120 protein-coding genes, 1 tRNA gene, 1 other RNA gene and 1 pseudogene (2 of these 123 running past the window's edge) are annotated in these 112484 nt (G+C 55.8%); 47 read left to right on the plus strand and 76 right to left on the minus strand.

All coding sequences use genetic code 11. The features are described 5' to 3' along the window. The 7 genes from ACR0MP_RS05145 to phoB form a co-directional block, all read left to right on the plus strand. Window positions 1–132, plus strand: partial view of an ATP-binding protein gene (locus ACR0MP_RS05145; protein WP_170393060.1) — the end only. The gene continues 900 nt to the left of window position 1, outside the view; only the last 132 of its 1032 coding nucleotides appear in the window; the start codon falls outside the window, past its left edge; its stop codon occupies window positions 130–132. A gap of 181 nt (window positions 133–313) precedes the next feature. Further along, window positions 314–1354 carry a substrate-binding domain-containing protein gene (locus ACR0MP_RS05150; protein ID WP_170393061.1) on the plus strand — a complete coding sequence of 347 codons (1041 nt, stop codon included), beginning with the start codon at window positions 314–316 and terminating at the stop codon, window positions 1352–1354. 88 nt (window positions 1355–1442) lie between these two features. Beyond that, window positions 1443–2915, plus strand: a complete 1473-nt coding sequence (gene pstC, locus ACR0MP_RS05155) for a phosphate ABC transporter permease subunit PstC (protein ID WP_170405796.1) — start codon at window positions 1443–1445, stop codon at window positions 2913–2915. Beyond that, on the plus strand, window positions 2912–4228 hold the full coding sequence (pstA, locus tag ACR0MP_RS05160) for a phosphate ABC transporter permease PstA (protein WP_170405792.1): 1317 nt from the start codon (window positions 2912–2914) through the stop codon (window positions 4226–4228). Before pstC ends, pstA begins: the two co-directional genes overlap by 4 nt. Before the next feature lie 12 nt (window positions 4229–4240). Further along, complete coding sequence (pstB, locus tag ACR0MP_RS05165) at window positions 4241–5038, plus strand: phosphate ABC transporter ATP-binding protein PstB (protein ID WP_170393064.1); 798 nt, start codon at window positions 4241–4243, stop codon at window positions 5036–5038. Window positions 5039–5054: 16 nt separating this feature from the next. Then, entirely contained in the window at window positions 5055–5756 is a 702-nt protein-coding gene (gene phoU, locus ACR0MP_RS05170; RefSeq protein ID WP_170393065.1) for a phosphate signaling complex protein PhoU, read from the plus strand. A 12-nt stretch (window positions 5757–5768) separates the two neighbouring features. Then, window positions 5769–6458 carry a phosphate regulon transcriptional regulator PhoB gene (gene phoB / locus ACR0MP_RS05175; protein ID WP_170393066.1) on the plus strand — a complete coding sequence of 230 codons (690 nt, stop codon included), beginning with the start codon at window positions 5769–5771 and terminating at the stop codon, window positions 6456–6458. Here the strand turns inward: phoB and ACR0MP_RS05180 are convergent. After that, entirely contained in the window at window positions 6455–7366 is a 912-nt protein-coding gene (locus tag ACR0MP_RS05180) for a LysR substrate-binding domain-containing protein (RefSeq protein ID WP_170405789.1), read from the minus strand. The genes phoB and ACR0MP_RS05180 overlap by 4 nt on opposite strands. A 98-nt stretch (window positions 7367–7464) precedes the next feature. Between ACR0MP_RS05180 and ACR0MP_RS05185 the strand changes: the two genes are divergently transcribed. After that, on the plus strand, window positions 7465–8694 hold the full coding sequence (locus tag ACR0MP_RS05185) for an acyl-CoA dehydrogenase (protein WP_170405786.1): 1230 nt from the start codon (window positions 7465–7467) through the stop codon (window positions 8692–8694). Between the two features lie 142 nt (window positions 8695–8836). On the opposite strand, the gene ACR0MP_RS05190 is transcribed toward ACR0MP_RS05185, so the two are convergent. Further along, the gene (locus ACR0MP_RS05190; protein ID WP_480496676.1) at window positions 8837–9109 is read right to left on the minus strand and encodes a hypothetical protein; all 273 of its coding nucleotides are present in this window, start codon (window positions 9107–9109) and stop codon (window positions 8837–8839) included. Window positions 9110–9125: 16 nt separating this feature from the next. After that, complete coding sequence (locus ACR0MP_RS05195; RefSeq protein ID WP_480496678.1) at window positions 9126–10472, minus strand: ISNCY family transposase; 1347 nt, start codon at window positions 10470–10472, stop codon at window positions 9126–9128. Window positions 10473–10680: 208 nt separating this feature from the next. Here ACR0MP_RS05195 and ACR0MP_RS05200 point away from each other — a divergent pair, with 208 nt between their 5' ends. Beyond that, window positions 10681–11448, plus strand: coding sequence for an SDR family oxidoreductase (locus ACR0MP_RS05200; RefSeq protein ID WP_170405785.1), 768 nt, complete (start codon window positions 10681–10683; stop codon window positions 11446–11448). Here the strand turns inward: ACR0MP_RS05200 and ACR0MP_RS05205 are convergent. The 4 genes from ACR0MP_RS05205 to ACR0MP_RS05220 all read right to left on the minus strand — a co-directional run bounded on the left by ACR0MP_RS05205 (window position 11445) and on the right by ACR0MP_RS05220 (window position 15563). Beyond that, window positions 11445–12311, minus strand: a complete 867-nt coding sequence (locus ACR0MP_RS05205) for an acyl-CoA thioesterase (RefSeq protein WP_170735036.1) — start codon at window positions 12309–12311, stop codon at window positions 11445–11447. The genes ACR0MP_RS05200 and ACR0MP_RS05205 overlap by 4 nt on opposite strands. A gap of 49 nt (window positions 12312–12360) precedes the next feature. Then, window positions 12361–13578 carry a serine hydrolase domain-containing protein gene (locus ACR0MP_RS05210; RefSeq protein ID WP_170735038.1) on the minus strand — a complete coding sequence of 406 codons (1218 nt, stop codon included), beginning with the start codon at window positions 13576–13578 and terminating at the stop codon, window positions 12361–12363. A gap of 107 nt (window positions 13579–13685) precedes the next feature. Then, window positions 13686–14717: a phosphotransferase family protein gene (locus ACR0MP_RS05215; protein ID WP_170595621.1), complete on the minus strand. Its 1032-nt coding sequence runs from the start codon at window positions 14715–14717 to the stop codon at window positions 13686–13688. Between the two features lie 27 nt (window positions 14718–14744). Continuing rightward, the gene (locus ACR0MP_RS05220) at window positions 14745–15563 is read right to left on the minus strand and encodes an SDR family NAD(P)-dependent oxidoreductase (RefSeq protein ID WP_170405770.1); all 819 of its coding nucleotides are present in this window, start codon (window positions 15561–15563) and stop codon (window positions 14745–14747) included. Between the two features lie 108 nt (window positions 15564–15671). Here ACR0MP_RS05220 and ACR0MP_RS05225 point away from each other — a divergent pair, with 108 nt between their 5' ends. The 3 genes from ACR0MP_RS05225 to ACR0MP_RS05235 all read left to right on the plus strand — a co-directional run bounded on the left by ACR0MP_RS05225 (window position 15672) and on the right by ACR0MP_RS05235 (window position 18001). Then, window positions 15672–16673 carry an NADPH:quinone oxidoreductase family protein gene (locus ACR0MP_RS05225; RefSeq protein ID WP_480885898.1) on the plus strand — a complete coding sequence of 334 codons (1002 nt, stop codon included), beginning with the start codon at window positions 15672–15674 and terminating at the stop codon, window positions 16671–16673. 129 nt (window positions 16674–16802) lie between these two features. Continuing rightward, window positions 16803–17252, plus strand: a complete 450-nt coding sequence (aroQ, locus tag ACR0MP_RS05230) for a type II 3-dehydroquinate dehydratase (RefSeq protein ID WP_170405767.1) — start codon at window positions 16803–16805, stop codon at window positions 17250–17252. Next, window positions 17249–18001: an autoinducer binding domain-containing protein gene (locus ACR0MP_RS05235; RefSeq protein ID WP_480885900.1), complete on the plus strand. Its 753-nt coding sequence runs from the start codon at window positions 17249–17251 to the stop codon at window positions 17999–18001. Before aroQ ends, ACR0MP_RS05235 begins: the two co-directional genes overlap by 4 nt. 362 nt (window positions 18002–18363) lie before the next feature. Here the strand turns inward: ACR0MP_RS05235 and tsf are convergent, their stop codons facing one another. The 5 genes from tsf to ACR0MP_RS05260 all read right to left on the minus strand — a co-directional run bounded on the left by tsf (window position 18364) and on the right by ACR0MP_RS05260 (window position 22169). After that, the gene (gene tsf / locus ACR0MP_RS05240; RefSeq protein WP_170393077.1) at window positions 18364–19239 is read right to left on the minus strand and encodes a translation elongation factor Ts; all 876 of its coding nucleotides are present in this window, start codon (window positions 19237–19239) and stop codon (window positions 18364–18366) included. Between the two features lie 76 nt (window positions 19240–19315). After that, entirely contained in the window at window positions 19316–20116 is an 801-nt protein-coding gene (gene rpsB, locus ACR0MP_RS05245; RefSeq protein WP_480885902.1) for a 30S ribosomal protein S2, read from the minus strand. Window positions 20117–20284: 168 nt separating this feature from the next. Further along, entirely contained in the window at window positions 20285–21139 is an 855-nt protein-coding gene (gene olsA / locus ACR0MP_RS05250; protein WP_480886153.1) for a lyso-ornithine lipid O-acyltransferase, read from the minus strand. Continuing rightward, window positions 21126–21881, minus strand: a complete 756-nt coding sequence (olsB, locus tag ACR0MP_RS05255; protein ID WP_480885904.1) for an L-ornithine N(alpha)-acyltransferase — start codon at window positions 21879–21881, stop codon at window positions 21126–21128. The genes olsA and olsB overlap by 14 nt, the downstream gene beginning before the upstream one ends. 105 nt (window positions 21882–21986) lie before the next feature. After that, a complete protein-coding gene (locus ACR0MP_RS05260; RefSeq protein WP_010440107.1) occupies window positions 21987–22169 on the minus strand; it encodes a DUF3553 domain-containing protein in 183 nt (60 codons plus the stop codon). A 42-nt stretch (window positions 22170–22211) separates the two neighbouring features. Between ACR0MP_RS05260 and ACR0MP_RS05265 the strand changes: the two genes are divergently transcribed. Then, window positions 22212–22808 carry a histidine phosphotransferase family protein gene (locus ACR0MP_RS05265; protein ID WP_170405755.1) on the plus strand — a complete coding sequence of 199 codons (597 nt, stop codon included), beginning with the start codon at window positions 22212–22214 and terminating at the stop codon, window positions 22806–22808. Here ACR0MP_RS05265 and ACR0MP_RS05270 read toward each other — a convergent pair. From ACR0MP_RS05270 to ACR0MP_RS05310, 9 genes are all read right to left on the minus strand, one after another. After that, entirely contained in the window at window positions 22805–24067 is a 1263-nt protein-coding gene (locus tag ACR0MP_RS05270) for a glutamate-5-semialdehyde dehydrogenase (protein ID WP_480885906.1), read from the minus strand. The two genes, ACR0MP_RS05265 and ACR0MP_RS05270, sit on opposite strands and share 4 nt — an antisense overlap. Window positions 24068–24106: 39 nt before the next feature. Further along, a complete protein-coding gene (proB, locus tag ACR0MP_RS05275; RefSeq protein WP_170393083.1) occupies window positions 24107–25213 on the minus strand; it encodes a glutamate 5-kinase in 1107 nt (368 codons plus the stop codon). Next, a complete protein-coding gene (gene obgE, locus ACR0MP_RS05280; protein WP_170405748.1) occupies window positions 25201–26235 on the minus strand; it encodes a GTPase ObgE in 1035 nt (344 codons plus the stop codon). Before obgE ends, proB begins: the two co-directional genes overlap by 13 nt. Before the next feature lie 37 nt (window positions 26236–26272). After that, a complete protein-coding gene (locus ACR0MP_RS05285; RefSeq protein WP_170393085.1) occupies window positions 26273–26809 on the minus strand; it encodes a GNAT family N-acetyltransferase in 537 nt (178 codons plus the stop codon). Further along, window positions 26806–27414: a LysE family translocator gene (locus ACR0MP_RS05290; protein WP_170595640.1), complete on the minus strand. Its 609-nt coding sequence runs from the start codon at window positions 27412–27414 to the stop codon at window positions 26806–26808. The genes ACR0MP_RS05285 and ACR0MP_RS05290 overlap by 4 nt, the downstream gene beginning before the upstream one ends. A 95-nt stretch (window positions 27415–27509) precedes the next feature. Further along, window positions 27510–27779: a 50S ribosomal protein L27 gene (gene rpmA, locus ACR0MP_RS05295; protein ID WP_010440093.1), complete on the minus strand. Its 270-nt coding sequence runs from the start codon at window positions 27777–27779 to the stop codon at window positions 27510–27512. An 11-nt stretch (window positions 27780–27790) separates the two neighbouring features. Next, on the minus strand, window positions 27791–28408 hold the full coding sequence (locus tag ACR0MP_RS05300) for a 50S ribosomal protein L21 (protein ID WP_170405742.1): 618 nt from the start codon (window positions 28406–28408) through the stop codon (window positions 27791–27793). Between the two features lie 233 nt (window positions 28409–28641). After that, window positions 28642–29370 (minus strand): DUF2059 domain-containing protein, encoded by a 729-nt coding sequence (locus ACR0MP_RS05305; protein WP_480885909.1) that lies wholly within the window; start codon window positions 29368–29370, stop codon window positions 28642–28644. A 77-nt stretch (window positions 29371–29447) separates the two neighbouring features. Further along, entirely contained in the window at window positions 29448–30290 is an 843-nt protein-coding gene (locus ACR0MP_RS05310) for a DUF2059 domain-containing protein (protein WP_480885911.1), read from the minus strand. Window positions 30291–30413: 123 nt separating this feature from the next. Between ACR0MP_RS05310 and ACR0MP_RS05315 the strand changes: the two genes are divergently transcribed. Continuing rightward, window positions 30414–30503: transfer RNA gene (locus ACR0MP_RS05315), tRNA-Ser, on the plus strand. Window positions 30504–30866: 363 nt separating this feature from the next. Here the strand turns inward: ACR0MP_RS05315 and ACR0MP_RS05320 are convergent. From ACR0MP_RS05320 to ACR0MP_RS05375, 12 genes are all read right to left on the minus strand, one after another. After that, window positions 30867–31487: a class I SAM-dependent methyltransferase gene (locus ACR0MP_RS05320; RefSeq protein WP_480885913.1), complete on the minus strand. Its 621-nt coding sequence runs from the start codon at window positions 31485–31487 to the stop codon at window positions 30867–30869. Window positions 31488–31783: 296 nt separating this feature from the next. Continuing rightward, entirely contained in the window at window positions 31784–32260 is a 477-nt protein-coding gene (locus ACR0MP_RS05325; RefSeq protein ID WP_170405730.1) for a DUF411 domain-containing protein, read from the minus strand. Between the two features lie 825 nt (window positions 32261–33085). Beyond that, complete coding sequence (gene cueR, locus ACR0MP_RS05330) at window positions 33086–33472, minus strand: Cu(I)-responsive transcriptional regulator (protein WP_170405727.1); 387 nt, start codon at window positions 33470–33472, stop codon at window positions 33086–33088. Between the two features lie 15 nt (window positions 33473–33487). Next, a complete protein-coding gene (locus ACR0MP_RS05335; RefSeq protein WP_480885917.1) occupies window positions 33488–35998 on the minus strand; it encodes a heavy metal translocating P-type ATPase in 2511 nt (836 codons plus the stop codon). Window positions 35999–36323: 325 nt separating this feature from the next. Next, window positions 36324–37052, minus strand: coding sequence for a DsbA family protein (locus ACR0MP_RS05340; protein ID WP_480436160.1), 729 nt, complete (start codon window positions 37050–37052; stop codon window positions 36324–36326). 1 nt (window position 37053) lies between these two features. Continuing rightward, complete coding sequence (locus ACR0MP_RS05345) at window positions 37054–37527, minus strand: c-type cytochrome (protein WP_170406434.1); 474 nt, start codon at window positions 37525–37527, stop codon at window positions 37054–37056. After that, window positions 37527–38789, minus strand: a complete 1263-nt coding sequence (locus ACR0MP_RS05350; protein ID WP_480885919.1) for a multicopper oxidase family protein — start codon at window positions 38787–38789, stop codon at window positions 37527–37529. The genes ACR0MP_RS05345 and ACR0MP_RS05350 overlap by 1 nt, the downstream gene beginning before the upstream one ends. Window positions 38790–38936: 147 nt before the next feature. Next, entirely contained in the window at window positions 38937–39836 is a 900-nt protein-coding gene (locus ACR0MP_RS05355; RefSeq protein ID WP_480885921.1) for a c-type cytochrome, read from the minus strand. A 9-nt stretch (window positions 39837–39845) separates the two neighbouring features. Continuing rightward, window positions 39846–40433: a c-type cytochrome gene (locus ACR0MP_RS05360; protein WP_480885923.1), complete on the minus strand. Its 588-nt coding sequence runs from the start codon at window positions 40431–40433 to the stop codon at window positions 39846–39848. A gap of 396 nt (window positions 40434–40829) precedes the next feature. Further along, on the minus strand, window positions 40830–41279 hold the full coding sequence (locus ACR0MP_RS05365) for a c-type cytochrome (RefSeq protein ID WP_170405712.1): 450 nt from the start codon (window positions 41277–41279) through the stop codon (window positions 40830–40832). A gap of 69 nt (window positions 41280–41348) precedes the next feature. Beyond that, on the minus strand, window positions 41349–41930 hold the full coding sequence (locus ACR0MP_RS05370) for a L,D-transpeptidase (protein ID WP_170819291.1): 582 nt from the start codon (window positions 41928–41930) through the stop codon (window positions 41349–41351). Window positions 41931–42147: 217 nt separating this feature from the next. Continuing rightward, window positions 42148–42381: a hypothetical protein gene (locus tag ACR0MP_RS05375; protein ID WP_480885925.1), complete on the minus strand. Its 234-nt coding sequence runs from the start codon at window positions 42379–42381 to the stop codon at window positions 42148–42150. A 182-nt stretch (window positions 42382–42563) separates the two neighbouring features. On the opposite strand from ACR0MP_RS05375, the gene ACR0MP_RS05380 reads away from it, so the two are divergent. From ACR0MP_RS05380 to ACR0MP_RS05415, 8 genes are all read left to right on the plus strand, one after another. Further along, the gene (locus ACR0MP_RS05380) at window positions 42564–43118 is read left to right on the plus strand and encodes a hypothetical protein (protein WP_170393102.1); all 555 of its coding nucleotides are present in this window, start codon (window positions 42564–42566) and stop codon (window positions 43116–43118) included. A gap of 210 nt (window positions 43119–43328) precedes the next feature. Then, complete coding sequence (locus ACR0MP_RS05385; RefSeq protein ID WP_480885927.1) at window positions 43329–44357, plus strand: alcohol dehydrogenase catalytic domain-containing protein; 1029 nt, start codon at window positions 43329–43331, stop codon at window positions 44355–44357. Between the two features lie 42 nt (window positions 44358–44399). Beyond that, window positions 44400–45275 carry a branched-chain amino acid ABC transporter permease gene (locus ACR0MP_RS05390; RefSeq protein WP_170393104.1) on the plus strand — a complete coding sequence of 292 codons (876 nt, stop codon included), beginning with the start codon at window positions 44400–44402 and terminating at the stop codon, window positions 45273–45275. Window positions 45276–45279: 4 nt separating this feature from the next. Next, window positions 45280–46377: a branched-chain amino acid ABC transporter permease gene (locus tag ACR0MP_RS05395; RefSeq protein WP_170405701.1), complete on the plus strand. Its 1098-nt coding sequence runs from the start codon at window positions 45280–45282 to the stop codon at window positions 46375–46377. Continuing rightward, window positions 46374–47138 carry an ABC transporter ATP-binding protein gene (locus tag ACR0MP_RS05400; protein WP_480613556.1) on the plus strand — a complete coding sequence of 255 codons (765 nt, stop codon included), beginning with the start codon at window positions 46374–46376 and terminating at the stop codon, window positions 47136–47138. The genes ACR0MP_RS05395 and ACR0MP_RS05400 overlap by 4 nt, the downstream gene beginning before the upstream one ends. Continuing rightward, window positions 47135–47908, plus strand: coding sequence for an ABC transporter ATP-binding protein (locus tag ACR0MP_RS05405; RefSeq protein ID WP_170405694.1), 774 nt, complete (start codon window positions 47135–47137; stop codon window positions 47906–47908). Before ACR0MP_RS05400 ends, ACR0MP_RS05405 begins: the two co-directional genes overlap by 4 nt. Before the next feature lie 5 nt (window positions 47909–47913). Beyond that, the gene (locus tag ACR0MP_RS05410; RefSeq protein WP_170735060.1) at window positions 47914–49800 is read left to right on the plus strand and encodes an AMP-dependent synthetase/ligase; all 1887 of its coding nucleotides are present in this window, start codon (window positions 47914–47916) and stop codon (window positions 49798–49800) included. A 30-nt stretch (window positions 49801–49830) separates the two neighbouring features. Continuing rightward, window positions 49831–50991: an ABC transporter substrate-binding protein gene (locus tag ACR0MP_RS05415; RefSeq protein ID WP_170393109.1), complete on the plus strand. Its 1161-nt coding sequence runs from the start codon at window positions 49831–49833 to the stop codon at window positions 50989–50991. A 60-nt stretch (window positions 50992–51051) separates the two neighbouring features. Here the strand turns inward: ACR0MP_RS05415 and rpsI are convergent, their stop codons facing one another. Both rpsI and rplM read right to left on the minus strand, forming a co-directional pair. Beyond that, entirely contained in the window at window positions 51052–51537 is a 486-nt protein-coding gene (rpsI, locus tag ACR0MP_RS05420) for a 30S ribosomal protein S9 (RefSeq protein ID WP_039535473.1), read from the minus strand. A gap of 6 nt (window positions 51538–51543) precedes the next feature. Beyond that, on the minus strand, window positions 51544–52002 hold the full coding sequence (gene rplM, locus ACR0MP_RS05425) for a 50S ribosomal protein L13 (protein ID WP_039536983.1): 459 nt from the start codon (window positions 52000–52002) through the stop codon (window positions 51544–51546). 239 nt (window positions 52003–52241) lie between these two features. Here rplM and ACR0MP_RS05430 point away from each other — a divergent pair, with 239 nt between their 5' ends. Further along, on the plus strand, window positions 52242–52607 hold the full coding sequence (locus ACR0MP_RS05430; protein WP_170405688.1) for a nuclear transport factor 2 family protein: 366 nt from the start codon (window positions 52242–52244) through the stop codon (window positions 52605–52607). Between the two features lie 3 nt (window positions 52608–52610). On the opposite strand, the gene ACR0MP_RS05435 is transcribed toward ACR0MP_RS05430, so the two are convergent. Further along, window positions 52611–54014: an aminotransferase-like domain-containing protein gene (locus tag ACR0MP_RS05435; RefSeq protein ID WP_480885930.1), complete on the minus strand. Its 1404-nt coding sequence runs from the start codon at window positions 54012–54014 to the stop codon at window positions 52611–52613. A gap of 99 nt (window positions 54015–54113) precedes the next feature. On the opposite strand from ACR0MP_RS05435, the gene ACR0MP_RS05440 reads away from it, so the two are divergent. Beyond that, window positions 54114–54341 carry a YjiS-like domain-containing protein gene (locus ACR0MP_RS05440; protein ID WP_170393113.1) on the plus strand — a complete coding sequence of 76 codons (228 nt, stop codon included), beginning with the start codon at window positions 54114–54116 and terminating at the stop codon, window positions 54339–54341. Between the two features lie 59 nt (window positions 54342–54400). On the opposite strand, the gene ACR0MP_RS05445 is transcribed toward ACR0MP_RS05440, so the two are convergent. Continuing rightward, window positions 54401–54844: a PaaI family thioesterase gene (locus ACR0MP_RS05445; protein ID WP_170405681.1), complete on the minus strand. Its 444-nt coding sequence runs from the start codon at window positions 54842–54844 to the stop codon at window positions 54401–54403. A 49-nt stretch (window positions 54845–54893) separates the two neighbouring features. On the opposite strand from ACR0MP_RS05445, the pseudogene ACR0MP_RS05450 reads away from it, so the two are divergent. From ACR0MP_RS05450 to gluQRS, 4 genes and pseudogenes are all read left to right on the plus strand, one after another. Beyond that, a pseudogene (locus ACR0MP_RS05450) lies at window positions 54894–55688 on the plus strand (enoyl-CoA hydratase); the annotation flags it as partial. A 251-nt stretch (window positions 55689–55939) separates the two neighbouring features. After that, a complete protein-coding gene (gene trmFO, locus ACR0MP_RS05455; protein WP_170405674.1) occupies window positions 55940–57280 on the plus strand; it encodes a methylenetetrahydrofolate--tRNA-(uracil(54)-C(5))-methyltransferase (FADH(2)-oxidizing) TrmFO in 1341 nt (446 codons plus the stop codon). Window positions 57281–57318: 38 nt separating this feature from the next. Further along, window positions 57319–57933, plus strand: a complete 615-nt coding sequence (locus ACR0MP_RS05460; protein WP_480885932.1) for a class I SAM-dependent DNA methyltransferase — start codon at window positions 57319–57321, stop codon at window positions 57931–57933. Further along, entirely contained in the window at window positions 57930–58775 is an 846-nt protein-coding gene (gene gluQRS, locus ACR0MP_RS05465) for a tRNA glutamyl-Q(34) synthetase GluQRS (RefSeq protein WP_170405668.1), read from the plus strand. The genes ACR0MP_RS05460 and gluQRS overlap by 4 nt, the downstream gene beginning before the upstream one ends. A 23-nt stretch (window positions 58776–58798) precedes the next feature. Here gluQRS and hisI read toward each other — a convergent pair whose 3' ends face one another. After that, complete coding sequence (gene hisI / locus ACR0MP_RS05470) at window positions 58799–59188, minus strand: phosphoribosyl-AMP cyclohydrolase (protein ID WP_170405665.1); 390 nt, start codon at window positions 59186–59188, stop codon at window positions 58799–58801. 48 nt (window positions 59189–59236) lie between these two features. Here hisI and ACR0MP_RS05475 point away from each other — a divergent pair, with 48 nt between their 5' ends. Both ACR0MP_RS05475 and ACR0MP_RS05480 read left to right on the plus strand, forming a co-directional pair. Continuing rightward, on the plus strand, window positions 59237–59689 hold the full coding sequence (locus tag ACR0MP_RS05475; protein ID WP_170405662.1) for an iron-sulfur cluster assembly scaffold protein: 453 nt from the start codon (window positions 59237–59239) through the stop codon (window positions 59687–59689). A 55-nt stretch (window positions 59690–59744) separates the two neighbouring features. Beyond that, window positions 59745–60383, plus strand: a complete 639-nt coding sequence (locus ACR0MP_RS05480) for a MarC family protein (protein WP_170393121.1) — start codon at window positions 59745–59747, stop codon at window positions 60381–60383. A 185-nt stretch (window positions 60384–60568) separates the two neighbouring features. Here ACR0MP_RS05480 and ACR0MP_RS05485 read toward each other — a convergent pair whose 3' ends face one another. The 5 genes from ACR0MP_RS05485 to sciP form a co-directional block, all read right to left on the minus strand. After that, window positions 60569–60691, minus strand: a complete 123-nt coding sequence (locus tag ACR0MP_RS05485) for a hypothetical protein (protein WP_255612104.1) — start codon at window positions 60689–60691, stop codon at window positions 60569–60571. Between the two features lie 110 nt (window positions 60692–60801). Then, the gene (recG, locus tag ACR0MP_RS05490) at window positions 60802–62892 is read right to left on the minus strand and encodes an ATP-dependent DNA helicase RecG (protein ID WP_170405659.1); all 2091 of its coding nucleotides are present in this window, start codon (window positions 62890–62892) and stop codon (window positions 60802–60804) included. Continuing rightward, complete coding sequence (gene ligA / locus ACR0MP_RS05495; protein ID WP_170646020.1) at window positions 62889–65141, minus strand: NAD-dependent DNA ligase LigA; 2253 nt, start codon at window positions 65139–65141, stop codon at window positions 62889–62891. The genes recG and ligA overlap by 4 nt, the downstream gene beginning before the upstream one ends. Before the next feature lie 125 nt (window positions 65142–65266). Then, window positions 65267–65983, minus strand: a complete 717-nt coding sequence (gene ctrA, locus ACR0MP_RS05500; protein ID WP_170393124.1) for a response regulator transcription factor CtrA — start codon at window positions 65981–65983, stop codon at window positions 65267–65269. An 84-nt stretch (window positions 65984–66067) separates the two neighbouring features. Continuing rightward, window positions 66068–66361: a CtrA inhibitor SciP gene (gene sciP / locus ACR0MP_RS05505; RefSeq protein ID WP_170393125.1), complete on the minus strand. Its 294-nt coding sequence runs from the start codon at window positions 66359–66361 to the stop codon at window positions 66068–66070. A 130-nt stretch (window positions 66362–66491) separates the two neighbouring features. Between sciP and mnmA the strand changes: the two genes are divergently transcribed. After that, entirely contained in the window at window positions 66492–67637 is a 1146-nt protein-coding gene (mnmA, locus tag ACR0MP_RS05510; protein WP_170405650.1) for a tRNA 2-thiouridine(34) synthase MnmA, read from the plus strand. Here the strand turns inward: mnmA and ACR0MP_RS05515 are convergent. The 18 genes from ACR0MP_RS05515 to ACR0MP_RS05600 form a co-directional block, all read right to left on the minus strand. Beyond that, the gene (locus tag ACR0MP_RS05515) at window positions 67634–68215 is read right to left on the minus strand and encodes a cadmium resistance transporter (protein ID WP_170393127.1); all 582 of its coding nucleotides are present in this window, start codon (window positions 68213–68215) and stop codon (window positions 67634–67636) included. The genes mnmA and ACR0MP_RS05515 overlap by 4 nt on opposite strands. Beyond that, window positions 68215–69372, minus strand: coding sequence for a lipid-A-disaccharide synthase (lpxB, locus tag ACR0MP_RS05520; protein WP_170735080.1), 1158 nt, complete (start codon window positions 69370–69372; stop codon window positions 68215–68217). Before lpxB ends, ACR0MP_RS05515 begins: the two co-directional genes overlap by 1 nt. Beyond that, window positions 69372–70166 (minus strand): UDP-2,3-diacylglucosamine diphosphatase LpxI domain-containing protein, encoded by a 795-nt coding sequence (locus ACR0MP_RS05525; protein WP_170405641.1) that lies wholly within the window; start codon window positions 70164–70166, stop codon window positions 69372–69374. The genes lpxB and ACR0MP_RS05525 overlap by 1 nt, the downstream gene beginning before the upstream one ends. Window positions 70167–70170: 4 nt before the next feature. Then, complete coding sequence (gene lpxA / locus ACR0MP_RS05530) at window positions 70171–70956, minus strand: acyl-ACP--UDP-N-acetylglucosamine O-acyltransferase (protein ID WP_170405636.1); 786 nt, start codon at window positions 70954–70956, stop codon at window positions 70171–70173. Next, the gene (gene fabZ / locus ACR0MP_RS05535) at window positions 70953–71426 is read right to left on the minus strand and encodes a 3-hydroxyacyl-ACP dehydratase FabZ (RefSeq protein ID WP_170393131.1); all 474 of its coding nucleotides are present in this window, start codon (window positions 71424–71426) and stop codon (window positions 70953–70955) included. The genes lpxA and fabZ overlap by 4 nt, the downstream gene beginning before the upstream one ends. A gap of 72 nt (window positions 71427–71498) precedes the next feature. Then, window positions 71499–72083 (minus strand): OmpH family outer membrane protein, encoded by a 585-nt coding sequence (locus tag ACR0MP_RS05540; protein WP_170405633.1) that lies wholly within the window; start codon window positions 72081–72083, stop codon window positions 71499–71501. Window positions 72084–72089: 6 nt separating this feature from the next. Further along, window positions 72090–74450: an outer membrane protein assembly factor BamA gene (bamA, locus tag ACR0MP_RS05545; protein ID WP_170393133.1), complete on the minus strand. Its 2361-nt coding sequence runs from the start codon at window positions 74448–74450 to the stop codon at window positions 72090–72092. 128 nt (window positions 74451–74578) lie between these two features. Beyond that, window positions 74579–74707, minus strand: coding sequence for a hypothetical protein (locus tag ACR0MP_RS05550; RefSeq protein ID WP_255612105.1), 129 nt, complete (start codon window positions 74705–74707; stop codon window positions 74579–74581). Between the two features lie 91 nt (window positions 74708–74798). Next, window positions 74799–76151: an RIP metalloprotease RseP gene (gene rseP / locus ACR0MP_RS05555; RefSeq protein WP_170735082.1), complete on the minus strand. Its 1353-nt coding sequence runs from the start codon at window positions 76149–76151 to the stop codon at window positions 74799–74801. 5 nt (window positions 76152–76156) lie between these two features. After that, the gene (gene dxr / locus ACR0MP_RS05560; RefSeq protein WP_170405627.1) at window positions 76157–77329 is read right to left on the minus strand and encodes a 1-deoxy-D-xylulose-5-phosphate reductoisomerase; all 1173 of its coding nucleotides are present in this window, start codon (window positions 77327–77329) and stop codon (window positions 76157–76159) included. Further along, the gene (locus ACR0MP_RS05565; RefSeq protein ID WP_480885937.1) at window positions 77329–78111 is read right to left on the minus strand and encodes a phosphatidate cytidylyltransferase; all 783 of its coding nucleotides are present in this window, start codon (window positions 78109–78111) and stop codon (window positions 77329–77331) included. Before ACR0MP_RS05565 ends, dxr begins: the two co-directional genes overlap by 1 nt. Then, the gene (locus ACR0MP_RS05570) at window positions 78108–78839 is read right to left on the minus strand and encodes an isoprenyl transferase (RefSeq protein ID WP_170405621.1); all 732 of its coding nucleotides are present in this window, start codon (window positions 78837–78839) and stop codon (window positions 78108–78110) included. Before ACR0MP_RS05570 ends, ACR0MP_RS05565 begins: the two co-directional genes overlap by 4 nt. A 9-nt stretch (window positions 78840–78848) precedes the next feature. Beyond that, window positions 78849–79412: a ribosome recycling factor gene (gene frr / locus ACR0MP_RS05575; RefSeq protein WP_170393138.1), complete on the minus strand. Its 564-nt coding sequence runs from the start codon at window positions 79410–79412 to the stop codon at window positions 78849–78851. Between the two features lie 184 nt (window positions 79413–79596). Next, complete coding sequence (gene acuI, locus ACR0MP_RS05580) at window positions 79597–80592, minus strand: acryloyl-CoA reductase (RefSeq protein ID WP_170405618.1); 996 nt, start codon at window positions 80590–80592, stop codon at window positions 79597–79599. Window positions 80593–80642: 50 nt separating this feature from the next. Continuing rightward, window positions 80643–81737 (minus strand): dimethylsulfoniopropionate demethylase, encoded by a 1095-nt coding sequence (locus tag ACR0MP_RS05585; protein ID WP_170405614.1) that lies wholly within the window; start codon window positions 81735–81737, stop codon window positions 80643–80645. 1 nt (window position 81738) lies between these two features. Continuing rightward, on the minus strand, window positions 81739–82245 hold the full coding sequence (locus ACR0MP_RS05590) for a DinB family protein (protein ID WP_480885939.1): 507 nt from the start codon (window positions 82243–82245) through the stop codon (window positions 81739–81741). Beyond that, window positions 82245–82949, minus strand: a complete 705-nt coding sequence (locus ACR0MP_RS05595) for a DUF1326 domain-containing protein (protein WP_170393142.1) — start codon at window positions 82947–82949, stop codon at window positions 82245–82247. The genes ACR0MP_RS05590 and ACR0MP_RS05595 overlap by 1 nt, the downstream gene beginning before the upstream one ends. A 4-nt stretch (window positions 82950–82953) precedes the next feature. After that, on the minus strand, window positions 82954–83745 hold the full coding sequence (locus tag ACR0MP_RS05600) for a DUF2182 domain-containing protein (protein WP_170405611.1): 792 nt from the start codon (window positions 83743–83745) through the stop codon (window positions 82954–82956). 89 nt (window positions 83746–83834) lie between these two features. On the opposite strand from ACR0MP_RS05600, the gene ACR0MP_RS05605 reads away from it, so the two are divergent. The 9 genes from ACR0MP_RS05605 (at window position 83835) to ACR0MP_RS05645 (ending at window position 90822) form a co-directional block, all read left to right on the plus strand. Next, complete coding sequence (locus ACR0MP_RS05605) at window positions 83835–84566, plus strand: FadR/GntR family transcriptional regulator (protein WP_170405607.1); 732 nt, start codon at window positions 83835–83837, stop codon at window positions 84564–84566. 116 nt (window positions 84567–84682) lie between these two features. Next, the gene (locus tag ACR0MP_RS05610; protein ID WP_170393145.1) at window positions 84683–86083 is read left to right on the plus strand and encodes a selenium-binding protein SBP56-related protein; all 1401 of its coding nucleotides are present in this window, start codon (window positions 84683–84685) and stop codon (window positions 86081–86083) included. A gap of 13 nt (window positions 86084–86096) precedes the next feature. Next, window positions 86097–86747: a hypothetical protein gene (locus ACR0MP_RS05615; protein ID WP_170405605.1), complete on the plus strand. Its 651-nt coding sequence runs from the start codon at window positions 86097–86099 to the stop codon at window positions 86745–86747. Window positions 86748–86809: 62 nt separating this feature from the next. Then, window positions 86810–87172: a DUF4345 family protein gene (locus tag ACR0MP_RS05620; protein ID WP_170405603.1), complete on the plus strand. Its 363-nt coding sequence runs from the start codon at window positions 86810–86812 to the stop codon at window positions 87170–87172. 36 nt (window positions 87173–87208) lie between these two features. Continuing rightward, window positions 87209–87555, plus strand: a transfer-messenger RNA (tmRNA) gene (ssrA, locus tag ACR0MP_RS05625). Between the two features lie 99 nt (window positions 87556–87654). Next, window positions 87655–88086 (plus strand): ester cyclase, encoded by a 432-nt coding sequence (locus ACR0MP_RS05630; protein ID WP_170393148.1) that lies wholly within the window; start codon window positions 87655–87657, stop codon window positions 88084–88086. A gap of 129 nt (window positions 88087–88215) precedes the next feature. After that, window positions 88216–89031, plus strand: coding sequence for a sulfurtransferase/chromate resistance protein (locus tag ACR0MP_RS05635; RefSeq protein ID WP_170465383.1), 816 nt, complete (start codon window positions 88216–88218; stop codon window positions 89029–89031). Beyond that, entirely contained in the window at window positions 89028–90278 is a 1251-nt protein-coding gene (gene chrA, locus ACR0MP_RS05640; RefSeq protein WP_170405600.1) for a chromate efflux transporter, read from the plus strand. The genes ACR0MP_RS05635 and chrA overlap by 4 nt, the downstream gene beginning before the upstream one ends. A gap of 76 nt (window positions 90279–90354) precedes the next feature. Further along, window positions 90355–90822 carry a ClpXP protease specificity-enhancing factor SspB gene (locus ACR0MP_RS05645; RefSeq protein WP_170405597.1) on the plus strand — a complete coding sequence of 156 codons (468 nt, stop codon included), beginning with the start codon at window positions 90355–90357 and terminating at the stop codon, window positions 90820–90822. Window positions 90823–90849: 27 nt separating this feature from the next. Here ACR0MP_RS05645 and ACR0MP_RS05650 read toward each other — a convergent pair whose 3' ends face one another. After that, the gene (locus ACR0MP_RS05650; RefSeq protein ID WP_170405595.1) at window positions 90850–91413 is read right to left on the minus strand and encodes a hypothetical protein; all 564 of its coding nucleotides are present in this window, start codon (window positions 91411–91413) and stop codon (window positions 90850–90852) included. Between the two features lie 207 nt (window positions 91414–91620). Here ACR0MP_RS05650 and fumC point away from each other — a divergent pair, with 207 nt between their 5' ends. The 4 genes from fumC to ACR0MP_RS05670 are packed head-to-tail and all read left to right on the plus strand — an operon-like array spanning window position 91621 to window position 94071. After that, a complete protein-coding gene (gene fumC, locus ACR0MP_RS05655; RefSeq protein ID WP_170405593.1) occupies window positions 91621–93015 on the plus strand; it encodes a class II fumarate hydratase in 1395 nt (464 codons plus the stop codon). Next, window positions 93015–93191, plus strand: coding sequence for a DUF4169 family protein (locus ACR0MP_RS05660; RefSeq protein WP_170393154.1), 177 nt, complete (start codon window positions 93015–93017; stop codon window positions 93189–93191). Before fumC ends, ACR0MP_RS05660 begins: the two co-directional genes overlap by 1 nt. Then, entirely contained in the window at window positions 93188–93409 is a 222-nt protein-coding gene (locus ACR0MP_RS05665) for a ribbon-helix-helix domain-containing protein (protein ID WP_170405591.1), read from the plus strand. The genes ACR0MP_RS05660 and ACR0MP_RS05665 overlap by 4 nt, the downstream gene beginning before the upstream one ends. A 59-nt stretch (window positions 93410–93468) precedes the next feature. After that, on the plus strand, window positions 93469–94071 hold the full coding sequence (locus ACR0MP_RS05670; protein ID WP_170405589.1) for a DNA-3-methyladenine glycosylase I: 603 nt from the start codon (window positions 93469–93471) through the stop codon (window positions 94069–94071). A gap of 12 nt (window positions 94072–94083) precedes the next feature. Here ACR0MP_RS05670 and ACR0MP_RS05675 read toward each other — a convergent pair whose 3' ends face one another. The 4 genes from ACR0MP_RS05675 to ACR0MP_RS05690 form a co-directional block, all read right to left on the minus strand. Further along, window positions 94084–94965: a fructose bisphosphate aldolase gene (locus ACR0MP_RS05675; protein WP_170405587.1), complete on the minus strand. Its 882-nt coding sequence runs from the start codon at window positions 94963–94965 to the stop codon at window positions 94084–94086. Between the two features lie 72 nt (window positions 94966–95037). Further along, window positions 95038–96387 (minus strand): cytochrome P450, encoded by a 1350-nt coding sequence (locus tag ACR0MP_RS05680; RefSeq protein ID WP_480885944.1) that lies wholly within the window; start codon window positions 96385–96387, stop codon window positions 95038–95040. Beyond that, window positions 96384–97598 carry a hypothetical protein gene (locus ACR0MP_RS05685; protein ID WP_170735098.1) on the minus strand — a complete coding sequence of 405 codons (1215 nt, stop codon included), beginning with the start codon at window positions 97596–97598 and terminating at the stop codon, window positions 96384–96386. Before ACR0MP_RS05685 ends, ACR0MP_RS05680 begins: the two co-directional genes overlap by 4 nt. 87 nt (window positions 97599–97685) lie before the next feature. Further along, window positions 97686–98438, minus strand: coding sequence for a cytochrome c biogenesis CcdA family protein (locus ACR0MP_RS05690; RefSeq protein ID WP_170393160.1), 753 nt, complete (start codon window positions 98436–98438; stop codon window positions 97686–97688). A gap of 105 nt (window positions 98439–98543) precedes the next feature. On the opposite strand from ACR0MP_RS05690, the gene ACR0MP_RS05695 reads away from it, so the two are divergent. Further along, entirely contained in the window at window positions 98544–98777 is a 234-nt protein-coding gene (locus ACR0MP_RS05695; RefSeq protein ID WP_170393161.1) for a sulfurtransferase TusA family protein, read from the plus strand. Between the two features lie 56 nt (window positions 98778–98833). On the opposite strand, the gene ACR0MP_RS05700 is transcribed toward ACR0MP_RS05695, so the two are convergent. The 6 genes from ACR0MP_RS05700 to purC all read right to left on the minus strand — a co-directional run bounded on the left by ACR0MP_RS05700 (window position 98834) and on the right by purC (window position 107103). Next, a complete protein-coding gene (locus tag ACR0MP_RS05700) occupies window positions 98834–101653 on the minus strand; it encodes an Rne/Rng family ribonuclease (RefSeq protein WP_480885947.1) in 2820 nt (939 codons plus the stop codon). Window positions 101654–102160: 507 nt separating this feature from the next. Continuing rightward, complete coding sequence (locus tag ACR0MP_RS05705) at window positions 102161–103495, minus strand: sigma-54-dependent transcriptional regulator (protein WP_170393162.1); 1335 nt, start codon at window positions 103493–103495, stop codon at window positions 102161–102163. Between the two features lie 11 nt (window positions 103496–103506). Next, window positions 103507–105285, minus strand: a complete 1779-nt coding sequence (locus ACR0MP_RS05710) for a sensor histidine kinase (RefSeq protein ID WP_480438519.1) — start codon at window positions 105283–105285, stop codon at window positions 103507–103509. A 36-nt stretch (window positions 105286–105321) separates the two neighbouring features. After that, window positions 105322–105990 carry a phosphoribosylformylglycinamidine synthase subunit PurQ gene (gene purQ, locus ACR0MP_RS05715; protein ID WP_170393163.1) on the minus strand — a complete coding sequence of 223 codons (669 nt, stop codon included), beginning with the start codon at window positions 105988–105990 and terminating at the stop codon, window positions 105322–105324. 26 nt (window positions 105991–106016) lie between these two features. After that, complete coding sequence (gene purS, locus ACR0MP_RS05720) at window positions 106017–106247, minus strand: phosphoribosylformylglycinamidine synthase subunit PurS (RefSeq protein WP_170405579.1); 231 nt, start codon at window positions 106245–106247, stop codon at window positions 106017–106019. A 100-nt stretch (window positions 106248–106347) separates the two neighbouring features. After that, window positions 106348–107103 carry a phosphoribosylaminoimidazolesuccinocarboxamide synthase gene (purC, locus tag ACR0MP_RS05725; RefSeq protein ID WP_170393164.1) on the minus strand — a complete coding sequence of 252 codons (756 nt, stop codon included), beginning with the start codon at window positions 107101–107103 and terminating at the stop codon, window positions 106348–106350. 187 nt (window positions 107104–107290) lie between these two features. Here purC and ACR0MP_RS05730 point away from each other — a divergent pair, with 187 nt between their 5' ends. Further along, window positions 107291–107611 (plus strand): DUF1476 domain-containing protein, encoded by a 321-nt coding sequence (locus ACR0MP_RS05730; RefSeq protein WP_170393165.1) that lies wholly within the window; start codon window positions 107291–107293, stop codon window positions 107609–107611. Between the two features lie 121 nt (window positions 107612–107732). Then, window positions 107733–108746, plus strand: a complete 1014-nt coding sequence (bmt, locus tag ACR0MP_RS05735; RefSeq protein WP_170405574.1) for a betaine--homocysteine S-methyltransferase — start codon at window positions 107733–107735, stop codon at window positions 108744–108746. Between the two features lie 8 nt (window positions 108747–108754). Here bmt and ACR0MP_RS05740 read toward each other — a convergent pair whose 3' ends face one another. From ACR0MP_RS05740 to ACR0MP_RS05755, 4 genes are all read right to left on the minus strand, one after another. Beyond that, on the minus strand, window positions 108755–109531 hold the full coding sequence (locus ACR0MP_RS05740) for an enoyl-CoA hydratase-related protein (protein ID WP_170393167.1): 777 nt from the start codon (window positions 109529–109531) through the stop codon (window positions 108755–108757). Between the two features lie 73 nt (window positions 109532–109604). Next, window positions 109605–110060: a cytochrome c-type biogenesis protein gene (locus tag ACR0MP_RS05745; RefSeq protein WP_170405571.1), complete on the minus strand. Its 456-nt coding sequence runs from the start codon at window positions 110058–110060 to the stop codon at window positions 109605–109607. Beyond that, a complete protein-coding gene (locus ACR0MP_RS05750; RefSeq protein ID WP_170511197.1) occupies window positions 110057–112021 on the minus strand; it encodes a heme lyase CcmF/NrfE family subunit in 1965 nt (654 codons plus the stop codon). The genes ACR0MP_RS05745 and ACR0MP_RS05750 overlap by 4 nt, the downstream gene beginning before the upstream one ends. A gap of 74 nt (window positions 112022–112095) precedes the next feature. Further along, window positions 112096–112484: the 3' portion of a holin family protein gene (locus ACR0MP_RS05755; RefSeq protein WP_170405568.1), read on the minus strand. Its footprint extends 190 nt past the window's final position; only the last 389 of its 579 coding nucleotides appear in the window; its start codon lies off the right edge, out of view — the gene reads right to left on this strand; its stop codon occupies window positions 112096–112098.

The following is a 112484-nucleotide window of genomic DNA, read 5'->3' on the forward strand; positions in this document are numbered from 1 at the left end:
TCGCGCGAGTTGGGCGGAACCGGACTGGGGCTTGCAATCGTGAAGCATATCGTCAATCGCCATCGGGGCAGGTTGCGGGTGGAAAGTGAGCCGGGGCAGGGCGCGACGTTTACGGTCATTCTACCACGCTGAGGTCGTGCCAAACGCAGGCTTTACTGGGGTGACGCTTCGTCAAGTTAAGAATTTCTGAGAAATTCATGAGTTGTCATGAAACCGTTACATACCTGTCACAAAAGGCTTACGCAGGCGTCATAGTGCTGCGCTCAGATCATCATGGGGATGATCAGTACCCATCCTTTTCAAGGAGACTGAAATGTCCTTTGTAAAACTGTCGGCTTCTGCGCTGGCTATCGCTGCCGTCTCGGCAACCACTGCTGCTGCGCGTGACAACGTTCAAGTTGCTGGCTCTTCCACCGTTCTGCCTTATGCGTCAATCGTTGCAGAACTGTTCGGTGAAAATACCGACTTCCCCACACCGGTTGTTGAATCAGGCGGCTCGTCCGCCGGTCTGAAACGCTTCTGCGAAGGCGTCGGTGAAAACACGATCGACGTTGCAAACGCATCGCGTGCCATCCGTGAAAAAGAGATTAAAGCATGCGCCGAAAACGGTGTGACCGACATCATGGAAGTCCGCATCGGTTATGACGGCATCGTATTTGCAAGCCAGCAGTCGGGTCCTGCGTTCACTGCGTTTGAGCCTGCGGATATTTACAACGCCATCGGATCGAAAGTGATGAAAGATGGCGCGCTGGTCGACAACAGCTTCAACAGCTGGGCCGAGTTCAACGCTGACCTGCCGGATGTGGAAATCGCAATGTTCATCCCGGGCACCAAGCACGGCACCCGCGAAGTGTTCGAAGACAAAGTTCTGCTGGCAGGTTGTGAAGCGACGGGCGCGATGGAAGCCATGGTCGCGGGCGGCCTAAGCGAAGATGACGCCGAAGATGCATGCCTGGACGTGCGCACCGACGGCAAATCGGTCGATATCGACGGTGACTACACCGAAACTCTGGCCCGCATCGACACCAACACCAATGGTATCGGCGTGTTTGGTCTGGCGTTCTACGAGAACAACACCGACAAGCTGAAAGTGGCTACGATGGGTGGTATCGCACCGTCGACCGAGAGCATCGCGTCGGGTGAATACCCCGTCTCGCGTCCGCTGTTTTTCTACGTCAAGAAAGCGCATATCGGCGTGATCCCCGGTCTGAAAGAATACGCCCAGTTCTTCACTCATGAAGAAATTGCTGGTCCCTCGGGCCCGCTGGCCAACTACGGTCTGGTTGCCGATCCTGAACTGGCAAAAACGCAGGACGCGATTGCCAACGAAGTAACCTTGGGTTCGGGCAGCTAATCCCTCACCCCGATCGAATTGACTGGGGGCGGCGTTTTCTGTCGCCCCCAATTTTTCCCTAATCCCGATCAAGACCTATGGGGGCGTCATGCCAATTCTTTGGCTCATTCTGATCGTGCTTGCGATCGCGGCAGTCGGATATGTTTTGGGGCGAATGCGCGCCTTGCAAAGTGCCGGAGGGGACAGCCGCAATCTGCATTCTCTTCCCTCGTTTTATGGCGCTAACGTCGCACTGAAAGTCATAGTTCCCGCCTTAGGTTTGTTGATCGTCTGGCTGCTGGTTCAGCCGCTCTACGTTAACTCTCAGGTCTCGGAGATGGTTCCCGAAACGGCGATCAAGGAAGGATCGTCGCGCAGTCTTGTTATGGCCGAGGTGCGTCGGACCGCAAATGGTCTGGACAGTGCCGTTGCGCAGGGACATCTCACCGAAACGCTCGCACAGGATGCGCGGGCGGATATTTCCGAGATGACCCAAAAGTTGAAGGACGCGGGTCAAGTCGTAACCTCGGACATCACGCAGACGGTTTTGCATGCAGCTCAAGCCTATCGGGCGATAAATTCAACCGGTTACGCGATAATGTCCGCCGCTGTGATACTGGTCGCCTTGGCCGGGGCTGTGTTCAGTTGGTTACAGACGCATTCTGAATATCGTGCCCGCAATGTGGTTGAGCAGGGAATTCGTGTGATGCTGCTGGCGGCTGCGTCGATTGCGATCCTGACAACGGTCGGCATCGTCCTTTCGCTGGTTTTCAATACGTGGGAGTTCTTCAAGCTTTACCCGGCATCAGAATTCTTTTTCGGTACCACCTGGGCGCCCAGTTTCTCGGGCCGTGGTGGGGCATCAGATCTGGGTATCATCCCTTTGCTGTGGGGCACGTTCTATATCTCGTTGGTGGCGTTGTTGGTGGCCGTGCCAATCGGTCTTTTCGCTGCGATTTATCTCAGTGAGTACGCTTCTTCACGCGTGCGCTCGATCGCCAAACCGATGCTTGAGGTGCTGGCCGGTATCCCGACCATCGTTTACGGCCTTTTCGCTCTGCTGACCGTTGGCCCGCTGTTGCTGAGCGTGTTCGGGGATGACGGATTGGGCTGGATGAAAGCCGGTACGGCAGTGATGACCGCCGGTCTTGTCATGGGCATCATGCTAATCCCGTTCGTTTCGTCGCTTTCCGACGACATCATCAACGCGGTGCCTCAGGCCATGCGTGATGGCTCTTACGGGCTGGGGGCCACACAATCCGAGACCATCCGGCAGGTCGTTTTGCCCGCAGCCTTGCCCGGGATCGTGGGAGCGATCCTGCTGGCAGCATCGCGCGCCATCGGTGAGACCATGATCGTGGTTCTGGGGGCAGGGGCCGCCGCGCGTCTGGACCTGAACCCGTTCGAGGCCATGACCACCGTCACCGCCAAGATCGTCAGCCAGCTGACGGGCGACGCCGATTTCGCCTCGCCCGAGGCCCTCGTCGCCTTCGCGCTTGGCATGACGCTGTTCATCCTCACTCTGGGGCTGAACGTTTTCGCCCTTTATATCGTGCGCAAGTATCGGGAGCAGTACGAATGACCGACGCCAGCATGCAAAATACCTCGACCTCGCTGACTGCATCCGATGCCCGGACCAAAAAACGCGCGGCTGCCGAAAAGCGTTTTCGCGCCTACGGGATCGTCGCTATCGCGACCGGACTGTTCTTTCTGATTGTGCTGTTTGCCTCAATCCTGTCGCAGGGCATCCCGGCCTTCCAGCGCACAGTGATCAGTTTAGAATTCACGCTGAGCGAAGCGCAGCGCGATGAAGCCGAAGGCACGATGTTCAAGACAAAGGCCTACTCCAATATGTTCATTGCGGAACTGAATGAACAACTAGCCGAAAGTGGCATCACCGTGGATTTCGATCAGGATGCCATCGAGCGTCTGTTGGGCAAAATCGGCGGTACGATCCGAACCTTCTATGCCGATAATCCTAGCAAGCTGGGTGAGCCGATCATGTTCGATCTGGCGGCTTCAAGCCGTGTGGATGGCTACTTCAAGGGTCGGGTGTCTCGTGACACCCTGCAGGACAGCCGCTTCCTGCAACTCAGCGATCTGGATCTGGTGGACGCGTTGAAAGAGGCAGGGATCATCAAGCAGGCATTCAACTGGCCGTTCATCACTGGTGCGGACTCGGGCGTGGATAACCCCGGTGGCGCGGGTATTGGTGCCTCAGTTGTTGGCTCGTTCTTCATGATGCTGGTGGTGCTGTGCCTATCGCTGCCCATTGGGGTCGCCGCCTCGATCTATCTGGAAGAATTCGCGCCGCAGAACAAATTTACCGACCTGATTGAGGTGAATATTTCGAACCTGGCCGCCGTTCCGTCTATCGTGTTCGGTATCCTGGGTCTGGCCGTGTTCATCCAATTTATGCACCTGCCGCAATCGGCGCCGCTGGTGGGTGGTCTGGTCCTGACCCTGATGACGTTGCCAACGATCATCATCTCGACCCGAGCCTCGCTAAAGGCGGTTCCCCCGTCTATCCGCGACGCGGCGTTGGGGGTAGGGGCCTCGAAGATGCAGGCCGTCTTCCACCACGTGCTGCCGTTGGCCGCGCCCGGTATCCTGACTGGTACCATCATTGGTCTGGCGCAGGCGCTGGGTGAAACTGCTCCGTTGCTGTTGATCGGCATGGTGGGCTTTGTCGCCCGAGGCTATCCCGATGGCTTTTTAGCGGGCTTCACCGAGCCGAACTCGGCCATGCCGGCACAGATCTACACATGGGCCGCGCGTGCCGATGTGGGTTTCTACGAGAAAGCCTGGGGCGGCATCATCATCCTTTTGATGTTCCTGCTGACCATGAATATCATCGCTATCATCCTGCGCCGCCGCTTTGAACGCCGCTGGTAGGAGGGGTTTAAAATGAACGATATGACACGAGTGGAGAGAACCGTGGACTCCAAAGACATCAAGATCAACGCCAAGCAGGTTCAGGTCTACTACGGTGAGACCCACGCCATTAAGGACGTGAGCGTCGATATCGAAGACAAGACTGTGACGGCTTTCATCGGTCCCTCTGGCTGCGGTAAATCCACCTTCTTACGCTGTCTGAACCGGATGAACGACACAATCGACATTTGCCGGGTGCAGGGTGATATCCTGCTGGACGGTGAAGACATTTACGACAAGCGCGTCGATCCGGTACAGTTGCGTGCCAAGGTCGGCATGGTTTTTCAAAAACCGAACCCGTTCCCCAAATCGATCTATGACAACGTGGCTTACGGTCCGCGTATCCACGGCCTTGCCAAGAATAAGGCAGAACTGGATGAAATCGTAGAGAAATCTCTGCGTCGTGGTGCGATCTGGGATGAGGTCAAGGACCGTCTGGATGCCCCCGGTACCGGCCTTTCTGGTGGTCAGCAACAGCGTCTTTGCATCGCGCGCGCCGTAGCCACCGAGCCTGAGGTGCTATTGATGGACGAACCCTGTTCGGCGCTCGACCCAATCGCAACCGCGCAGGTCGAGGAACTGATTGACGAACTGCGTTCACGCTATTCAGTGGTGATCGTAACCCATTCGATGCAACAGGCCGCGCGGGTCAGTCAGAAGACAGCGTTTTTCCATCTGGGGAACTTGGTTGAGTTCGGCGAAACCGGGCAGATCTTCACCAACCCCGAAGATCCCCGAACCGAAAGTTACATCACCGGCCGGATTGGCTGAGCACAGGATAACTGCAATGAGCGAACAACATATTGCATCCGCGTTCGACCGCGACCTTGAGGCCATCCAAGCACACATCATGAAGATGGGTGGACTGGTCGAAGCCGCCATTATGGGCGCGGCCCGGTCGCTGGAGACCCGCGACGAAGAACTGGCAAATGAAGTGCGTCAAGGCGACAAGGCCATCGACGCACTGGAAGAACTGATTGACGAAGAGACCGCGCGCCTGATTGCCTTGCGTGCACCGACGGCCAGCGATTTGCGGCTGGTGCTGTCCGTGCTGAAGGTTGCGACCAACCTTGAACGGATTGGAGATTACTCCAAGAACATCGCCAAGCGAACGACCGTTCTGGTGAATGCCGGCGAAATCAACGGCAGTGCCGCCGCTCTGCGCCGAATGGCGCGCGAGGTCGAGCGGATGCTGCGCGACGCGCTGGATGCCTATATCCAGCGTGATGCTGAGCTGGCGCAGGACGTGATCGAACGGGATCTAGAAGTGGACCAGATGTATAACGGCCTGTTTCGCGAGTTCCTGACCTTCATGGCGGAGGATCCGCGCAATATCTCATCGTGCATGCACCTGCATTTCATCGCAAAAAATATCGAACGCATGGGCGATCACGTCACCGCCATTGCCGAGCAGGTCGTCTATCTCGTCACCGGCGAGAGACCCAGCGAAGCGCGCCCCAAAGCCGACAACACGTCGCAAACGATCTAGGAGATCTAAGTCATGTCCGCTGATCAACCGACGGTACTGGTTGTTGAGGATGAGTTGGCCCAAAGAGAGGTACTGGCCTATAATCTGGACGCCGAAGGGTTCCGGGTAATCCGTGCCGCTAATGGCGACGAAGCTTTGTTGCTGGTCGAAGAAGACCGCCCGGATATCATCGTTCTGGATTGGATGATGCCCAATCTCAGCGGTATCGAGGTCTGCCGCCGCCTGAAAACGCGGCCGGACACCCGATCAATTCCGATCATCATGCTGTCGGCGCGCTCAGAAGAGGTTGATAAAGTGCGCGGCCTTGAAACCGGTGCCGATGATTATGTGGTTAAGCCTTACTCGGTTGTCGAATTGATGGCACGTGTACGGACACAATTGCGCAGAGTCCGTCCAGCGACCGTGGGCATCCGGTTGGAGTTTGACGATATCATACTGGACTCTGAGACCCACAAGGTCAGCCGCGACAACAAGCTGTTAAAACTGGGCCCGACCGAGTTCCGGTTGCTGAGCACATTCATGGAAAAGCCCGGCCGGGTCTGGAGCCGAGAGCAGTTGCTTGACCGCGTCTGGGGCCGCGATATCTACGTCGACACGCGTACTGTTGATGTTCATATCGGTCGTCTGCGCAAAGCGTTGACCCAACATGGCGGCGAAGATCCGGTGCGAACAGTGCGCGGGGCAGGGTATGCGCTCGGCTAACGCGGCAATGACTCTTCGGTTTGGGCCTGAGAAGCAAGCCAGTGTCGAAACTCTCGCAATGATCCGTCATCCGATTTTTCGCGCGGCCAAACCAGATAATATGCCCCCATCGTCTCTATCGCGTCAGGGAAGGCTGCAACCAGCCTACCTGTCGCTAGGTCTTGTTCCACAAGATAGTTTGGCAACAGGGCAACACCCAGGCCGTGCAGCGCGGCTTGGTTGATCGTGTTGAACTGGTCGTGGACGGTGCCGGGCAGGGGATGCGGGTGCGTGACACCCATCTGTTGAAACCAGTCCTGCCAGGCGCGCGGTCGTGTCTGGATATGCAGCAGCGGCAGTTTTAGCAGATCGCGGGGTGAGGTCGGAGTGCCTTTGGGTAAAAGCTCGGGTGCGCAGACGGGCAAAACCCGCTCGACACTTAATGGCAAGCGATCAGTTCCGGGCCAATCAGGTTCCCCAAAATGTAAAGCCGCATCAAAGGGTTCCGAAGCAAAACTAAACGGTCGCAACCGCGTGGTCATGTTGATTGTGATATCCGGATGGCGGCGGGCGAAATCCGGCAGACGCGGTACCAGCCAGCGCATTCCGAATGTCGGCAGAATCGCCAGATTCAATGTCCCACCGACAGGGGAAATGTGCAGTTTCAACGCCGCCTGCGCGATCTGAGACAAGGCTGGCCGAATTTCTTGTACATAGTCTTGTCCAGCCTTTGTCAGTGACAATCGCTTGCGATCACGGCTGACCAATTCTGCGTCCAAATGCGCTTCAAGCGTCTGCAGTTGCCGACTGACCGCGCTCTGCGTCAGTGCCATTTCTTCCGCGACTGCCGAGGCTGATCCAAGGCGATCCAAAGCTTCAAGCGCGCGCAGCGCGGATATAGGCGGCAGGATAGGGCGCTTGGTGTCCATCTATGCGTTTTGATCATGAAACAATGCAAATGTCTCGCTGTTTTTTGAATATTTCTCAGATTATACTTGCCCAAACCTATTCAATTCGGAGAAGCAAAATGAACGCTCCAGATACAAAGCCTGTCCTGCGCGCAAAAGATGCGCCTGACCTTGGACGTTTCAACTGGGACGACCCATTTCGCTTGTCGGACCAGTTGGAAGAGGATGAACGCCTGATTGCCGACAGCGCGCGCGCTTACGCCCAGGAGAAATTGCAGCCGCGTGTCACCAAGGCTTTTGCAAACGAAGAAACCGATCCCGAGATCTTTCGTGAAATGGGTGAAATGGGCCTGTTGGGCACGACAGTCCCCGAAGAATATGGTGGGATCGGTGCAAGCTACGTATCTTATGGACTTGTGGCGCGGGAAGTTGAACGTGTGGATTCCGGCTATCGCTCGATGATGTCGGTGCAAAGCTCGTTGGTGATGTACCCGATTTTCGCCTATGGCAGCGAAGAACAGCGTCGCAAATATCTGCCGAAACTGGCAAGCGGCGAATGGATTGGGTGTTTTGGCCTGACAGAGCCGGATGCGGGTTCGGATCCGGCGGCGATGAAGACCCGCGCCGAGAAAATTGATGGCGGGTATCGTCTGACCGGCAGCAAGATGTGGATTTCAAACGCACCGATCGCAGATGTCTATGTGGTCTGGGCCAAGTCTGATGCACATGACGGCAAGATTCGTGGGTTCGTGCTGGATAAAGGCACCAAGTGCCTGAGCGCACCGAAGATCGAGAACAAGCTGAGCCTGCGTACTTCGATCACAGGTGAAATTGTCATGGATGGCGTTGAGGTGGACGAGGGCGCTTTGCTTCCACATGTTCAGGGTCTCAAGGGGCCGTTCGGCTGCCTGAACCGCGCACGCTATGGTATCAGCTGGGGTGCGATGGGGGCCGCGGAATGCTGCTGGCACGCAGCGCGTCAATACGGCTTGGATCGTAAACAGTTCAATCGACCACTTGCGCAGACCCAGTTGTTTCAACGCAAACTGGCTGAGATGCAAACCGAAATCTCTTTGGGACTGCAAGCAAGCTTGCGCGTCGGTCGTCTGATGGATCAGGCTGAAGCTGCGCCTGAGATGATCTCGATCATCAAACGTAACAATTGCGGCAAGGCATTGGACATTGCGCGGATGTCGCGTGACATGCACGGCGGCAACGGTATCTCACTTGAGTTCCAGGTGGTGCGTCACATGATCAATCTTGAGACAGTCAACACCTATGAGGGCACGCACGACGTTCATGCATTGATCCTGGGGCGGGCGCAAACCGGGCTACAGGCATTTTACTGAGATCGCATCTATTGTTGCAACCAAGTAGAAATGTCACTGGTTCTGCAAAGCAGAAGTGTCACCGGAGGGCGGGACGGGAGCAAGGCTTTGCAGCCCGGAGACCTCACATATCGCAGGGCTGAAAAGCCTTGCGGGGGTCAGGTCACAGACCGAGCTTTCGGCGTTCTTTCTTGCTGTAAAACGCTTTGATGCCTTCTTCGCGCACAAGCTCTTCGAAGGCGCGCCAGGCGAGGCCATCGCCAAAGAAGGGTGGGTTATCGGAAATCGTCAACGTGCCGAACTGGTTCTCCACGGACAGGATCCAGCCGGGATCGATGCTGGTCTTGTAGATCTCAACGTCGAAATGATGCCCGTCGATGACAACGGATTGCGTGTAATCGGAGAATATAATCTCTGGGTCGTCTTCGGCATCCATGACGCCAATCTTGGGGCTATTCCGCCGCCTGCACAATCGTCTTTTTGGCGTGTGATCCGGAGGGGCGGCCGGGCTTTCTGTCTCGCGGCCTATAGCCCATCTTCTCGGAGTTTGTCCTGACCGGATATTTGGGTGGCGCCTTGTCCTGGATGTCCTTGATATGCGCCAGCACCGCGCCGAGGCGTTTGTTCTCGGTGATCGCGGCATGGGTCACGCGCTGGTCCATGTCGAAGATGCTATAGGGTAGGGGCCGGCCTTTCCAGCGCACCTCGAACCGGCCATCCACATAAGCGTAGGTGTCCACATATTTGCCTACCAGCCCGCGCGTGATGTCATTCTCTTCCAGCATGATGCGCTTGCGATCATAGGAGAATGTCAGCTGCTTGCCGACATAGCGGTTCTCACGCCAGCACAGCACATCCGCAAGCCGATCCGGTTCGACATTGAGAGCGCGGTGCAGGTTGTCGGACTTGGCTGGGGTCCTTGCGAACTTGGCGTTATAACGTTCCTTGAACCCTTGCAGATAGTCGTTTCCGGCCGCCATGTCCGAGATACCGGCGAGCCTCAGCTCCTTCACCAAACGATCCTGCAACGTACGGTTCGCACGTTCAACACGCCCCTTGGCCTGCGAGGAATTGGCGCAGAGAATCTCGATGTTCAACTCGTTTAACGCCCGGCCGAACTGGGTCATGCGCGCGCCGCCCTTGGCATCTTCCTTGGCCACACGAAACACCGTGTGTTTGTCGCTGTAAAACGCCACCGGGCGACCATGCTGAACCAGGTAGCCCTTGAGCGCTTCGAAATAGCTGAACGTGCTCTCGGATTTGACGAACCGCAGTTCCATGAGCGTGCTAGTCGCATCGTCGATGAAGACGAGAAGGGTGCAGGGATCGCCCCGATCCTCAAACCAACGATGATCCGAACCGTCGATCTGGATGAGCTCGCCAAAACATTCCCGCCGCAGCCGCGGTTGATGAAACGTTCGACGCTGCTTGCGCGACAGCCAGAGGCCATCTTCCTGCATCCATTTGCGAACCGTCTCGCGTGAAACCCTGAACCCGTGATGCTCGGCCAGCATCTCGGCTGCCAAGGTCGGCCCGAAATCCGCATAGCTCTCCCGGATCAGGCTCAGAGCATAGTCGCGCTTAGCTTTGTGGATGCGGTTGTTCGGAGGTTTGCCGCGCGCCTTGTGCCGTATCGCTGACGCGCCGTCTCGACGATACCGCTTCAACAGCCGGAAAATCTGGCGCCGCGTCAGATCCAACAGATTCGCCGCGTTATCAACCGTCAGCCGACCATCATCGACTTGCGCCAACACTTCCACACGATTCAACTCGCGTTCGCTCATCATCACCCATCCCATGCCAGCTCGTCCTCTTCTTGTTTTGAGGGCAGAGTGACACTTCTGCTTTGCTTACGGGTGACATTTTAGCTTTGCGGCTACATCTATTAATCGTATAATCGGTATTATGTAAAAAACTTAGCAAGCGAGCCACGACTATAGAACACACATTGGTCGAGGCTTGCCAATATGTTACGCTGTGTTTGAGAAGTAAGACACGAGCTATGCAATGGTTCTGATTGGGAAGACCGTCGTCATCACTGGCGCTGCAAATGGCATAGGTAAAGGTCTTGCCAAGCGGTTCTCAGAAGAAGGTGCGCATGTAGTCTGCGCCGATATCGACCTTGCCGGCGCGCAGGCCGTGGCGGCGCAAATTGGCGGTGATGCACTCAGCTGTGATGTGTCCAAGGAAAGTGATATTCGAAATCTGATTGAGACTGTCGAGGATACGATCGCTCCGATTGATTTATTCTTTGCCAATGCGGGAATACTCACCCTAGGTGGATTTGAAGTGCCGAATGCTGAATGGGACCGCATCTGGCAGATCAACGTTATGTCTCATGTCTGGACCGCGCGGCACCTGATCCCAAGGATGGTTGCGCGTGATGGTGGTTATTTGATGATCACAGCTTCAGCGGCTGGATTGCTCAATCAACCCGGCGCAGCCCCTTATGGCGTAACCAAACATGCGGCTGTGGGTTTTGCTGAATGGGTTGCGATGACCTATGGCGACAAAGGTCTCAGGGTCTCAGTTCTGTGTCCGCAGGCCGTTCGGTCCGAGATGATACGTGGACATGAGGATTCGGTCGCCGCGATTGACGGAATAATTGAACCTGATGAGGTCGCCCAAGCCTGTGTCGAGGCGCTGGCGGATGAACGTTTCTTGATTCTTCCGCATCCACAAGTGCTTGACTATATGCGTTTAAAAACAGAAGACTACGACCGATGGTTAGGTGGAATGATGAAGCTTAATCAAAGGTTTGCTGGCAGTACTTAGCGTTGCTTCCGTCGTCTGAGTAGGCCTTCCTGCGCGACGGACGCAACCAGTTTGCCATCCTGCGAAAAGATCGAACCCCGATTGAAGCTGCGCCCCTGCCCTGTCCACGGCGACTCCATCGAATACAGATGCCAGTTTTGAAACTGCACGGGTGCATGAAACCAGATTGCATGGTCCAGACTGGCCCCATCAATTTCACCAGTGAACCAGCTCAGCCCATGGGGCCGCATTCCGGAACTGAGCAAGCTCATATCCGAGGCATAGGCCAATAGAAGATGTTGTGTGACGGTGTCCGCGTGGTTCGCTGCGCCCATGCGAAACCAGACGTGATTCTTGTCATCTGCCTTTGCGGGTGCAAACAGGTCCAGCGGATCGATTTCGCGCACTTCGATCGGGCGCTCGCGCAGCAATTCAGCTTTCAGCTTTTCGGGAACGCGATCCAGGTATTTCTCGCGCAATTCGTCACGCGATGGATGGTACTCGGGCGCTTGAACGTCCGGAATCGGATGCTGATGTTTCCATCCGTCATCCTGCTTGTGAAACGAGGCCGACATGTTCAAAATTTGCTTGCCATGCTGGATCGCAACCACGCGGCGGGTTGTGAAAGAACCACCATCGCGCGCGCGATCCACTTGATATATAACCGGAATTGACGGATCTCCGGGCCTTATGAAATAGGCGTGCAAGGAATGGCATAGACGATCCTCGACCGTCCTGTACGCTGCCGCAAGCGCTTGCGCGATCACCTGCCCGCCAAAGATACGCGTTGGTGTCTCGCCACCAGAACCGGTTCCGCGAAACAAATCGACCTCAAGCGGTTCGATATTCAGCAGATCAAGCAATATGCGTTCGGCTTCGGTCATTCGGGGCTCTCCGGCGTCTTGGCCTTTTCCGGTATCACTCAAACACCGATCATTCAACGAGCGCCGCGTGAACAAGCGCCTTTAACTCGGCTCGGGATGGATAAGAGCTGGATGGCGAGAGCTGTGTAAAAAACACAGTCGACAGCGCGTTGACCGGATCGATCCAGAAGTAGGTCGAGGCCATCCCGCCCCAGCCATAGTCGCCAACCGAGCTTGGGGCTCGGGTGCGCGCCGGGTTCAGTACCACCGCGCCTCCGATGCCAAAGCCTGTGCCTTCCATGGGTTGCTCGGCAAAGCTTTGTGGACCCATGGATGCAATATCGTCCGGTAAATGGTTGCGAAACATGAATTCTACAGTCTTCGGCCCAAGCAATCGCGCGCCATTTGCGGTTCCTTTGTTTCGCAACATCTCGGCGAACTTGCTGTAATCGTCGATGGTACTGATCAATCCGCCACCGCCAGAAAAGGTCGTTGCCGCCTCAAACGGGGACTCTCCGGCCCGATCCACCAACCGCAGTGTTTCGCCACCCGATTTTGCGGCATTCAGCGCCATGGCATCGCCTTCGAGTGGGGTGTAGAGCGAGGCAAATCGGTCCCCTGCCCCTTCAGGTACTGAAAACGCGGTTTCACTCATCCCAAGTGGTCGAAAGATGTGTTCGGTTAGAAACACGTCCAGCGGTTTGCCTGATACGACTTCAATCACGCGGCCAATCACGTCGATCCCGACCGAGTACTCCCAGCGACTACCTGGCTGAAAAGCCAGCGGCAACCCTGCCAGCACTTTAACCCGACCCGCCAGCGGGCCTTGTTTCGGGGAAAAGATCAGATCGAGCTCATCCATGGCCATTGGCAAAAGGCCGGGATTGAACGGGTAGCTCAGCCCGCTGGTGTGCGTCAGCAACTGATGCAGGCTGGGTGTCGGCGCGTCCTTGGTCTGGTTCAACTGCGTTGCACCCGGGACCAAAGCTTGCATGGTTGCAAACTCTGGCAGGAATTCGGAAACCGGGGCATCTAGATGAAACAACCCCTGTTCCACCAGCATCATCAAGGCAACGGACGTCACAGGCTTAGTCATCGAATAGATCCGAACCAGGCTATCGCGTTGGAACGCGAGGTCGGTTTCAATGCAGCGGCGGCCAAATGCGTGAAAGAATGCCTCTTGCCCGTTCTGGTGGATCAGAAGGGCGCTGCCTGCGTATTTCTGCTGCTCAACATATCTGTGCATCCATTGGCGGATGTGGGTCTGCGCGGTCGGATCAAATCCCATGAGGCAACTCCATCTTGATCAGGCCGATCTTGCCTTCGTGAGATCCGAGGCAACAGCGAATTCTGCTGATTTTTGCTGGATTTGTTGAAGGGCGCCGAGAATACTGCCTACGTTTTTTGCAGCGCAGATAATCCGTGTTGGGCGAAGACCGGCACATAGGCACCGAAAGCCTTAGCGCGTGCCGGGTCTGATGCGTTTCCATCCAAGGCCCGCTTGTAGACACCTTGCAGAATGCCGGCCATCCGAAAGAAGTTGAAAGCAAGGTAGAAGCCAAAATTCTCAATCCCCGTTAGGCCGCGGCGCGCGCAATACTCGGCGATGAAGTCCTGATCTGACGGTAGCCCAAGGCTTAACCGATCTACGCCAGCCAACCCCCGACCCTCCTTGCCCGGGGGCAGCTGCCATTGCATGATGACGGCTGCCAGGTCCGCATATGGGTGACCGATGGTCGATAGCTCCCAATCCAGCACTCCGATGCAGGCGGTGCCATGCGCCTCGAACATCAGATTGTCGATTCGGTAGTCCCCATGAACCAGTGTTCTTTGATTGTCATCCTCGGGGATCTGGCGCTCAAGCTCGGCGATCAGCTGATCCATCTCGGCGATTTTTTCGGTCTCAGAGGCGCGATATTGTTTGGTCCAGCGAGCAATTTGCCGCTCAAAATAGTTGCCTGGAGGTCCGAAATCCGAAAGACCCACCGCATCGATATCGACCATGTGCAGTTCGGCCAGTACGCGGTTCATCTCTTTCAGTACACCCGTGCGCGTCGCATTGTTTTCGCCTTTCATGACAGGGTCGACAAATGTGCGCCCTTTCAGATGCTCCATCACGTAAAAGGCAGAGCCTATGACGCTGTCATCTTCACAAAGCAGATGTACTTGCGGGACGGGCACTTTGCTACCAGCCAGCGCCGCTTGTACGCGAAATTCCCGATCCACTGCATGTGCGGATTTCAGCAATATGCCCGGCGGCTTGCGTCTCAGAACATAGGATTTGGCCGGCGTACGCAGCAGATAGGTTGGGTTCGACTGACCCACGGTGAATTTTGTAGCCTCAAGAGGGCCATGATACCCAACAAGATGCGTGTTTAGATAAGCGTCGACGGACTTGATATCCAGAGTGTTTTCAGTGTGTGTCATATATTCAGCCTGCGTATGAACCCACGGCTAAAGGGCATCGGCAAAGATATTGCCACCGGTCTGCACATTTATCCCGCCGGAGACAGGGATGACCGCGCCAGTGACATAGCTGCCTCCGCGACCGCATAGAAACAACATGCAACCAGCGATATCCTCGGCCTGGCCAACCCGGCCCAGTGGAACACCTTTGCCGACCCGCGCGCGCTTGGTTTCGTCCTCGGTAGCAAAGGCCGTCATGCGCGATACGAATGGTCCCGGGGCCAGCGCATTCACCGTAACTCTGTAGGGTGCCAATTCTTTAGCCATGATTTTGGACAGGTGAATAACCGCCGCTTTGGACGCGGAATAGCTGTAGGCCCCGTCACCCATCGGAACTTCACCCATGACCGAACCTACATTGATGACCCGCGCAGGATCCTCGTCGGTTGCGGATTTCATCAGAAGTGGCAGCAATTTTTGGGTCAGATCAAATACGCCTGCGACATTAACCGACATGACTTTGTCCCAAGCGAAATGAGGGAACTGCCCCATCGGCGCGCCCCAAGACACACCTGCATTATTCATCAGTATATCAATCGCTTGAGTGCGACTTTTGACTTCATCTACCAGCGCATCTATACCCGCCTCACTGCTGATGTCGCCAGCAAACCCTTCGGCCGAGCCTGGCGCGTCCAGAGCGTTCAACTCTGTTGCAACCTCCTCGCATGCCTCGCCTTTGCGAGAAGCGATCAGTACATGCGCCCCGGCACGTACCAACGCCTCGGCCGCCATTCGACCGATACCGGTGGCACCCCCCGTTACCAGTGCCGTCTTTCCACTGAGCGAAAACAAAGTCTCGGGCGTCATGTGCACTCCATTCAGGCGATCTGGGATTCTGGCGTGAGGTCTTCTTGACAATACGTGCTGACAATCCAACGATTTCAAAACAGGTGAAGCAAGAGGCAAATGAAAAACATGCAGGCATTACTCAGCGTCACACCAGGCGGCCCCGAGAGTTTGGAACTGACCACCCTGCCCGATCCAACCCCTGAGTCAGATGAAATTGTATTGCGTATCCGCGCCGCCGGGGTGAACTTCCCTGATACGCTGATGATCCGGGACCTCTATCAGATAAAACCACCCCGCCCCTTTGCGCCAGGTGGTGAAATCGCCGGAGAAGTTGTCTCGGTCGGAGAAGGCGTCACAGACTTCGCGCCTGGTGATCGGGTTCTGGCGCTCACAGGGCACGGAGGGTTCGCTACGCATCTGAAGCTCAAACCAGCGACTGCCGTCACGATACCCGACGTGATGCCGTTTGAAGATGCGGCCAGCTTTGTCTTCACCTACGGCACTTCATACCACGCCCTCAAGGACCGTGCGCTACTTAAGTCCGGCGAAAAAGTACTTGTTCTGGGGGCCGCCGGTGGCGTTGGGTCTGCGGCGATCGAGCTAGCCAAAGCGATGGGGGCACATGTGATCGCGGCGGTCTCGTCTGAAGGTAAAGCATTGTTTTGCAGAGATATTGGCGCAGACCAGACGCTGATCTATCCACGCGATCTGGACCGCGAAGCGCAAAAGGCCCTGTCCGCCGAGATAAAGGCACTGGCCCGGGGCGAAGGTGTGGATGTGGTCTACGACGCGGTCGGCGGAGACTACGCTGAGCCCGCCTTGCGAAGTATGGCATGGGGTGGGCGTTATCTGGTTGTTGGCTTTCCTGCCGGCATCCCCAGCATTCCGCTGAACCTGACTTTGCTCAAGGGCTGTCAGATCGTCGGGGTGTTCTGGGGCGCGTCCGTATTTCGCGACCCGAAAGGGCACGCACAGAACCTGGCCGAGTTGTTCCGCCTATATGGTTCGGGAGTGATTTCACCCCGTATCAGTGCACGATTTCCGCTAACCCAGGCGGCAGAGGCAATTGGCATGCTCGAACGGCGCGAGGCTCTCGGTAAAGTTGTGGTCACGATGGAAGATAATTGAATAGGGGATGGGATTGCGCCGATCCAGCAACCTGCATGCGTCAATGAAGCTCTACCCATAAGAGCGAAGGTCGCTGGACGACCTTTAAATTCATGTTTATGAAAAAGGGAAGATGGGGACAGTTTGAATATGCACAATATCCTGGTTCTGAATGGTCCGAACCTGAATTTGCTTGGTACACGGCAACCCGAGGTCTACGGCGCAACGACGTTGCAGATGATCGAGGACCTGTGCGTTGCGCATGGTGAAACGCTGGGTCAAAACATAACCCATCTCCAATCCAATCACGAAGGCGCGCTAATTGATGCGATCCACGCGGCACGCGGCGCTCAGGATGGTATCGTGCTGAATGCAGGCGCATTCACGCATACATCGATTGCGCTGATGGATGCGATATCTTCGGCCGAAGTACCCGTGGTCGAAGTTCATTTATCTAACATTCACGCGCGCGAGGCGTTTCGTCACAAATCGCATATCGCACCAGTCGCGATTGGACAGATCTGTGGTTTTGGCGCGCAAAGCTATGTTCTTGCACTGAACGCGATTGCCGCGCATCTGGCTGAGAGGGACACAGGATGACCCTCAAAGAGTATCTGAATTTTCTAAGCTACACGAAAACTCTGGAAGAGCTTTGGGATGCACATTGCCGCCAGATGGAAAAGTATGGCTTCGACCGGCTGTTGTATGGGTATACGCAATACCGAACGGCGACTTCGCTCGGCGATCCAGAAGACTTTGTAATCCTGACCAATCACTGCTCGGATTACTTGGAAGGGTTCCTTCAATCTGGCCTGTATTTTCACGCCCCCATGCTGAAATGGGCGCTGAACAACGAAGGCGCTGCAAGTTGGAGCATGATACAGGACATGATGACCAGCGGGGTCATGTCGAACGAAGAGCTTCGGGTTTTTGAGTTCAATAAGTCGCGCGATATTACAGTAGGTTATACGGTCAGCTTCAACTCGGTGTCGATGCGTTCCAAAGGGGCGATTTCGCTTGCGGCACGTAATCACAGCCAGGAGGAGATGGACGAGGTCTGGAACGAGCACGGCGACGACATCCTTCTGATGAACAATGTTGCCCATCTCAAAATCCTGACCTTGCCATATCATGCCCCGAACCGCGCGCTGACCAAACGCCAGCGCGAAGCTTTGCAATGGGTCGGCGACGGAAAGACCACGCAAGACATCGCGCTATTGATGGGTTTGACTTCGGCAACGGTGGAAAAACATCTGAGACTCGCGCGCGAGGCTCTTTCGGTTGAAACAACGGCACAGGCCGTGTTGAAGGCCGCGTTGCAGAATCAGATGTTTGTGATGGAAGCATGACCCTATTTTGATGCTAATTAGCATCAAATTGACCTAGGGTAAGGAATACATGACTTTCCGAATCTCCCGATAAAATTGCAAATTGATATTGTTCCGTGAGTGGTGGCTTTAGCCAGGGAACGTTTTGATCGGATCTTTGTAATACCAAAGCTCTCTGATCGCTCTGACACCGAGGCGTCTATTCGTCCACGTCTCTTTGTCGGGATTATTGAGGGGCCCTTCCATCCCCATCATGCAGGGCCCCTCAATTCACCAATCTTCGCAAGCATCGGTTCACAGGCTTTTGACATGAAAAAACCCGGCTGCGCTATGCAACCGGGCTCGGTATTTGTTGCAGCCTCTAACTGAAGCTGCAAAAGATTTTAGCCTTGGGCTGCCTTTGCAACTTCGGCAGCGAAGTCTTCTTTTTCGACCACGATGCCTTCGCCTACTTCCATGCGGACAAAACCGGTGATGGTCGCACCCGCTTCTTTGGCGGCCGCTTCGACGGTCAGGTCAGGATTCACAACGAAGTCCTGGTTCAGAAGGGTCGCTTCGGCGACGAATTTCTTCATGCGACCGACGATCATCTTTTCGATCACCTGCTCCGGCTTGCCGGATTCGCGAGCGATGTCCATCTGGACCTGCTTCTCTTTCTCGACAACTTCCGGATCCATGTCCGCCTCGGACAGGGCCGCCGGGTTCACAGCCGCAATGTGCATTGCAACCTGCTTGCCGAAGGCTTCATCGCCGCCGGACAGAGCAACCAGAACGCCGATTTTGCCCATGCCGGTTGTCGCCGCGTTGTGAACGTATGACACGACGGTATCGCCCGACAGTTTCGACATGCGGCGGACCGACATGTTTTCACCAATGGTGGCGATCTTGTCAGTCAGGGTATCTGCAACAGACTTGCCGCCCAGATCAGCAGCCAGTAGCGCATCGACGTCATCAACACCCTCGGCTGCGTAGGTGATCTTGCCGACCATCTCCTGGAATTCACTGTTTTTCGCAACGAAGTCGGTTTCCGAGTTCACTTCGACAGCAACACCGTTGCCGCCGTTGACGTGAACAGCAACCAGACCTTCGGCTGCGGTACGGCCCGATTTCTTGGCCGCCTTGGCCAGGCCTTTGGTGCGCAGCCAGTCAACGGCTTCGTCCATGTTGCCGCCGGTTTCGGTCAGCGCTTTTTTTGCGTCCATCATGCCTGCGCCGGTCGAGTCGCGCAGTTCTTTTACCATTGCTGCTGTGATTGCCATCTTTTGGCTCTCCTCAATTCAAACGGAATTGGGGCAGGTCTACCCTGCCCCATATGTCATTTACGTGACGGGCAGCTTACGCTTCGGCTTTGGCTTCCGGCGCGGCTTCTTCAGCGGGTGTTTCTTCGGCTACGACTTCTTCAACCGGAGCTTCTTCGAATGCACCCAGGTCAACGCCAGCAGCACCCATCTGAGCGGTCATGCCGTCCAGAGCGGCACGTGCGGCCAGATCGCAATACAGAGCGATTGCGCGCGCTGCGTCGTCGTTGCCGGGGATGATGTAGTCAACACCATCGGGCGAGCAGTTGGTGTCGACAACAGCCACAACCGGGATACCCAGCTTGTTGGCTTCGGCGATAGCCAGTGCTTCTTTCTTGACGTCGATGACGAACAGCAGATCCGGAACGCCACCCATCTCGCGGATACCGCCCAGTGAAGCCTGCAGCTTGGCCTGGTCACGTTCCATGCCCAGACGCTCTTTCTTGGTCAGGCCTTCGGCACCCGATTCCATGGCTTCGTCGATCTGGTTCAGACGGTTGATCGACTGGGAAACGGTTTTCCAGTTGGTCAGCGTGCCGCCCAGCCAGCGGTGGTTCATGTAGTACTGAGCTGACTTTTCAGCGGCATCTGCGATCGGCTGAGCTGCCTGACGCTTGGTGCCTACGAACAGAACGCGGCCACCTTTTGCGACGGTGTCACGAACAGCCTGCAGAGCCTGATCCAGCATCGGAACGGTCTGAGTCAGGTCCATGATGTGGATGCCATTGCGCGAGCCGTAGATGAACGGGCCCATGCGGGGATTCCAACGCTGTGTCTGGTGACCAAAGTGAACGCCAGCTTCCAGCAGCTGACGCATGGTGAACTCGGGAAGAGCCATGCTTTACTTTCCTTTTCCGGTTTACGCCTCGGCGGGGGTGAAAGAAGCGGATGCTCCAACCGGCGGGCCAGATAAGGATGTCTCCCTCAAAAAGCCCAAACCCCGCCTGCGGGTTTGAATGGCGCGCGTATACGGCAGGTTTAGCATCAGCGCAAGGGCCAAATGCCCCTATTTTTCAAGCCGCGCCAGTGAATGCGCATGACGTACCGCGTCTTCGCAATGGGCTGCCAGAGCTTTGCGGTTTTCAAAGTCGCTAACCTTGGCTGGCGCGTGGTAGATCAATTCCACGGTGCCTTGTCGACGTGCCCCCAAAGTCTTAAGCAAATGCGGTCCGAAATCCATGTCGCCCCACCAGCCATAAAACCTATCGGGCTGACCTTGGGGAGCGTGAAAGATGACCGAAACCGGTTGAACATACATGAATTCCCGCAGCTCTTCAGTGAAGAACGCGGCAAAGAGTGTTGTTTTAAAGGGTAAAACTCGCTGTCCGTCGGTCGAGGTGCCTTCTGGAAAGAACAACAGCTTGTGCCCGGCTTTCAGACGTTCCTCGAAAATCCGGGTCTGCTCGCGGGCTTTATTGCGATCACGTTCGATGAAGACCGTACCCGTCGCGCGTGCCAGCCAGCCGATGCCGGGCCATTTTGCAACTTCGGCTTTCGATACGAAATACACGCGCTTACGGGCATTCAGCGCAAAGATATCCAACCACGACGTATGGTTTGCAACCACAGCGCCGCGTTCCTGCATGAGCGCGCCAGAGGTGCGAAATCTGATCCCGAGAATTCGAAATGCATTGCGACAAACGAACTGAGAAATGAACGGTGTCACCGGCCGTTGAACGCCATAAAGCGGTCGTTCGATGAGACGTATGGCCAATAAGACGAACAGCCCCCCAAAAACCAGAAGGGCCAGCGGCAGACCGCGAAGTATCACCAGGACCCAACCTAAGAAACCAAGCTCAATTGGATCAGGCGCGTCTTCACTTTGCCACGATGGGTCGCTCACAGGGTTATGCTCCACCATAAATACGCCGCTGACGCTCATTCATGCGGGCTGTGTCAAGGATCAGACACACATCGGTTGTGTTGAAGGCATGATCGATAAATGCCCCATCGCCCACGAATCCACCGAGGCGAAGGTAGGCCTTGATGAGAGACGGCACTTGAACCATCGCCGCGCGCCGATCCAGCGCGTCGGGTGCCAAAAGGTCCATTGATTGAAATACCTCTGGCTGGGCCCGAACCCGCAAATCCAGCGGGGCAAGATGGTTGTGATGCAGCATCGACAGCGGCTGCGCCAATTTGCTCACGTCGGTTCCGTGGAAACTCGCGACCCCGAACAAGATCTCAATACCACGCTCAGTGACGTATGCAGCCAGACCATTCCACAGATGATACATCGCCGTGCCACCACGATAATCCGGATGCACGCACGAGCGTCCAAGCTCCAACAGCTTGCGCCCGCTTTGTTTCAGGACGGTGAGATCGTATTCATCCTCGGAGTAGAATTGCCCCAGTTCGGCAGCTCGCTCACCAGGAAGCAGTCGATAGACGCCGATCACCTCTCCAGATGAATCGTCGATGGCGAGCATATGATCGAAGTATGGATCGAACCGATCCTTCTCGAGCCCCGCCTCATGATCCACCATCTCGCCGCCACCGCCCAATTCCTGAACAAATACGTCGTAGCGCAGTCGTTGGGCCGCCCGCAGTTCAACCTCGGTATTGGCCAATTTGACAGTGAATGAGGGGCCTTCGTCGGGCATCAAGAAAATTCCATCGATCGCTGTTGCGCGCTGATAACGCGATTGCTCGGCCAAAGGCAACAAGCCCGCGTTTTGCCCGAGTTGTTAACCTTTCCTAAACCAGTTTCACGGATCAAAGACCGGCATCAGGGCTATACGTGTCCCGTCGATCACCACTTTCCCCTGCTCGCGAAAGTTAACGGTGATCTTGCCTCCGATATTGGACTGCACTTGTCCAACGCCCCAATCGGGGAAATCGGGGTGGCGGACATACATGCCCGGTGCAAGAATGGCATTCAGATCTGTCATGTTGGGCTCCGGGTCCAATGGCAGGTGCAGCAGGAGGTACGCATGGGCGCGTCAGACGTCAACCTGGCCGAATTGATCGGCTCTCGGATCTGTCATGATCTGATTAGCCCCATTGGGGCAATTACCAACGGGCTTGAGCTGTTGGAGATGGTTGGCGCAGTCCAAGGCCCTGAAATGGAGCTGATTTCAGGCAGCGTTGGCAGTGCAGGCGCCCGCATCCGGTTTTTCCGCGTTGCCTTTGGATCAGCAAGCGATCAGCCATTGGGTCGCACCGAAGTGGTCGAGCTTCTTAAAGATGTGGAAAAGGCCGGGCGTCTGCGGATCAGTTGGAACCTGACCGAACCTGTCCCGCGCAATCAGGTTAAACTCGCGTTTCTGGCTGTGATGTGCTGTGAAAATGCGATGCCCTTCGGCGGCGAAGTGGAAATCGAAACTCAGGGCGACGCATGGACGGTGACTGGCGTTGCTGACAAGCTGAACCTCAATACGGGTCTGTGGAAAGGGATTGGCTCGGGGCGATTTACCGAAAAACTAAGCCCGGCGCAGGTTCAATTTGCCCTGCTGCCGGATACAGCCTCGACGATGGGTCGCAGAATCACGGTAGAAACGACCGCAACCCAGGTGACACTGCGGTTTTAGTGCCGCGTGGTCCCGTTTCCGCGTACCAGATACTTAAAACTGGTCAACTGAGCGGCACCGACGGGACCGCGCGCGTGCATCTTGCCGGTGGCGATACCAATCTCAGCACCCATGCCAAACTCACCGCCATCCGCGAATTGCGTCGAGGCATTATGCATCAGGATAGCGCTGTCGAGCCGTTCGAAGAAGTGCTCGGCGGCCGCGGAATCCTCGGTCATGATACTATCGGTGTGGCTTGAGCCAAACTGCCGGATATGCGCAATCGCGGCGTCGATATCTGCTACGGGCCGTGCAGCGATGATACTATCTAGGTACTCTTTGCCCCAGTCATCATCCGACGCAGGAATGGTGTTTTCATTGGCCAAAATGCCTTCGGCATGCACTTCAACACCCGCAGCTTGAAGAGCAGCGATTAGATCACGGCCCAGTGTTTCTGCAACGTCTTGATGGATCAGCAAGCATTCTGCCGCGCCACAGATACCGGTGCGCCGGGTTTTGGCGTTCAACACAACATCCAGCGTCTTCTGTGGATCGGCGGCTTTATCAACATAAATATGAACGATGCCTTCGAGATGCGCAAAGACGGGCACGCGCGCCTCGCGTTGCACAAGACCCACCAATCCTTTGCCACCTCGGGGAACGATGACGTCGACATAATCAGTCATGCTCAAAAGCTCTTGCACCGCAGCCCGGTCGCGAGTCGGCACCAGTTGAATGGCGTCTTCGGGCAAGCTAGCAGCTGCTAGCCCCTCAACCAGACAGGCATGGATCGCGGTTGACGAATGAAAACTCTCAGACCCGCCTCGCAAGATCACGGCGTTTCCGGATTTCAGGCACAATGCACCCGCATCCGCCGTCACGTTGGGACGGCTTTCGTAGATCACGCCGATCACACCCAAAGGCGTGCGCACACGCTGAATGTTGAGGCCCGAGGCCATGTCCCATTCGGCCAACACCTCACCCACAGGATCGGTCTGATCGGCAACGGTGCGCAGCCCGTCAACCATGCCCTGAACGCGTGCTTCATCCAGCATCAAGCGGTCCATCATCGCGGGGCTCAAACCCTTTTCTCGCCCGAACTCCAAATCCTTCTTGTTCGCTTCGATAATGTCGGCACGTTTGTGCCAAACGGCGTCTGCGGCTGCGATCAGCGCGGCGTGCTTGCGTTCGGCGGTGGCAAAGGCAAGCTCTTGCGAGGCTGCTTTGGCGCGCGCACCAAGGTCGGCCATCATTGCGGGAATGTTGTCGAAATCCTTCATCTCATGCGCCTTTCGGTCTCAGTTTATCAAATCACGCCCTTATAGCGCCAGATCGTCCCGGTGGATCAGGGCCGCGCGGCCTGGATAGCCTAGCGTCGCCTCGATTTCAGACGATTTACGTCCTTTGATCGCATCCGCCTCTTGCGCGGTATAGCGACTTAGCCCCTGTGCCAGCCTCCGCGCCTGCGCATCCAGAACAGCGACGGGATCGCCGCGACCGAAATCACCCGTGACCTCGACAATGCCAGCGGGCAACAGGCTTTTGCCATTGGAAAGCGCCCTTGCCGCGCCGTCATCGATCACGATCTCTCCGCGCGGTTTCATCGCCGAAATCCAGCGTTTCCGGGCTGCATGCGGATCGAGCGTGGCCGTGAACCAAGTGCAGCTCGCTCCATTTTCGAGCGTTTTCAGCGGGTTCAGGGGTGATCCTTCAGTTATCGCCATATCGCAGCCAGCTGCGGTTGCCATCTTGGCAGCCAACAGCTTGGTCTTCATGCCGCCCTTTGACAGCCCCGATCCCGCGTCACCTGCCATGGCCTCGATCTCGGGCGTGATCTGTTTGATCACGTCATATCGGGTGGCTGTCGTGTCCTCGTTGGGATTGCCCGAATAGAACCCGTCGACATCTGAAAGCAGGATCAACTGATCCGCGCCGATGGTCACGGCGATTTGCGCTGCCAGCCGGTCATTGTCGCCATACCGGATCTCATCCGTGGCGACTGTATCGTTTTCGTTGACAATCGGAACAACACCCAGGCTCAGCAGCGTTTCCAGCGTTGCACGGGAATTCAGATAACGCCGCCGATCCGCGCTGTCTTCCAACGTGACCAGCACCTGAGCGGTTTTGATCTCATGCGGCGTCAACGCTTCTTCATACGCACGGGCCAGCCGAATTTGTCCAACCGCCGCAGCGGCCTGTGACTGTTCCAGCGGCAGATTCTGCATCGGCAGGCCAAGTACACCTCGACCCAACGCGATTGACCCGGACGAAACCAGAACAACATCCGTCCCCTGCCCTTTCAGCCAAGCCACGTCCTGCGCCAGCGATTTCAGCCAATCCGACCTGAGCAATCCCGTATCCCGGTCGACCAACAAGGCCGATCCGATCTTGACCACCAGGCGGCGGGCATGGGTCAGGGTTGCCAAGGCGTGGCCTCCTCGGCGGGTTTCTGGCGCAGGCGGTTTTCATCGATCTGAGCCCGCAAGGACCGCAGCACCTCGGTCACGCCCAAATGCGCAACGCCTGACATGGTTATGACCGGGCCGCGAACGGCTTCTTCCAGTTCGGCCTTGATCAGTTCGCGTTCCTCATCGTCCAGAGCGTCGATCTTGTTCAATACGGTGATACGCGGCTTATCCGCCAGCTCTCCGCCATAGGCCTCAAGCTCGGTGATGATTGTGCGATAGTCATCGACCACAGTTTCCGAGGTGCCGTCGACCAGATGCAACAGTACCGCGCAGCGTTCCACGTGGCCAAGAAACCGGTCACCGATTCCACGCCCCTCATGCGCGCCTTCGATCAGACCTGGAATGTCGGCAACGACGAACTCCACGTTATCGACACCGACAACGCCCAGATTGGGGTGCAGCGTAGTAAAGGGATAGTCGGCGATTTTGGGCCGTGCATTGGATGTGGCAGCCAAGAAAGTTGATTTCCCGGCGTTGGGCATGCCCAAAAGACCCACATCCGCAATCAGCTTCAGCCGCAGCCAGATGGTGCGGTCGATCCCCGCCTGCCCAGGATTGGCGCGGCGCGGGGCCTGATTGGTCGCGGATTTGAAATGCAGGTTGCCAAAGCCGCCGTTGCCGCCTTTTGCCAGCAAAAACCTCTGGCCAACCTCGGTCAGGTCACAAATCACGGTCTCTTCGTCTTCGTCCAGAATCTCGGTTCCGACGGGAACGCGCAGGATGATGTCGTCACCATCCTTACCGGTGCGTTGCTGACCGCGACCGGGTTGGCCGTTCTTGGCGAAGAAATGCTGTTGATAGCGAAAGTCGATCAGGGTGTTCAGCCCGTCCACAACCTCGGCCCAAACAGACCCACCCTTACCGCCGTCCCCACCATCGGGTCCGCCGTATTCGATGTACTTTTCACGTCTAAAGCTGACGCAGCCGCCACCTCCGGCCCCGGACCGGATGTAGACCTTTGCAAGATCGAGAAATTTCATAGCTGTCCCCTACTGCAAAGGCCCCATCGGCCACAAGTCAGAGTTTCTTTGTATAGGTCCAGGTGGGCACATTCGCATCGCGCGCCACCGAATAGGTTTCCGCATCGCCAAGATACTGGAATCCGCAATGGGTCAGAACCCGGGCCGAGGCCGGGTTGTCCTGGAACACGCTGGCGAACATGGTCGCGTTTTCCAGCGGATTGGCGTTGACCAGCGTTTCAACGGCCAGCGATGCAATGCCGGTGTTCCAATACACCGGGGCGACCCAATAGCCGACCTCGGACTGGTTGCGATCCAGCCGAGTCAATGAAATCAGTCCGATCAGCTCCGGGCCACCATCCTTTGTGGCATCCATTGCCCAGACATCCTCGTCCCGGTCTTCGGCCATCGCGCGCATCACAAACGCCTCAATCGAGCCGGGTGGCAATGGATGCGGGATCGATGTCGTCATGCGCGCCACACGCTCATCGCCTGCGTAATGCTCAATGAGACCCAAATCCGACCGACGCAGAGGGCGAAGGTCGAACCGCTCGGTTTCAATGACCGGCTGATTTATTATTGCCTCAATCTTCATGAGTGCGTTCCTCCTCCGAACAACACAAAAAGTACGGACGCAACTGTCAAACTGGCTAACGTCCACATCAGATATTTTTCTGCAGGCCGACCTTCAACCGCATGGGCGATCCGATCTCCTGCAAATGTCCAGATCGGGTGCAATACGATCTGGCAGATTAACAAACAGAGAGCGATCGTGAGGGTCGCCTCAAAACTGGGTGTTCCTGTTGCCACAAACCCGGTGAAACCTGCGATAATCATTGCCCAAGCCTTAGGGTTAAGCGGATGCACTATTAACCCCGCCAGAAAACCGGGCACTTGCTTATCCGATTGACCTCGGGAAAGCCGCAGATTGGCAATTTTCCACGCGAGCCAGCAAATATATGCAGCAGAAGCATATTTGAGTGTCTCGAACACCAACGGCACCTGATCGGCCAGTTGCATCAGGCCAAAACCAACCGGCCAGATGATCAGCTGTTTGCCCAGAATGACCCCGCCCACAAAGGGTAGAGCCGACCGAAAGCCATAACGCGCACCTGTTCCCAGCAGGACCATATTGGCCGGTCCGGGCGTGCCGACCTGCGAAGCGGCAAAAATCAGGAAACTGGTGGTTGCGACTGTCATCGGTTCTGGTGATCACGACTGCGTTAAAACGAAAAAGGGACCGGCACTTTGTGCCGGTCCCCCATGAATTTTTCTTAAACCTTCTGGGTTTCGGCTTACTCTGCGGCCTCCGCCACTGGCAGGACCGAAATAAAGGTGCGGTTTTTAAGTCCCTTATGGAACTTCACGGCGCCATCGACAGTTGCAAAGATGGTATGGTCTTTGCCCATGCCTACGCCTTCGCCCGGCCAGAACTTGGTGCCGCGCTGACGCACGATGATGTTGCCTGCGATGGCGGCCTGGCCACCATACAGTTTCACGCCAAGGCGACGACCAGCTGAGTCGCGACCGTTACGGGAGGAACCGCCAGCTTTCTTATGTGCCATTCTCTCTCTCCTTAGCCCTGAGCCAGCTCTTTGGCTTGCTCAACCCATTCGGGTTTCACTTTGATAGTGTCGATAGCAGCAATCTGCTCGTCCGACAAGGCGGCCAGAGCGGCAAAGCTTTCGATACCGGCTTCAACCAGCTTTTTGGCAGCGGCAGGGCCGACACCGTTAAGGGCTGTCAGATCGTCAGCGGCAGCAGCTGCGGCGGGTGCCTCTGCTTTGGCTTCAGCTTTCTTGGCAGGCTTTTTCGCTACCGGAGCAGCTTCGCCAGCCGGTGCCGAACCGGTTGCAGCTTTGATGCCCGACTTGTCAGCGCCCGACGACAGGATGTCGGTGATTTTGACCAGAGTCAGTTTCTGACGGTGACCAACAGTACGCTTCGAGCTGTGCTTACGACGGCGCTTGACGAACTTGATGACCTTGTCACCTTTGATCTGTTCGATCACTTCGGCCTGTACACCTGCGCCTTCAACGAAAGGTGCACCAACAACCGGTGCGTCGCCGCCCAGCATCAGAACATCGTTGAATTGAACTTTTTCACCTGCGTCAGCAGCCAGCTTTTCAACACGGAGCACATCGCCCGCATGAACCTTGTACTGCTTGCCGCCAGTCTTGAGGACCGCAAACATGCGTCTTTCCTTTGTCTAACCGCGTTCTGTGGTCCCCGATTGGGTGTTACTGGCTTTCGCCACCTCGAACAGCGCGCCCTTTTCGGGCTGTGTGAATGACCTTTGGCACATGCCATCAGGTCAAAGAATAACGATACCCGGCGCGGAAAGCCGGCCGGGATGCGCGCTTATCGAAGCATTCATGAAGAAAGTCAACCAAAAATCCGCAGCTTTGAGATCCGAAAATCTGCGGCTCAGAGATCCGAAGCTTTCATGGCTTGCGCGACGGATTGCCCAAGCTGGTAAGAGATGCCGTTTAGCATCTCATCAAAACCCATGAACAAGGCGGAATTCAAGGCCCGACCCGCATCGGTGCGGGAAAAGGCGATGTTCTCTCGCATCTGAGACTCGTTCAACGGCTGATAGGCCAATAAAAGGAACGAGTACATCCATTCAGTTGTCTCAGCCCTGGTGTTCTCATGCTGAGATAGCAGTTCCTGCAACACGGATGCATCGTCAAACAGGGCGCTTTGCCCAGAGGCAAGTCCTTGGTAAAAACTATAATCAGCGCTGATGGTGCCTTGCACATTTTTCTCGATCAGGTCGTTGACCTGCACATATTCATCTACAAGACGAAAAAACATGCCCTCGCGATCAGCCTGTTCGTAAGCGCTGCGTGCCATCTCTTCGATCGCGTCATCTGCAATGGCCCGGCGCGCCGAGTTTTCCAGAGAAACGATGCTTTGCCCCAGTTCGCTTTCAAAAAAGATCGAAGCTTGTTCTAGCTGCGCATCGGACATCATCTCGCCAACCGACAGCGAAAGTTGTTGGTGCATCGTGCTCGGATCGTACAAATCCTCAACTTGCGCCAAAAAATAGGCTCCTGCTGAGCTGCCCAGCATCGACTCGTTGATTGCATGCCCTTGCGCCACGCCTTCTTCACTAAGAATTTTCATAAAATCCAAAATATGCATCGCCTGCATCAGTCTTTCAGCACGCTCGCTTGCGGCCAGAGGCAGCGCCCAGATCGTCAAACAGAGTGCCGTAGCTAAAACTCGCATCAGATATCCTGCGCCGGGCGCAATTCGGCCATGCGGGCGGCTAATACTTCAAACCGCATCGCCATGATTTCATATTGGATCGCATTCAACAGCTCATAGACCTCCTGCATCAGAGGCTGTTCCAGAGCGTCAACATAGGCGTCGACATCCTCATCCGAGAAATCCTGGTAGGTGTAAGCCGCCCCTGCCAAAGCTGACAGTTGCAGAGATCGACGCAACTCACCTTCATTGCGTTGGATCATCGCGCGCAGTTCATCTCCGCTCAGTTGCATGTCGATAATGCCAGACGCACTTGCGGCCAGTAAAAACCGCACCTGAATCTCTTGCAGCGCGCGCAGCGAGGTTCCGCTGGCGTCCACCGCACGGTTCATGCGCTTCAGGCTTTCAACGCGCGATGAGCCTACTTTTATCAACTTCGAGACGATTTCCTGCCCGGCCAGTTGTTTGGCATCATCATCGTCATCCATATGAGCGGCGTTTTCAGCAACGACCAGTCTTTGCCCCAACTCCGAGGCATAAAACGAGACCGCGTGGACCAGCGCCTCTTCGCTAAGCGTCTGTTCAAGGATCAAGACGGCCGTTTCGTGCATCAAAGCGGTATCAAACACCTCTTCGGTCAGACGCGCCCAATCCGATCCGAAGCCGTCAGGGTCGATACCCAGCATCTGCGGGGCCGAAGCAGAGGCCTGCGCTATGCTTTCCAAGGCAACGTCAAAACCTGTCGTGGTCAGAAACGCCTCAATCTGATCCTGACTAGCGGCCTGGGATGGCGAGGCCATGACACCAAGCGAGAAAATTGGAAGGATGAGGCTGATTGCGAACTGGCGTATAAAGTAAGTCATACATATCAGCCTAGGTGTTTTCTTACCTCTGGCAATGGAAAATCCCACTATCGTCAAAATCCGGTATTTTCTGCTTGCACCCCTGCCCGTTCACCACTAAATCCCCCCCTCACAGACCCCCGCGGAGAGGTGCCGGAGTGGTCGAACGGGGCGGTCTCGAAAACCGTTGTGGGTGCAAGCCCACCCAGGGTTCGAATCCCTGTCTCTCCGCCACTATGCCCTAAAAAACAGTGAAAATTGTCTGGTCTCAGGACTTGGTACAGCTTTAGGATTGGCGTTTCAGGAGGCCAAAAGTGTAATACTATGCCCATTCTCAGGCCTTCTGATTATGCCAGCTATGCTCCTATTGGTGCACACTACGTCACCTTTGGGCCATTCCAAATTCGTTCAGGCAATCGAAAAAGGGGCCTACGCCTGCAGGATCCCTTTAGATCTTTGCGGCTTTTCCTCCGTTCATTCAAATTTGGAGATAGAACAAAAGCGATTTGCCGATTAGATATCAGGCAAGTTTTTTTCTTAGCCAATCCTCAGAAGCGTGATGGGCAGGTCGGCTAACGACCAGTTTCATCTGCGGCTTCACCGGAAGCGGCGAAAAAGACTGAACTGAAATGACTGTCTTTTGCCCAAGGGAGTTTGATGCAGATGATGGCGATGTGCGATGAGTTCGAAGCTTTCTTGCAGTAGCCTGGAGAGGTCGCTTGGACTATATCGGGCGACTTGGAGGCCGCTGCATTTCTCTGGTCCATCTGGCGCAAAGGTGGCAATGATCACATGTCCGCCGACACTCACCCCACGCCGGAGACTTTTCAAATAGGCCGCCTGCTCTGCTGGATCGACGAGGAAATGGAACACCGCCCTATCGTGCCACAGATCGTAATGGCGATCAGGCACCCAAGAAGTGATGTCTGCCGAAATCCATTTCACTGTTTCACAGGCTTGTCCAAGCCGGTTCCGCGCTATATCCAGAGCGACCTGCGATAGATCGAGGACTGTAATATCGTGGAGCCCCATAGCGAGTATAGAGCTCGCAAGGCGGGATGTTCCTCCGCCAATGTCGATGACTGATGAATTCGCAGTTGCGCCAGACATCTCGATCAGTTCGAGAGAGAGACGTGGATCATCTTGATGCCAACTCAACTGGGCCTCGGACTTCTCGCCATAGACGACGTCCCAGTGTTCCTTTCTTTCGACCGTCATATCTCCACGCTCCACCAACTTAAAGTAGCGAAAGCACTCTTCGAAAGACTGCTCTGCCGGGTTTGCCTATCTGCCTTCCTTTTAGTCCGCGGAAGGCAGTATTGGCTGAAATCACGAAAAAAGAAGGCGACCAACACATTTTAGCGGCTTGGCTTTCTTTTTTGCTGGTGACTTACCGAACTATTCTCAACCAACTGTACATCTCGAGTTACGCTTCAATCGCCGCCATTCACAGCAACCGTAAAGAGATTCAAACGCACGGCGGTTTCGTTTGCGGTATACGTTTAGGTTGCCGATCAAGCTGCCTCGTAATGGTTGAACACTTCCGTGGTGCCATCCTTACCGATCAGGAAAACCGAATAGGCTTCCCGCTCACTCTCCGGCCCCATACCAGGTGAGCCATAGGGCATACCTGGCACTGTCAGCCCGACCGCATCAGGGCGTTCGGCCAACAAGCGCCGGATGTCCGCCGGGGGCACATGACCTTCTATGACATAGCCCTCGAGCAAGCCCGTGTGACAGGACGCCATCTCTTCTGGAATACCCTTGTTAGCTTTGTATTCGGACAAAGTCTCCCAGGAGGCATTCTGCACTTCCATCTCGAATCCTTCGCGTTGCATAATATCAATCCACGCGCCACAACACCCGCATGCGGGGTCCTTGAGAACCTGCACCAGCGGTTTGGTCGTTGCAAATGTAGGTGAAGCCAGGGCGATGCCGGAGGCGCTGAGGCCAGCCAGGAAAAGGCGTCGGTCAAGTTTCGTGGTGGTCATGTCATTTCCTTTCCGGGTTTACGCCTGCGCTGTGATATTCGGTCTTGTGACCGAAATCGCAGGCAAGTGCTATGATTTGTGTCAAGCACGCGATCATGACCAGCCCTGTTTCTGTTCGCTTTCGGTGCATAGCGCACGCATGTCGCAACCGCTTGGATACGATGAGCGCCAAGGCAAATACTGATAGTTTAGCCTCTCTTCCACACATAATAATCTCCTTACGACCGCAGTGCATGCTCGAACAGAAACAATTTGAAAACCCGCACTTTCGGGACTTTGGGTGTTAGGATACTTGTGGAGGAAGATTGGGCGTCAGAGGCGCTTGAGAATTATGGTTATCCGTGTCCATGTTACGGTTTCTCTGGCCATAAGCTTCCACCAAAACCGCAAGTCCTAATTGGGTCGGGTTTTCACCAACGCAACAGGTTCCGGTGTGGCATGCCCCGCCACAACTCACGCAGTCGTCCGCGCAATCTTGATCGGTGGTAGAATGCGAACGGCGATTGTTGTGTTTGAATTCAGATGCTTTTGACGCGATCGAAACGCCATACTGTCTGTGGCTGTCTGCGATCTCAAAGTCGTTGTTTGCAAAAGCAACAGAGCCGATGATTGTCACCGTAAGACAGACGCGCACTAAAAGCGTTTCTCTTAAAACAGGGATCAACTCATTCACCGTACTGCGGACGTAGTGTGATCGTGGCAACGTGCTGACCCGAAGCCAACAAAACTACAATTGATAGTGCGGCGCGCACTAGAGAAGAGCGGATTGCCACGTCTGAAGAAAAAGATTGCCAAACTTGGAGGCAGATCAAACAACAAGGTTAACTACGCTTGGCCCAAGTTTTTTAGAATTGGACAGTCTGGGCGGTGGTCGCCAGCGCATTCTTCGATCAGATGAGACAGTGTTTCATGCATCGCCTTCAGATCGGCAATCTTATCGTCGATCTCTTTCAGATTCTGTTTTGCAATTTCTTTCACGTCCGCGCTGGCACGTTCTTTGTCCTCGTACAACGCCAGTAGTGAACGACAATCCTCAATGGTAAAGCCCAATGAGCGGGCTCGCCCGATGAAAGCCAGCTTGTGCAGTTCCTTTTCGTCGAAATGGCGATACCCATTGAGGCTCCGCTTGGGTTTGATGAACCCGATATCCTCGTAATAGCGGATGGTTTTGGCAGGCAGACCCGAACGTTCTGCTACATCTCCGATATTCACAGCGGTTCTCCTATACTATCCAGCATGCACTGAACGCAGCGTTTGCTCGGTGTTCTGCGAGATCTGTTCTCGCCCAACTTTGATCGGCTTTACCCAGCGCAACCGCAGCGCATTGGTCAGGACAAATACGCTGGACAGCGCCATGGCACCTGCGGCCAAAACCGGCGACAGCAGCGGGCCGCCAAACGGATAAAGCACCCCTGCCGCAACCGGTATGAGCAGTGTGTTGTAGCCGAACGCCCAGAACAGGTTTTGGCGGATGTTATGCATGGTGCGCTGACTAATATCGAAGGCATTGACCACGCCCGTCAGGTCGCCTGACATCAGAACGACGTCAGCCGCTTCGATGGCAATGTCAGTGCCTGTCCCGATCGCAATTCCTACCTCAGCTGCCGCCAAAGCAGGCGCATCATTGATGCCATCACCCACAAAGGCCAGTTTTCCGCCATTTGAACGCAAATCCTGTAGCGCGGATACTTTACCCTCGGGCAGAACTTCAGCCACGACATGATCGATGCCAAGCTGCGCCGCAATGGATTTGGCAGTAGCGGCATTGTCACCGGTGATCATCGCTACTTTCAGGCCCAGCCCGTGCAGAGCTTCGATTGCGTCCGGCGTGGTGGTTTTGATTGGGTCCGCCACAGCGATTACGGCCGCGATAGCCCCGTCTACGGCAGCATAAAGTGGAGTCTTTCCGTTGATTGCGAGTTCAGCGCCCCGATCAGACAACGCGCCCATTTCTACCCCTTCGCGACTCATCAGGCGGTCGGCCCCGATCAGGATTTTATGGCCTTCGACTGAGGCGCTTACCCCGTAACCGGTGATCGACGTGAAGTCTTCTGGCTTGGAAAGCTCCAGACCACGGGTTTCTGCCGCGCGCACGATGGCTGTGGCGATTGGATGTTCGGAAGTGACCTCAACGGCAGCAACAAGGTGCAGAACCTCGTCTTCGGTCATTCCTTCGGCCACAATCAGGTCGGTCAGCTCCGGACGCCCTTCGGTCAGGGTGCCCGTCTTGTCCACCGCAACAACGGTGGTTTCCTGCAGCATTTGCAAGGCATCGCCCTTTCGGAACAGGACGCCCATCTCGGCAGCGCGGCCAGTGCCGACCATGATGGAAGTAGGTGTGGCCAACCCCATGGCGCAGGGGCAAGCAATGATCAGTACCGCAACCCCGGCCACCAACGCCAGGCTAAGCGCGGGATCGGGTCCGAACAACATCCATACCAGCACTGTCACAACGGCCACTGCGATCACTACCGGCACAAACCACAGCGTGATGCGGTCGACCAGGCCTTGAATCGGAAGCTTGGCACCCTGTGCTTGTTCGACCATCTGAATGATCTGGGCCAACATAGTGTCTGCGCCGATCTTTTCAGCACGGTACGTCAATGCACCCGCGCCATTTACGGTCCCCCCGACCACAGTTGCGCCCTCGGTTTTTTCGACGGGAACCGGCTCTCCGGTGATCATGCTTTCATCGACATATGACGCGCCGGTCATTACGGCACCATCCACCGCGATTTTTTCGCCCGGTCGAACGTGCACAATATCCCCTTCAACGATCTGCTCAATCGGTAGCTCGACAACCGATCCGTCGCGCTCAACTCGTGCTGTTTTTGCCTGCAGACCGACCAGTTTTCGGATCGCTTCACCCGTTCGGCCCTTGGCGCGCGCCTCGAGGAACCGCCCAAGCAATATAAGAACCACGATTACCGCTGCGGCCTCGTAGTAGACATTTGCGGTTCCGGCAGGAAGAATATGCGGCGCAAAGGTCGAGATCAGTGAGAACCCATATGCCGCCGAAGTGCCCAGGGCCACCAGAGAGTTCATGTCCGGCGCGCCTTTGACCAAGGAAGGGAATCCCTTGGTGTAGAACTGCAAGCCTGGCCCAAAAAGAACGATCGTGGTCAGAAGGAATTGCAGGTAATAGCTGTTCTGGATGCCGATGGTGCTCGCTATCAGGTGGTGCATGCCCGGAATAACATGCGAGCCCATTTCGAGAATGAATACCGGCAATGCGAGCAAGGCGGCGAAGCTTGTTCGCCACGCCAAATGGCTGATCTCTGCCGCTTTACGGTCGTGTGGTTCGGTCTGCGTTGCGGATCGCAGGCTCGCCGGATAGCCAGCAGACGCCGCATGCGCCGCTATGGCTTCGGGTGTTGTGACTCCCTCAGCATAACGCACAGTTGCACTTTCAGTGGCCAGATTGACCGACGCGGACAAAACGCCGCCATCGGCTTCCAGGGCTCGTTCAACGCGCCCTACACAGGATGCGCAGGACATGTTCTGAATATCCAGAGTGACCTCTGCCGTCCGCGCCGGATATCCGGCGCGGTTTAACGCATCAGCAATGGCCGCTTTATCGGCTGGATCGCGGAAATCGACCTGAACGCTTTCACTGGCGAGATTAACCGAAGCGGTATCTACCCCTGGAACATCTTTCAAAGCGCGCTCGACGCGCCCAACGCAGGAAGCACAGCTCATACCCTGAACCTGGAACCGCGCATGTGAATTTTCAGTCATATTGTCACCACGTATGTTCTGCTGACGGGCAACATAAGGGTTCCAGCAAGTGGAAGGTCAAGGGATGAGGCTGACTTTCTTTCTCATCATCCATGACGACGCTAAGTATCCCGGATATGAGCTGCGGGCTCCGCAAGTTAGTTATAGACAAAGCCATTGACACAGTAAGTTCCTCCGCACAGTTGAACTTTGACATGAAAAACCGCAGGCTACGTGTCTTAAGCGCTAATCAACTTGATCATATCCTTGCAGCTCTGAGTCCGAGGGATGCGAAGCCACGGTCGCAACAGAAGTTTAGGAGCGCACATGCTGTCGTCCCTTAGTTCTATCTTGCGTCTCTGACTGCCTCGATTAGCCGGGTCATTTCATCTTCGGCGATCAGCCCCGGGGCAAGCGCATCTCCAATCACAAACGAAGGGGTGCCACTGAAGCCAAGCTGCCGGGCCAATTCCATGGACACTTGAATATGCGCGTCGACTTCCGGCGCCTCCATGTCTGCGCGCAATTGATCCTCGTCCAGGCCGAGTTCCCGAACAACTTTCAGGACGCTGGCCTCAGTCGCACGACCGTTCAGCGCCATAAGCGCCCAATGGAATTCTTCATATTTTCCCTGGTTTCGTGAGGCAAGCGCGGCGCGTGCCGCAAAGTCGGAACCTTCTCCGAGTATGGGCCATTCTCGGTAAACAACTCGGACATCGGAATCGCCTGCGATTACGTTTTTCACGACCGGGGCCGCGCGTTTGCAATATGGGCAGTTATAGTCAAAAAACTCGACTACGGTTACATCACCTTCCGGGTTTCCGATGACAGGCGCATTCGGATCCTGTTCCAGCAATTCACGCTGATTTTCCAAGACGTTTCCAATGGCTTCGGCTTTTGCCTGATCCTCGCGCTGTTGAAGCAATTGAATCGCCTGCATGATGATTTCAGGGTTTTCCATAATGGCTTCCAGAGCCAGCCGTTTTACATCGGAGTCAGACAATTCGTCAGCACTCGCCATAGCAGCACCAATCGACATAGTGATGGCAATTAAGCCTGCAAAAAATCGTTTCACGTCAGTTTCCTTCCGTTTGTTCTGCCTCGGTGCGCTGCTCTTGCAGCTTGCGTTCCCGATCCGGCCAACTCTCCTTGATGAAGGCAAGGATGTCCCAGATTTCCTGATCCGACAGAGTGTCCTCGAAACCTGGCATACCGCTTTTGACATCAGCGACGCCCATCTGTTTTAGTGTTTGGTACCCGCCAAGCTTTGTATAATCGAACAACAGCTTGTCGCCGTGATGCCAGGTGTGCCCTGTTCGGTCATGCGGGGGAGCTCGCAAGACGCCATCTGGATCAGGTGTCTGCCAATCTGGTTGACCCTCCAAATTTGCCCCGTGGCATGACGCGCAGTTTTCGGCATACAAAACTGCACCACGTGCCGAATCCGCTGATGCACTGTTTTGTGCACGCCCGCTCAGGCCCCAGCCAGCGACCGCGACAATGATCACCACAGCAGCTAGTGACACCCATTTCGCCGCGCTCTTGTTCATCACGCCACGCTCAGCCAGGTCTTCATTCCAGCGGCCTGATGCGACAGCATATGGCAATGAAACAGCCAGTCCCCCGGGTTATCCGCAACGAACGCAATCTCCCGCGTTTCCATCCGGTCAACCAGTATCGTGTCTCGCAGCGGTCCCAGGCTCCCGTTCGACAGTACTTCCTGAAAGTGCGTCCCGTGCAAGTGCATGGCGTGCGCAAAGACAGTGTCGTTCTGCATCTGAATACGGACTATGTCGCCACGCGAAACAGAAGCGAGCGGGTCTTCGGGTAACCCTGCGACTCCGTTGAATGTCCAGATCTGTCCTTCCTGAACCAACTCATTAGCGCTCATGACTTGGCCGTTGTAAGTACCTTGACGCAGTCCGCCCATCGCCCCGCCTTCCATCACCAATTGAACCTTTAAGGCGTCAGAAACATCTTCAAGAAAAGAAACAGGGTTGGGTGGCAGAGCTTCAATCTCACCGCGGCTGGCAGATGTACCGCTTCCCGAAACCGGGATCTCAGCGATAACAAATGATTCATCGCGTTCGTGAAGAGTTATTTGAACGGCTTCGTTCGATTCCGCTGTGACGTCGACGATCAAATCTGCTCGCTGCGCAGGTCCGAAAACAAGTGTTTCGAAATCTTCTGGCTGCCTTACAGGCATGCCATCATAAGCGACCAGTTTCCCGTTTGCGCCACCTACTGACACATACATGATCCGATCAGTTGCCACGTTGACCATTCGAATTCGCAATCGCTGGTTCGTCAAAACTTCGGTCATTGGCGATATGCGCGCGTGAACGTAGTTTCCCATGCGACCTGCATGGGTCCAATCATGCATTGCACCAAAATCATCTACTATTTGAGCGTCCTTACCCAACCGCCAATCATCCAGAAGGATCGTGATGTCATGGTCCGTGTCCGGCGGGTCCGTTTCGTCGACGATGAACGCGCCGTAAAGGCCCTTGGCTACTTGTACCGTTGACTGGTTGTGAGAGTGATACCAGAAGGTCCCCGCGTCCTTCAGAGGCAAGTCATACTGAAATTTGCCGCCGGTTGGTACAGCCTCCTGCGTAAGGCCCGGCACCCCGTCCATATTGTTCGGAACCCGCAATCCGTGCCAATGGATTGCTGTAGGCTGAGGTAGCGAGTTCAGGAGTGTCCGGCGAACCGTTTCGCCTTGCCGGGCACGAATTTCAGGGCCTGGAACACCGCCATCATATCCCCATATCTCGGTTTCCGGATAGTTGTTGGGGGCAACACGCGCCAATCCTGAACGCGCCTCGATTATTCGGGGGGCGGTAGCCGACCTCCCAATAGTCGGCACTGCGATTAGTGCCGACGTGCCTACAACAAATTGCCTGCGATTAAGCTTCATTAGGACTTCCTTCCAAAGAATACTTGATCTCTCACTGGATTATCCCCCGTCGTGCACATCCAGCAGATAGGTCGCCATTGCCTTCAGGTCTTCGTCTGTCAGAAAGCTGGTGCCATAGTTTACGACCTCTCCCATGGCGCCGCCGAAGACATCGCCATCAGGCATGACGCCGGTGCGCAACGCGTAGGCCAGATCATCAACTGTCCACCCACGCATTTGCAGGGTCTCAAAGTCGATGGCCGGTGCCTTGTCACCGCCCGGCAGTGAGTCACTTCCCTTGAAGTGTTCCGTGTCAGAATTTCTTGCGCCAGCCAGGTTTCTCCCGGTGTGACAGGCGGCACAATGCGTGGCACCTTCAACGAGTAACCGGCCCCGGTTCCATACATCATCATTGCCCGGCACGGGATCGGTCCGCGGCTGTTCCAAAAATGCCGCCCGCCACAGCTTCAGGCCCCATCTCTGATTGAAGGGGAACACCATTTCCTGCTCTTTTGACGGTTCCGCTACTGGCGGAACCGTTTGCCAGGCGGCCCAAAGATCGGCGATGTCCTGATCCGTGAAGTTGGCATAGAACGGATAAGGAAAGGCCGGGTAGTAGGGTTGTCCGTCGGGCGACACACCCTGACGCACAGCGCGGGCAAATTCCTCGATGGTCCAATCACCGATCCCGTGATCGGGATCTGTGGTCAGGTTCGGCGAAAAGAGCGTGCCGAACGGGGTATCCAACTCCACCCCACCGGCCAAGGGCGCACCTCCTTTGGCAAAGTCTGTGTGGCAGGCGATACAGCCGCTTGCCCTTGCCAGATACGCCCCGCGGTTAACGTCACCTTGAATGTCGAGAGCTTGTAAGGGCTGGCCAATCGGCCAAGCCATCACAGCAACAAACCCTGCTGACGCCGTAACGGCGGTAGCAAGACCCAACCGTATTATCGGCTTCATGATGCATTCCTATTCCGACCGAAATCGCGTGTGACACGCCGAGCATGTCTGGCTCAGCATCATGAACACACCATCTGCCGGCATTTCAGATAGCTGTGCTAAGTTTGGACTGCCAGCCATCATCCCGCTGCCCATCATGGAACCACCTCCCATCATGGAACGACCTCCCATCATGGATTTGCCGCCCATCATGCCGGAACCATGACCCGATCCGGACGCCATCAGCCCGTTGTCTGCCGAAAGCGCAAGGCCTTCTGAGTAGATTTCCAACTGTCTGGCTATTTCTGTAAAGGAACCCCAATCCTGCCAGATTTGCGATTTGGCCTCCGAGGGTTTGCCATCAGATCCCTCTGGAAACAGCTTTGTCATGCTTTCACCGGCGTGGCTTCCGATTTTCTTGGCTTCGCTTCGTACCGTTTGCGCATTGTAGGGCGTTTTCCCCTGCATCATCGGTGTAAGGACCTTCATGCTGTCCTTCATCGCGGACATACCGTCCATGCGTTCTTTGACGACGCCGGTTGCGCCACCATGCGCCAAGGCGGCCGCCGCAAATAGAGAAACCAGGGCCACGCCTGTAGTCATTTTTAGAAAGTTCATTTCCTTGTCCTTTTCGTCTGCTTCGACGCGCCCATCTTGAGCGCAATTCGACTCGTCAGATCAGGACACGCGGCGGTGGTGGGTCAAACGCGATAATACCAAGAACCCGGTATTGAGCTCGCGGGATCGAGTATCTTCGTTCCGTGCCTTGGGGACCCGGCGGTGTTGGACCCATCAAAAATAGTCCAACAGCGTTGCAGATCGCTCCGCCATGACAATGCCCGGGATGACCCTGCTTGACATGTTCGACGTCCGCAGAGTCGGTTTGGTCAATCACATGCTGTGAATCACCGCCATGTGCATGAGCAGAATCGGCCGTCACAAGTAGCCCGCCAATAGCCAGCGCAATTGACAGGATGGAGTAACGAATTGCTGTGCTCACTAGACTCGTCACCTTCAGAAAATCCCGTTTTCTTGTTGCAACTCTCTTATGTACGTCACGATGCCTTTCACATCCGCGCGAGTTAAACCATCGACCGGCGGCATGTTACCGAACTTCCAATGGTGTGCCCGAACACCATTCTGGACGGCCACGTAAAATGCCTCGTCCGAATGGTGGCCAGGTTCATAGATTTTATGCACCAAAGGTGGTGCAAGGCCCTCCAGACCTGTTGCATTCCCGCCATGGCACGCCGAGCATTTTGCGTCGAATGCCACTTTGCCGACGGCCGCAAATTCGCTTAGCTGGTCCGGTAGATTGACGTTTTGGATTGGGTCTCCTGACGCCAGCGTCGACGTATCAGGTGTCGTCATCGAATGGCCAGCTGGTTGCTGATTTAGATTGTAGACGATTGCGACGGCACCTGCGATCGCCACACCGCCTATCATGAGTGTAAGTTTATCCATTTTACTATTTCACGTCGTTGTCAGTTACCGAGCTTAAGCACCTGTCCAGAAAAGCCATCTTGACCATGGTCAGATCAATTTTACCTGCGTGCCCACGGTGGCCAGTTCGAACAAGTCCGCGATCTGCTCATTGTACAAGCCGATGCAGCCATTGGAGGATCTTCTTCCGATCTTGCGTGTGTCGTTGGTGCCGTGGATCCGGTAGTATTGCCAGCTCAAATAAAGTGCATGTGTCCCCAGAGGATTCTCCGGACCCGGGCCCACATAGTCGGGCCAAGCGGGGTTGCGCTTTTTCATTGCTGGTGTCGGTCGCCAAGATGGCCCCTCAACCTTGCGAGTTACTGTGGTGTAGCCCAGCCTTGTAAGGTCTTCCGTCAGCGGCACGCTGGTTGGATACATCCGATAGACGCTCTCGTCTTCTGACCAATATTGCAGGACCTTGGACTGTGTATCGGACAGGATCACACCATTCTTAAGCGTATCAAAGTGATCCTGCCATTTAGCAACGCGGAATGAGGAAACATTCCGGCGCGTCCCCTCGGTTGTCATCGATTGGGCCCAAACGGCCGGTGCTGGAAAAAGAGTTGTCGCAGCAAACGCGGCAATCACTCCGCGTCGCGTAACAGCCTTTCTATCCCTGTTCGGTTTCATGCCTGCCACCCCAAACGTGTATTCTTGCTTTACGACTCATTTGGGCTGTATGCCCGGTTCCCGCGCTGGAAGGTCAACAAACAACAGGTTTTGCGTAAGCGAAATTTCGTCTGGAATACTGCTGCCGTCGGCACATGGGGCGGTTTCAAAGGTGGCTTCAGATCGTCAAGCCATTGTGAAGAAGAAACTATTCTTGGGTACTCACACCGAAACAACGTCAATACAGGTAGATAGCAAGAATGAAGCGTTTTCCCGAGCTCCTATCGCCTTTGTTCAGATTGCTGCCCGCTTTCTGTGCCGAACCTGCCCATCTTGCCGCCACAAAGCTCTTGTCTCTTAATGCAAGGACTTCTGTTTTGATGTAGAACACGGTCTCGGAAATCGTTGTGAGTGCAAGCCCACCCAGGGTTCGATTCCCTTTTACTTCGTCATCAATCAATTCATCCTTCAAGGCTGTTTCTTTGCTTGTGTTGCGATTCCTGCAATGGATGGCATGATGTTGCCACTGCCTGCAGTGTCAATCAGCGCAGTGTGGCTCAAACCCGCAATATGCTGCAAACTCACGTGTTTTCCCCTTTGCTTTAACGTACCTTAACCCCATCTGAGCGACACATCATTTGAAGGAGACATCCAATGTCGCGTCTTTTACTTATCGTAGCCATCGCCGTTATCGGCGGAGGCGCTTACTATTTCGCCACAAAACCTGAACCAACCCCTGCCGAGCAGTTGCAATCGGCGGCTGAAGATGCCTCAGAGGCGGTTGGTGAAGCAGCCTCGGCAATACAAGAGGGCGCTGCTGATGCCGTTGAGGCGGCGACTGAACAAGCATCCGAGGCTGCGTCCTCGATTGCTGATCAGGCCTCGGAAGCTGCATCTTCGGTATCGGAACAGGCCAGCGACGCTGCTACTTCTTTGACCGAGCAGGCCAATGATGCAGCCTCAGCAGCTGGCGATCAGGTCGCAGCGCTTGCCGGTCAGGGGCAGGAACTGTTCAACTCGTGGGTTCAGGACGGCATGCTGACCGCGCAGAATTTCGACTATGACGCAATCGTCACGTCGGTTCAGGAAAGCGCCTTGTCTCAGGACATCAAAACACAGGTTATGAAGATCCTCGACGAGATCAAAGCGTCGCCTGAGCTGGTTGTCGCGAAGATACAGGATCTGCGCAATCTGATGACGCAGCAGTGATCAATTCCAGAACCAGCCCTAAGAGGGCTGGTTCACCCGGTCGGGATGCGACTTAATTTGCGTCACATTACGGCATTACCCAATTGACATAGCTCACCGTGTTTGATTGCTTTCTTGAGATTGTTTTGAAAAAATAAAACCTTTTGTCAGTGTGTTACATTGTGACGATGAAGGCCTCGTGCTGAACTCGCATCAAAGAAGGATCGAACGATGACCACCCTGCCCGACACCATGTTTGCCGTTGTTCAGACGCAGGACGGATATTCCGGCACAGCCACGGGACCGACGCTGGAGAATGCCTCGGACTGGTTAGCGGAGGCTGAACTGCCTGTACCTGTCCCAAAGGCGGGACAAGTGTTGATCAAAGTGCGCACTGCCTCGGTGAATCCTTCAGATATCCATTTTATCAAAGGAGAATATGGTCAGCCGCGGGTCAAAGGCGCCGCAGCAGGGTTCGAGGGGTGCGGAGATGTTGTTGCCACCGGTACCGGGGCTGACGCCCTGCTGGATCAGCGCGTGGCCTTTGTGGCAGCAGGCTCTGGTGCCTGGGCCGAGTATGTTGTGACGCAGGCCCAGATGTGTATCCCCTTGCGCCCCGAAATCTCGGATGAGGACGGGGCGGCGCAGATCGTAAACCCGCTAACCGCAATGGCGATGGTGGATATCGCACGGGCTGAGGGCGAGGCTTTTGTGGTCTCTGCCGCCACCAGCCAGCTTGGTAAGTTGATGTGCAGCCTTGGACGGGATCTTGGGTTGAAACCGATCGCTCTGGTGCGGCGCGCCGAAACGGTCGAGATGTTAAAAGGCCTGGGTGCGGCAGAGGTGGTCGTGACCAGCGATACGGATGCGCCGACGCGGTTTGCCACGATCAGTGCAGATCTGAAACCTCGTGTTTTTCTCGACGCGGTTGCCGACCAACTGTCAGAGCAGGTGTTCTGCGCGATGCCCAATGGCGCGCGGTGGGTTTGCTATGGGAAACTCAGTACGGAAATGCCGAAGTTGACTCAGATGGGCCAGTTGATCTTCATGAGCAATCGGATCGAGGGCTTCTGGCTGACCCGCTGGATGATGGACACCCCCCCGGCTGATCAAATGCGAGTTGTCAGCGAAGTGCAGGCGCGATTTGCAGATGGGCGCTGGCGCACAGATGTTTCCGCACGGCTTTCGCTACGAGAAGTGCTGCCAAATCTGGCGGATGCTCTGAAAAAGAGTGACGGGAAGGTGATAATCACTCCATAGTAGAACAAAGCGCCGGACTTAACCGGCTTAGGGAGGGTGAGATTGGATAACGCACAGCTGCTGATTAGCGGGCTGGCGAATGGTTGTGTCTACGGCCTGATCGCCCTTGGCTTTGTACTGATTTACAAAGCCACCGAGGCAGTGAATTTTGCGCAGGGCGATTTCATGATGCTGGGTGCGTTTGTCACCATTGGCCTTACGAATACGGAATATATGGGGCTGCCCTTCTGGCTGGCGCTACCGATTTCACTGGGGATTATGGGCGCACTTGGGTATCTGATCGATCGGCTGATCATCCGCCGCGTCTTTGGCGAAAGTCAGACTGCCGTGGTGATCCTAACCATCGCCTTGGGCTTTGTGATCAGGTTTGCAGCTGGTCTGATCTGGGGGCACGAGCCGCAAACGCTGCAGAACCCATTGGCTGGTAAAGAAATCCGGTTCGGTGGTCTTGTGCTGGGGATGGAGGACGTGGCCGTGATTGTTGTCACCGTCCTACTGACCTGGGGTCTTTATGTGTTCTTCAGCAAGACCAAGCTGGGGCTTGCCATGCAAGGTGCGTCTCAAAACCAGTTGGCGGCATATTACATGGGGATCCCGGTCAAGCGGGTTCAGGGCTTAATCTGGGCATTGGCCGGGGTTGTCGCTGGGATTGCCGGAATTTTGTTCGCGGCCAAAGGCTCGGTCGATCCCACAACTGGGCTTCTGGGGATCAAGGCATTTGCAGCAGCTGTGATAGGCGGATTCGGCAGCCTGCCCGGCGCTTTGGCCGGCGGGCTAATCGTCGGCGTAATCGAGCCCTTTGCCAGCCGCTATATCGCAGCCGGGTACAGTCAGATCGCGCCTTATGCGCTGTTGCTGGCAGTTCTGATCTTTCGACCGCATGGGCTGTTCAGCCAGGTGCGGGTCAAGAAGGTCTGATCGCATGCGGATTGTTTTCAAAACAAACTATATGCAGGACATTCGCCCGTGGAAGGATGGCTATCAGCTTAGCCTCTATCTGATCCTGTTGGCGGTCGTAGCCGCTGCGCCGTGGTGGCTGGATGATTTCTATCTTGGGGAACTGACCAATGTTCTGATCTGGGCCATCGCGGGTTTGGGCTTGATGATCCTAACCGGCCACACCGGGCAGGCCAGCCTTGGCCATGCCGCCTTTCTGGCCGTTGGGTGCTATGCCAATGTCATCCTGATTGAGGCTGGGGTGCCCTTTCTGCTGGCGTTCCCGTTGGCGGGCCTGTTGACCGGCATCGTCGGAGCAACCGTCGCCATCCCTGCCCTGCGCCTGCATGGCATCTATCTTGCGATCTTCACCCTGGCTCTGTCTGTGCTCATGGACGACATCATCGTTCTGGCCGAACCCGTCACCGGAGGTGTCGCGGGTAAATATCTGGGTGGTGTCGAAATCTTCGGATATCTGGTCGATCGTTGGGCCACCCCGGTCCCGTTTTTCTGGCTGGTGCTGGCCGTCGCCGTTGTCGTGACACTGGGCTATATCAACCTATTGCGCGCGCCCTTAGGCCGTAGCTTCATCGCTGTACGAGACTCTGAGGTCTCAGCGCAGGCGATGGGTGTGGATATCGCGCGAACCAAGACGATCTCTTTCGCCCTCTCCTGCGCGGTCACCGGACTAGCAGGCGCATTGATGGGTATGTTCTCTGGGGCGTTCAATAACGAGACCTTCAGTGTCGTAATTTCCATCCAATTGCTGATGATGATCGTTATCGGAGGTCTGGGCTCAATCCATGGCGCGTTTTTGGGCGCAATCGTGATCGGTTTCCTGCCGCAGTTTCTGTCGATTTCAAAGGAATACGCAGCAGCCCTGTTTGGCGGCAATACGGTCGCCATTCCGGGGCTCGAATTCGGCATCTTTGGCATGATCCTGATCGCCTTCATCCTGTTCGAACCGATGGGTTTGTATGGTCGATGGCTAAAAATCCGGACGTGGTTCGAACTGTTCCCCTTCTACCGCAAGGACATGTTCAAAAGACAAAAGTCCTATCTCAAGACGGAGCGTCTGAGATGAGCTTGCTGGAGTTTGAAAACGTTACCCTGAAATTCGGCGGTCTGACTGCTGTGGATGATCTGTCCTTCAACGTGCAAGAAGGTGAGGTGTTCGCCATCGTCGGTCCCAACGGCGCCGGCAAATCAACGGTCTTCAACCTGATTTCGCGCTTCTATGATCCTTATGCAGGGGCGATCCACTTTGACGGGCATGATCTGCTGCGTATCAAGCCCTCGGGTGTCGCGGCCTATGGCGTCGCGCGGACATTCCAGAACATTGAACTGTTCGAACATGCGACCGTTTTGCAGAACCTCCTGGTCGGGCGCCACCGGCACCGCAAAACCAATCTGATCTCGGAAATTCTGTTCTCGCCCTCAGCTCGCAGGCAGGAGATCGACAACCGAGAAAAGGTTGAAGAGATCATCGACTTCCTCGACCTCCAGGCCTTTCGTGACAAGATGATCTCGGGCTTACCCTATGGCGTGCGTAAGGTGGTCGAAGTCGCTCGAGCGTTGGCCACCGATCCAAAACTCCTGCTGTTGGATGAACCCGCCTCGGGCCTATCGGTGGAAGAGACCACAGATATGCGTTGGTGGATCGATGACATCCGGCGTCAGATGGGCATTACCGTGCTTATGGTAGAGCACGATATGGGTCTGGTCTCGGGCGTGTCCGACCGGGTTCTTGCCATGGCCGACGGAGCGAAGCTTGCCCTTGGAACCCCAGCCGAAGTTCAATCTCATCCTGCTGTGGTAGAGGCCTATTTGGGCAAAGCTTCATGAACCAACCGATCCTTAGCATTCGCAATGTTGAAAGCTTTTATGGCCCGATCATGGCCATTCGTGGCGTGTCATTGGACGTGCATCGAGGGCAGGTCGTTTCAATCCTGGGCGCAAATGGCGCGGGCAAGACAACGCTGATGAAAACAATCTCAGGCGTGATGGATCCCGAAAAAGGTTCAATCACATTTGACGGTCAGCAAATACAGGGATCGGAACCTCACAAGGTCGTGCAAAAAGGCATCGTCCATGTGCCCGAGGGACGCGAGGTCTTTCCACTTTTGACAGTCGACGAGAACCTGAACCTTGGGGCTTATACCCTGTCGGATAAAGGACAGATCGATCATGACCGCGATCTGGTGTTTTCCTACTTTCCTGTGTTGAAAGACCGCCGCAATCAGGAAGCTGGCACTCTGTCCGGCGGGCAACAGCAGATGCTGGCGATTGGGCGCGGCCTGATGGCTAACCCGCGTATCATGCTGCTGGATGAGCCCTCGCTGGGCCTATCGCCGCTGCTGGTGCAAGAGATTTTTGGCATTCTCAAACGCCTGAATGACGAACAGAGCATGACAATGATGCTGGTCGAGCAGAACGCCAATGCGGCACTGGAACTCGCCCATCATGGCTATGTAATGGAGATCGGACGGATCGTTATGGATGGTGCGGCTGAAACCTTGCTGCAATCCGAGGACATTCAGAACTTCTATCTGGGCGTTCAGGAAGAAGGCGCGCGAGAAAACCGCCGCTGGAAACGCAAAAAGACGTGGAGGTGAGCTGGATGGACGCAAGCCCCCTGCCCCCTCAGACCAGTATCAACGGTGTGCAGTTCAACGCTGCGCCAGGTCAGAGACCCCTGCGAGTCGATGGCTGTGTCACGATATGCGAGTTATTCCAGAAACGCTGTGCCGAACTGGGACCGCGTACGGCGCATCGCGAGAAGGACTTCGGCATCTGGAAATCCTACTCATGGGCCGACTACTGGCAACACGCCAAATGGATCGGGCTGGCCCTGCGCAAGCTGGGTCTGCAACGTGGCGAGGTTGTCTCGATCCTGTCCGAAGACCGCAAGGAATGGGCGTGGTTCGACATGGGCATCCAGTGTGTCGGAGGGATTGCTTCGGGCGTCTACACCACAGATTCGGCGAGCCAGTTAAAATACCTGATCAATGATAGTGGCAGCCGGTTTCTGATCGTTGAAGATGAAGAGCAGTTGGACAAGTTCTTCGAAGTCGAGGCGGATCTGCCCGATCTGCTCAGGGTCATTATCCTTGAGGATGAAGGCCTGCACGACCTGGATCATCCGCGATGCATGATGATCGAGGACTTGTATGCTCTGGGGCAGCAGGCTCAGGTCGATGAACCCGGCGCATTCGAAGCAGAAATCGCTGAAACCACGTCACAAGACACCGCCCTGCTCATATATACGTCAGGTACCACCGGTAATCCCAAAGGCGCCATGCTGAGCCATGAGAACATTATGGCCGCGATAGAGGCAGGGGCGCATTCCCTGCCCTCCCAATCAACCGACGAACAGCTATGTTTTCTACCGCTCTGTCATATCCTCGAACGCGACGTGTCGATTTACTACCCGCTTGCGATGAAGACTACTGTGAATTTCGCTGAAAGCCCCGAGACAGTGTTCTCCAACCTGCAAGAGGTCTCTCCCGCCACCTTCACTGCCGTCCCGCGCGTGTGGGAGAAGATCTACTCGCAGGTCATGTTCATGGCGAAAGAAGCAACGCCCACAGGGCGTTTCGCCTTTGCACAAGCGCTTAAGTCTGGAATGGCGCGGGCTGAATTTATCCTTGCAGGCAAACCTGTTCCAGCACCGATCGCTATGCAGTTCTGGCTTTGGGATCGGCTTGTTCTGCGCAACCTGCGCCGGATGCTGGGCTTAGATCGTCTCCGCCGAGGCGGCTCTGGTGCAGCGCCGATCTCTCCCGATTTGCTCAGGTGGTATTGGGCAATTGGTGTGCCCATAGTAGAGGGCTTCGGTATGACCGAAACCGCCGGCATAGCAGCGCTGAACACGCTTGAGGCCAACAAGATCGGCACCATTGGGAAACCTGTTCCTGGCAACGACCTGCGCATCTCGGATGACGGAGAAATTCAGGTCAAAGGCCTGAACGTCTTTCAGGGCTACTGGCGCAACAATGCCAAAACAGCCGAAAGCTTCACCTGCGACGGCTGGCTGCGCACTGGGGATATGGGGCATATCGACGAGGAAGGTTTTGTCACCATCACAGGGCGCCTCAAGGACATCATCATCACTGCGGGCGGTAAGAACGTCACGCCCGCAGAGATCGAGAGCGGGTTGAAGTTCAGCCAGTATATCTCGGACGCGGTGATCATCGGGGATCGGCGCAAGTATCTAACGGCGCTAATCATGATCGATCAGGAAAATGTCGAGAAATTCGCACAAGAGCGCAAGATCCCCTTTTCGAACTTTTCTTCCCTTTGTGCTGCTTCCGAAGTGACGGAGCTGATCGGCGAGGAAATCGCAGCGGTTAATAAGGACTTTGCGCGGGTTGAACAGATCAAGGATTTCCGGCTGATCGACGTGTTGCTCACTGCCGAAGATGAGGAGCTGACTGCGACGATGAAACTCAAACGTGGTCTGGTGGAAAAGAAACACGCACATCTCATTGAAGATATGTACAATTAGTTAAGGGGCGACCCAACAGGGAGGAGAAGTATGAAACACTTATTTAAGGGCCTTGCCGCAGCGACGGCATTGACTGCATCCGCCACGATCAGCTGGGCGCAAACACAAGGCGTGACAGATGACGAGATCGTCATTGGCTCAGTCAACGACCTCAGCGGCATCTTCGCTGCCGTGGGCGTTCCGGCCACCAAAGGCGCAAATGTGGTCTTTGATCGCGTCAACGCCGAGGGTGGCGTGCATGGCCGCAAGATCCGCTTTGTCGTCGAGGATAACGGCTATCAGATGCCACGCGCGATGCAGGGCTATAACAAGCTGCTGAACCGTGACAAGGTTTTCGCGATGTTGCAGTCGCTGGGTACGCCGATGAATGTTGCTGGGTTCAAGCTGCTGGACCCGAAAGGTATTCCCAACGTCGCCCCTCTGACCGCCGCGCGGCAAATGCTGCAAGAGCCGATGAAGAACAAGTTCACCTCGTTCTCGACCTATTACGATCAAGCTCGGATTGGGGTGAAGTATCTGAACGGTGAATTTGGATCGCAAACCGTTTGCACCATGTACCTGCCTACTGATTTCGGTGAGGAAATTCTGGAAGGCAGCAAAGCGGGAGCCGAAGAGGCTGGCATCACTTTCGGCGCTGAGACCACCCATAAACCGGACGAGACGGATTTCGTGGGGTCCTTGAGCAAGCTTAAAGAAGAAGGTTGTGACATCGTCACGATGGCGCTCGGCGTGCGTCAGGCAATCACTGTTGTTGGAACGGCCAAGAAAATGGGCCTGACCGACATGAAGTTTCTCGGCACCTCGGCCAGCTTCCTAACCGTGGTCGCACAGGTGCCCGGTGGTGTGACCGACGGTTTCTATGCGGCGGCCTCGTGGCTGGATCTCTGGGCGCGCGCCGAAGAGCCCGCCCCGGCAGCATTTATTGCTGAATACAAAGAGGCTACGGGGGAAGACCCGGTCGGATTTTCAATGCTGGGCTATTCAGCGGCCGAGATGATGGTCAAAGCACTTGAAGCTGCAGGTCCTGATCTGACGCATGATAGCTTCATTGCCGCGATGGAATCTCTGGATTACATGGATGAGTTGGTCGGCAATCAGATCACATATGGGCCCGATGATCATCAGGGTGCTGACTCTGTATTTGTCAGCGTCGTCGAAAATGGTGCGTGGAAACTGGTTTACGAAGAATAAACCGACCAAAGAAAAAGGGCTCGCAGTTGCGAGCCCTTTCCAATTCGGTATCCGTAGCGATTAACGCTTCGAGAACTGGAACGAACGACGCGCTTTGCGCTTACCGTATTTCTTACGTTCCACAACGCGACTGTCGCGGGTCAGGAAGCCAGCGGCTTTCAGAGCGCCACGCAGCGACGGATCGTACAGTTGCAGCGCTTTCGAGATGCCGTGCTTGACCGCACCGGCCTGACCGGTCAGGCCACCGCCTTTGACGGTTGCAACAACGTCGAACTCACCTTCCACACCAGCAACCTGGAACGGCTGGCGCAGGATCAGCTGGAGAACGGGACGCGCAAAATACTTGTCCTGATCCTTGCCGTTTACGGTGACCTTGCCGGAACCCGGCTTGATCCAGACGCGGGCAACAGCGTCTTTACGCTTGCCGGTGGCGTAGGAACGACCCAGCTCGTCACGTACGGGTTCACGTACGATAACTTCTTCGGCCACGGTTTCAACGCCTGCGACGGCGCTCAGCTCTTCGAGAGTATTGATCTGATCAGCCATCGGTCATTAGCTCCGGGTGTTTTTCTTGTTCATGGACTTTACGTCCAGAACTTCGGGCGCTTGCGCCTCATGAGGATGCTCGGCACCAGCATAAACGCGCAGGTTGGTCATCTGCTGACGCGCCAGACGGTTGCCCGGCAGCATGCGCTTGACCGCTTGGGTCACGACGCGCTCGGGGTGTGCACCTTCCAGGATCTGCTGCTTGGTGCGCGACTTGATGCCGCCCGGGTGGCCAGTGTGCCAGTAGAAGTTCTCTTCGCGCTTCTTGCCGGTCATCTGGATTTTGTCAGCGTTGATCACGATGACATTGTCGCCCATGTCCATGTTGGGTGTGAACGACGCTTTGTGCTTGCCACGCAGGCGCATGGCGACGATCGAGGCAAGACGGCCCAGAACAACGCCCTCGGCGTCGATCAGGATCCATTTCTTGTCGATGTCTGCAGGTGTTGCAGAAAAGGTTTTCATGGCAGGATAGTCCTGTTTGATGTGAAAGACCGCCCCTTGGCGGAGCGGCCCGAATTCGATGGAGGGGGTTTAGACCTACTAGTTATGCAGGTCAATACAGGCAAAGTATAATATATCTATCAATAACAATAACTTATAAAATAGGTATTATTTTACCCCAAAATTTCTTCGGCATATCCAATTTTGCGTAGCTTAGTTAAGCTAGACTCAACCAAGATCATCCAATGTCGGAGGTGGCTATGCAAGAATTGGAACAGGTTATCGCTGCCTATGGTGCGGCATGGCAGTCGACCGATCCCGAAAGGCGACTGAGCCTTCTTGAGCAGTGTTTTGCACAAACTGGTCGTTACGTCGATCCAACTGCAGAAGTTTCCGGCAGAGATCAACTCAATGCCCATATCGGAGCGGTTCTGAGTGATACAAAGGGCCGAGTTGAGCTGACCAGTGAGCCGAATTCACACCATGATGTGGTCCACTTCACCTGGCATATGATTGCTTCCGATGGGTCCATTATGGTTACCGGGCATGATTTCATTCGTCTCGATGCCGATGGCAAGATTGCACATTTGGCGGGCTTTTTTGGCGACCCTGCCCCATTGCAATAGGTACTAGACGCTTATTTGCTCGGGCGGGTTGTCCAGCAATGCGCGCAGACGCAGCATGGCGTCTTCGAACATCTCAAGCGAGACATGCCCATTCACCGCTATACGAACGGCATTTGGCGCGCGACCATCCCGCAGCGCGAATTCATCGGCCGATCGCAGCTGAATACCTTCCCGCTCGGCCGCCCGGCTGAACGCAGCAGACCGCCAACCGGAAGGCAGATGAAGCCAGACGAAGGGAATCTCAGAATCCCAGTTTAGATCGAAGCCACCCAGGGCGTTTACCGCCACACGTACATATTCGCCCATCTTGGAGCGAACGTTTTTTGCAAGTTGCCTCGCCTCTGGATGTCCCAACAGCAACCGCGTCAACTCAGCCAAAGGCTGGGCGAGCCCGAAATACCCGTATTCTGCAGAACGCCGCAGATCGACGCTCTGCTCTTTCGGTGCAATGGCGAAGCCGACCCGCAACGCTGGTGTAAGGGTTTTCGAAATTGACGAAACATGCCATCCCCGTTCGGGTGCCAAAGCACGATAGCTGGGCGCGCGGGCCTCGCCCATGCGATAGCAATCGTCTTCGATGATCTGTAATTCATGCTTTCGCGCAATCTCGACAACTTCTTTGCGCCGTTCCAACGGCGAATGCCCGCCCGTTGGGTTCTGCACTTCGGGTGAGACGCAGATCGCCTGTGCCTTCGTTTGCCTGAGGATGTGGTCCAGCGCATCGGGGCTTATGCCCCATTTGTCCATTTTTACCCCGACAACCTCGGCGCGCATCAACTCACCTGCCCGTCTGAACCCGGCATAAGACAAGTCCTCAACCAACACGATGGGTTTCGGATCTTTCAGAACGGTCTGGAACACGACGCAAATGCCACTTTGCCCACCGTGTGTCAGTACAATGTCATCTGCATTCAATGAGCCCAGAGGAAGATCTGACAACCAGTCGGCCACAACCTGGCGCACGGGTAGGTAGGCATCTCGGGTCGGATAGTTCATAAACATCCGCGGATCGCCTTTTGCAACCTTTTCAAGGCATTCGCGGATTAATGTCACCTGCCCCACATCTGGCAAGCGTGGGCTGAACAGGCTGACATTGGATTCATATTTGTCGTCCCTCAGATGTAGCTGCCGCGACCAGACATCATCCAGAATGGGCGATCTCGGCGGGGCTACAAATGTACCACGCCCGACCACGGCTTGTAGCAAACCTTCATCGGTCAGGATCGTATAGGCGCGCGCGACAGTGCCTGGTGTAATCTTTAATCGATACGCTAACTCACGCACCGGAGGTAGTTTCTTTCCAACCTCCAGTGTTTTGTTTTCTATCGCTTTTCGGATCGTGTCAGCGACCAGAGTATATTTTGGACCTTTGGATTTCGGTAACGCCTCTGGCCAAATTGTATCCATTACAATTCTTCCTTTGATTTCGACACAATGCTGAATGTATCAAAGTAGTGTACCGAACATTTTTACTTTGTGTCAATACAATTTGAAAGGATACCCAAGATGACACGCGCAATGCACAACCCCGCCCTCTTGCTGCTGAACGACAGCCCCCGGCTGCCGCTGATCGCCGCGCTGGCCGTGCGGTTTGCGGCGTCGGTCACACAATGGGAACAACGCCGCCGCAGCCGGGTAAACTTAGGTAAGCTGGATGACAGGCTGCTCCGCGATGTCGGGCTGACCCGCCATCGGGCAGATGCAGAAGTCAGCCGCTATTTCTGGATGAAATAGACTATCCCCAGTCCCATCTAAGGGACCTCTTCCTGGCCGGGGTTTATCCCCGGCCTTTTTTACCCAAAGGCAGCTGCGGCTGAGCCTTCTGGAGGAAGCGAATAGGTCATGCTGGCCCGCGCGACGGGTTTGTCAGAGCCTTCCGAGTAAATCAGCACATCCCCGACAGCCAGTGTTCGACCTAATTTCAACAACTTACACTCAGCAATCAGGTCCGCCCCGCCTTCCGGCTTGCGCAAGAAATCCAGAGAACTGTTGGTCGTGACAGCCAGAGATTGCCGACCTTTCCGCGCCAATACCATTGCATATACACTGACATCGGCCAGCCCGAACATGGACGGACCAGATACTGTGCCTCCGGGGCGCAGGTGACGGTCTTCGACCCTCAGGCGCATGGTGATGTTTGCTTCTGTCAGATCCTCGACGACAAAGTCGTTATGAACCTGTGGAAACACCTGCGCCAGGTATTCCGTCAATTCTTGTTTATTCAGTGCTAATGACATGCTTCCCCTCGTCGCTCTGCCCGCCTAGAGTTGGCCTGAACGCCAGCGGGAGGGCAAGATGGCAATTCTGGAACGTCACGACACAGGTGCGATTGCACGGCTTCGAATGAACGCGCCTGAGCGGTTGAACGCCCTCAGCGATGAAATGCTGGCGGCCCTGCAGGCAGAGTTCGATGCGCTGCGCGAAGACAAGTCGATTCGTGTTGTTGTTCTTTCCGGTGCGGGGAAAGCGTTTTGCGCGGGGCACGATCTGAAACAGATGACCCAAGGGCGGCAGGCACCCGATGGTGGGCTTTCCTATTTTCAGGATCTGTTCGACCGATGTGCCAAGATGATGATGTCCATTCAGTCCCTGCCCCAACCCGTGATCGCCCAAGCGCACGGGATCGCCACTGCCGCAGGGTGTCAGCTTGTAGCAACCTGTGACCTGGCAATCGCGGCCGAGGGCACACGGTTCGGCGTAAATGGTGTCAATATCGGCTTGTTCTGCTCCACTCCGATGGTGGCTCTCAGCCGGAATATACCGCGGAAACAGGCGTTTGAAATGCTCACGACCGGTGATTTTATCACCGCCGAACGCGCGGCTGAGCTGGGTCTGATCAATCGAGCGGTTCCCGAGAACTTGTTGGAAGATGAAACCAATGCGTTGGCCGAGAAGTTGGCAGGCAAGCTCAGCAGTGCCGTGAAAATCGGTAAAACCGCTTTTTATCAACAGATTACAATGCGGACTGATCAGGCATACGATTATACCGCCGAGGTAATGGCACAGAATATGATGGACCGGAATACTGAGGAAGGGATTAGTGCCTTTATCGAAAAGCGCCCGCCTGATTGGCACCAGTAACGCAATTATTTAATACATTTTTGCCGACTGTTCGCATTTTTTCACTTTTCAAAAGGGCGACACTGTGGCAAAGCTGGGTCAAGGCCAAGGCCTGACCATACTTTTGGGTCGCCGTGGGCGGAAGGTCCCTCCAAGCTGGTTTCTCTCACCGGCGTTGACATTCCCGCAGCGGCGACCCCAAGAATCCCCCTCAGAACTAAAGCGATTACTGCGCATTGCGCATGGCGCTGCTCTGCCCTATTTGGCAGCACATGACAGAGACATTGCATATCGTGGGCGGCGGCATGGCCGGGTCCGAGGCCGCCTGGCAGGCAGCGGAAATGGGCGTGGATGTTGTGATCCACGAAATGCGTCCTAATGTGGGCACGTTTGCACACCAGACCGGCAATCTGGCCGAGATGGTGTGTTCGAACTCATTCCGATCGGATGATGATGAACAGAACGCAGTCGGCTTGCTGCATTGGGAAATGCGCGCGGCAAACGGGTTGATCATGACGACCGCAGATAGCCATCGCCTGCCTGCGGGTGGCGCGCTTGCGGTTGACCGTGATCCTTTTGCCGAAGCCGTAACTGCCAAGCTGAAGGCCCATCCACGGGTCTCGGTCTCAGCGGAAGAAGTTACCAGTCTACCCCAAGACGGAAAGTGGATCTTTGCAACCGGGCCGTTGACCTCGCCCGCATTGGGGGAAGCCATTCGCGCAGAAACTGGTGCCGAGGCGCTGGCCTTTTTCGACGCGATCGCCCCCATCGTCTATGCAGACAGCATTGATATGAGCAAAGCCTGGATGCAGTCACGCTACGATAAGGGCGAGACTGAGGAAGAGCGCACCGCCTACCTCAACTGTCCGATGGATCGTGACCAGCACGAAGCCTTCATTGATGCGCTGCTGGCTGCAGATAAGACCGAATTCCACGAGGGAGAGACCGCTGGTTATTTCGACGGCTGTCTGCCGATCGAGGTTATGGCCGAGCGCGGTCGTGAAACTTTACGCCATGGCCCGATGAAACCTGTTGGCCTGACAAATCCGCATCAACCGGACGTAAAACCTTATGCCGTCGTCCAATTGCGGCGCGACAATGCCTTGGGCACGTTGTTCAATATCGTCGGTTTTCAAACCAAGATGAAATACGGAGCGCAGACCGAGGTATTTCGTATGATACCGGGTCTGGAAAATGCCAGCTTTGCGCGATTGGGTGGCATTCACCGCAATACTTTCATCAACTCTCCGACTTTGCTGGACGCGCAGATGCGGCTCAAGTCTAGGCCAAATATTCGTTTTGCGGGGCAAATCACGGGGGTGGAAGGCTATGTGGAAAGCGCAGCGATGGGCCTTTTGGCAGGCCGTTTGGCCGCTGCCGAAATACTAGGCCGATCCCTTCCTGACGTACCGCAAGACAGTGCGATGGGCGCATTGATCCACCACATCACGGGCGGCGCCGAAGCCAAGACCTTCCAGCCGATGAACGTGAATTTTGGTCTGTTTCGCCCGGTCGACGGCCTGAAAGGGGGGCGCCGAGGCCGCAAGGACCGCTACAAGGCCTATACCGATCGCGCAAAAGAAGTCTGGAGCGATTGGGTAAAGCAGTGTTGACTGGACGTCGCCCCCAGCCTGCGCCTAACATGTAAGGTATGAGCGATAAGTTTCTGAAAGACACATACAATCTGAATTCTGCCCAGGAAACGCACGATCACTACCAAAAATGGGCAGCCTCATACGATGATGAAGTCGGTGAGCACGGATATGTCACCCCGGACCGTGTTGCGGCAGCATTGAAATCCTTTGTCTCAGATGCTGTTGTGCCGGTGCTGGACTACGGATGCGGTACCGGGTTGTCGGGTTTAGCACTTCGCAAGGCGGGTTTTCGTGTCATCGATGGGATGGATCCAACACCAAAGATGCTGGAAGGTGCCGCTGCCAAGGGGGTTTATCGCAACTTGATAAACTTCGAAGTTACTGATCCCAACCCCATTGAGGCCGAGGCTTACTCAGCCATAACATGCATTGGCGTCATCGGCGTTGGTGCCGCGCCGCCTGAAACCTTTGATCTACTTATGAACGCGCTGCCACGTGGCGGATATCTGGCGTTTTCCTTCAACGATCACACTTTGGCTGACCGCACTTACACCGGGCGGCTGAACGACTGGCTGGACATGGGTCACGCAAGGCTGTTATTCCGCGAATACGGTCCGCATCTACCGGGTATGGACATGAAATCAGACGTTTATGTTGTTGAAAAAACGTGACATTCACAACGCGTTTCGCACCATCTCCAACAGGTCCGCTGCATCTAGGGCATGCCTATTCCGCGCTTCTTGCGTTTGATCAGGCACGGGCTGCGGGTGGATCATTTCTTTTGCGGATCGAAGATATTGATCAATCGCGATCCAGGTCCCGTTGGGAAACCCAGATCTACGACGACCTGCACTGGCTTGGAATGCGCTGGCCGCACCCGGTGATGCGCCAGTCGGACAGGCTGCCGCGATACAGAGAGGCATTGGAGATTCTCAAAAACACGGGCCTGGTCTACCCTTGCAGCTGCAATCGTGCCGATATCGAGACCGCGGCCGGTGCTCCGCAGGAAGGTGTACCCCAGTTCGGACCTGACGGGCGCATCTATCCAGGCACGTGCCGCGACCGCCCTTTGTCGGATGCTTCAGCTGGTGATGTTCTGCGCCTGAACATGCACAAGGCAATCAAGGCATCCGAACTTCGTGGATTTTGTGAAACTGGTGCGAAGTATTTGGGAACGCATGAGCTTGATGCGCACAACCTCATGAACGCGGTTGGCGATATCATTCTCGTTCGGCGCAATATGGGCAGTTCGTATCACCTGTCCGTCGTGGTTGATGATGCGGATCAGAACATCTCCCATGTGGTCCGGGGCGAGGATTTGTTCGATGCCACGCAGATACATGTCCTTTTACAAGGGCTGCTTGGGTTGCCGACACCTGTTTATCATCATCACCGTCTGATCCGGGACAACAACGGCAAACGCCTCGCGAAACGTGACGACGCACGCGCCATCTCGCTTTATCGCGAACAAGGAGCATCTCCCGCTGAAATCAGAGAGATGGTGGGCATTTGACCTGACCACCATCAGAGGCCCAACTATTCCATCGGCTTCATGAGCTCGACTTCGGTCCCATCGCGGACGGCCGTGTAGAAACAACTTCGCCGATTGGTGTGACAGGCTGGCCCCGTTTGGTTCACCACAATCAGCAGGCAATCCCTGTCGCAATCGACGCGAAAATCCACCAGGGCCTGAAAGTGGCCTGAGCTTTCGCCCTTGATCCAGAACGCCTGTCGCGACCGCGACCAATACGTAACCCGTCCGGTTCCCAACGTGCGCTCGATGGATTGGACATTCATCCAGGCCATCATCAGAACCTCGCCCGTCGCTTCGTCCTGTGCGATCGCAGGGATCAAACCCGCCTCGTTGAATTTCAGTGTCGACGGATCGAACAAGACTGCGTCAGCCATCGCAAAAACCTTTTGCATCCCAGAATCCCGCCATTATGTATGGGGAATGGACAACGAGGGAAAGCCATGAGCGGCGAAACCGATCTGATCAAGCTCTATTCCGGACGCATCTTGGCGCTAGCTGCGGATATTCCGCATCTGGATCGCTTGGATAATCCCGATGCGACGGTAAAGAAACGAGCCCCTTTGTGTGGATCGACCGTGACTGTAGACGTCAAGCTTGAAGATGGGCGGATCGTGGACTTTGGGCAAGACGTCAAGGCCTGTGCGTTGGGTCAGGCCTCGGCTTCGGTCGTAGGCAGCGCCGTGATCGGGGCGACGCGGTCGCAGGTCGAAACCGCACGTGATCAGCTTTCCGCAATGCTGAAGAAAGACGGCCCTGCCCCCGAGGCGCCCTTTGACGGGCTCGAAGTTCTGATGCCCGCGCGGGACTACAAGAACCGCCACGCGTCAATCCTGCTGGCGCTTGACGCGACCGCCGAGGCGATGGAGCAGGCCGAACAAGCCAACTGCGCCTGATTGGCTTTTCCATACAAAGCCGTATAGGGTGCCCCCAATGATTGGGGGGGCTAACGTGAACAATTTGCTGGAACATTTTGTGACGCTCTGGGTCGTGATCGACCCGATCGGCACCATCCCCGTCTTTATCGCTGTCACTGCTGGGATCGCGACGGGTGCGCGTCGTAAAACTGCTTTACTGGCCGCGTTGGTCAGCGCAGGCATTCTGCTGTTCTTTCTGATCTTCGGGCAACTTGTGATCGAGGCTTTGGATATCGGCCTAAACTCGTTTCAGGTTGCAGGCGGAATTATTCTGTTTCTCTTCGCTCTGACCATGATCTTTGGCGAAAGCAAACAGGTGATCGAGCAGCGCCAGGCCGAAGAAGACTTGGACGACAAAATGCACAAGACCAATCCGGCCATATTCCCTTTGGCCGTCCCTTCGCTTGCGTCACCGGGCGCGATGCTGGCGATAGTGGTTCTAACGGACAACAACCGATACAGCGTCGCCGATCAGAGCATCACTGCACTGGTTATGTTGGTCGTTATTGCCATAGCGTTTGTGCTGATGCTGCTGGCCGAGCCGATCATCCGGTTGATCGGGCATTCCGGCGCGGCGATCATCAGCCGCGTGATGGGGATGATCCTTGCATCCGTCGCCGTAAATTCAGTTCTATCCGCCACGATCGAAATCATCAAAACCGGACAGCTGTAAAAAGAACCGCCGCACCTTCCGGGCGGAAAGGGCGGCGGCAAGTCATGCGTTTCTCATGTAGGGTCCGGATCACCGCACGGGGCCGAGGCAGGCCCCTTCAAGGGAAATGGGACAGGCAGGTCACCCTTGACTATGACGGGGAGACAAGCGCGGTGTGATCGGCACGAGATCGCAGGCAGAAAGGCTCAGAACCCGGTTGGCAGGTGAAGGGCAACCACCAGCATCACAACCAGTGAAACCGCGCCCGCTGCATCCTGCAAAATCGTGGATTGTGAACGGGTAAAGGCAGTTTTGATCTGGCTCAGCATGGTCTCACCTCCGGTCAGGTTTAATCCTTTGTTGACCTTTTGTTCTCATATTTTAACGAGCCGGTAAAGAACTTTTTGAGAACATTTGTGAACTTAGTGGGATTTTCGGTCTAACCCACTGATATCAAACGGATCGCCTGATCCTGCTTCATAAGCCACAGAAGAACACGCGCAGCCTGCCCCCGATCCGAGGTCAATTTGGGGTCTGCGGACAGCAAAGCGCGCGCATCTGATTGCGCCACCGCCATCAGCCCAGCTTGCCTTTCAAGATCAGCTATCCGGAACTTTGGCAGGCCAGATTGTGCGGTTCCGATCAAGTCACCCGCACCGCGCATCTGCAGATCGGTCTCGGCAATGCGGAAGCCGTCTTCAGTTTCTCGGAGTACCTCCAGCCGTTTGCGACCACCCTCGCTAAGCGGTGTCTGATACATCAACAAACAGGTTGAGGCATCTTCACCACGTCCAACTCGGCCCCTAAGCTGATGCAACTGCGCCAGACCAAAAATCTCTGCCCGCTCAATCACCATGATCGTGGCGTTCGGCACGTTCACCCCAACCTCGATCACCGTAGTAGCGACAAGGACTTTGGTCTTACCACTCTGAAACGCCGCCATTGCCGCGTCTTTATCGGCGGGCGGCATTTGGCCGTGTACCAGGCCCACCACATCGTCCCCCAAGATCGCGCGCAACCTTTTGAAACGCTCCTCAGCCGCAGTCAGGTCCGAGACCTCGGATTCATCGACTAATGGGCACACCCAATAGCATTGTTTGCCTGCATCAATCGCACCGCGCAGATGGGCCACAACTTCGTCCATGCGTTGCGTGCTGACGACTGCGGTCTTGATCGGTTTACGACCCGGCGGCTTTTCATCCAGCACCGAGACGTCCATATCGCCGTACTGCGCAAGCGCCAAACTGCGCGGGATGGGCGTAGCGGTCATCACCAGCACATCAGCGCGTTGGCCCTTTTCGGACAGCTCCATGCGTTGGCGGACGCCAAAACGGTGCTGCTCATCAACGATGGCCAGCCTTAGGGCTTTGAATTCAACATCGTCCTGAAACACCGCGTGGGTACCGACCAATATCTGAATATCTCCCTGCTTCAGCGCGGCCAGCTTCGCTCGACGCTCAGCCCCCTTGTCGCGCCCGGTCAGGATTTCCAGTACAACTCCGGCTTCTTCTGCCAATGGACGCAGCCCTTCAAGATGCTGCCGGGCAAGGATTTCGGTAGGGGCCATCATTACCCCCTGCCCGCCAGCTTCAACGGCTATGAGCAGCGAAACAAATGCTACTAGAGTTTTTCCTGCCCCCACATCGCCCTGAAGCAACCGGTTCATCCGCGTCTCAGCGGCCATATCTGCCGAGATTTCCTCGATCGCGCGTGTCTGCGCTCCGGTTGGTCGATATGGAAGGCTTGCAAGCACCTTGGATTGCAAAGCACCGGTGCCGAGACTGACGATCCCCCGCGCTTTACGCTCACGCTGTCGTGCCAGGGCCAGCGTCAGTTGATGTGCGAGCAGCTCATCGTAAGCCAGACGTTCCCGCGCAGGCGCAAAAGGTGCTACGTCGTCCGCCCCTTGTGGGTAATGCGCCGCGTGAATAGCAGTTGTCCAATCTGGCCAATTCTGTTGTGCCACCTGAGCGGGGTCGGCCCATTCGGCCAATGCAGGTACTCGCGCCAACGCACTTTGAGCAGCTTTATAGGCAGTTTTTTGCGTCACACCCTGCGTCAGATGATAAACCGGTTCAAACTCGGGCAATTCGCCTGCGTTTTCAGGCGCGACCATATGATCGGGGTGTACCATCTGAGCCATGCCATCGAACAGCTCAAGCTTTCCCGATACCACCCGGCGTGCGCCCTCCGGCAACAGCTTCTTCAGATAGTCCCCTCGGGCATGAAAAAACACCAGTTGGAAATCCGCCTGACTGTCTTCAACATGAATGCGATATGCGCCCCCTTTGTTCCGCGGTGGTCGATGCGCGCCGATCGTCACCTCAACAGTCAGAGTCGTCGGAAGGTCGGCGCCCTGAATCGTATCGCGTCGCCGCCGGTCAATCACCGCATAGGGTAGCGAAAACAATACATCGCGCGGTGAATCGATCCCCAATTGGCCCAGAAGCTGCGCGGTCTTCGGCCCCACACCATCTAGTGTTTCAAGACCCGCAAACAGCGGAAAGAGCTGTTCAGGCCTACCGCTCATAGATCGCCAATCAGTTGAAGCCAGCTATCTTCATCCAAGGTTTCGATGCCCAGATCAGCCGCTTTTTTCGCCTTGGACCCTGCACCCGGGCCCGCCACGAGCAAATCAGTTTTCTGGCTGACTGAGCCGGACACTTTGGCTCCCAACGCTTCGGCGCGGGCCTTGGCCTCGGCGCGTGTCATCTTTTCAAGCGTTCCCGTAAACACGACGGTTTTTCCTGCGACCGGACTGTCCGACGCAGGAGCCTCTGGTGGAACAACCGTCAGATGTTTACGCAGATCATCAAATGCTTGGCGTTCCTCCGAATTGGCAAACGCATCAGATAGTGACAACCCGAGCGTGGCGCCGATTCCGTCGATACCAATCAGATCAGCCCAGGCGCTCGCGGCATCTGTCGAAACATCCATTCGCACGAAAGCCGCATCCCGAACTTCTTTAACTTTCGCACGCCTCGCTTCTGCAGTAGCCGCGATCCTCTCGGCGTCTTCCGCTTCATCGGCTGCACGCTGCGCAAGCGCGGCAGGCCGGGCCGTATCAATGGAGGCCGCCATTACATCCCATTCCCGATAAAACAACGCCAAATCTCGTGCACCAACTTCGCCCACATGACGAATCCCCAGAGCGAACAACAGACGGGCAAACGGTATGGTTCGCTTGTCATCGATCGCTGCAAACAGGTTGCTTGCCGATGTCTCGCCCCAGCCGTCGCGGTTTTTCAACCGGGCCAGGTTTTCGGTGTCGCGATCTTTCAATGTAAATATATCAGCGGGTGTGTTTATTGGCAGAAGAGGATCGCCATAAAACATCTCGATTTGTTTTGCGCCAAGCCCTTCGATATCGAACGCCTTGCGCGATACGAAATGTTTGAGTTTTTCAACCGCCTGAGCGGGACATATCAGCCCCCCTGTGCAGCGGCGGACCGCATCCCCCTCTTCCCGGATCGCGTCGCTGTCACATTCCGGGCATTTCGTCGGGAAAGCGAAGGGCCGCGCATCATCGGGTCGTTTCGACAGATCAACATCCGAGATTTTCGGGATCACATCCCCGGCCCGATAGACCTGAACCCAATCTCCAACGCGAATATCCTTGCCCTCACGAATGACTCCGCCTTTGGCGTCCCGCCCTGCAATATAATCTTCATTGTGTAGGGTCGCGTTCGAAACAACTACCCCGCCAACGGTTACCGGATGCAGCCGCGCTACCGGGCTAAGCGCGCCGGTACGGCCCACCTGAATGTCGATGGCTTCAAGCCGCGTCCAAGCCAGTTCGGCAGGAAACTTGTGCGCAATCGCCCAGCGGGGCGTGGTAGATCGGAAACCCAGCCGGGCCTGCAGACTCAGATCATCGACCTTGTATACGACCCCATCAATGTCATAGCCCAAGGTCGCGCGCTGAGCTTCAATCTGACGGTAATGTTCCAACATCTCATTAGTCGTTGAGCAACGCCTTGTCAGCGCATTGACCTGGAACCCCAAGGTTTTGAGGCGATCAATTGCGTCCATCTGAGTCTCAGCTAGCGGTGCAGACAATTCACCCCAGGCGTAGGCAAAGAATTTCAGCGGGCGAGATCGTGTTATTTCGGAATCCAGTTGACGGAGCGAACCAGCCGCAGCGTTGCGCGGATTTGCAAAGGTCTTTCCACCTGTTTCGACCTGACGTGCGTTCAAAGCCTCGAAATCATGGTGAGACATGTAGACCTCGCCGCGAACCTCAAGAACGTCTGGTGCACCCTCAATTCGGTGTGGAATATCGGAAAGCGTACGCGCATTTGCGGTAACGTTTTCACCGGTCTCACCATCACCACGTGTTGCAGCCTGCATCAGTTCACCCTGCTCATACCGCAGGGATAATGACAGGCCGTCGATTTTGGGCTCAGCTGTATAGGCGAGCGGTGCCTCATCTCCCAGTCCCAGATATTTGCGGATCGAGCGGTCAAAATCGGCAACATCCGTGTCATCAAACGCATTGCCCAGTGACATCATACGCACGGCGTGGGTCACTTTTGCAAATCCATCTGAAACGCGTGCGCCCACTTGTTCAGTAGGGCTGTCGGAGCGTTTCAGTTCGGGGAATCGCGCCTCGATCTCGGCATTGCGACGCTTGAGAGCATCATAGTCGGCATCCGAAATTTCTGGAGCATCTTCAGTGTGATAAAGCTGGTTTGCCCGCAGCAATTCCTTGGCGAGCCGGGCCAATTCTTCCCGTGCTTCATCTTCTGTCAGATCTGCGATTGCTGTGGTATCGCTCATGGCCCCGCCCTGTCACGTCGTCTTGAAAACCAGTGATAGGACGAGGCCATGGTCAGGTCCAGTGTTGTGCTGACACGCGAGTGGATTTACCGCCCCGGACCATCGACGGTAGCAATCAGATCAGATTAGGCACCCACGGCCATGCGGGTTTCACCCATGTTGTTGGCTTGCGGATCACGCAGGACATATCCACGGCCCCAGACCGTCTCGATATAATTCTCACCACCGGTCGCATTGCTGAGTTTCTTGCGTAACTTGCAGATGAAGACGTCGATAATCTTGAGCTCGGGCTCATCCATGCCGCCGTAGAGATGGTTCAGGAACATTTCTTTGGTCAGTGTTGTTCCTTTCCGCAGGCTCAGAAGTTCCAGCATCTGATATTCCTTGCCTGTCAGGTGTACGGTTTTTCCGTTCACCTCTACGGTTTTGGCATCCAGATTTACGGCGACCTGCCCGGTGTGAATCACGGATTGAGAATGCCCCTTAGAGCGGCGGATAATCGCATGAATGCGCGCCACCAGCTCTTCGCGATGGAAAGGTTTGGTCAGATAATCGTCTGCTCCAAATCCAAATCCCTTGATCTTGCTTTCGGTGTCATCAGCGCCCGACAGAATCAGGATCGGTGTCTCTACCCGTGCTATGCGCAGTTGGCGCAACACTTCATGGCCGTTCATATCCGGCAGATTCAAGTCCAACAGGATGAGGTCGTAATCATATAGCTTGGCCAGATCGATGCCTTCTTCGCCAAGGTCCGTCGCATACACGTTGAGATTGGCGTGTGTCAGCATCAGTTCGATGCTTTTGGACGTGGTTGGATCATCCTCGACAAGAAGTATGCGCATGTTCACTGCTCCAATTTAGGTCAAATTCTTCAACTGATTTGAGCCTGAATAAAAATGGTTAATCTGACGTTACCGTTGAATCATTTATTCACTTTCACCTTTAAGTTGTCGATATTTTTTTAAGGCCGTCACCTTCAATGCATCGATCCCGTGCTCAGCAACTGCTGAGACCCACGAGTTGAACTCTTCATCGCTGATGCCATAGCGCTTTTTGGCTTCGGACAACGAAATCAACCCATAAAGTACACCACGCACAACGATCACCTTGCGCGACGCCACCCAGCGCCGCGTATCCGCAGGAGGCAAATCGGCGCGTGTCAGCACGCTCCCGTCAGGCAGGGTGACCGACCTTGGACCTTCCACTTTGTGCAAATACATCTCTCATACCTTCTGCTGCTGCGACAAAGCTGCACCCAGCCTACTTAAAAGGGCGTGAAACCGCCCCTTGAGAGTGTCTAGAATTTTCTTATATTCTGCCGGTCTTTCTTAACCCGGACAGGAACCGCCTATGGCCCTCGATACCGAGACCCCGCTGAACTCGCTTGGCTTTGCCAAACCACCCTCGGAAACGCGGGTTGTCGTGGCCATGTCCGGCGGTGTGGACAGCTCTGTTGTGGCGGCCCATCTCGCTGATCAAGGCTATGATGTCGTAGGTGTTACTTTGCAGCTTTACGATCACGGTGCGGCGTTGGCCAAGAAAGGCGCGTGCTGTGCGGGGATCGACATCCACGATGCGCGTCGCGTGGCGGAAGAACGCGGGTTCCCTCACTACGTCTTGGACTATGAAAATATCTTCAAGGACGCCGTAATCGACGAATTCGCCGACAGCTATCTTGCCGGCGCGACTCCGGTGCCCTGCATCCGTTGCAATGAACGGGTGAAGTTCAAGGACTTGCTTGAGACCGCCAAGGACCTTGAGGCCGACTGCATGGCCACGGGCCACTATATTCAGCGCAAGATGGGCCCCAACGGCGCCGAGCTTCATAGCGCTGAGGATGCAAATCGCGATCAGTCCTATTTCCTATTTTCGACCACACCGGAACAGTTGGATTTCCTGCGTTTCCCGCTTGGCCACCTGCCCTCCAAAGACGCCACGCGCGAGATGGCGGCACAATATGGGCTGGCCGTTGCGGACAAGCCGGATAGTCAGGACATCTGTTTTGTGCCCAACGGAAACTATGCCAGCGTGATCGAAAAACTGCGCCCCGGAGCCGCAGAACCCGGTGAGATCGTACACGCCGATGGCCGCGTTCTGGCGCAGCATAACGGGGTGATTCACTATACGATCGGTCAGCGTCGTGGGCTCGGTATCGGTGGTCTCAGCGAACCTTTGTATGTGGTCAAGCTGGATGTGGACAAGAAACAGGTTGTTGTCGGCCCCAAAGAGATGTTGGCCACAAGAACCGTTCCCGTGCGCGAGATCAATTGGCTGGGAGACGAACCGTTCACGTCAAAGAACGAATGGCATGTTTCGGTCAAAGTCCGCTCGACCCGCCCCCCGCGTGAGGCGATTATTCGCCCCCTTTCCGACACAACAGCCGAGGTTGAATTGCTGACGCCCGAGGAAGGTATCTCTCCGGGTCAGGCTTGTGTGTTCTACGAAACCGATAGCAGCCGTATCTTTGGCGGCGGCTGGATCTGGCGCGGTTACTAAATCGCGTCAGTCCACGAGTTGCTGAGGATATAGATCCCGGCACAAATCATCACGTAAGGCACCAGTTTCTCAAGCCGACGTGCGAAACCGCCGGTCATGATTGGGGATTGTGCACCCCAAAGCCCCAGCATGGTCAGCGTCAGCGCTGCGGCCACCGCGCCGGTGACACCCGCAATCCGATAGCTGGGGGCTGAGTCGGCCAATAGCGGCGCAAGCACAGCGAACGTGTCCATCGACAGACTTATGAACAGCAGCATGGTGACGAATGTCGAAGCACCCGTGGATATTTGAGGGGCCTCCTCGGTCTCCGATCCGCGGAACTGACGGATAACTCCGATCAGCCCGAGGCCAAGTGGTATCACGCCCAGATATCCAGCCCAATGTGGCACCACATCATCGACGCCCAAGGCCAACAATAAGGCGGCAGCGATGATTAACATCTGCGCCAGCAGGAACCCCGCAACGGTCCGGCGCGGACCAGACACCATCATCAACGCTACAAGAGCTGCAAGGTTGTCGAGATTGGTCAAAACCTGCGCCATGAAGGCAGAAGCAGCAAAGATCACATGATCCAGCATCACGATTTCATTCTGTCCAAAACGGACCTTGCCGCACGCAAACCCGGTGCTTCGCCACCGCGACCAAGACGCTCCATCGTCGTCGCCATGGCTTGATGTTGGGCGTCGGGGGTGGCGGCCACCTGTTCCAACGCCGAAGCGATCTTGTCCGGTTGGCATTCATCCAGCAGACATTCGGGTACTGCGTGTGTCTCCGAGACCAGATTGACCAGTGTGACGGTGTCCAGCTTAACCATTCGTTTTGCGATCAGCGTGGTCAGCCAGTTGAGGTTATAGGCGATCACCATCGGTGTTGCCTGCGCGGCCAGTTCCAATGAGACCGTGCCGGATGCAGCCAATGCAAGATCAGCAGCGGCAAACGCTGCCCTTTTCTGCGATTGCGCGTCGTCCGAGGGCAATTCCCGCGGATCGACAACTATCGGATTCCCCGGCCAGTCCCGAACCTGTTCGACGACCGCATCAACCATATGTGCAACTGCGGGCACGACCACGCGCATATCGGGACGGTCTTTCAGAAATTCCTGCAAAGCAGCGCCAAAGATCGGAGCCAGCCGTTCGACCTCACCCCGCCGAGAGCCGGGCAAAGCCAGCACGATCGGCGCGTCGCCCAGATCGTGAGCCGCGCGGAATCGCTGGATATCCTGATCGGACGCAATGGGTTCGTTCACAACCGGATGGCCGACAAAGTCACACTCCATCCCTGCCCGCTCCATATAAGGCGGTTCAAAGGGTAACAGCGCAAGTACGTGATCGATTACTTTCGCCATCTTGTCTGCGCGCCCCGGCCTCCAGGCCCAGACGCTGGGGGCAACGTAGTGGACAGTGCGAATCTCGCTGGAGGCCTTTACCAGCTTAGCCACACGCAACGAGAAATCCGGGCTGTCGATAGTGATCAGTACATCAGGCTTCGTGTCTAGAACTGCCTGAGCAGTCTCAGCGATACGGCGTTTTAGGTGAAAGAACTTGGGCAGAACCTCGACCAACCCCATAATGCTGAGTTCAGACATGGGAAATCGGCTGGTCAGCCCCTGCGCCTGCATTAGCGGCCCGCCAACCCCATCAAACTGCACCTCTGGCAAAAGGGTACGCAGACCTTCCATCAACGCGGCCCCTAAACGGTCGCCCGAAGGTTCACCGGCGACCAGAAATACGCGCATCAGACCGTGCGCTCGCGGACATAAAGAAACAGACCAAGGCGATTGCATTCTTCAATCACGCGATCGCGTTGCAAAACGATGACGCCGCCCTTTTCGATGACAATGCCCGACAGGCCCGCCGCGACAGCCGCCGAAACGGTGTCGGGTCCGATGGCAGGCATATCTGCGCGGCGATCCTGATCTGGTTTTGGACCCTTGTACAGAATGCCACCGCCCGCGTCGGGGCGCTGAGTCAAGGATTGCAGCATCCATGCGGTGCCATAGATGCCCTCGATCGCCAACGCTTGAGATTTCAGTACTACGCAAGCCTGACCGATATCCGCCGTCCCCATGTTGCGCAGGATTCCTGCCGCTCGATCTGCGTCGGCGTGATCAGTTTCAGAAGGCTGGGCTTCGGTCGATGAGCCAAGAGGCGGCAGCAAATCCGGCGCGATCTCATGCGCCGCACGGACCGTCAAACCGGCATCCTCAAATATTCCAATGACCGCGCGCAATGCGCCGTCGTCACCGGCCATGATGGCCTTTTGCAGGATCGGCACCAGCGGCATCGTCGCCGCATCAATGCGAGCTGGATTGACAGTCGGACGACGCACTGCCCCTGCCATGCAAATCTCGGTCACGCCGCGGGCTTTGAGATCGGCGATGAAGCTACCCAGTTGCTCCAATGGAAAAACCAAGTCGGTGGTCAGTGTATCGGGCTCAAACCCTTCCAGAGCGCAGATTAGCGGGCGGTTTGGCAGACAAGTGACCACCTCGTCTGGTAAAGCGCCAGTTCCTGCGATCAATGCCAGCATTGGCCTACTTCCTCGGGGTCAGGAACGAACGGTCTGTTTGCCCCGTCACAAATTCGACGATCTGGCGCACATATTCGTTGTCTGCATCCTCGCCCAGCCGGGTGGCGCGATCCATGAAGGTGCCGTCTCCTTCTGACAGTTCCTTGAAGGCCGCGCGCAATGCCGAGATATCCTCACGCGTTACACCACGCCGTTTCAAACCGACCAGATTCAAGCCATCCAGTTCGCCCCGAGGCGCCTGAACAAGCCCATATGGAATCACATCATTCGGGACCATCGTAAGCGCGCCAATGATGGCACCGCGACCTACGCGCACGAACTGATGTAAGCCCGAAATTCCGCCAACGATGACGTCATCCTCGATAATACAGTGACCAGCCGCGCCAGCGTGATTCACCAGAATGACCCGGTTGCCGATTTGTACATCATGCGCCACGTGGACACCGGCCATCAGTAAGCAGTCATCGCCAATCCGGGTGATACCACCGCCGCCATCCGTGCCGGTGTTGATAGTGACGTGTTCGCGGATACGGTTGCGCTCACCGATTTCAAGGCGCGTGTTCTCACCACCGAATTTCTTGTCTTGCGGAATTTCCCCGACAACAGCAAAGCTGAAAATCACTGTGTCATCACCAATTGACGTATCGCCGGTGACTACGACATGGGATTTCAGTTCGACCCGATCGCCCAGACGGACCTGCGGACCGATATGGCAGAATGGACCAATCGTACAACCCTGCCCGATCTGCGCACCGTCTTCGATAATGGCGCTGGGATGAATACCGCTCATGTTGTTTTTTCCATGTCCCAGTCGACATAGGCCGAAAATTCAGCTTCGGCAGCAACCTCGCCCTCGACTGTAGCGCGGCCGCTGAACTTGAAGATCTTGCCACCTTTCTTACCGCGTACAGTTTCGACATGCATTTCGAGAACATCGCCAGGTACGACCTTGCGGCGGAATTTGCATTTGTCGATATTCATGAAATAGATCAGCAACTCGCTGTCGATTACATCCATGCCGACACCCAGCATAACTCCTGCAGTCTGCGCCATCGCCTCGACAATGGTCACGCCAGGCATGATCGGAGTTCCGGGGAAATGGCCCTGAAAGTGCGGCTCGTTCATGGTGACATTCTTGATGCCCACCGCTGATTGATAGCCATCGATATCCACAACCTTGTCGACCAACAAAAACGGATAGCGATGCGGCAATATACGCTGAATCAGCTGAATGTCGGCGCTCTTGGTTTCCGTGGTCATGGTGCGGATGTCCTGTTCTGGATGTCTCTTTCAAGCGTGGTTAGCAATACCCGTACCTAAGGGCAAGCCAGCCTATTCGTTGTTATTGTTTTCAAGTGTAGCGCCGTCGCCGATTGCGGCATCGATCCTGGCGATCGCAGCGTTGGTAATATCTGAGGCGTCCGTGCTTAGAACCACATTGGACCGCTCGATCACAATCGAGGCGCCAAATTCGCGCAGCAGTTCGATCAGCACCGGTTGCGCCATTTCAAAAAACTGACCACGCGCCTCTTCGCCGCGCCGCGCTAATGCGTCCAGTTTGGCGCGCTGGCCGTCACGGTGTGATTGAACTTTCTCGTCAAAAGCTTCGGCAAGCGGGCGAAACTCGTCCGCCGAAAGATCTGACCTCTTTTCGGTCAGATCTTTTTCTTCCTTGCTCAACTGCGCCACAATCCGTTCGTTTTCTTCAGCCAAAAGGGTGCTTTCGGCTTCAATCTCGCGAAAGACGCGCTGCCCAAAGGCGGAATCTGCAAACAAACGCTCACTGGAGATTGTCAGAACGTCTGTTTGTGGCACGCCCAATTGCTGCGCACCCAGCGGCATTGCTACAGCTAGCAGTACCAAAACGCACAGGGCCCTTAGCGGGCCCTGCAGGATGTTCTTAACTTCGGTGATCATTCGCGATCAGAACCTGGCTTGAACGGTCAGGTCAAAGCTTTGCTCTTTATCGAAGTCCTCTTTCTTGAGGGCTTGCGAGAAGTTGAAGCGAAGCGGACCAAACGGTGTTTCCCACAGTACGGATACCCCTACAACATGCCGGATCGAACCGCTTTCACCAACAATATCAGCGCCTGCGGTGTTGACGTTGTTGAGATTGTAGAGGTTGCCAACATCGTAGAAGACGCCGCCACGCAGCCCCAGTTCTTCGGGCAGCCCCAGCGGGAAGTCCGATTCGAAACGAGCAACCCAGTAGTAGTTGCCGCCGATGGCATCATCCTGCCCGTTCGAAAGGTCACGCGGCCCGATACCAGCAGGCTCAAACCCGCGGAATGTGCTGGGACCTAGAACAAACCGGTCGAGCGTGCGGCTGAAATCGTCCCCGGTCCAGTTCAGCGCACCCAGTTCAAGCGTCGCGCGCAATACGACTTCTTCGTTGAGGACGCGTTTCTGGGCTATCGCCCGTGCCGTGGTTTTGAAAAATTCATTGTCCCCGCCAAGACCAGCAGCATCCACGCCGACTTCGAACAAGACGCCCGCTGTGGGGTTCAGGCCACCAATACGGCTATCGTATACGTAGGACACACCCAGAGAACTGCTGGTTCGTTTCCCCTGATCGATCTCTGATGAGATGACAGCGCCGTTCCGCTCATTGCTCTGCTGGGTCATTTCGCTGCGATCCCAACCATAGCGAAGACGCAACGCCGACAATTCACCAATCGCGTAGCTCAGCTGTGGGCGGAAGAACACTGTTTTTGTGTCGTAGCTGGCAAAGCTCGAATTGGTGCTGGCCAGACCAAGCCCAAGATCAAAGCGTAGCTTACGGCCCAGCAGATAAGGCTCGGTAAAGTTGATAACGTACTGCTCAGAATCCTGAGCTGTCGACAACGTGATACCCAAGTTTTGCCCGCGGCCGAGGAAGTTCGATTCATTCAATCCGATTGCGATCCCGAAACCGTCCGAGACCGAGTAGCTACCACCCAGGCTCAACGAACCGGTTGGTTGTTCTTCGACATCCACGTCCACGATAACCTGGCTTGGCGACGATCCCTCGCGGGTTTCCACATCAGCGACCGAGAAGAAACCCAAGGCGCGAATACGTTCGGCGCTCTGGCGGATTTCGCGGGGATTGAAGGGGTCGCCTTCAACGGTATCGAATTGACGGCGGATCACACGGTCTAGCGTGGTTGTGTTCCCCTCGATATCGATGCGTTCCACAAAGATACGCGGGCCACGGGTCAGCACGAACTGGACATCCAATGTCAGATCGCGGGGATTACGCGTTACCCGGGGCTCGACCCGCAGAAAATCAACGCCGTTTTTCAGCCCCAGACGCTCCATCCGCGCGATCGAGTTCTCAAGCACCGTCGGAGAGTAAATTACACCTGGTTTGACTTTCAGAGCCGCCTGATAAGGCGCCGGGTCCACACCCGGGATCTCACTGACGGTCGTAATCTGACCGAACGAGAACCGCTGTCCTTCTGTGACGTTCATAACCAGAAAGAATGCATCCCGTTCGCGGGTGAATTCGACATTGGCACTATTGACGCGAAAATCGATATAACCGCGTGACAGGTAGAAATCACGGATCACCTGTTTGTCGAATTCGATTCTGTCGGCAATGAAGGTGTCGCCGCGAAGGAAGGTCCGCAGAATGTTCGCCTGCTTTGTTTCAAGCACGCGGCGCAGTCGACGGTCCGAAAACGCGCGGTTTCCTACAAAACTGACTCGCTCGACCTCGATTGTCGTTCCCTCGGCGACTTCGAACACCAGATCGACACGGTTATCGCTGCGACGAATGATGCGCGGGATAACCGTCGCGGATACGCGGCCCTGCGCCGAATATACTTCGGCAATCAGGTCAGCGTCCGCTTCGGCCTGTTGAGGCGTGAATACGCGGCGGGTTTGGGACGATATCGCTTCGAGCAGGAGATCATCTTTTACGCGGCGATTGCCCTCGATGCTAATCTGGTTGATGGTCGGGTATTCCTCGACCGCGATGACCAACGTACTGCCACGTGGTGTAAGTTCGACTGTTTCAAAAACACCACTGTCAAGCAAACGCTGGAAGGCATCATTCAATTGTCCTGCCGTAACAGTCTGCCCCGGTTCGATTCCGGTGCGGGCGATAATCGTCGAAGTCTCGATCCGTCGATTGCCCTCAACTTCGAAGCTGTTGATGGTGTAAGATTGCGCCTGTGCGGGCTGCGTCAGAACCAGTAAACCCGGTGTGGCAAAAAGGAAAAAGAACGTTAGTGCCTGCCACAAAATGTTGCTTTTCCGCCCCCGCGAGCCGCAGTATGTGCCCGTGCGCCTGCTGTCAGTCATTTTTATCACTACCCAGAATTTTCAGCCTTTAGCTGCTGAGTAGCCCGATTGTGAGGCCATGTCAAAAGACGAAAAAGCAAAAACGGCCCATCAGGCCGTTGCACGTAAGTCAGACATATTCAGGAGAATCACAAACCGAGCAGATAACCACCAACAGCTAGAGCCAGTGCGGTCACGGCAAAGCTAAGCAGCATATCCCAGTTCAACTGGAACAGGACGCTGACACTCTGATAGGATTTTTGAAACGCCTTGGTCATTGAACTCAAGCCTACACTTATCGATGCACCCCGATAAGATAGGCTTGAATTGCGGCAATTTTGCGTCGGAACGGTGCCAAGATCGCCTTAATCAGCAGAACAGATCATTACTGACCGAGAAAAGCATCAATGACAGGATTAGCGTGACACCGACCCCCATCAGTACCCTCAGCGCTTTATCACTGGGTGGTCTGCCAGACACAGCTTCATAAGCGTAGAATAGCAAGTGTCCCCCATCCAAGGCTGGGATCGGGAACAGGTTCAGCAACCCGACCGCCGTTGACAATACGGCGATGAAGAAGATGAAGTTCTGTGCCCCCTGGCTGGCCATAGCACCCGAGGTTTCGGCAATACCGATCGGCCCGGAAATGTTGCAGGTGCTGATCGCTCCGGTGATCATGTGCCACATTCCCGACAGTGAGCCTTCGATGATGCGCCCGGTTTGGACCACGCCACCTTCGATCGAATCCCAAATGCCCGCTGGAACGGTTTCGGGATCGATCATCATGCCGCCTACGATACCGATGCGCCAATGGGTGATGAAACCACCATCCGACGTCGGCTCGTCCGTGCGTCGGGGCGCAAGTGCAAATTCCAAATCCGCCCCGTCGCGCCATACATCCAGCAGCAATACGCGCCCGTTCGATCCTTCGACATGTTCCTTAAGCTGCTCGAACGCAAAGATCGGATCACCGTCTACCGCCCTGATTACGTCGCCTTGCTGCAACTGTATGTCCATCGCGGCACTGCGCGGCGTAACCTGTTGGATTAGCGGTGGAAAGAGCCAAGGTGCCACGACATCAGTGGTCTCTCCATCTCGGATAACCGTATAGTCCAGCTCTGGTTCTACAGGCAGCGAATTGATGAAATCGGACCAGTTGCTTGCGTCATCGAAATCCGGTGTTGGAATGCCTGCGATGGCGATAATCTCATCGCCCTCCTGCAGACCCTGAATTGTACCAGGCAACGGCTGCAGTGCACCAACTGTCAAAGGTTCACGGGAAACACCCTGCGACCAGAAAATCAGGCCAAACACCAATATCGACATCACGAAATTAAAGACCGGCCCTGCCGCAACAGTAGCCGCACGCGCCCAAAGCGGGGCGCCGTGCATGGTGCGGCGCAGCTCTTCCGGGCTTTGCGCGGAGATCTCACTCATCGCGTCTACGTCTTTGCCGGACGCGGCATTGGCATCCCCGAGGAATTTGACATAACCGCCAAATGGCAGCAGCGCGACCTGCCAGCGAGTGCCGCGCTTATCTATGCGGCTCCATAGAACCGGGCCGAAACCGATCGAGAACACTTCGGCATGAATGCCAGACCACCGACCAACGATGTAGTGGCCGTATTCGTGCACCGCGACAATCACGGAAAGCGCAATAACAAAGGCTATTATCGTGTAGAGCAGATTGCCAAATTGCGGGATCAAAGAGAGTATATCCAAAAGTTCTATCCTGCTCGTTCCAATACGGTTTCATCGACCCACTGACGTGCGAGATGGTCCGTTTGCTGTACATTATCAAGGGTCAATGGTGCATCAATCAGGCTGTCTGAGGCCTCAAAGCGCTCCAACACGGCCGACACCGTGTCTGCCATATCCAAAAAACGTATCCGGTTTTCTATAAAGTGGTCCAATGCGCGCTCTTTGGCGGCGTTGAAGATCGCACCGGACAAGCCGCCGCGCTGCATCACTTCGCGGGCAAGACGCAAAGCCGGGTAACGCGCTTCATCCGGTGCATGAAATCGCAACTGACCCAGTTGCGCGAGATCCAGGCGCGCAACAGGTAAATCGCGCCGTTCGGGCCAATGCAGCGCGTACCCGATGGCATGGCGCATATCCGGAGCCCCCAGATGCGCCATCAAGGCGCCGTCCTGAAATCCGACCAGTGCGTGAACGATGGATTCGGGGTGCACGAGGACTTCGATATTCGATGGGTTAACGCCAAAATATTCTTTGGTTTCTATAACTTCCAATGCCTTGTTGAACATAGATGCGCTGTCGATCGTAATCCGCTGTCCCATGTTCCAGTTCGGATGACTCGATGCCTGTTCAACAGTTGCTTTGGCCAGATCGCCAAGCGGCCAATCCCGGAACGCTCCACCGCTTGCGGTGATAATGATCCGTTCGACGCTTGTCATATCCTCGCCCACAAGCGCCTGAAAAACTGCCGAATGTTCGCTATCCACGGGTAATAGCGTGGCGCCATGCGCCCGAGCCGTTTCCAGAACCAGCGGCCCGGCACAAACCAGCGTTTCCTTGTTGGCAAGCGCGAGTGTCGCCCCTTGTTTCAACGCTTCGATCCCCGGAGCCAGTCCTGCGGAACCGACAATTGCAGACATCACCCAATCCGCCGGTCGCGCCCCGGCCTCGATCAGAGCGGCCTGCCCCGCAGCCGCTCGCACTCTGCTGCCGGCCAATGCGTCACGCAGATCATCGAGTTTGTCATCAAACGCAGTCACCGCCACGTCTGCATCCAGGCGCACTGCATCGCGTGCAAGCTGCGCGACGTTGCGTCCACCGGTCAACGCGACCACGTCATAGGCATTCGGATTTCTTGCGATCAGATCAATCGTATTCTGGCCAATGGAACCAGTCGCACCAAATATGGATACCCTTCGCATCACATACCTCCGGGCGCGTAAAACAGCCCTGCGAGCAACACAAAGACTGACGCGCCCATCATCCCATCAAACCGGTCCAGAAACCCGCCATGGCCGGGTATAAGGTTTGAGCTGTCCTTAACGCCAAAGCCACGTTTTGTCGCGCTTTCAACAATATCACCGATCTGGCTGGCCATAGAGGCAAGAACCGAGACAACGATAAAAGCAATGCCGAAACCGGCATAGTGCGCAAAAACTGTTCCGACCAGCGCGGCAGCAACCCAGCCTCCAACCGTACCGGACCATGTCTTCTTGGGGCTAACTCTGGGCCAGAACTTAGGTCCGCCAAGCGTTTTGCCCACAAAATACCCGGCGACATCCGTGGCCACGACCACAAGGATCAGCCAAACCATCCATCCAAATCCCAGGTTTTCTCGGATCGATATGAATCCCAGCCCCGACATCGCGATCCAAAGGGCAAACAGGACGTATATCCCGCGCGCACGGTTGATCTGTCCTGCTCCTACCAATGCCGGGGCCACCAAACATGGAAGCTTGTATAGCGGTGGTAGATGATAGCTTAGGACCACGGCGAACCCGGTCAGTATCGCCAGCTGAAACGCGACACCCTGACGTTCTGGGTCGATCATCCGGATCAGTTCCCATATCATCAGACCGCAGACGGTGCCGATAAATATCTCAAACCACAGGCCGCCTAGCCAAACTTCGACTGCCGCAATAGTCACAAGAACCGAAGCCGACAAAACCCGGGCAGTCAGATCAGACCATCGGCCATCACTCATGCCGGGACCGCTCCAAACCGCCGTTCACGCGATCCATAGTTGCGGCACAGCCGTTCCAGTTCTGCAGCTGTGAAATCAGGCCACAAAGTATCGATGAATTCGTATTCGGAATAGGCAGACTGCCACAGCAGGAAATTCGAAATCCGCGCTTCACCACTGGTACGGATCACCAAATCGGGGTCTGGCAGAACGCGCGTGTCCAGATATTTAGGCAGAGTTTCCTCGTCCACGTCCTCGGGGCGCAGAATGCCATCGGCAACGTCACGTGCCAAACGTCTGGTCGCGCGCGCCACCTCGTCACGACCGCCATAGTTCAAGGCAACGGTTAGATGAACCAGGTCATTGTTCTGTGTTTCGCGTTCAAGCGTATCCATCAGCTCGGTCAGCTTGGCATCCAGCCGAACTCTATCCCCAATGAAACGGACCCGAATGCCGTTATCTTTCAAGGTCTTGGTCTCTTTGGCGATGTAACGGCGAAACAAGCTCATCAGGCCTGCAACTTCGACCTGAGTGCGTTTCCAGTTTTCAGTCGAAAACGCAAATACTGTCAGATACTTGATCCCTAAACCTGGGCAGGCCTCGACCACCTCACGGACGCGGCGCGCACCTGCATGATGGCCAAACAATCGAGGCCGCCCGCGTGACTGTGCCCAGCGACCGTTGCCGTCCATGATGATAGCAACGTGGCGCGGCCCTGCAATCGGAGAGGTATCGGGATCCTTTGGCATATCCGAGGCTCAGACCTGCATGATCTCGGCTTGTTTGGTCTCGAGCGCATCATCGACGGATTTGATCATGGTATCCGTCAGCTCCTGAACCTCGGTTTCCCAGAATTTCTGATCGTCCTCGGACATGCCGTCTGCCTTGGCCTTTTTGATCTGGTCCATGCCATCACGGCGCACATTCCTGATCGAAACCCGTGCGCTTTCTGCATATTGACCCGCGACCTTGCCGAGCTCGCGACGGCGTTCTTCGTTCAGTTCGGGAATCGGCAGCATGATGATGGTACCATTCAGTTGCGGGTTTATACCCAAACCGCTTTCCCGAATGGCCTTTTCAACTTTGCCTACGAGGCCCTTGTCCCAAACATTCACGGTTACCATGCGCGGTTCAGGGACGTTCACGGTACCAACCTGATTGATCGGAGTCATCGCGCCGTAAGCATCGACCATGACGGGCTCAAGCATTGAAGCCGATGCACGACCGGTCCGCAGCGAAGCGAATTCGGTTCTGAGGTTGGCCATGGCACCGTCCATGCGGCGTTTCAGATCATCGGTATCGAGTTCGAAATCATCAGACATGCTGCTCACTCCCCGTCTTCAGGTGATGTTCGGATGGGTCTTAAGCCATCACAAATGGGATGTATAGCAATCATGGTCACGAAATGTGGCAATGGCCAGAACTGTTTCCGGCATTTCGGCCGCATTCCCGACAATTGGGTCGGTCGGATGCATGCTCCGGCCGATCCGTTGTCTGTTTTGTCTATCAAGCGTTCACGTTTACCACGACGCGCCCTTTTACCTGACCTTGCAGGATGTCCGCTCCCAACTGGGGCAGATCAGAAAGGGTTGCTGCATGGACCATCGCCTCAAGCTTATCCATGGGCAGATCGGTTGCGATACGCTTCCAGGCACGGACCCGGTTGTCGTATGGCTGCATCACGCTGTCGATGCCCAACAGATTAACACCGCGCAGCAGGAATGGGATCACGGTCGCGGGCAGCGCCGCACCACCGGCAAGGCCAACCGCAGCGATCGAGGCCCCATACTTCATCTGCCCCAGCACGCGGGCAAGCATCGCTCCGCCCACCGCATCAACACATCCGGACCAAGTTTCACTTTCCAGCGGACGCTTGGTGGTCTCGTTCAACTCGTCACGCGGGACAATTGTGGTTGCACCCAGTGATTTCAGGTATTCTTCGGTTTCAGGACGCCCGGTCACAGCTGCAACCTCATAGCCCAGATGGGCCAAAATGGCCGTCGCGACCGAGCCGACACCTCCTGCGGCACCTGTGACCAACACCGGGCCATGACCCGGCTGCAAACCTTGATCCTCCAGCGCCATGACGGCCAGCATAGCGGTGAACCCGGCAGTGCCAACTGCCATCGCCTGCCGTGTATCCAACCCATCCGGCAACGGCACCAGCCAATCTGCCCGCGCGTTTGCTTTTTGTGAATAGCCGCCCCAATGCGCTTCACCTACGCGCCAGCCCGTCAGCACGACCTTGTCGCCAGGTTTGTAGCGTGCATCCGAGGACTGCTCGACCGTGCCCGCATAATCGATGCCCGGAATATGAGGATAGCTACGCACCAGACCACCGCCTTTGGGCGACATGCACAGACCGTCCTTGTAGTTCACCGTTGAATATTCAACGGCGATCGTCACTTCTCCATCCGGCAGCGCATCCAGAGAAATCTGCTTCACCGAAGCGCTTGCGAGGCCACTTTCTTCATCTTTTTCAACGACAAGTGCATTAAACATGAACTTACTCCTTCTATTGCCTCAATCGGCTGTGTTCCTGAAACAAGGGCTTAGCGCCAGAATTTTTCCTGCACCTCGGCCCATCGCATTCCATGTTCGGTCATCAATTCAATCCGCGTACCTGGCGCCCAATGGGACCGGTCGACCATTCCAATGGCTACATTCACTCCAAACTCGGGTGAATACGCAGCCGAAGCCACCTGCCCGACCTGCCGGCCCCCGGCCATCAGCGGCCAAGATTCGGTGCACGGTCCGATCTCACCTTCAATGACAAGCGGACGGATCTGTCGGGGTGGACCGTTTTTTGCCTGATCCGCCAAAGCGGCTTTACCGATGTAATCCAGCGGAGAATTGCAGAACCGTGCTAGCCCGCATTCATAGGGCGTATTCTCGCGCCGCATGTCCGACCCGAAACTCAACAGACCGCTTTCAACACGCTCAATCCCGTTTGGGCAACCTGCCCGCACGTTCAGGTCTCGGCCATTAGAAAACAGCGTGTCCCATAGTGGCATGCCATAATCCGTCCCTTCGACGTATATCTCGAACCCGCCTTGTTTTGACCAGCCAGACCGGGCGACGACGAAAGATGTATCTTCAAACGCTAACCGTTTATATCGAAAGAACTTTATATCCCTAACTTCATCACCAAAGACGCGCGTCATCAGCTCGTCCGCCTTGGGGCCCTGTACCGCCAAGGGCGACACATCCGGCTCAGAAATATCGACATCCAGCCCCAGCGCAATCACGATTCCCAGTGCAAATTGCCAAAGGTCACCATCGGCAACCGACAACCAATAGTGATCATCCGCCAGCTTGATCGCAACAGGATCATTCAGCATGCCGCCATTGTGATCTACTATCGGCACATAATAGCACTGGTTCGCCTGCATTTTGTCCATATCGCGCGGGCTGAGCATCTTCATCAGCCGCAACGCATCCGGGCCTTTGATCTGTACCTGCCGCTCACACGAGACATCCCAGACCTGAACATGCTGTTTCAGATGCGCCGCATCAGCTTCGACGCTTTCAAAAACCGTCGCAAGCAGCATGTGATTATAAACTGTATACCCTTTGACGCCTTCGGCCTCGACGCCCGGAGTGAATGGGGTTTTGCGCACGCGCCGGTTCGGTGAGATGACTGCCATGTCAGAAATCCTCTGGCAGAAAGACAAGATCGCTGACAGGTGCCTGCGAACCAGCCTCGGTTAGCATTTGGTGCAATTGTCCGCGATGATGTGTCTGATGATTGAACATATGAATGACGCATTGCCCGTAAGGCTTTGTTACGTCGTTCTCTTTTGCAGCCGAGTACCACGTGAACGAACCGCTCAGGACATCATCCACCAACGTATTGGCCCATCTGGCAATACGGGCGTCAATCGTATCGCGCAGCGGCAGCCAGTCGGCCATGCCAGTGCAGATCGAGACACTCTCAGGAATGCCACCACCTGGCCCCGGTCCCTTGTCAAACCGGGAAATCCAGATCCAATCCCCCCAAAGCAGATGATTGGCAGTTCCCATGATCGACCCGAAAAAAGCGCCGCGATCCCGTGCCAATTCTTCGTCTGAAAGAGCTTTGAGAAAGCTCTTTAACTGGTTGTTTTGCCAGTGGTTATATCGCGCCATTTCACGGGCATAGGCACCGGTTATCATTACTTAGGCCCGTGCCAGTCAATCGGGCAGATCTCGGCTGACTTGCCGCCGAAGTCCCATACGCGACCATAGTCGCGCACCTTGGATTTCGTACCTTTTGCTACAATGATGTCCGGCCCCATCCAGTATTTCGAATTTGAAACCATCACTGGGTGCTCTGGGTCTTTGCCCGCAAGCATTTCGATCTCACCCTGAATCTTGCGCCCTATCATGATCCGGCGTTTGGTGCCGTCCCTTTCGATCTGAACCGGTGCACGTTCAGCCCCTATGATCTCGCTGACCAACATAGTGAACAGCCCGGTTGTGCCACCTGCCTGACCGCTGAATATCTGCAACAGTCCATTATAAGCCTTGCCGCTGGCACGTTCATCCACATAAGCCGCGACTTTCCACTGGCCTTCGCCCATGCGTCCGGGGATATCAACCAGCAGACCTACATTCAGACCGGACAAATCTTCGCCTTCGTAATGGCCTTCGTCGATCGCGATACCCATCCACGCGTGGCAATGCCCTTCGGTCGGAGGGTGTGCACCCAGCGAAACCACGCATGGGCAGAATACGTCACATGAACAGTTCAGGATCAGTTCACCCTTAACCGCCCAATCGGTCGGGCTCATCTCACGCCGCTTGGGATTTGGCATCCGGCTGTCAATTCTTTGACTGACCGGCAGCTTGTCTGCATCCGGTTTTCTGTTTTTAGCCATCGACTTATCCTCCGTAAACAATGTGATGAGCGAGCAGGGCAAAACCACCCGCAATCAAGACGAATCCCATAGGACGGGTCACGGCGTGCCCGATCTGGGGAAGCTTTTCCAATACCATGAACAGGGTCGCCAGCCCCATCCAGAGCAGGCTCATGACGCCGCCGACAAAGCCCAACGCCATGAAGCCCCAGCAGCAACCGACACAGAACGCACCCAGTCCGACGCCCATGCGTACACCGCCGCCGAATCCGGTTTTCCAGTGGCCCAGAAAATACGTCATCGGTGCATGGCAAACACCGTGGCAGACTTCTTTCACCCGAGAAAACTGAAAGGCACCCACGGCGATCAACAGGCCGGCGGCCAGATATGGCGATTTAGCGATTCCCAACATATCAACCGCGCCGCCAAACAGCAGCGCCAATTGCAGGCCAGTGATCAGCGCAGCGAAGCCCACCCAAACTATGAAGTATCCGGATAGAACCCCCAGCCACCCTACCCGCGTACCGTTCGCGCTGCGGATCAGATCATCATAACTGCGCAACGTGGGCACCAAAGTCGGCAGCATCATGGCCGCCATCATGATCGCCCACATCCAGAAAAGCGGGCCGAACTCGGCCATGGGCATATACATGTCCATACGCGGATCCATGGCCGCCATCGCCTGACCCATCGGTCCGGGTCGACCGATCCAGTCCACGTCCATATCGCGGCTCATCGAGACCATCATCCACCACGACCAAAGGATCGTGATGTAGAAGCCCAACCAAAGCGCGCTGCGGAAAATTGAGCGACTCACTTGCTCCTCCCGACTCAACTCTCTTGCTTTTCAAATGTCAGACTTTTAAATGTCAGACAAATAAAAATTACGCATCGCCGAAAACAACCATGAAAATCGACCCTCAGAGTACTGCAGATCTGTCCGCTCAAATTGCTCAGGCAATCCGCGACGCCATTATTTCGGGTCGGCTAATCGTAGATGAGCGTCTGCCCTCAGAATCTGAGTTGGCCGATCAGTTCAAAGTATCGCGGCCTACGGTTCGCGAAGCACTGAAACGCCTGGCAGCGCAGTCCCTTATCCGCACGCAACGCGGGGCATCGGGTGGTGCGTTTGTGAACCGACTGAGTTTTGAGGATGCCTATTCCCAACAAGTCACAACCTCGACACTGCTGCTGTCGATGAACGCTGTCAGTTTCGACACCGCATGCGAAGCGCGTTATGCGCTCGAACGTGCATGCGCTGCTTTGTCGTCACAACGCCGCACCGCAGATCAACTCGCCACCATGCGGGCCGAGATATTTCGTCAGGCGCAACCAGGTCTCACAGATGAGGCTTTCTGCGCGTCCGACGTCGCCTTTCATCGCGCGCTTGTGGATGGCGCGGGCAACCCCGTTCTGTCCTACCAATTGGCCGGTGCGGTCGAGGCTATGCAACCTCTGATGAACATGATTACGTTCACGGCCCGATCCCGCGAAGAGATCATCGCCCTCCACAGTGACATCACAGACGCACTAGAAGCGCGTGATGCCGGCTCGGTCGATGCAGCATTGATCAAACTTGAGGCCTACACACGGCAACTGGCGCAGGACGTGGCCGAAAGACGACGCAAACCCGCCTGACCACAGGCAAAAAGGAACGAAGGACGGCGAGGTGCCCGAGCAGGCAGCATGACATCCGGCGTTAAGACCGGAACTTCCAACATGAATTGAAGATCAATGACTTACGGGAGGACGTTATGAACCAAAGACCGGACCCAACCTTTTACCCATCAGCCAAACTGGCGATGGAGGGCCCCACTGAGACGCTTGCATTCACTTTGATGCTAAGCCCTGATTTTTCCCAACCAGACGGTTTGGCCGTCGTGAACGTGGATCCGACTTCGGATGATTACGGAAAAATTGTCCATCAAGTGATCATGCCAGAGAAAGGCGATGAGTTTCACCATTTCGGGTGGAACGCTTGTTCCTCTGCGCTGTCACCGCTTAGTGGTCATGCGTTTCTGGAACGCCGCTACCTCATTGTTCCTGGTATACGATCCAGCCGGATCTACATTATCGACGTAAAGAACCCGCTTGAGGCCAAGATACACAAGATCATCGAACCCGAAGAAGTCTTTGCAAAAACTGGATATTCCCGCCCGCACACAATCCATTGCGGACCGGAGGGGATCTACGTGAGCACGCTTGGAGGCGGTGGCGAAGACGGCACGGACGGCCCTCCGGGCATTTTCATCATGGATTGCGAGAGCTTCGAGATCATCGGGCGCTACGAGATCGAGCGAGGTATCCAAGACAAACACTACGATTTCTGGTGGAACCTGCCACGTGACTATATGGTCAGTTCGGAATGGGGGCTGCCTCCGCAATTCGAAAATGGCATCGTGGCCGAGGATCTGCTTTCGAACAAATACGGGCACAGCATCCATTTCTGGAACCTACGCAGCCGGACCAATATTCAGACCATTGATCTGGGTGAAAATCACCAGATGGCCCTGGAAATCCGGCCCGCTCACGATCCGGTCAAACAATATGGGTTCTGTGGTGTGGTGGTTGACACGACCAACCTGCAGGGCGCGATCTTTACTTGGTGGCGTAATGATGATGGCACGTTCGAGGCCAAGAAGACCATCACGATCGATCCGCAGCCCGCTGATCCTGATGACTTGCCTGAATTGCTGAAAGGCTTCTCTGCCGTTCCGCCACTGGTCACGGATATCGATCTCAGCTTAGACGATAAATACCTTTATGTGGCCTGTTGGGGCACGGGTGAGATGCATCAATACGATGTCTCTGATCCGATGAACCCGACCCTTGCGGGCAAAGTCGAGATCGGGGGGATCGTCAAGAAAACAAAACATCCCAACGGGCAAGACTTTGGTTACGGGCCGCAGATGGTTGAAATCAGCCGCGACGGAAAGCGGGTATATTGGACCAATTCGCTTTATTCCACTTGGGATGATCAGTTCTATCCCGGTGAACGCGGGGCTGCGATGGTCAAGGCGGATGTTGGCGAAAACGGAGGCCTGACATTGGATCCGAAGTTCTGGGTCGACTTCCCCGACGGATATCGGGCCCACCAAATCCGGCTTGAGGGTGGAGACTGTTCAACCGATAGTTTCTGCTACCCATCGGTCTGAGTTGGAGACTCTGATGACATCAACGGCTGGTCTCTGGCTGGCCGTTGTGCTTAGCGGCGCTTATCATGGCCTGAATCCCGGAATGGGCTGGCCGCTTGCGGTATCTTCGGCGCTGATGGAACAACGGCCATCAGCTTTGTGGCGCGCATTGACCGCCCTGGCTGGTGGTCATTTCGTCGCCATGCTGGCGGTCCTACTGCCATTTGCTATGATGGCAGTTCTGGTTGAATATCAACGCGAAATTCGTATCGGCGCTGCGCTGATTGTGATCACAATGGGTGTTTACATCGCCATAACACGCCGGCATCCCCGGATGTTGTCGCGCGTACCGCCAAGCAAATTGGCACTTTGGTCGTTCCTCGTTGCGCTGGCACACGGCGCGGCGTTGATGTTGGTTCCGATTTATCTTGGATTGTGTGGATCAGACGAGCTGGAAACGGGCCAGATCGCAGTCTCTCAGATCATGGCGAGCAATGGCCTGCTCGTACTGACGGTCGCTGCACTTCACACAGCCGCCATGATCCTTGGCGGAGGCATTCTGGCCTTCGCCGTCTATCGCTGGCTGGGCCTTCAATTTCTGTCACGCAGCTGGTTCAATCTGGAACTTGTCTGGGCTCTCAGCCTGATCGCGGTCGGAGTTATAGGCTTGTGGTCAGCGATTTAGATGCTTTTCTTTACATAGTGCTGCGCTAGACTCTGCGGGCAGAGCAGAAAGGGAAAAAGTCCATGATCACAACCCTTAACGTGATTGCCGCCTTGCTGACCGTCGGCTTTGGTTTGTTCGGATTTCTGGCCCCGGCCTACACAGCCAACGCGCTGGACCTAGCCCCCACCAAAAGCACCATGGGACTTAGTGAGATGCGAGCCTCGGTTGGCGGGTTGTTCGTGGTGACAGGTGCCGTGGTTCTCTGGCTCAACACACCGATGGCATATGCCATGCTGGGCGTTGTTTATGCAGGGGCCGCGTTGGGCCGGTTTGTGTCTTTGGCGCTGGATAATCCCCCGTTCGTCAAGGCGCTGACTTTTGGTGGAATCGAGCTTGTTCTGGCCCTTTGGCTTATTCTCGCCAACTTGAACAGAGCTGCTTAACTTATTGAATTTGATACAAGTCAACCTTAGCATTCCGGGTTTGCATCCGACCACGTCCTAACCTATATATGAGGGGTCCTTCGGGACTATGGACATAAACGCGCTCGTAATAAGCGGATCGGACCCGGGGGCGGTACCCGGCGGCTCCACCAACATCCTTCGTTTGAGGATCATGGGGCCGAAATAGGATCGACGAACGTCTAAAGGGGTTAGCTTTGTCTCGGCTGTCTGCCACCGTTACCGGCGAAACTAGTACAATTGCAAACGACAATCGTGCTCCGGTTGCAGTTGCTGCGTAAGCAGTAGCAAGACCGAAACTTAAGCCCTTGCGCCTAGCCGCGTAAGGCGGGGTTCGCAGGTACCTGGCAACAGAAACCTGCATTTTACCGATTATGTCTGCTCCATGCCCATAACTCACCTGGGATTCAGGGTTTATTCATTTCTCTGATCCATCTTCCTGAACAAGCGACAGGAGGGCTGAGATGACGAATTCTGACAGGCTTAGGGCGTGGTATTCAGAGGTCTGGGAACAAGGCAATACCGATGCAATCGATCAGTTTTTTGCCCCGGATACGATGGCCGAAGGGTTGATACCCGAAATGCAGGTTGGCGCGGACGACTTTCGCGATCTGGTCATGGCGTTTCGTCATGTTCTGGGCGAGATCACAGTCGAACTGCCGAAGATCATCGAAAATGGTGATTGGGTCTCTGGTATTCTGCATGTCCGCACCTTCCGGGCCGATAACGGTGCCCCGCTTGAAGTTACCGGACAAGTCATGGCGCGCTTCAAAGGGGACAAGATGGTCGAGGCCTATAATCAGTTTGATTTCATTACACTTTTTGAACAACTGGGGCAGTTCCCACAGGATACCCTTCCGGTTTGCATGACCGGGCAAAGGTTGGACTGGGCCTGATAAACTTGACCGCAAGCTTGACCCATCCCGCATTTGCGCGCTAGCAGAGGATCAAGGGGTAAGCTTGCGAACACCCCGTGAGGCGGCAGCCCAAGTTCGCATGTATCCAAAGCAATAAAGAAACATGCAATGGCTGCCCCCAATGCAATTACACCCCGACAACTCTTGCGCCTGATCGGTACGCCTCAGGCTCCTATCCTGTTTGATGTGCGCACAGATGGGGATTTCGACGATGATCCCTCCCTCATACCCGGCGCATTCCGAATGCCATATCAAAATGTTGATGGCATAAGAAATCATACCGGCGATCATTCTTGCGTTGTAATTTGCCAGAAAGGCAAAAAGCTGAGTCAGGGCGTTGTTTCATGGCTGCAGGCTGAAGGGGTGGTGGCAGAATTTCTGGAAGGTGGAATGTTCGCCTGGCGCGCTATGCCGGGCGCAATGGTCGTGCCTGTGCCTGCCCTTCCTGCAGTTGCAAAAGGCAACACGGTCTGGGTGACGCGGCACCGCCCCAAGATTGATCGCATCGCGTGCCCCTGGCTGATCCGCAGGTTTGTCGACAGGCGCGCTCGGTTCCTGTTTGTAGCACCGGATGAAATTCAGGGGGTTGCCGAGCACTTCGGTGCCACACCCTTTGATGTTGAAGGAACTGATTGGAGCCATCGCGGCGACAATTGCACCTTTGATACGATGCTGGATGACTTCAAGCTTCGATCTGAGCCTCTGGACCGCATGGCGACGATCATACGTGCCGCCGATACAAACAGGCACGATCTGGCGCCTGAGGCCGCCGGGGTGCTGGCCCTTTCGGTCGGCTTGTCGCGCCAGTATCGGGATGACCAACAACAATTGCAGGCTGGAATGCACATCTATGATGCACTCTATCGCTGGGCGCGCGATGGCTCTAGCGAGACGCATGATTGGCCCGCGGGTCACGGCAGATGACCCCTTCATATCAAGAGTTGATCAGGGTGTTTGGGCGCATCGGGCTTTTGTCATTTGGCGGCCCCGCCGCCCAAATCTCACTCATGCATCAGGAACTGGTCGAAAAGCGCCCCTGGTTGGACGAACAGACCTATCTACGCGCGCTTTCGCTGTGCATGCTGTTGCCGGGTCCCGAAGCCATGCAGCTTGCCACTTATGCTGGCTGGCGGCTGCGCGGCGTAGCCGGAGGGTTGATCGCGGGCAGCTTGTTTGTGCTGCCGGGGGCTCTGGTGATCGCGCTGTTGGTTTTGCTCTATGCGGCCTATGGCACATTGCCTTTGGTTCAGGCCGGGTTTCTGGGCATCAAGGCCACCGTGATCATCATCGTCCTTCAGGCGCTACGGAACCTATCGAAAAAAGCGCTGACAGATGTTGAGCATCGGATGATCGCGGGCCTCGCCTTTTTAGGGATTTTTGTCTTCAACCTGCCCTTCCCGCTGATCATCCTGTGCGCCGCCGTTTGGGGGTTCGCCACTTCGAAGGACCATGCACCAGCCGCCGTTCAAACCAGCCCAACGCTTGCCAATCCCGTTCGCACTGCGGTTTTCTGGCTTGTTCTTTGGCTGGGGCCGTTGTTCGTGCTGTCTCTGACGGGTCAGGAACTGCTCAGCGATCTGGGTTGGTTCTTTGCCCGGCTCGCGGTTGTTACCTTTGGCGGGGCCTATGCGGTGCTGGCCTATATGACCCAGACTGTGGTCGAGACCTACCAATGGATCAGCACGGACCAGATGATCGACGCGCTGGGGCTGGCCGAAACGACGCCCGGGCCGCTGATTCTGGTGACTCAGTTTGTGGCCATGCTTAGCGGTCAGATTGCCGGAGGCGCCTCGCTGGCGTTTGCGGCGGGCATTGTCGCTTTATGGGCGACGTTTGTACCGTGTTTTCTGTGGATTTTTCTTGTAGCCCCGCATCTGGATAGAATCGCCGAGCGTCCGCGTCTTGAGGCCGCGATGCACGGAATCACAGCTGCGGTCGTCGGAGTGATTCTCAACCTCTCCGTGTGGTTCGGGCTAAACGTCTTGTTCACCTCAATTCCGGGGTGGCATTGGGGACCAGTTTCTCTCCCCCTACCCGATCTTTCGTCGCTTGAATTCAGCGCACTTGTGCTGACCGTTCTGGCTGGCCTGTTGATTTTCCGTATGAAATCCGGTTTAGCAACCACACTTGGTATCATGGTTCTGGCCGGACTAGGCATGCAGATTTTGTAATCAATACAGCCCAGCACAGCCTTTCGTTTCCGTCCGAATGAACTATGCTGGGATTAACCACTTTCGAGGATCAACCATGTCGCAAGACATCGACTACGGGAATCTGATGCACACGGCCATGCGAGGCCTGATCAAGACCGTCCTGACCGACGTGTCCGAAACCGGCCTGCCCGGTTCGCATCATTTCTTTATCACTTTTGATACACGGCATGAGGGCGTTGAGTTGGCCGATTGGCTGCGTGAGCGCTATCCAGGCGAGATGACGATTGTCATGCAGCACTGGTTCGAAAACCTCGAAGTCGGTGACGATGGCTTTTCGATTACGCTGAATTTCGGGGATGCGCCGGAACCCCTTTACATCCCCTATCTGGCGATCAAGACCTTCGTGGATCCTTCGGTTGAGTTTGGCTTGCGCTTTGAAAGCCCAGAAGACGAGGACGAAGAGATCCATGTGACGGAAGAAGCCCCGATTGAGCTTGAGGCCGAAGAGACGGAACCTCAGCATGATGCGGATGTGGTCTCGCTGGACAGCTTCCGGAAATGACCCAGAAAACCCCGCTTGATGCGGGGTTTATTCTTTTCGAAGGAATGTCTCGACCGAGCGCGACTTAATCCCATCGCGAAACCGGGAAAATGACAGGTCGAGCCCACCATCAGCTAGTGTCCGGTCAAATTGCTGAAGCTCATAGCCACCGTTTTCGGCTATGAACAACGAAAACACCGTCAGAGTATCTCCTTCGATCCGCCCCCAAACAAAGGGTTCCCCTTTCATCGGGTCAAGCGGCACCTCATGGCCAAACACATTACGCTTCATGGCCGCAGAATAAACATCGGGCCGATCCGAGCTTTGAAAATCAACCGAGTATTTCTCATCCTTGATGCGACCGTCGGCTTTGTAAGTCGTGGTGGTCCAACTCACGTTGAAGCCCCCTTTAATTTCCTGTATCGAAACGCTCATATCCCGAGGGGTCGCCGTACCATCCGCATCAACAACGTCGGCCGAACCGGTATAGTCGCCCACGAACGGCTCGATTCCCGTCGCCTGAGCGTGTTGCACAAATACTGCCAGCCAAAAACTCGCGGCAAACAATAACGCAAGCGTATACAAAGGGCTTTTGAGAAGTGACACGCGCATGGTTGCCTCCGTCAGGGTTATTGTCCCATCTTAACTTTAGCCCGCCGACGTACAATGGCACTGTTTTCGCTAACAGAAATTATTTGTAGCTGTGCCGCGTCTATACCTTTGCGCGGCCCAAGTTTAAGGTGCGCTCAACTGGCCGATTGCGCCACAGCCTTGCTGCGGGTAAACGGCATACGACTGCATACCAGACCGGAGCGACCGATGTCTCAAACCCGCACTGAATCCGACAGCTTTGGCCCGCTTGAGGTGCCTGCCGATAAGTACTGGGGCGCGCAAACGCAGCGTTCGATCATGAACTTCCCCATCGGCTGGGAAAAGCAGCCCGTCGCCATCGTGCGCGCGCTGGGTGTGATCAAAAAGGCCTGTGCAATTGAAAACAAGGCCATCGGCAAGCTGGACGCCAAGATCGCCGACGCGATCATACAAGCGGCCGGTGAAGTGTTCGAAGGCAAGTTTGACGACAACTTTCCTCTGGTCGTATGGCAAACCGGCTCGGGCACGCAATCCAACATGAACTCGAACGAGGTCATTGCGAACCGCGCGATTGAGATTATGGGTGGCGAGATTGGCTCGAAAGATCCCGTTCACCCGAATGATCACTGCAATATGGGTCAATCCTCGAACGATACTTTCCCCACCGCGATGCACATCGCCACAGCGATGAGTGTGCGCGATGTGTTGATGCCCGGGCTTGAGAAGTTCGCCTCGGCGCTGGAAGCCAAGGCAAAAGAGTTTGCCGGTATCATCAAGATCGGCCGCACCCATACGCAGGATGCCACGCCGTTGACGTTGGAACAGGAATTCGGCGGGTATGCGCATCAAATTCGTCAGGGCATTGCGCGTGTAGAAGCTGCAATGCCCGGTATCTATGAACTGGCTCAAGGCGGTACTGCTGTGGGTACCGGTTTGAACACGCATGGCGGCTGGGATGAGGCTGTCGCCAAGAATATGGCCGATATCACCAGCCTGCCCTTTGTGACCGCGCCGAACAAATTCGAAGCTCTGGCTGCACATGATGCCATGGTCTTCCTGTCGGGCGCGTTGGCCACGATCGCCGGTTCCTGCTACAAGATTGCCAACGATATCCGTCTGTTGGGTTCGGGGCCCCGCTCAGGATTGGGTGAGCTTATCCTGCCCGAAAACGAGCCCGGTTCCTCCATCATGCCCGGAAAGGTGAACCCGACACAGGCCGAGGCGCTGACTCAGGTGGCCGCACATGTGATGGGCAACGACGCAGCAATGAAGTTTGCAGGCTCGCAGGGCCATTTCCAGTTGAACGTCTACAACCCGATGATGTCCTATAACCTGCTGCAGTCGATCCAGCTGCTCGGCGATGCAGCCGACAGCTTTACCGAGCGGATGCTGTTGGGCATCAAAGCCAACGAGCCACGCATCGACAAGCTGATGAAGGAATCCCTGATGCTGGTGACTGCTCTGGCACCGACAATCGGGTATGACAACGCCACGACCGTCGCCAAAACAGCGCACAAGAACGGCACAACACTTAAGGAAGAAGCGATTGCGTTGGGCTTTGTGGATGAGGCGACGTTTGATGCGGTTGTGCGGCCCGAGCATATGATTGGACCCAAGGACTGATGGGTAAACCGGTTAACCTGAACCGGTTTCGAAAAGAAAAAGCGCGGGCTGAAAAAAAGGCCCGCGCGGATGCAAACGCTGCGAAACACGGGCAATCCAAAGCCGACAGGACCGTTGTAAAGCTGCAGCAAGACCGGCAGCGCCGGGACCTTGACGGTCACAAGGTCGACGAATGAGTGGACGTCCTGTCAAACGCTCCCTGACCTTGCAAGGTCATCGAACATCCGTTTCGCTTGAGGATGAGTTCTGGCAAGCCTTCCGTGACATCGCGCGGAAAAAAGATATCCCAATCAATGTCCTGGCGGCAAATATTGATGCAGAGCGCGACCCGGAAACCGGACTGGCTTCGGCCATTCGTGTCTTCATTCTGAATTGGTATCGTCAAACCGATTGAGTACTTGATTTCAAACAATCGCGTCGCTTATTCTCGCGGAGAACAAAAAGGGTACATTCATGAACGATTTGGCAACGGGCCCAGATGGAAAACCTCGGTGTTCGTGGTGCAACGCCGCCCCCGAATTCTTTGACTATCATGATAACGAATGGGGATATCCGGTTTCCGATGACAGACGATTGTTTGAGAAACTTTGCCTCGAGAGCTTTCAGTCGGGCCTGAGTTGGCGCACCATTCTGTCAAAACGCGAGAATTTCAGGGCAGCGTTTAGAAACTTTGATTTCAACAAGATAGCAGAATTTTCTGATGCAGATATCAATCGACTTCTGAACGACAAAGGCATCGTGCGACACCGCGGCAAGATTGAAGCCGTTATCAACAATGCCTGCCGCGTGCAGGACCTAATCGCATCCGAAGGATCATTGGCCGCTTATGTCTGGAGGTACGAGCCTACGGCGCCACCCGCCCCGCAAAGCGCTTCCACATCGGCAGAATCCATTGCGATGTCGAAAGATCTGAAAAAACGTGGTTGGAAATTCGTAGGCCCCACCACGATCTTTGCCTTTATGCAGGCCATGGGGTTGATCAATGATCACGCCAACGGATGTGTCATGCGCGAAAAAGCGGCGCAGATGCGCCGCGATTTCATCAAGCCCGAATAGATTACCCCACGATCAGATCGAGGCGCGGAAGATATTGTCGATATTCCCGCCGAGCGCTGCGTTGAATTCTGCGTCAGATTGCTGTTTGGACAGCCCTTCGGTCAGTGCGCGCGAAAACGAGGCGATCATCTTGCTGTTTTGGCCAAGCAGGTCGCAGGCCTGCTCGGTCGAGTATCCGCCGGACAGCGCCACAACACGCAGGACGCGCGGGTGATCCGCCACCTCATCATAAAGGTTGGCCTGGCTGGGGATGGTCAGCTTCAGCATCACTTCCTGACCCTCGACCAATTGATCCAGATTCTTCAGAATTTCTGATTTCAGAATGTCCTCAGCCTCGGCCTTGGTTTCCGAGTGGATGTTTACCTCAGGCTCGACAATTGGGACCATTCCCGCATCAGTGACCACGCGTGCGACCTGGAACTGCTGCGCGACAACGTCGGCAATGCCCTGAGCATTGGCTTCGTGGATAACTGAACGTTCCTTGGTGCCAAAAACCCCATCCGCCTTGGACAGCGTTTCAGCCAGCCCCGGAATTGGCTTCATCATCTGAACACCGTTGGCCTGATCCTCAAGTCCTTTGTCGATTTTCAGAAACGGCACGATGCCTTTTTCGGACCACAGATAATCCGCGACCTTCTTGCCGTCGATTTCTTCGCCCAAGGTCCGTTCGAACAGGATCGCGCCAATCACTTTATCCTTGGTGAAATCGTCAGCCAGTATGATCCGCGCGCGCATCTTCTGAATCTCGCCGAACATCTCTTCGTCTGATCCGTAATCCGATGCTTCAACGCCATACAAAGCCAGCGCTTTGGGGGTTGAACCGCCGCTTTGGTCCAGTGCTGCGATAAATCCTGCGCCTTCGGACATCTGCGCGCGCTGTTCTGCTTTCGACATAACTCAATCCCGTTCAATATGATTCCGCATTTTCAATCCGCATACAGCATGCCGAAGAGCGATGGTAGTTTGTTAGCGCTCAACCAAGCGCAACCAAATTCCGTCTTTCGATCTGACGGTCAAATGCGCGACCGGTACCGGCGTTTCGCCGTGAATTGTTTCGAATCGATAACGGCGCAACAGCATTGACAAGATCAAAGGCCCTTCGACCATCGCAAACCCCGCACCCGTGCAGACACGGGGGCCAGCCGAAAACGGAATATAGGCCTCGCGCTGGCATTTCTTTCCGTTCTCCGTCGTCCATCGTGTGGGATCGAAATCGTCCGGCCTGTCCCAAAGCCGCTCATGTCGATGCAAATGCCAGGGGCTCACAACGATCTGAGAGCCCTGCGGAACATCCCGATCACGGAAGCGTTTTGGGCATGTCGCCTCGCGCACCATCATCGGAACTGGTGGATACAGACGTAGAGCTTCGCGAAATACATCGCGGCTGAGTTTCAATTGGGACATGGTGGAAAAATCAGGCGTGTCCAGGGCCTGCGCTTCTTCAGCCAGTTTATCCTGCCAGTCCGGATACAGTGCCATCAAATAGAGCGTCCAGGCCAGTGCCGATGCGCTGGTCTCGTGCCCCGCCAAAAAGAAGATGGCGACCTGATCAACCATTTCCTGCGCATCGAACCGGTCTCCGGTTTCCGGGTCTGTTGTCGTCATGATCTTGGTGGCCAGATCATCGGGGGCTGACCCGTTTGCTATCGCCTTGGCGCGTTCATCCGTCAATCGGCTGATCAGATCCCGGATCTCGCGGGCCGTTTGGCGGGTTTTGCGAGAATGAAAACGGGGCATCCAGCTTGGAACGGGCAAGAAGGCGGCCAGGTTCAGCAAGGGCTGTTCGCGCTGATAGATTCTGAATTTATCGAAGACCTGCGCGGCAACCTCATGTTCGATAGGAACCGAAAACAGGGTGCGGAAAATCACATCCGCCGCGACATGGCTTGTGATTTCTTCACATTCCACCTTCTGCCCAACCCTGCCAGAAAGCCGATCCGCACAAGCCAGCGCCGCATTTAACATTGCGGGAAACGTATCTTTCAAACGTCCGCCTTCAAAGGCGGGATCAATGATCCTGCGCTGCCGTTTCCAGACTTCGCCATTGGTCAGGAACACGGACCGGCCCAATAAGGGGCGTAAGCCTTCGCTGATGCGATTTGATTTTGGAAACGCATCCGGGCGCTCTTTCAGAACTGCGCGGATCAGATCGGGTTGGTTGACTAAATACGAGCGAAAGAACGGCGTTCGGAATTCAGCCATCCACGCTCGATATAGACGCTGGGGCTGAGCAGACAGCAAGTCTTGCCGAAACAGACGTAGATACCGCCACAGCGAGACCTTATCTGGTCGTGCTTCGGGCTTTGGGGGCGTCATGCTTCCACCGCGATGTATTTCGAAACAGCCCGCTCAATGCGCGATCGTGATGGGGCGCGCCTTTCAAACCGCTGTTTCAATGTTTCAGGACCTGCGGTGATGCGGAAATAGTCATAAAGTCCAGGTTGATCGAACGCACAAAGATATTGAAAGTGCAGGCGAAAAAAGCGCCAACGCAATTGCTGCCATCGCGCGTGGGACAGTGTTTGGGTGAAGGCCGCAGAAAGAACCAGCGGCCCGCATTTTTTGGGGCCAGCGACGCCGCTGACCGCGACCGGATCGCACAACGCAAACGCGCAGCCATCCCCTGGTGCAGAGACATCGATCCAAGTCATATCCGCGCGTTCGGACAGATATTTAAGATCAGCGCGAAGCGTGTGTGCCTGCGGAAGAAACGAAACCATTGGCACCACCTGCCCCAAGGTCAGAAAGGATAAGACTGGCTTATCCTGTATACCGCCCCGTCGTCGTAAAACATCTGCCAACACTGACACACCAAGATGGGCGCCAGAGCTGTGACCTACGACCAGCACCTCATCCGTGTCTGTGTCCAGCGTCTCGGTGATCAGGTCAGAAAACTCCCGCAGCCTCGATTGCAGATCTTGCGAATACGCGCCGTATAGCTTCGCCGAGTGGGCATAGTCATGCATAAGGTAATAAGCGAACAGTCGATTATCGATCTTTCGGAACCATTGCATCAGAGCATAGATTACCCCGGCAGCAGGTACCAAAGACCACCACCCAACGAGTGGTTTCAATACAGAGACTAAACCCCAAGCAATCAACAACGATGCAAAAAGCTGCAGCAGCAGCATTGCCACCGGGTATAGCGCCGCAATTACGGGCCCCTTGCGCAGCTGCATCAGCCGCCAAAGCGTACCGGTCGAGATATATATCCAGGCGGTTCTCGCCAGTTGCAGATAGGTTGCCGGTATCGATTGAGCCATGCTGTCACGCACGATATCCGACCAGACCAGAACCTGAACATCTGCATCAACAGGACTGCCGTCCTGCTGAGAAGTCACCTGCCAGCCGTAGGGACCTTCGCCCGTCCTAGCGCTAATATCGATCTGGTATCCCGATATCTCAGCCTGGGCGCCCCCCTCTTTGCGGTAGAGCTCTCGATATCGGCGCGGATGAATCGGGTCGTAGCCGGGAATGTAAAACACCCGGCGTTTGCGCACCTGCGGATTGGATTGCTGACTGCTCATTACCCGGCCCTCTGCGCCAAAGATTAGCGCAGCGTTGACGCCAAGGTAAGACCTGGCGTCTATCCATCCGCGTTTAAAGCCAGAGGGTTAACCGAGGTTTGCCAAAGCCGGAAATGTTTCCAGCAGCCACCAGCTGAATTCGGTGAACAAACCGGTGACAAGCATGATGCCAACAAAAAGCAGCAGCCCGCCCATCACCTTCTCGATTGTGCCCATATGCGGTTTGATGCGGTTCATAACCGCCATCGAGCGGTTCAGGAACATCGCAGCCAGCAAGAATGGAATGCCCAGGCCTGCCGCATATACGCCAAGCAATACGGTGCCACGCGTGACTGATGCTTCGGAGGCGGCCAGCGACAAGATTGCACCTAATTGTGGGCCGATACACGGCGTCCAACCGAAGGCGAAGGCCAGTCCCAGAATATATGCCCCGAACACAGATCCGCTGGAGTCACCCGTATCAACGCGTGCCTCACGATCCAACAAAGGAATACGGAACACGTTCAGAAAGTGCAGGCCAAAGACAATGACGACAGCGCCCGAGAGTTTGGCGAAAAGCACCTGATTCTGAAGAACAAACGCCCCAAAGACCGAGGCTGTAAAGCCTAGCAGCAGGAACACGGTCGACAAACCCAGAACAAAAAACAGTGCCGCCAGGGTCGCCTTGCGCCGCGCGCGCGCCTCATCCTGCATCTCGTTGATAGTCACACCGCTCATATACGCGAGGTACGGTGGCACAATCGGCAGCACGCAGGGAGACAGAAAACTTATCAACCCGCCCAGCATGGCGATAAACATGGCAGGCAGAAGGCCCGCGTCTATGATCTCAATTCCGAACATGACTCAGCACATATGGTATCGCGCGGGTTTCGTCACGAGGCCATTCGGTCACATCCTCGTGGTTGCGCGCTGGACAGTATCGCTCGTTAGAAATATCTCAGCCCCATGACCAATGAGATTGAAACACTGGATGCGTTGGGATTGTTGTGCCCCTTGCCTGTTTTGAAGGCTCGGAAGCGCCTGAAATCCTTGCCTGCGGGGGGTATGCTGCGCGTGCTGGCCGATGATCCTGCCGCGATTATCGACGTACCGCATTTCTGTACCGAATCTGGCCATACACTTGTCTCGCAAGATACAGTGGATGGTCATCAGATATATGTGATCCAAAAATCGGCCTGAGGATTCTTTGGAACGCACCCTAATGAAAAAGGCGGGCCAGTTGGCCCGCCTTTTTCTTACTGTCCCAATGACCACCACCCTCGGCGCTTTGGCTTGGCCGGCGCGGGCTCGGGTTCGTCCGCCACTGCCTCCAAGACCGGCTCTGGGGTGGCTGCTTCAATGACTTCGGGTTCTGCTGCCACGGTCGATTCTTCGGCTTCTTCGGCAACCGGTTCAGGCGCTTCAGCAGGTTCCTCTGGCACTTCTTCATCGACTTCAGAAGCCGACGTTGCTTCGGCGATCTCAAGTTCTGATGGTGCATCAGCACTATCGGGCTCAGCGGCTGGTTCGATGCTTTCAGACTCATCGGCTGGCTCTTGCTGTTCAGCCTCGGCGGCCTCAGCATTGACCGGCTCTTTCTGCGAATCGGAGTTCGCATTATCCGCTTCGGTCTGCGTCTCGCTTGCTTCGACTGTGGCCTCAGTATCCTTTTTGCGTCGACGCGGTGCCCGGCGCTTTTTCGGTTTGGCCGCTTTCTCAGCATCTTCCTCAGCCTCGGTCTGCTTGGTATCGACGCTCTCAGCTTCGTTGCTCGAGTCGGTTACACTGTCTGCGTCAGACTCGTCTGCATTGCCATCCGGCGCGTCACCATTGCCCGAACTCTTCTTGCGCCGGCGCCGACGCCGTTTACGCTTGGGCTTAGTCTCTTCCTCGGTCTGAACCGCAGTTTCTTCTTCGTTTTCGTCCTCATCCGTGGCGTCGACCATATCCATCAGCGACGCATCAACCGATACCACCGGCGCAGTTGCTTCAGGAACAACGCGGCTCGCGGTCTTGAACTTCTCCATCGAGAAGTCGGGACTGACCAAATGAACGTCCCCTTCGATCCGAACCGACAAACCATACCGCGCTTCGATCTGCGCGATGTGTTCGCGTTTCTGGTTCATCAGGAAGTTGGCGATGCTAACCGGGCAACGCACCAATACCTCACGCGAACGGCGGCGAGTGCCTTCCTCTTCAATCTGGCGAAGGATTGACAGTGCCATATTGTCGTCCGACCGGATCAGGCCGGTACCATGGCAAGACGGGCATGGCTGGGTCGTCGCCTCAAGCATTCCAGGACGCAGACGCTGACGGCTCATTTCGAGCAGTCCAAAGCCCGAAATCCGGCCCACCTGAATACGGGCACGATCCGTTTTCAGCTTGTCTTTCAATCGTTTCTCAACGGCCGAGTTATTTTTGCGCTCGTCCATATCGATGAAATCGATCACGATCAGACCGGCCAGATCGCGCAGACGCAATTGGCGCGCCACTTCTTCGGCGGCCTCCAGATTGGTCTTCAACGCGGTTTCCTCGATCGAACCTTCTTTGGTCGCCCGACCCGAGTTCACATCGATCGCCACCAGCGCTTCGGTCACCCCGATCACGATATAGCCACCGGATTTCAGCTGAACCGTCGGGTTGAACATCCCGGCCAGATAGCTTTCCACCTGATATCGCGCGAATAGCGGCAGCGCGTCTTCGTATCGCTTCACGTTCTTGGCGTGCGACGGCATGATCATCTTCATGAAGTCTTTGGCGATGCGATACCCGCCCTCGCCTTCAACCAGAACCTCATCGATGTCGCGATTATACAAGTCGCGGATCGAGCGTTTGATTAGGTCGCCTTCTTCATAAATTTTCGCAGGCGCAATGGATTGCAACGTCAGCTCGCGGATCTGCTCCCACAGTCGTTGCAGGTATTCATAGTCGCGCTTGATCTCTGATTTTGTCCGTTTGGCTCCGGCCGTGCGCACGATCAGACCCGCGCCCGTGGGCACGTCGATTTCAGCGGCAATGTCTTTCAGTTTCTTCCGGTCAGCGGCATTGGTGATCTTGCGGCTAATTCCGCCGCCCCGTGCGGTATTGGGCATCAGTACGCAGTACCGACCCGCCAAAGACAGATACGTGGTAAGTGCCGCACCCTTGTTGCCGCGCTCTTCCTTGACCACCTGCACCAGCAGGACCTGACGCACCTTGATAACTTCCTGAATCTTGTAGCGGCGCGGGCGTGGCTTGCGCGGAGGACGGATATCCTCGCTATCGTCTTCGTCTGCGACCGACTCGATGGTATCGTCTTTCGAAACCGCGTCAGCGCTTTTGCTTTCTGTCTCGCCATCCGCCTCGGGCTCATCGCCAGAAGCTTCCGCCTCTTCTTCGTCAGACTTGGCTTCGACCTCATCCGAAGGTTCTTCTTGGTCGGTATCAGTTGCTTCGACAGGCGCGTCTTCCGCTACCTCAGCAGTCTCTTCTGGCGCTTCCGCCTGCTGATCTACATCTTCGGACTTGGCTTCTTCGGTCGGAGCTTCTTCAGCGACAGGCTCGGCGGCATCCTCAGGCTCTTCCACCGGCGTCTCGGCAACGATTTCCATCGGAGACGTCCCTTCGGGCACCTCCGTCTCTTCACCGTCATCCAGATCGATGGTTTCCATTCCGGTCGGCTCTGAGGAAACCTCCAGCGTCTCAACCGGATCGTCCGTCTTGACGTCAGCGGCCTTCGAGCGCGAACGCGACCGGCGCTTCTTGGGCTTTGTTTCCTCGGCCTCATCCCGCGCCTTCATCGCCTCGGCATAGGCGCGCTCTTCCTCCATCAGCGCCTCGCGGTCAGCGACGGGGATCTGGTAATAGTCGGGATGGATTTCGGAGAAGGCCAGAAACCCGTGCCGGTTCCCGCCGTAGTCCACAAATGCCGCCTGTAGCGACGGCTCAACCCGTGTTACTTTTGCAAGATAGATGTTGCCAGCAAGCTGGCGTTTGTTTTCGGATTCAAAGTCAAATTCCTCAACCTTGTTTCCGTCAACCACCACAACGCGGGTTTCCTCCGCGTGGGTGGCATCGATAAGCATTTTCTTAGCCATGTGTCCTTGGTGCACCGCGCCAAACGCGTTGTCCTGACCCGTCCAGGCGGACAGGCGCTTTTGGGGAGGTGTCTTGTACGGGCGATATCGGACGGCGCGCGGCAGGGTCTGGCGCTTTGGCCCCCTGCCCGTATACTCAATCGTTGCGCGCGCGTCATCGCGGTTCTTCTCCGACAGGCGCGTCTATATGCGGCCCGCCCATTTATTCCTTTCACCCGCATAGACGGGTTCAGGCGTTCATCTGCCCCATTGGGGCATAATCGGTCTGCCGCGCCGCGCGGGATCTATCCTCACCATCAGCTCAGCAGCGAAACTCAAAACACGGGGCTTGCAGGCACAAAATACCCGGCCCGTTCGATCACAATAAAAGCAGTCCTGTGGAAAAGACAATGGGCAAACTGCATCGCGACCCAAGAACGCGCCGAAGAGTCCCTTCATCTGTTCAGAAATATCCAGGGGTTGAATTGAACCGCAAGCTCAAGAGGGGGCTGGCCCCCTCCTCCGCTTTCACAGGTAATCCGAACGCTGCAACCCGTACTTCGCCATCTTTTCGTTCAGTGTCCGGCGTGGCAGGCAGAGTTCTTCCATCACCGAGGCGATCGATCCCTTGTGACGGCGCATCGTATTGTCGATCAGCATCCGCTCGAAGGCTTCAACATATTCCTTCAGCGGCTTGCCTTCAGTTGTCATCACTGGCTGCATCTCTTCGTGATCCGACATCAGCAGCGAAGCAATTGTCCCCGACCCGCGCCGCGACTGCAGCACCGCACGCTCAGCAATGTTGATCAACTGCCTCACATTCCCGGGCCACGGGGCCTGAAGCAGCTGAGCCGCTTCCTGCGCACTGACCTGAGGCGCGTCGCAGCCATATTCCTCTGCGAACTGTTCGCTCAGACGGGTGAACAGCGTCAGGATGTCCTCACCCCGCTGTCGCAGCGGAGGCATGGTGATGCGCAGCGCCGCCAACCGATAGAACAGATCGGGACGCAATACATCTTCTGAGGTTTTGCCCGCTTCCTGCAGGTTCGAAATCGCTACGATCCGCGTTTCCGCAGGGGTGCCCTGCTCATTCATAACGCTCAGCAGACGGGCCTGCAGCGTGTCGCTCAGCGCTTCGACATCCTCAAGAACCAGCGTACCGCCGCGGGCCTCTTCGATGGCGGGCAACTGCGTGTCTTCGGGGAGCATCGGGCCAAACAGGCGTTTCGACAGCGCTTCTTCCTCAAGTGCTGCGCAAGAAACCAGGACGAATTTCTTACCCGCCCGGCTACCAACCGCGTGCAATGCATGCGCCACCAAAGTCTTTCCGGTTCCGGTTTCCCCATCGATCAGGACATGACCATCCGCCTGCCCTAGATCCAGAATATCTTCACGCAACCGCTCCATGACGGGGCTGGCACCGATCAGCTTGTTCATAATCTGCGTACCGCCAGACAGCTCACGCCGCAGGGCCCGATTGTCCAGCGTCAGGCGTCGTGCATTGCTGGCGCGTTTGGCCAGTTCGGACATGCGATCGGGGTTAAACGGCTTTTCAAGGAAATCGAACGCCCCGACACGCATCGCCTCTACGGCCATTGGCACGTCGCCATGTCCCGTGATCATGATCACCGGAAGCGTGCTATCGGCCCCCATCAGCTTTTTCAGCAGTTGAATGCCATCCATTCCAGGCATCTTGATGTCAGAGATCACGATCCCGGGATATTCTGGCCCCAAGACCTTGAGCGCATCCTCGGCGCTTGAAAAGGTTTCGGTGTCGTACCCCGACAAAGCCAGCCACTGGCTGATCGACTGGCGCATGTCCTGTTCATCATCCACGATGGCGATTTTCATGGCCTGTGCCATAGTCACTTCCTCTATTCCGCGGCCTCAAGGCCGTCGCTTCCCAATATGGGCAATTGCATCTCAAACACCGCGCCACCCTGTTGGCCGTTGCGCGCGGTCAGCCGTCCGCCATGGTCGTTCACGATCCCGGACGAGATGGCAAGCCCCAGACCAACGCCGTCCCCCGGGCGTTTGGTCGTATAAAACGGCTCGAACAGGTTTTCGATATCCTCGATCCCGTGGCCATTGTCCCGCACGGTCAGTACCGCAGTTTCACCTGCAGCGAGAATGATCTCGACATCCGGCTCATCCACAGACTTGGTCGCATCCAGCGCATTGCGCAAGAGATTGACCATAACCTGCTCGATCCGCATCCGATCACCCATCACTATAACAGGTTCTTCGGGCAAAATCTGGGTTATCTTCACATGCCGCTGACGCAGCTGCGGCTCCATCATCGATAGGGACGAGGCCAGCGCTTCGCCAAGATTTACTGGCGAAAACGCATCTGCACCTTTGCGCGCATAGGATTTGAGTTGGCGCGTGATCGCCCCCATCCGCTCAATCAATCCGTCGATCCGCCCAAAGCTGGCCAACGCCTCTTCGGGCCGGTTTCGACGCAAAAGCAGACGCGCGCCGGCCAGATAAGTTTTCATCGCAGCCAGAGGTTGATTTAACTCGTGACTGACTGCCGCAGACATCTCTCCAAGTGCTGCCAGTTTTGAGCTCTGGGCAAGGGTTTGTTCGGCAACTTCCAGCGTCTTTTCAACACGTTCACGCTCAGCGATTTCCCGCTGCAGCCTTACATTCAATGCGCGAAGCTCCGCCGACTCGCGCTGGAACAAGGTCATGCGCAACGTCGCCCTGCGGCTGAGCGCATAGAAGGTCAGCGCCAGAAGAATCGCAAAGGCCATGATCTCAAGCGCCAGAACGCTGTTCACCCGCTCGCGGATCGACGAATAGGTGGTGAACGAGGTCATTTGCCAGCCCCGGAACGGAATGCGGGTCTCCATACGCATCACAGCCTCGCCCTGAAGATAGGCATCGGGGGGCAAAGCGCTCCAATCGGTTGTGGCCCGGATTGCGCGCTGAATCGCGTTCTGAGGGGGTTGGCGCAACATGGCACCGCTTTCATCCAGACCCCTCCACTGAGGCTCGGTCGAGAGGATGATCGTACCAGTGCTGTCTGTGACCATCACCGCGTCAGAAATACCAGCCCAAGCGCGCTCAAATTTCTGCAAATCAACTTCAACTACGATCACGCCAAGGATTTCTGCATTCGCCTCGATTCGCCGCGAGTAGACAAAGCTGTAACCGCCGGATTCACGTGGAATGACCGAGAATATTGTGGCATTCGACCGGATAGCATCGATGAAGTAAGGCGAGTTCCGGTGGCTTTCCTGCAACCGGTTCCGGTCGGTTGCAGCACGTGTCAGGCCATCCCCATCCAGCAAAACCAGCGAGGCCGCCCCGATTTCTTCAACGAAAGAGATCAGGCGCTGGCTCGACAGCGTGTAATCGCTGGATTGCAGGGCCGAAATCAGGGTGGGGTCACGGGCAAGCAACTGCGGCACGATGGCGTTGCGCCGCAACTCACTCAGCAGGTTGCCGGAATACAAGGCTAACCGCAGTTCGGCGCGGTTTCTGGTCGATTCGGTGAAGCGACTTGTTAGCAGACTGTTGGTGATCCACACTGTGGCGACGGTAGCAAGCAGCAACAAAAACACGGCAAGACGCAGCCGCCAGCCCATAGGCGCGCCGCGAAACCGGTTCAGAAACCCTTTGCTGTTTGCTTGATCTTCCGCGCTCATGTACTGACGCTACGCGTCCCGACTGATGACCTCAAGTCACGCGGGCGTCAGCACCCCGGCCAATGCGCGGAAGAGCGCCGTCCCGTCAGTGCCTCCGTGGCCTGAATCCGCCGCTCGTTCTGGGTGGGGCATCATGCCTAACACGCGCCGGTTGTGCGATAAAATCCCTGCAATATCGTCGCGCGAACCATTGGGATTTTCGGCATATGTGAAGGCAATGCGATCCTGATCCTTCAACTCGGCCAAGGTCTCATCGTCTGCGAAATAATTGCCATCGTGATGCGCAATCGGGATATCGATCACATCCCCGGCATTGTATCCTTCAGTAAAGGCGCTATCGCTGGTTTCGACCTTGAGTCCGATCGTTTTGCAGATGTATTTCAGACCGGCATTGCGCAACAGCGCGCCAGGTAGAATTCCGGTTTCGGTCAGAACCTGAAAACCGTTGCAGATGCCGACGGCATAGCCACCACGCTCGGTATGCGCGGCCAGCGCTTTGCAAATGGGCGACTGGGCCGCAATCGCGCCGCAGCGCAGATAGTCACCATAAGAAAACCCACCCGGCACACCGACGATATCTATACCCTCGGGCAGCGCGGCATCCTTGTGCCAGACCATATCGACGGAAAAACCGGCCTGCTCGAAAGCAACGGCAAGATCACGATCGCAGTTGGAACCGGGGAAAACAATGACGGCTGCGCGCATGGCGGACCCTCCTAGGTCAGAAAAACTTAGAGCAGTTCGATCTCGAAGCGTTCGATGACCGTATTGGCCAATAGCTTTTCGCACATCTTTGTTACGTCCGCTTCGGTCGAGCCGTCGGCCAGTTCCAGATCGATCACCTTGCCCTGACGGACACCTTCGACCTGATCAAAGCCCATCGCACCCAATGCGTGACGCACAGCCTCGCCCTGCGGGTCCAGAACCCCGTTCTTGAGCATCACATGCACACGTGCTTTCATTTTCGAGAACTCCACTGATGGACCGCGCATCGATCCGTTTCGTTGGGCGCGGGATACCCCGCTTGGGCTTGTCGGACAACCCTGTCGATATGAGACAGGATCAGTTGATCAGCGTTGGCTTTGTGACATTGCTCTTGGGCAGAACACCAAGACGGCGGGCGACCTCAGAATATGCATCAGTCAGACTACCCAGATCACGGCGGAACACATCCTTGTCCAGCTTCTGACCGGTTTCGATATCCCATAGACGGCAGCTATCGGGGCTGATTTCGTCCGCAATGATCAGTCGTTGGAAATCGCCTTCGAACACGCGCCCGATCTCGATTTTGAAATCGACCAGACGAATACCAACCGCCAGCATCACGCCGCTCATGAAATCATTAACGCGCAGTGCAAGGCTCAGGATATCGTCCATATCCTGCTGGCTCGCCCAGCCGAATGCCGCAATGTGCTCTTCGGTCACCAACGGATCACCCAGCGCATCGTCCTTGTAGCAGTATTCAACAATCGGGCGCGGCAGTTGAGTACCCTCGGCGATACCGAGGCGTTTGGACATCGATCCGGCGGCATAGTTGCGGACGATCACTTCCAGTGGAATGATCTCACAATTCCGCACAAGTTGCTCCCGCATGTTCAGACGGCGAATGAAGTGCGTCGGAACTCCGATCTGGGCCAGACCGGTCATGAAGAATTCACTCAACCGGTTGTTCAGAACGCCCTTTCCATCGATCACGTCTTTCTTCTCGGCGTTGAAAGCTGTGGCGTCATCCTTGAAGTACTGCACGATGGTGCCCGGCTCGGGACCTTCATACAGGATCTTGGCTTTACCTTCGTAAATCTTCTTGCGACGCGCCATGAGCGACCTTTCCAGTCTGGGGAAAGGGAATGAGTCCCTTCACGTTGGCGCCCTCATAGTGCAAGCCCCGCTTTCCCGCAAGTTCGCAACCCCGAGAGGCTTTGACGCAGCGCAAATACCTTGCGCACAGGGCGTCGTATAGTCATATCATCAGAAAAGAACATGTAACCCAAGAGGTCCCCAACCAATGACCACATTCGACGAACGTGAAGCCGCGTTTGAAAACAAATTCGCTCATGACGAAAAGATGCAGTTCATCGCCCGGATGCGCCGCAATCGATTTATGGCTGTATGGGCCTCGGCGCTGAAAGGCGAGACTGTGGAACAGGCGCGTAAATACGGGCAGGAACTTGTCCACACCGACCTGCAAAATGTCAGCGAAGACGATGTTGTCGAGGCGGTCAAAGGGTACCTCGGTGATCTCGCGGATGAGGCTAAAATCCGCGAGAAGATGGTCGAACTTCTGGTCGAAGCCAAAGAGCAGGTGATGGCAGAAGCCGAGTCCTGATGCCTGAGCTGCAAAACTCATGATCTTCATGAGTTTTATGAATTTGATTTGACGCCCCGGTCGTGAGACACGGGGCGTCTCATATTTTGACGGGCTGTGGCCCCAATTTTGGAATACTCCAATGACAAACGCGCTCAGCAACCTTCTGGAAACCGTAGACGTCATTCTGGCGGATGGCGCGACCGGGACGAACCTGTTCAACATGGGTCTGCAATCAGGCGATGCGCCGGAATTGTGGAACGTCGATGCGCCTGACAAGATTCGTGCTCTGTATCAGGGCTCGGTCGATGCCGGAAGTGATCTGTTTTTGACAAACACATTTGGTGGAACAGCCGCGCGTTTGAAGTTACACGACGCCCAGAACCGCGTGGCCGAACTGAACCGTATTGGTGCTGAACTGGGTCGCGAAGTCGCTGACAAGGCAGGTCGCCCGATCATCGTGGCCGGCTCTGTTGGCCCGACCGGCGAGATCATGGAACCTGTCGGCAGCCTTTCGCACGCCGAAGCCGTCGAGATGTTTCATGAACAGGCTGAAGCGCTAAAGGCTGGAGGCGCAGATGTTCTGTGGCTTGAGACCATAAGCGCGCCGGAAGAATTCCGGGCTGCAGCAGAAGCGTTCGCTCTGGCAGATATGCCGTGGTGCGGCACCATGAGTTTTGACACGGCTGGCCGCACAATGATGGGTGTTACATCTTCTGATCTCGCAATGATCGTGGAAACTCTGCCCAATCCTCCGGTTGCGTTCGGGGCGAATTGCGGCACTGGTGCCTCGGATATACTGCGGACGGTACTTGGGTTCGCTGCCCAAGGAAACGAACGTCCACTGATTTCCAAGGGCAACGCAGGGATCCCGAAATATGTGGACGGTCATATCCATTATGATGGAACGCCTGAACTGATGGGCCAGTACGCCGCCATGGCGCGCGATGCAGGTGCAACGATCATTGGCGGTTGCTGTGGCACTATGCCTGCGCATTTGCGCAAAATGCGCGAGGCGTTAGATAACGGTCCGCGCGGCGAGCGCCCGACCCTGGATCAGATCGTATCGGCGCTTGGTCCGTTTACCTCAGCCTCAGATGGCACTGGGGACGAGGCCGTTCCCGAACGGCGCACTCGTCGCCGCCGCCGGGCCTGATTGAATGATCAGCGCCCTTCGAATTTCGCAGGGCGCTTTTCAAGAAAGGCTACGACGCCTTCGGCAAAGTCTCGGGTACGTCCGCATTCGCCCTGCAGGTGGGCTTCGGCCGCAAGTTGCTGAGGTAACGTTCTATCGTAAGTTCCCCGGATCGCTTGTTTGATCGCGCGAAACCCAGAGGTTGGGCCATTCGCCAAATACGCAGCTCTCTTGCGCCAATGAGCGTCGAACTCATCATCTGCAACCGCTTCCCAGATCAATCCCCATTCATCCGCCTGGCGCGCGCTGATCTTGTCTGCAAACAACGCTGCACCCATCGCTTTGGCAAACCCCATCTGACGCGGCATGAACCAGGTGCCGCCTGCATCGGGCAGCAGACCGATCCGAGCGAAAGCTTGCAGGAAATAGGCACTCTCGGTTGCTATCACCACATCGGCACAAAGTGCCAGGTTAGCCCCCGCCCCCGCCGCAGGCCCGTTAACAGCCGCTATTGTTGGCACGGGGCAATCATAGACCGCCTCAAGCATCGGTTCATATTCGTCGCGAAGCGCGCGTTCGAGGTCGATCTTTCCTGTGCTCGACGCGTCACCCAAATCCTGACCTGAACAAAAGGCAGGTCCAGCACCGGTCAAGACGATCGCGCGAGCGTGTTGCGCGGCATCTTTCATTGCGTAGGTGATCTCGGCCCGCATCTGCGTCGTCAACGCATTCATCTTATCCGGCCGGTTCAATGTCAAAACCGCCAAATTATCAGTAATGTCCAGAAGGACCGCTTCGTATTCCATGCAAAACCTCAGCTGCGCAGCGTTCTGCAAAACACTGACGCAAATGCGGAAAAAGGAAAAGAAGAACCGCGCGTCAGTCTTCCAGAATTCGGCGCAGACGCTCTTGTTCTTCCTCACTAAGGCCTTCTGAATGCGCTACTTCCTGATGCTGCGCACGCTTGCGCAAAAAGTTCCACCCCATGCCGGCCGCTATCAGCAGCATGACAGGAGCCGACAGCCATAACAACAGATTGGCGCCGGTCGCGGTAGGTTTCAGCAGCACATATTCGCCATAGCGATCAACGATGAAGTCCACAACTTCTTGATCAGTATCCCCCGCAACCAGACGTTCTCGCACCAAGATACGCAGATCACGCGCAAGTTCAGCATTGCTTTCGTCAATGCTTTCGTTCCGGCACACCAAGCAGCGCAGACCGGTACTGATATCCCGTGCTCGTGTCTCGAGCGCCGGGTCGTCAAGCACTTCATCCGGCTGAATAGCCATGATGGGGGATGCAATCAGCAGAAGGATAACAAGCAGGCGCTTCATTCGGCAGGAACCCCGCTTGCAGGCGTTTTCCGTGCACCGGCTGCAACACGGAAACGGCGATCCGACAGGCTGAGCACACCGCCCAGAGCCATGAGGATACATCCGCCCCAAATCCAGTTGGCCAGAGGTTTGATATAGGTTCGCATCACCCAGCCGCCATCAGCTTGTTGATCCCCGATCACAACATATAGATCGCGCAGAAAGCGGTAGTCGATTGCAGCCTCAGTTGTCGGCATCCGTGCCACAGGGTAGTCGCGCTTTTCCGGGTTAAGAGTCGCGATATAGCGCCCGTCCTTCTCAACAAGCACATCCGCCATGGTTGAGAAATAGTTCGGCCCCTGTACCTGACGCACATCTTGCAACGTCAACGTAAACTGCCCCACATCAAAAGGCTGACCCGGTTGAGCGACACGAATATCCTCGACTTCCCAAGCGGTTAGGCCTGCGATGGCAAACATGGTGACGCCCAAACCACTATGGGCCACCGCCTTACCCCAGTCTGCGCCGGGCAGTCGAAACAGGCGTCCAAAACTGCCTTTGCGGCCAGTGCGGCTCCAAAGATCGACGATGGCGCCGAAGGTGATCCACGCCCCCAGGAACAAGCCCACGGGTCCCAATGCGCTGCGTCCGGTCTGCATCACCCAGACCAGTATCGCGATCGTGACCGCCAGCACAAATGCATAGCGCAAAGACCATGCCGCCCGGCTTAGCTTGCCCCGCTTCCACGGCAGCATTGCGCCAACGGGAAGAACGATTCCGAGGGCGACCATGAATGGGGTAAATGCCGCATTGAAGAACGGCGCGCCCACCGAGAGTTTTCTATCGAACGCCATCTCGGCCACCATTGGCCACATTGTGCCAAAAAACACGACAAAGCAGCTAACTGCCAACAAGATGTTGTTCAGAACCAATGCACTTTCGCGGCTGACCATTCCGAAGACACCCTTCGCCTCCATCGCCTGCGCGCGTGCAGCAAACAGGGTCAACGCACCGCCGGTAAAGATGATCAGGATGAACAGGATAAATACGCCACGCTCAGGATCATTGGCAAAAGCATGGACCGAAGTCAGCAGCCCCGATCTCACGATAAAGGTCCCGATCAGAGAAAACCCAAACGCGATAATCGCAAGCAAGATCGTCCAGCTTTTCAACGCCTCGCGTTTTTCCACCACGATGGAGGAATGCAATAGAGCGGCCGCCAGTAGCCAAGGCATAAAGCTGGCGTTCTCAACAGGATCCCAGAACCAGAACCCGCCCCAGCCCAATTCGTAGTAGGCCCACCAGGATCCAAGCGCGATACCGATCGTCAGGAAGACCCAAGCCGCCAATGTCCAAGGCCGAACCCAACGCCCCCAAGCCGCGTCCACCCGGCCCTCGATCAATGCAGCAACGGCAAAACTGAACGCCATGCTGAGGCCGACATAGCCCAGATACAGGAATGGCGGATGGAAGGCCAAACCGGGGTCCTGCAGCAGCGGGTTCAGGTCCCGTCCATCGAACGGAGGAACAGGCAGTCGGTCAAACGGGTTCGATGTGAAGAGGATAAAGGCATAGAAAGCCACTCCGATCGCGGCCTGAACGGCCAGCACCCGCGCCTTTAAGGTCGGAGGCAAGCCAGCGCCGAATATGGCGGCCATCGCGCCGAATATCGCTACAATCAGGACCCATAACAGCATCGAACCTTCATGGTTTCCCCAGGTCCCGGTAATCTTGTAGAGCATCGGTTTTGCCGAATGGCTATTCTCCACCACGATCCGTAACGAGAAGTCAGACGTGGTAAACGCCCAGACCAGTGCACCGAAGGAAAAGGCGGCCAAAATGAACTGCGTGATGGCGGCCGGTTCAGCGAAAACCATCCACCCGTTCCAACGGTTGGCAGCCCCGATCAACGGCACCACAGTTTGGACGATGGCAACGAGGAAGGCTAAGATAAGTGCGAAATGGCCGAGTTCTGTAATCATGGCCTGCTTATACTGCGGCACCGGTGCAAGTGCCATTCACATTCGCCTCGGATCACCGCACATAATGTCGCGCCTCAGGTCTTTCGTAGCCGCTTCCAGTCCTCCAATGCAGGATTCGATTCCGGCCGGTTGACTGCTTCGGCCAACGATGCGTCCGAGCCAGTATCGGCGACACCCGGACTGTCATCGCGCAACCCGCGGATCGTTTCAAGATTGGCGATCACCTCAGGCGCCCTCAGCATTGTCGCGCTGATTTCCCTTTGAAAATCCTGCGCTTTGATCTGATGCCGCGCGCCAAAGTAAAACGACACGATCACCCCTAACAGCCACCACAGTGGCTCTGGCACCAGCGCAATTCCCTGCATTCGTGCTGCGAACCACAACGGATCGATCATGGCGGCCAGAAACAAACCCAATGTTCCCAAAGCCAGCGCCGGTCGCGGAAGGCGATTCAGCCCATCCA

The organism is Ruegeria sp. K3 (assembly GCF_056531845.1).

Coding starts and splice junctions, on each gene's coding strand:
- ACR0MP_RS05150 (WP_170393061.1), top strand. CDS start 314: ATGTCCTTTGTAAAACTGTCGGCTTCTGCGCTGGCTATCGCTGCCGTC.
- pstC (WP_170405796.1), top strand. CDS start 1,443: ATGCCAATTCTTTGGCTCATTCTGATCGTGCTTGCGATCGCGGCAGTC.
- pstA (WP_170405792.1), top strand. CDS start 2,912: ATGACCGACGCCAGCATGCAAAATACCTCGACCTCGCTGACTGCATCC.
- pstB (WP_170393064.1), top strand. CDS start 4,241: ATGAACGATATGACACGAGTGGAGAGAACCGTGGACTCCAAAGACATC.
- phoU (WP_170393065.1), top strand. CDS start 5,055: ATGAGCGAACAACATATTGCATCCGCGTTCGACCGCGACCTTGAGGCC.
- phoB (WP_170393066.1), top strand. CDS start 5,769: ATGTCCGCTGATCAACCGACGGTACTGGTTGTTGAGGATGAGTTGGCC.
- ACR0MP_RS05180 (WP_170405789.1), bottom strand. CDS start 7,366: ATGGACACCAAGCGCCCTATCCTGCCGCCTATATCCGCGCTGCGCGCG.
- ACR0MP_RS05185 (WP_170405786.1), top strand. CDS start 7,465: ATGAACGCTCCAGATACAAAGCCTGTCCTGCGCGCAAAAGATGCGCCT.
- ACR0MP_RS05190 (WP_480496676.1), bottom strand. CDS start 9,109: ATGGATGCCGAAGACGACCCAGAGATTATATTCTCCGATTACACGCAA.
- ACR0MP_RS05195 (WP_480496678.1), bottom strand. CDS start 10,472: ATGGGATGGGTGATGATGAGCGAACGCGAGTTGAATCGTGTGGAAGTG.
- ACR0MP_RS05200 (WP_170405785.1), top strand. CDS start 10,681: ATGGTTCTGATTGGGAAGACCGTCGTCATCACTGGCGCTGCAAATGGC.
- ACR0MP_RS05205 (WP_170735036.1), bottom strand. CDS start 12,311: ATGACCGAAGCCGAACGCATATTGCTTGATCTGCTGAATATCGAACCG.
- ACR0MP_RS05210 (WP_170735038.1), bottom strand. CDS start 13,578: ATGGGATTTGATCCGACCGCGCAGACCCACATCCGCCAATGGATGCAC.
- ACR0MP_RS05215 (WP_170595621.1), bottom strand. CDS start 14,717: ATGACACACACTGAAAACACTCTGGATATCAAGTCCGTCGACGCTTAT.
- ACR0MP_RS05220 (WP_170405770.1), bottom strand. CDS start 15,563: ATGACGCCCGAGACTTTGTTTTCGCTCAGTGGAAAGACGGCACTGGTA.
- ACR0MP_RS05225 (WP_480885898.1), top strand. CDS start 15,672: ATGCAGGCATTACTCAGCGTCACACCAGGCGGCCCCGAGAGTTTGGAA.
- aroQ (WP_170405767.1), top strand. CDS start 16,803: ATGCACAATATCCTGGTTCTGAATGGTCCGAACCTGAATTTGCTTGGT.
- ACR0MP_RS05235 (WP_480885900.1), top strand. CDS start 17,249: ATGACCCTCAAAGAGTATCTGAATTTTCTAAGCTACACGAAAACTCTG.
- tsf (WP_170393077.1), bottom strand. CDS start 19,239: ATGGCAATCACAGCAGCAATGGTAAAAGAACTGCGCGACTCGACCGGC.
- rpsB (WP_480885902.1), bottom strand. CDS start 20,116: ATGGCTCTTCCCGAGTTCACCATGCGTCAGCTGCTGGAAGCTGGCGTT.
- olsA (WP_480886153.1), bottom strand. CDS start 21,139: ATGGTGGAGCATAACCCTGTGAGCGACCCATCGTGGCAAAGTGAAGAC.
- olsB (WP_480885904.1), bottom strand. CDS start 21,881: ATGCCCGACGAAGGCCCCTCATTCACTGTCAAATTGGCCAATACCGAG.
- ACR0MP_RS05260 (WP_010440107.1), bottom strand. CDS start 22,169: ATGACAGATCTGAATGCCATTCTTGCACCGGGCATGTATGTCCGCCAC.
- ACR0MP_RS05265 (WP_170405755.1), top strand. CDS start 22,212: ATGGGCGCGTCAGACGTCAACCTGGCCGAATTGATCGGCTCTCGGATC.
- ACR0MP_RS05270 (WP_480885906.1), bottom strand. CDS start 24,067: ATGAAGGATTTCGACAACATTCCCGCAATGATGGCCGACCTTGGTGCG.
- obgE (WP_170405748.1), bottom strand. CDS start 26,235: ATGAAATTTCTCGATCTTGCAAAGGTCTACATCCGGTCCGGGGCCGGA.
- ACR0MP_RS05285 (WP_170393085.1), bottom strand. CDS start 26,809: ATGAAGATTGAGGCAATAATAAATCAGCCGGTCATTGAAACCGAGCGG.
- ACR0MP_RS05290 (WP_170595640.1), bottom strand. CDS start 27,414: ATGACAGTCGCAACCACCAGTTTCCTGATTTTTGCCGCTTCGCAGGTC.
- rpmA (WP_010440093.1), bottom strand. CDS start 27,779: ATGGCACATAAGAAAGCTGGCGGTTCCTCCCGTAACGGTCGCGACTCA.
- ACR0MP_RS05300 (WP_170405742.1), bottom strand. CDS start 28,408: ATGTTTGCGGTCCTCAAGACTGGCGGCAAGCAGTACAAGGTTCATGCG.
- ACR0MP_RS05305 (WP_480885909.1), bottom strand. CDS start 29,370: ATGCAGGCGATGCATATTTTGGATTTTATGAAAATTCTTAGTGAAGAA.
- ACR0MP_RS05310 (WP_480885911.1), bottom strand. CDS start 30,290: ATGACTTACTTTATACGCCAGTTCGCAATCAGCCTCATCCTTCCAATT.
- ACR0MP_RS05320 (WP_480885913.1), bottom strand. CDS start 31,487: ATGACGGTCGAAAGAAAGGAACACTGGGACGTCGTCTATGGCGAGAAG.
- ACR0MP_RS05325 (WP_170405730.1), bottom strand. CDS start 32,260: ATGACCACCACGAAACTTGACCGACGCCTTTTCCTGGCTGGCCTCAGC.
- ACR0MP_RS05335 (WP_480885917.1), bottom strand. CDS start 35,998: ATGACTGAAAATTCACATGCGCGGTTCCAGGTTCAGGGTATGAGCTGT.
- ACR0MP_RS05345 (WP_170406434.1), bottom strand. CDS start 37,527: ATGAACAAGAGCGCGGCGAAATGGGTGTCACTAGCTGCTGTGGTGATC.
- ACR0MP_RS05355 (WP_480885921.1), bottom strand. CDS start 39,836: ATGAAGCCGATAATACGGTTGGGTCTTGCTACCGCCGTTACGGCGTCA.
- ACR0MP_RS05360 (WP_480885923.1), bottom strand. CDS start 40,433: ATGAACTTTCTAAAAATGACTACAGGCGTGGCCCTGGTTTCTCTATTT.
- ACR0MP_RS05365 (WP_170405712.1), bottom strand. CDS start 41,279: ATGGATAAACTTACACTCATGATAGGCGGTGTGGCGATCGCAGGTGCC.
- ACR0MP_RS05370 (WP_170819291.1), bottom strand. CDS start 41,930: ATGAAACCGAACAGGGATAGAAAGGCTGTTACGCGACGCGGAGTGATT.
- ACR0MP_RS05380 (WP_170393102.1), top strand. CDS start 42,564: ATGTCGCGTCTTTTACTTATCGTAGCCATCGCCGTTATCGGCGGAGGC.
- ACR0MP_RS05385 (WP_480885927.1), top strand. CDS start 43,329: ATGACCACCCTGCCCGACACCATGTTTGCCGTTGTTCAGACGCAGGAC.
- ACR0MP_RS05395 (WP_170405701.1), top strand. CDS start 45,280: ATGCGGATTGTTTTCAAAACAAACTATATGCAGGACATTCGCCCGTGG.
- ACR0MP_RS05400 (WP_480613556.1), top strand. CDS start 46,374: ATGAGCTTGCTGGAGTTTGAAAACGTTACCCTGAAATTCGGCGGTCTG.
- ACR0MP_RS05405 (WP_170405694.1), top strand. CDS start 47,135: ATGAACCAACCGATCCTTAGCATTCGCAATGTTGAAAGCTTTTATGGC.
- ACR0MP_RS05410 (WP_170735060.1), top strand. CDS start 47,914: ATGGACGCAAGCCCCCTGCCCCCTCAGACCAGTATCAACGGTGTGCAG.
- ACR0MP_RS05415 (WP_170393109.1), top strand. CDS start 49,831: ATGAAACACTTATTTAAGGGCCTTGCCGCAGCGACGGCATTGACTGCA.
- rpsI (WP_039535473.1), bottom strand. CDS start 51,537: ATGGCTGATCAGATCAATACTCTCGAAGAGCTGAGCGCCGTCGCAGGC.
- rplM (WP_039536983.1), bottom strand. CDS start 52,002: ATGAAAACCTTTTCTGCAACACCTGCAGACATCGACAAGAAATGGATC.
- ACR0MP_RS05430 (WP_170405688.1), top strand. CDS start 52,242: ATGCAAGAATTGGAACAGGTTATCGCTGCCTATGGTGCGGCATGGCAG.
- ACR0MP_RS05435 (WP_480885930.1), bottom strand. CDS start 54,014: ATGGATACAATTTGGCCAGAGGCGTTACCGAAATCCAAAGGTCCAAAA.
- ACR0MP_RS05440 (WP_170393113.1), top strand. CDS start 54,114: ATGACACGCGCAATGCACAACCCCGCCCTCTTGCTGCTGAACGACAGC.
- ACR0MP_RS05445 (WP_170405681.1), bottom strand. CDS start 54,844: ATGTCATTAGCACTGAATAAACAAGAATTGACGGAATACCTGGCGCAG.
- trmFO (WP_170405674.1), top strand. CDS start 55,940: ATGACAGAGACATTGCATATCGTGGGCGGCGGCATGGCCGGGTCCGAG.
- ACR0MP_RS05460 (WP_480885932.1), top strand. CDS start 57,319: ATGAGCGATAAGTTTCTGAAAGACACATACAATCTGAATTCTGCCCAG.
- hisI (WP_170405665.1), bottom strand. CDS start 59,188: ATGCAAAAGGTTTTTGCGATGGCTGACGCAGTCTTGTTCGATCCGTCG.
- ACR0MP_RS05475 (WP_170405662.1), top strand. CDS start 59,237: ATGAGCGGCGAAACCGATCTGATCAAGCTCTATTCCGGACGCATCTTG.
- ACR0MP_RS05485 (WP_255612104.1), bottom strand. CDS start 60,691: ATGCTGAGCCAGATCAAAACTGCCTTTACCCGTTCACAATCCACGATT.
- recG (WP_170405659.1), bottom strand. CDS start 62,892: ATGAGCGGTAGGCCTGAACAGCTCTTTCCGCTGTTTGCGGGTCTTGAA.
- ligA (WP_170646020.1), bottom strand. CDS start 65,141: ATGAGCGATACCACAGCAATCGCAGATCTGACAGAAGATGAAGCACGG.
- ctrA (WP_170393124.1), bottom strand. CDS start 65,983: ATGCGCATACTTCTTGTCGAGGATGATCCAACCACGTCCAAAAGCATC.
- sciP (WP_170393125.1), bottom strand. CDS start 66,361: ATGTATTTGCACAAAGTGGAAGGTCCAAGGTCGGTCACCCTGCCTGAC.
- mnmA (WP_170405650.1), top strand. CDS start 66,492: ATGGCCCTCGATACCGAGACCCCGCTGAACTCGCTTGGCTTTGCCAAA.
- ACR0MP_RS05515 (WP_170393127.1), bottom strand. CDS start 68,215: ATGCTGGATCATGTGATCTTTGCTGCTTCTGCCTTCATGGCGCAGGTT.
- lpxB (WP_170735080.1), bottom strand. CDS start 69,372: ATGCGCGTATTTCTGGTCGCCGGTGAACCTTCGGGCGACCGTTTAGGG.
- ACR0MP_RS05525 (WP_170405641.1), bottom strand. CDS start 70,166: ATGCTGGCATTGATCGCAGGAACTGGCGCTTTACCAGACGAGGTGGTC.
- lpxA (WP_170405636.1), bottom strand. CDS start 70,956: ATGAGCGGTATTCATCCCAGCGCCATTATCGAAGACGGTGCGCAGATC.
- fabZ (WP_170393131.1), bottom strand. CDS start 71,426: ATGACCACGGAAACCAAGAGCGCCGACATTCAGCTGATTCAGCGTATA.
- ACR0MP_RS05540 (WP_170405633.1), bottom strand. CDS start 72,083: ATGATCACCGAAGTTAAGAACATCCTGCAGGGCCCGCTAAGGGCCCTG.
- bamA (WP_170393133.1), bottom strand. CDS start 74,450: ATGACTGACAGCAGGCGCACGGGCACATACTGCGGCTCGCGGGGGCGG.
- ACR0MP_RS05550 (WP_255612105.1), bottom strand. CDS start 74,707: ATGACCAAGGCGTTTCAAAAATCCTATCAGAGTGTCAGCGTCCTGTTC.
- dxr (WP_170405627.1), bottom strand. CDS start 77,329: ATGCGAAGGGTATCCATATTTGGTGCGACTGGTTCCATTGGCCAGAAT.
- ACR0MP_RS05565 (WP_480885937.1), bottom strand. CDS start 78,111: ATGAGTGATGGCCGATGGTCTGATCTGACTGCCCGGGTTTTGTCGGCT.
- ACR0MP_RS05570 (WP_170405621.1), bottom strand. CDS start 78,839: ATGCCAAAGGATCCCGATACCTCTCCGATTGCAGGGCCGCGCCACGTT.
- frr (WP_170393138.1), bottom strand. CDS start 79,412: ATGTCTGATGATTTCGAACTCGATACCGATGATCTGAAACGCCGCATG.
- acuI (WP_170405618.1), bottom strand. CDS start 80,592: ATGTTTAATGCACTTGTCGTTGAAAAAGATGAAGAAAGTGGCCTCGCA.
- ACR0MP_RS05585 (WP_170405614.1), bottom strand. CDS start 81,737: ATGGCAGTCATCTCACCGAACCGGCGCGTGCGCAAAACCCCATTCACT.
- ACR0MP_RS05590 (WP_480885939.1), bottom strand. CDS start 82,245: ATGATAACCGGTGCCTATGCCCGTGAAATGGCGCGATATAACCACTGG.
- ACR0MP_RS05595 (WP_170393142.1), bottom strand. CDS start 82,949: ATGGCTAAAAACAGAAAACCGGATGCAGACAAGCTGCCGGTCAGTCAA.
- ACR0MP_RS05605 (WP_170405607.1), top strand. CDS start 83,835: ATGAAAATCGACCCTCAGAGTACTGCAGATCTGTCCGCTCAAATTGCT.
- ACR0MP_RS05610 (WP_170393145.1), top strand. CDS start 84,683: ATGAACCAAAGACCGGACCCAACCTTTTACCCATCAGCCAAACTGGCG.
- ACR0MP_RS05615 (WP_170405605.1), top strand. CDS start 86,097: ATGACATCAACGGCTGGTCTCTGGCTGGCCGTTGTGCTTAGCGGCGCT.
- ACR0MP_RS05620 (WP_170405603.1), top strand. CDS start 86,810: ATGATCACAACCCTTAACGTGATTGCCGCCTTGCTGACCGTCGGCTTT.
- ACR0MP_RS05630 (WP_170393148.1), top strand. CDS start 87,655: ATGACGAATTCTGACAGGCTTAGGGCGTGGTATTCAGAGGTCTGGGAA.
- ACR0MP_RS05635 (WP_170465383.1), top strand. CDS start 88,216: ATGGCTGCCCCCAATGCAATTACACCCCGACAACTCTTGCGCCTGATC.
- chrA (WP_170405600.1), top strand. CDS start 89,028: ATGACCCCTTCATATCAAGAGTTGATCAGGGTGTTTGGGCGCATCGGG.
- ACR0MP_RS05645 (WP_170405597.1), top strand. CDS start 90,355: ATGTCGCAAGACATCGACTACGGGAATCTGATGCACACGGCCATGCGA.
- ACR0MP_RS05650 (WP_170405595.1), bottom strand. CDS start 91,413: ATGCGCGTGTCACTTCTCAAAAGCCCTTTGTATACGCTTGCGTTATTG.
- fumC (WP_170405593.1), top strand. CDS start 91,621: ATGTCTCAAACCCGCACTGAATCCGACAGCTTTGGCCCGCTTGAGGTG.
- ACR0MP_RS05660 (WP_170393154.1), top strand. CDS start 93,015: ATGGGTAAACCGGTTAACCTGAACCGGTTTCGAAAAGAAAAAGCGCGG.
- ACR0MP_RS05665 (WP_170405591.1), top strand. CDS start 93,188: ATGAGTGGACGTCCTGTCAAACGCTCCCTGACCTTGCAAGGTCATCGA.
- ACR0MP_RS05670 (WP_170405589.1), top strand. CDS start 93,469: ATGAACGATTTGGCAACGGGCCCAGATGGAAAACCTCGGTGTTCGTGG.
- ACR0MP_RS05675 (WP_170405587.1), bottom strand. CDS start 94,965: ATGTCGAAAGCAGAACAGCGCGCGCAGATGTCCGAAGGCGCAGGATTT.
- ACR0MP_RS05680 (WP_480885944.1), bottom strand. CDS start 96,387: ATGACGCCCCCAAAGCCCGAAGCACGACCAGATAAGGTCTCGCTGTGG.
- ACR0MP_RS05685 (WP_170735098.1), bottom strand. CDS start 97,598: ATGAGCAGTCAGCAATCCAATCCGCAGGTGCGCAAACGCCGGGTGTTT.
- ACR0MP_RS05690 (WP_170393160.1), bottom strand. CDS start 98,438: ATGTTCGGAATTGAGATCATAGACGCGGGCCTTCTGCCTGCCATGTTT.
- ACR0MP_RS05695 (WP_170393161.1), top strand. CDS start 98,544: ATGACCAATGAGATTGAAACACTGGATGCGTTGGGATTGTTGTGCCCC.
- ACR0MP_RS05700 (WP_480885947.1), bottom strand. CDS start 101,653: ATGGCTAAGAAAATGCTTATCGATGCCACCCACGCGGAGGAAACCCGC.
- ACR0MP_RS05705 (WP_170393162.1), bottom strand. CDS start 103,495: ATGGCACAGGCCATGAAAATCGCCATCGTGGATGATGAACAGGACATG.
- ACR0MP_RS05710 (WP_480438519.1), bottom strand. CDS start 105,285: ATGAGCGCGGAAGATCAAGCAAACAGCAAAGGGTTTCTGAACCGGTTT.
- purQ (WP_170393163.1), bottom strand. CDS start 105,990: ATGCGCGCAGCCGTCATTGTTTTCCCCGGTTCCAACTGCGATCGTGAT.
- purS (WP_170405579.1), bottom strand. CDS start 106,247: ATGAAAGCACGTGTGCATGTGATGCTCAAGAACGGGGTTCTGGACCCG.
- purC (WP_170393164.1), bottom strand. CDS start 107,103: ATGGCGCGTCGCAAGAAGATTTACGAAGGTAAAGCCAAGATCCTGTAT.
- ACR0MP_RS05730 (WP_170393165.1), top strand. CDS start 107,291: ATGACCACATTCGACGAACGTGAAGCCGCGTTTGAAAACAAATTCGCT.
- bmt (WP_170405574.1), top strand. CDS start 107,733: ATGACAAACGCGCTCAGCAACCTTCTGGAAACCGTAGACGTCATTCTG.
- ACR0MP_RS05740 (WP_170393167.1), bottom strand. CDS start 109,531: ATGGAATACGAAGCGGTCCTTCTGGACATTACTGATAATTTGGCGGTT.
- ACR0MP_RS05745 (WP_170405571.1), bottom strand. CDS start 110,060: ATGAAGCGCCTGCTTGTTATCCTTCTGCTGATTGCATCCCCCATCATG.
- ACR0MP_RS05750 (WP_170511197.1), bottom strand. CDS start 112,021: ATGATTACAGAACTCGGCCATTTCGCACTTATCTTAGCCTTCCTCGTT.